We start from the raw sequence: 96,570 nt of genomic DNA, 5'->3' as shown, positions 1-96,570 counted from the left end.
GAGCATCTACAACAACAAGCGGCAGCACTCTGCCTTGAACTATCGGTCACCGAATGCCTTCGAGGCCGATCACGCGCTCACCCTTTCATCCGGTCAAATCTCGACCCCCTGACTGTCCAACGAAGAGGGGTCACTCCATCTGCTGATCGAAATTGCACAGTCGGCGCGGCGTGAGCGTGCCAAACTCGACGGGAGCGGTCAGGCCTCTTGGCGGCGGACGCCGCGTCGGGGGGTGGGGGTCGGTGCTGGTGGCTCGGTGGGACGCGGAGCGAGTTCGCGGTGGTGTCGGACGCGATAGCTGTTGCCGCGGATGTTGACGATGTGACAGTGATGCAAGAGCCGGTCGATCAGCGCGCCGGCCATGACATCGTCGCCGAAGATCTCGCCCCACGCTTCAAAGCCCTTGTTGCTCGTGAGCACGGTGGACGCGTGTTCGTAGCGCCGACTCATGAGCTGATAGAACAGCTGGGCGCCGGTCCGCGAGATCGGCAGATAGCCGATCTCGTCGATCACCATGAGACTGGGCGACACGAGCGTGCGGAGTCGGCGTGGCAGTTGGCCGGCCTGCTGTGCCTCCTCCAGCCACATGATCAGATCGGCGAGCGTCGCATAGTAGACGCGGCGTCCGCGTTCGGCCGCGGTGATGGCGAGACTAATCGCGAGGTGGGTTTTGCCGACGCCCGGGGGCCCGAGGAAGACGACGTTTTCGCGCCGCTCGATGAAGCCGAGCGTATGCAGATTCTCAAGCTGTTCACGCGGGACGGAGGGCTGGAAACTGAAATCGAAGTCGCTGAGGCGCTTCACCGCCGGCAGTCGCGCACAGCGCATCGCCGTCTGTAAGCGGCGCTGATTGCGCAGCGCGATGTGACTGCCGAGGACTTCGCCAATCGCCTCGCCCGCCGGCAACTGGCCGCTGTCGGCGCGGCGGAGAATCTCGTCAAGCGCTTCCAGCGCCCCAGGCATCTTGAGATCGGCTAACTGCTCGCGCAGCCGGTCGCGGAGCGTCGCCGTCATACGTGCCCGCCGGTCAGTGCGGCGTACGTCGCGAGCCCGCGCCGCTCCACCGTCACGCGAGGGGCGATGGCATCAATGCGCTGGGGCGGGCGCGCGCTCGGGAGCAGCACGGACTGATACGGGTGGGCCGCCAAGGGCTGCAGCGTGGCCCGCTCCGTCGTCGCCCAGCGATCCACGGGGCGCTCGCGCAGCGTGCCATGCACCCGGACATTGGCGACGTCGCGGACCCACCGCGCGCACTGATCATCGAGATCGCCATCGCCCAAGAACGTGCGGCCATACAGAAAGTTGTCGCGGAGATAGTGAATCGGTCGCTCGACTTTGCCCTTCGTCTGCGCACGATACGGCCGACAGGCGCGGATCTGAAACTGCCAGTGTGCGGCGAACCGAAGAAACTCGGCATTCCGCAGGAGGCGTCCGCCATCCGGTCGCTGATCCTCGACGATCACACTCTTCATCTGATCGAAGAGCACATGCTGCGGCACGCCACCAAACGCGGCGAACGCGCGCTCGAGTCCGAGCATCACCGACAGCGCCGTCTGGCGCCGCACAAACTCGACGGAGAGCAGGCGCGAGTAGCCGAGCACCATCACCAGCGCGTAGCGCACGCCCCAGGGCAACTTCACCGTCGCGAAATCGAACTGCGCTTGCTCGCCCGGCGCCGTCTCGAACCGGACCACCGCCTCCGGCTCAGGCGCTGGGCGCAGCCGCCGCACCAGCGCGGTCAACTGCGAATAGCCGCCGGTGTAGCCGGCCGCCCGACACTCGGCGAATAGCCGCACCGACGACAATGCGGGATACGTCTTCAATCGCGTCTCGATCAGGGGCGTCACGGCGGCCAGCTTCGCGACGCCGACCGTCCCGCGCGTCCGAGGCGTGGCGTCCTCGCCCATATCGCGGTCGAGCTGCCCGGTCGCGATCAGATGGTAGACCAACCGCCGGCTGATGCCGAGCTGATCGGCGATGGCGGTCTTTGACAAACCGCTCTCCAGAAAATGCTTGAGTAGCACGAGGGTATCCCTGGTGTACACCGATCTCCTCCCTGCGGGGAAGAGATCAAGATCATAGGCGCCGCGATCACCCGGACCGCGGCAGGAGACGCCTACGTGTGCAATTTCAATCGGCGCTTCTGTGCAATTTCATTTCAGCACTGACAGGTCGCACGGGGCCGAAGTCCGCTGTGTAGAGCGTACCGTGTTTCGCTGCGTTCCACGGAGGAAGCTTCGTCACTCGAGTAGGCTTGCCCGCGGCCTTCTTGGCCCAGTAGCCGCGGGGTGGAACGGGTATGAACAATTTCGTGCAGCGCTTCTTCAGCGCGACGTCGGAGATACCAATCGATGCCGCGACACGCTGCATCGGCTCCGCCCACACGCGCGCATAGAGTTCTTCGCGCGTCACTGTGCTCGGGATCTCGTTCTCGGTCATGAGACGTAGCCCAGAGAAAACGTCGAGGCGCCGCGATCTGATGCACCACACTTCTCACGCGGCAATAGCCGAAAGTATCTGACGAGCGGGCGTGTTGGTCAAGCGCGTTCAAGGCACTTCGCGCGAGAGGAGCTGACGCACGCTTGCGTAAGCGGATAGCGTGTCCGGTTTCGCAAGCGTTCTCGCGTCAGCGCTCAACCGACGTTAGATATTCGCATTGCGGTACGCGCGCTATTTCTCCCCTGCACCACACGACCATGCCGAATCGGTTGCTACTGCACGCGCGTGGATGTACACCTCGGCACGTCGCGCCATGAACCCCCCGCGCCTGCAGTGGCCATCAAAAGTGTTGCTCGCGTGCGCGGCGTTGCTCGTGCTCGGCGTGTGGTTCTATCTCGACTTCGTGCAAGGCGCGCGCCGGTATCACGTCGTCGAACGCGAGGCGGCCACGGGGGACGTAATCGTCCTCGACGCCATCGGCGGGCGGGTCGTCCGCGTACACACGCCCGCCACCGCCGTGGACCGCCTCGAGAAGTAGCCCCCGCTATTCGGGCTGTCCGCTGCTACTGCCGGCCACGCGCCCGACCATCCGTGCCCGCAGCGCGGCCGGCCGGTAAACCGTGGCGGCGCGGCCTTCCCATTGGTCCAGCAACTGCGCGAGTTCGGGGCCCGACAACGTGCCGAGGCGGTCGACTTCTCGCGCCACCTCACGAGACGATAGCTCGCGGCGGTTGCCGAGCCATTCGGCCGCACGGCGGAGCAACGGCGCCCGGATTGAGCCGGACTGCACAACGTCCTCCGCCATGGACGTACCGCGCCGCGACAACGGAAGCGCTCCACCGCCGTTCGCGAGCGTGTTGAAGTTGCGCAGGTCCTCAGCGTTCCGTGCCGTCGAAGAGTTGCGGAGAATGTTGTCCGCCGCCGTGCCGGTGCGTTGCTCGCGTCCCAACTGACGGCCGAACGCGGCCCCCTGTTCCGGTGAGAGGAGCGCTTGCAACAGTTCATCCTTCGGGCCGTCCGGGAACAGCACCTTCGTCACGTCGCGATCGGGGCGAATCTTGGCGAGGTGATCGCGCACCGCCTGCTTGCCCGCGTCCCGGTACCACTGTGCCGACTGCGGATTGCGGCCGCTCGCCAACTGCGCTAGCTCCGCCTTCACTGCGCGAGGCGGCGCGTTCGTCGCACTCTGAAGCAACCGCGCCGGGTCTCCTGAGAGCGCCGTGTGCACCGCGTCCGCGTTCGCCATGGGGATTTCGTAGGCGCGCAGCGCTTCCGCCATCGAGGGCGCCCGTTCCTCATCGCGTAGGACGCTCATCAGGCGGTCGCGATGCTGTCCAAGAATACGCGCCTGCCCGTTGTCTCCCTGCTTGATCGCCTGTTCGATCGCGTCATCGTATTCGATCTTCCACCAGTGCAGCACCTTAACCGGCATGGTGGGCTGTGCGGCGTCCGCTGCTTCGCGCGCCGCGAACGTGGCCGCCGTGACGCGCTGCTCGAGCTCTGGGGTGATCGCCTGCCCTGCCGTGCGCAGTTCCTCGAGCGCGAGGGCCGCGCCCTGTCGCACGTCGTCGCTCAGCGTATTCGGCAGGGGTGGCAACGGGCCGTCACCCTGCATGATCCGCGCATACGTCGCCTCGGCCGCTTGTGCGGGGGCACGCTGCAGCGTCTCCGCCGCCGGCAGGTCGGATCGCCACCGCAGATCATTGGCCGCCTTCGTGCGCGCGCGCTCGTACATCGACTTCCCAAGCGGCGTATTGAACAGGTCGAGCACCTCAGGCGCCACGGCATCGGGTGCGGCGTGCGCCGTTTCGAACAACGTTTCTGCGCGCTGTTGGGCCTCGGCCTTGAGCGCCGGAAGGGTCACGTTGGACGTGATTTCCGGCCCGTCAATGCGGTTCGCCAGGTTGGGTCCCTGTTGGCGAAGCCGTTCCGTCAGCGCGGTACGCGTGTCGCCGTTGTCCGACAGCGCATCGGCAGCGCGGAACGTGCGCTGCGCGTTCTCGGGCACCATCGTCGCGAGCATTTCCGGCGAATCATCGGCCATGTTCGTGGCGTTCATCGTCCGGAGCTCACTGAAGGCGCCGTCATCGAGTCGGCTGGACATGGCGTCCATCGCTTGCCGCGTGCGCAGCGGGAGGGCCGGTGCTGCGCTCGCCCCTGTCGCGCGGCTGATCATCTGGTCGGACGACCGCGCCAAGTCCGACAGTTTGCGCGCCAACGGCTGCAGCACCGGTGCGCGTGCTGCCAAGTCCTCCGCCGTCGCGGCAATGCGGCCGGGGGCACGAGCCGCACCAACGGCAACGGCAGGCAGCACCGCGCCCGCAACGCCCCCCACGGCCGCCCCCATGACGCCGCGCCCGACGCGATCGGACAGCCCGTCACCGCTCCCGACGCCGGCCGCTGCCCCATAGGCGGCGCCCGTTTTCGCACCGGTGCGAGCGAGTTGCGAGAGCGAGGCGGCGCCGATCGATTCGGGCGCGCTGGCACCGAACGACAACAGCGCCGGAACGGCCGCGCCCGTGATCTTGGACAGGGCCGCGCCGCCGGGGTGTTGCTCGGCGTAACGATTGGCGGTGCTGGTAAACGCGGCGCGCGCATCAGTCTGGCCTTGGCGGTACGGCTTGCCACGCGCCAACGCGGCCAACCCGCCCACGACGCCAGCGCCCTCGTCCGCGAATTCGAAGGCCGCACCTTGCAGCGCATTGGCGCCCATACCGAGCGGATCAACGAACCCCACGTCACCGGCCGCGCGCGGGGTCGTGCGGGCGCCGGTGGATTCGCTCGCAAAGGTGGGGAGGCGCGGGTTGCTCGGGCGTGTGTTCTGCTGCGTCTGTGCGGCCTGCTCCGTCGCCATCTCGGCTTTCGCCTGTTTGATGGCCGCTTGGATCGGATCGTCGTTCGGGCCCAACGTCGCGTCTGCGATCTCATCAAGCGTGCGGCGGCGGCGTGGGGTTGGAGGCGCCGGTTGCGTGCGCTCAAACGCGTCGATCTCCTCATCCGAATAGCCCGCTTGGCGCGCGCGCTCGCGATCGACGATCCCGGGGGCGGTGCGTGTGGCGGCCGGGGCATCCGCGGTGGTCTGCTTGCTGGCTTGATACTCACCCCAGAGCCGTCGGATCTCCGGATCGTCGGCGCTCCGACTCTCGATCGGTGCCGAGACGACGCCAGCGGCATACGCGGCCTTCTCCTGCTGGTACTTCCCATACAGTGCCTTCTCGCGTTCGTACTCGGCGCGGCGTGGGGCGAGCTGCGTCAGTGAGGCGCGGGGCCTAACGGGTGCGGTCATGGGGCGGATCCGGTCGGAGAACGGCGCGCGGCGATCGGCGCCGAAAAGACGATGGGCGCGGCGACCGACACTCCGGTCTCGCGCCCGACGAGGGCCCATCGCTCTTCTCGGTCGTCGACGACGCGGCGCCAGACCGTCCATACAAATCCGCGAACTGCTCAAGCCCCGACAAAATCACGGCGCATTCGGCGAAATACTCGTCGCGCGCCCGCAGCAACTCGCGAAACACTTCGGCCGCCACGTTGGGGCGAAGAGCAAAGAGGGCGGTGCGCTGCTTCTCGGACGCGCCCTGCATCCACGTCACGCACGCGCTGCGGAGGTCGGGCGCCATGTGCTGCGCGATCGCCAGCTCCATCGCCGTCTCGTCGCGCACTATGGCGAACCCGTCGACGGCGCGGGCAACGCGCTAGCCTCGACGTGCCAACGACCGCGATCGTCCTGGTGCCCCGGCAGTTCGCCCAGCAGAACGCAGCGCAGGACTTGGTTGTAGCTGCGGCGGAGCCGTGCTGCGGCTTGCGTGAGGGTCACCGTGGAGCATTCAACAGCGGACATGCACACCTCGGAGAGAAAGAGAGATGGATCAGATATCGGTCATTATGACCGATTTGTCAATGCCGCTCAAGCGCCCTCAATAGCGCCCCGAGACGGATGCGATCGGCCTCCGCGATCAGCGATTCGTGCTCCGTTGCCAGTGCCTCAAAGCGACGTGCCCACATTCGACGAGGGCGTTCCGTAGGGAAGGCCTCGAGCCTGAGCAGTTCCGTCGATGCGCCGGCAATACGGGCCAGTCGGGAGGCGCGAAACACACGTCGGCGCGCGGCATCACGGCGCTGTGATGCGTATTTCACTCCATGGCACTGGCGACACGCCCACCACGCGGCGGCCGGCAGCGCGTAGAGGGCCCGACACGGCCGCGCGCATCGCGGGCAGTACCACTGCCACCGTAAGCCGCCCAACGGCTGCTCACGGGCACTGAGGCCCGCCTCAAGTCGCGTCCGCGTGCCCCATGGCGTCGAAACGAGCGCGCTGAGGGTGGCACCGAGCCCGACGCCGTCCACAATGCGGGCATCGATAACGCCCTGAACCACGACGCCGATTTCACCAATCGCCAGCACCGGCGCCGTTGCGCGAGACGTGGATCGCGCCGCGCGAATCGCCCGGGTCAACGGCTCGCGCAACGTGCGCGCGGGCAACCGGACGGCTTCTTCGCGCGTCGTTGCCGCTTGGTGTGTGCCCCATCGTGAAGAACCGTACCCGCCCACATGTACCTCCGGATTTTGCGAGAGAAGGGCGTTATTCGCCCCGTGGGATCGCCTTGCCTATCGGATCCGTCAGCTACCCACCGCCTCACGCGGCAAGCGCGCCCGAATCGCTCTCATACTCTCCCCTAGTAGGGGGAGGAGATGAGAGTGAGTGAATTCCACTCTCATTTTGCCCAATGAGAGCGGAATGAGAGTGAGTGAGTAGGTCGGCGGCCTGCGACTCAGCGACCACCGCGGCACCACCCTCGGTGAGCGCGTATCCCTTCTTCGGCACGTTCAAGATCAGCTTGAGCTTCAACAACTCCTCGCGGAGCCGATAGAAGTGCCCGGCCGCGTACCCTGCGGACCGTTGCCAATCGGACGCCTTCACCGGCTCACCTTGGCCAACCTCGGCGAGCACTAGTAGGACCGCCCGCTGCGCGGGCTTCAAGCCCTCTTCTAACGAGGACAACCGCTCGATCACCCGGGCGCCGTGGCGCTCGCGCAGCGCGAGCTTGATCGGATCCGGCGCCGCGAAGTCGCGCGCCTTCTCAATGGTGAGAAGCCGCATGTCCCCGCCCGTCGTCTTGAGCGACAACGACACGTCCATGGCCGCGCGCAGGTCCGAGCTGCCGCGCTCCCGGCTCTGGTCGTGGCCGGTGTGGTGCACGAGGATCACGCTGCAGGCGAAGTCATCGCGCAGCGCCCGTGCGCCGTCGAGCAAAAGCTTCATGTCGGCCGTTTTCGATTCATCGAACCCCGGTGCGGCGTTGGCCGAGAGCGTATCAAGGATCACGAGGCCCGGCGCGAGCCGCTTCGACGCCAGTTCAGCACGCACCTCGTTGCACGTATCGGCCGACGCGACATCGAATGGGATCCGTCGAAAGCCGATCCATGGGTCGAGCCAACTCGGTTCGACCTCGTGCTCCGCACACCAGGCCGCGACGCGGCTGCGCATACCGGCAAAGCCTTCCCCCACGACGTAGAGCACGGGCGACTGCTGCACGGGGTGATCGTGCCACGGCTTCCCCGCGGCCACGTGGAGCGCGAGGTCGAGCATCACGAACGTCTTGCCGATGCCACTCGGCGCCCACAGCGTGACGAGGGAGCGCACCGGGAGCAGGTGCTCGACGTGGTACTCGAGCGTCTCAGATTCGGCCATCAGCTCCGAGGGGAGCAGAATGTTCATCGGCCGCCCCCAAAGCTGCGCCGGCGCGTCACTGAGTCGGACTGCCAGCCAAAGGGGCGCCGCCGGTGCGACGTCACGGCGAGAGCTGGCTCCGCGTTGTCGGCGTCGAGCAGGCGACGGACACACTGGCCGACGCGCTGCCGTTCCTTGCCGAAGATGTCTGTCACCAGCTTCGTGACTTCGGGCGCGCCCTTCGGTGGGTCGCAGTACTGCGCGTTCCACGCGTGGACGAGCTCAAGCGCCGCGGATTCGTCGATCTGATGGGCGGCGAGATGGCCCGCGAGCGTGCATAGCGCGGGATGGCGGTTGCCCTCGTTGATCCGGCGCCCTGTGAACACCTGTGCGACACGCTCTCGTGCTGCCGCGGGAGCGGATTGCGCCAAGAGCCGCGACGCGAAGGCAGGCGGCAGCGCGATCGCGTCCGCCGGTCCGGTGTGTGCGCAATAGACACCGTCAGGCGTCTCGCTCGGCGGAAGCACCGTGTAGCCGCGCGCGGCCCGCACGATCAGCGAGTCGACAGGGCAGCCGTTCAACGGCGCGCGCCCGCGAAAATAGAAGTGTCGCCCCTTCGGCGTCACCACTTCGAAGGTGGGTTCAGCCAACAGCCCCCAACGCTGCGCATCGTCCCAGTGTTCGGGCCGATCGACGTCAATCGCGACGAGGCCGAGACTCGCCGGCAAGAACCCGATGTTGTACGGGATGCCGCCGAGCCACGGGCCCGCGTCCGCGCGCGCGGCCAAGTGCCCCTGAGACCCGGCAAGCGGCACCTTCCCCTTCGGTATCAACGGGAAGATGGCGGCGCCTTGTTCTGCCCAGGACATCGCGGCCTGCGCGAGTGTCGCGGGCGGGTTCACCGGTGCCCGCCCGCGTGTGCGCGCGGCTCCGGCGTTGGCGAGTAGATCGACGCGCCCTCTTCAACGAGAACCCGCCCGGCCTCGTTGCGTCGCCACAGCTCGGCGTCACGATCGGCCAGCGCGATGGTCGCCAGCTCGGCTTGCAATCGCTGCAAACGCACGAAGAGCGATTGCACTTCGTGAACCTTCGTTGCTTTGGCGGCGAGCCGTAGTGTCGGATTCACGAGACGGCGCACACTCGCCGGCGTGGGCGCATTAGGCCTCAACGTATTGTGCGAACGCACGGGCGGATCGGGGAGTCGCGCGTGCCGCAGGTCGCCGAGCGCCATTTGGGCAAAGCTCGGACGCACGGGGGGCGTGTGCGTGTCGGCGAGAAGCGATAAGTGCGATTGGGACCCGAGCTGCGCCGTTTGGGAGTCTCTGCGACGCGTCATGCTGCGCGTCCCGTGAGGTACGCCCGACGCCGCGCGGCGTTCATCCAGTTCGCGCCGAGCCGATCGGACCAGCCGAATGCCGCGTCAAGCACGTTGATGAAGAGTCGAATGCCGTCCTTTCCGGTGCCGTGCTGCTTCCGCAAGGTCACGATTACCAACACGAGCAGACGCTGCACGTGCAGTTTCTCCAAAGCGATGCGATCGGAGCGCTTGTCGTCAGCACTGCGGATCATGGGGAACGGCTGTCTGTCGAGCCCCGTGCGTGGGGGGACGGTGGCAGCAACCAACGTGAGGTACGAAGGGCGGCGGTCGGCCGTAGCCGTCCGCTTACTGTGACGGTACATTTTTCTAGCCTCGATGGAGTTAGAGTCCGAGAGGAAGTGCACGCGCGCCCCGATTCAGAGTCGGGGCGCGTTGCGTTTGAGGTCACGCCGCAACGCGCTGATCGGCTTCGCTGGTGCTGTGGAAGCGCCGCTTCGACAGCCAGGCTTCGAGGTCGCTTCGGCGATAGCGGATCGCCGTGCCAATGCGATGGAACTCGGGCCCGCGCCCGCCGCCCAGCCATCGCCAGTTGTTGAGCGTACGGACAGACAGTCCGAGAAAGCGGGCGGCGTCCACCGCTGTGAGGAACGGGGCGGATCGTTCGTCGTGCTGCGTCAGTTGCTCCATGGATCGGACTCCGGGAAGAGGGAAAACAAAAAAGCCCCCCAGCTGCAAACGCCCCTGATTTCTCAGGAAGCACTTGTTGCTGGAGGGCTGTCGCGGCGGGCGTAATCGGCCGCCGCATTTTCAGGCCGTTGATAAGAGAATATCAATTGCGCTGCCGTGCTTCGCAAGTCCCTCCGGATAATCCGCTGGCTCCCAGCGGCGGTATGGACCCGCCTCGACGCTCGCCGATCCACGTGACGATACTGGGTGCGAGCCGCCAAGCAGCGCACGCTCGGCACTATCTGCGCACGATCGATACGCGGAGCGACCTCGCGCTGTTGCGCCGGGCTCTATTGAGCGATACCGTCTCTCCCCATGACCACATTGAATCGACTGTCCTTGATCGGCACCGCTGTCGCTGCAACCGTGATGATGAGCGCCTGCAACTCGCGTGAGGTCGCCGCCTTACGGACGGATGTTCTCGAGCTGCAATTGCAGCAGAAGATGGCGCAACTGGATTCGACGCGGAACGGACGATTTGTCATCGTCAACGGCACGCCGGAACTCGCGCGCAACATTATGCTCCTAGACACTCAGACGGGACGCACATGGATCGCGTGCACGGCGAAGGACGTTGGGTCGACCGATTCCAACTGGTGCTCGATGGGATTTGCGGGCCGAGCGGACGCTCCCTGAAAATACGTGGAGGGGGGCGCAAGCTGGGCTCCTACAGGAGTTTCCCTCGACGTCCGCTAATACTGCCCTCATCGTCGGGCACGCCAGCTCTCGCGCCCCACTCGCCAAGTGCTGCGCGCATCAACTCGCTTACAATATCGCAGAATGCGACCGCCACGTTAAGCGACCCCATCATGCACATCGCATAGCGCTCCACCTCTGGATTTGAGGCATTCTCCTTCGGTATGCCGATTGAACCCAAGGCGGGGAAGTCGATCAAGAATTGTGTAAGCTCGGCACGTGTAGGCGTGTGATCAGCATCATTCCGAAGGCTCACGCCAAGGTCGATCAGCGGGTAGAACGCCCCCCAGCAGTCGTCGTCGTCAAGCGCGAGAATGCACGGATCTGGATGCTCCCGGCTCAAACTCTCACGGGTCTCGCGCTCGTTGAAATGGAAGGCCGTCTGATTGCGGACCCGTCCGAAAAATCCGTTCTGTTGGCGAAGTCGCACCACAAGGGGATAGCGCACTAGGTCGGCAAGACGATCAGCGCCCGCGAACATGTCGATGTTCTTCTGCACGCGCACCGCAGTTGAAAGCGCCTCGCACGTTGCGCCGGCCAAAAGAATCCCGCCGGAGTATCGTGCGCGGACGGCACTCACCGAGTCCCCGCGAGAGTCGACCATGATCGCATCGACGATGAAACGAATCGTATTTGTCGCTCGTGCGAGGCAAAGCATCGCGATGAAGCTTGGCTGTCTTCGCAGCTTTCGAATTTGGGCTTCCCGCAACAAGATGGCGCGAATAGGCTCCGAAGGATCCTGGCTCATTCTCTGCGCCTCAGTAGTGACGGGTGATTGTCTGATGCCGCTTTGCGCAGACAGTGCGACGCGAGCCGGGTTCGCACTCGGACGTCGCGTTCTTCGTGAAGCGCTACGGACTAACCGCCATTCCTTATACTTTGGGAGTAGCCAACAACGCTGCAATCGTTCGTTGCGCCAGAATCGACGCGCGCCGCACAGCGATAATCTCGCCGGTGACTCTCGCATTTGAACGCGCGACCCGGCGCCCGGCCCTCTGAATAGGCTCGCTCAGTGGATCGGCATCTAGATTGATGACGCCCGCAAGCTCGCGCGACGCCGCTTCAGCTTCGAGGCTCGCTTCGACAGCGATTTGCAGGACTGCATCCAATAGGCTGAGCGAAAGTTGCCATATGGGATCCCGATTGATCTCCTTGCTAAACAGCACAAGTGCGCCTAAGAACTGACCGAACGACTGAAATGCAAGTTCGCCCTGCTTCCCGATCTCGGTGTCGAGCAGCTCCATACTATAGGCTGACCGGTCGATCTTTGCAGCAGTGGCGCGCACGATGCTCTTGAGGGCAAAGAAATCGCCGGGCTGCGTCCTCGCGAGCTCATTGATCGCGGTAGCGGCCTCCTGTAACGCTGACGAGTAATCGCCCAGTAGCTCGCTTCTCTCATTCAACAGCGACGCAAATCGATCAAACGCCTGTCGACAGTTATCGGCCTCGCGGTTTAGTGTCTCCTCAAAGCGCCTGCGACTCTCTTCTTCCGAGCTCACTTCATCGGAGGATCGTTGCGCTGAGCTACCGCTTTGATCGCGCCACGCCTTAACTAGCAGTGGAAGGTGTACCCAAAGCTGCGCCCCGAACTCTTTTGCGTCCCCGAATTCGCTATAGAGGCACCCGTCAGTCGAGACACGATCTCGAAACGCGCGCACTTCGGCGTAGTCCCGCGTTGAAGCGAGAGCCTCGCCCGGACGCCTAAAGTACCACATGATTTCGAGGGATAGCGGCTCGCGCTGTTTCCACGCGAGGGCGACTTCGTACTCTTCAACGGTCCCCGACGCCGCCCGCGAGGTCCGAGTCCCGAGTTTTGCGCCCATTAGCCCGAGATAGACCTCGTACCCCCCGGAGAGCTGGGCATTGATCACCGATTGAGCATCAGCACCGTGCGCGGGAAACACCGCGCTGCGAAAGTCAACGAGTTCGCAGCGCATGGCTTCGAGAGGATCGATAACCGCGTTCAACCGCGAGAAGATCTTCTTGGCAACGGCTCTTTCCGCTCCAAAACCGCTTGGGCTCGAAAAGAAGAACCGCAGAACGCGCGTGGTCCGCGACATTTACAAGAAAGTCTGACGTGGGGAGTGGACGGAAGCGAGCACAGCAAAGCCTACGCGCGGGCGATCAGCATTGGATTCGCGTCGCCGCTGACTACTTGCCCGCGCGTGGAAGCCACAATTGTGCGAGCACTGCTTCGCTCAATGGTTGTACGAGCGGCCCTTGCGCGTAAGCCTGCTTGCGCTGCCGGGCTTTCGCGATAACGTCCGCCACGCGCTCTGCAGTGAACGATATCCACGAGACGGTCGCTTTCGCAGCGGCCATCGCTGACTGGTTGGTACCGAACGCTGCCGTCGCAGCGAGTAGCATGACGGCGCCGAATAGGCGACAGAGGGAGGCCATACACTACCTAAGCTGAGATCCACCGATCGCACAAACAGAGACCTGTAGATTTTACGTTGCTTTGCACACATGCTCCAGTGCTCATTGATCTCATCCTTCTAAGCGACGATAGTCAACCTCTGCCAACTACACGGACGTTGTTGCATGACTGCGCCGGAATTCATCCCGAGAGTGATCACCTCATCCGATGGCAAGAAAGGTATACAGGTCATTCGGGCGATCCACGACCCCTCGAACGCGACATCACATTTTGTCTTGCGCCTTACGCCCGACTCAGCGCCTTGCGGCCTTGCCGTCTACACTTCTCGGGGATTCGACGCGGCCGCGATTGCGAATACGTTCAAGGTGCCTGGGATTTCTTCCCCGTTCCTGTCCCTCGCGACATGGTACTTGTGGTCGCAGTTCGACGAGGCCGTGAGAAAAGGAGAATCGTGGCGTCCAGGGAACGAGGATTCCATGCCGATGGATACGCACTTCCTGATCCAAATGCTTCGGCAAAGGACTGTCTCGATTGCGCGACCTGACGTACTCGTTTCGGATATCGTTAGGCTCACGACGCCATTTGGAATCTCGGCCGTGGTCGACTTGCTCCTAGCGTTTTTCGTAAATCGCCCGTTCGAGCAGCTTCGACGATCGGTAATGGATCTCCGCGATCACAGCTGGGAAGTCCGTGAAACTCCTGCGCATAGCCGGCTTGAACTGGAGGCGCTCGGTGGATTTCGGGCCACCCACGGGCTGCTCACCGCGTATGAGATACGCACGATGCTGACTGCACCGAGATACCGCGGCGTCCTGGCGTATTGGGATAAAGCGACGGCGCTTCGAGGAAAGACCCGCCCGGATTCTGGCGGGGCAATAGCAAACGCCGCGCATGCTGTAGAGGCTCTCGCACGCCTCCTCATAGGGAATGATGCAGATACGGCGGGCGGCGCGTTGTCAGCCCTTGTAAGGCAAGGCCGATTATCAGCGGAGGTTGCTGCCGTTGCCAAGTATATCCATGGCCGGACAAGCGGTGATGTCGGTGCGCGTCATGGCCTGCCGGAGGGCCCAACGGAGTCATTGGCTACTGCCGACTACTACCTTGACCTCATGGCGGCGACACTCCGCCAGCTGTTGTCGATAGACCAATAGACTACAAGCGACGGAGGGACTCTGAAAGCGAGAGGACCTCCTGACGGAGGTCCTCTCGATCACTACCACGACTTCGGATCTGCGAGCGAGAGTTGCTGGAAATTCAGTGTTCTCTCTGCCGTACTCGTTGCCCACTCCTGCACTGCAGACTCTTCCACAAAAGTGGCCCCGATATTCTCATACATACGCTGCGCCGACTTCATCAAGTCAAGGTTGCGCCCGTAGTGCTGCACTTCGTTTCGCGGTGTTAGAGCGATTACAGCAAGTGGAAGATTCGGCAGCAAGTCATGAACGTCATCCAAGTTCCACGCGACGGCTTCTACAGACTTCTTTAGGTCTGAGTAACGGGGAACCTCAAAAGAGAGCGCTTGAGCGGCGAAGTACGGGTGTCCGTTCGCTACAACTAGGTCAAAACTGTGAGAGCTGTACTTTCCCTCGATTGCGACTCGTTCGCGAATCAAATGGTCAGCGATCTCAGGAACCAAACGCCCAGTCAACGCCTTTCTTACCTCGCGACGAACGAAGCTCCTGGCTTCCTCTCTGTCGCGGACAAGCTCGGACCGAGGCTCAGCTCTCTTAGCAAGAAAACGTTGCGCTACCTCTTCTAACAGCCGTGCCGCTGGCTTTAACGAGCCCCGAGGCACCGAAAATTGAATGCTGTTGCTCCAACTGCCGGCCATCGCCAAGAACTCTTCCACCTCGATGTCGGCACTATCATTCCCACTGAGTGGAGAGAGCGACTTGGAACGCCGTTGAAAGTCCGCAGCGAACAATTTGAGAAACTGAATATCCTCACGCCCGAATCGGCGCAGCCGTGCCCAATCAGTCGAGAACCGCACGAAAGCACCAGACTCGTCAAACGCGACGACCCCGATGTTCACTTTTTCTTCCGCCAAAGGATCTGGCAGATACTGAATCACGCTATATCGTGCCATGGGGCCTCAGGAATTGCCGAGATCGAGGGAACACAATCTTGCGTGCCTTTCGAAGAGGTACTCGGCCATCGCCACTCGTTCTTCCAAGGATACACCCCAGTTTTCTAGCGGAGCGGCGACTGCACCTGCGATGACCTCGTCGACATCGAGGGCGCGAAATGCATCCAGCGCTTCGGTCAACTCAGGACGACCTAGGTCACAATTAGAAACTATCTTGTTGTCAAGTATGGCGATAGGCGCCTCTTCGAGGCACTGCACGTTCCAATCGGGGGCGTTGCAGAAAAAGTGTCCGTGGTCATGCGAGAACACTAGGTGAGGAGGCGTTTTTAAATACAGAAACTGGTGATCCTGTTCACAGCAGCACCAGCCGTACAAGAACGCCAAACGAGCGAAACGATTGGCATTTGCCGGATCAATGGCGTGCTCCCACAACATCCTGCGCGCCTCGATTACGCCATCTACCCAAACCGAGCCATGCCAGTCGCCTGGCATGAAGGGCTGTAGGCCAGAGGGAGGCTTGAGCAGAGATGCCTCGGCAGAGAGAAACTCTTCGCTAACGTGGACGTAGCCGATCTGGGGCACCGGGGCACCAAGTGCTAAACCGAGGCGCCCAACAATTTGCTCGTTGACTATCTGCCTTTCGCCCGCCGCACCCTTTACTACCCAAGTACGGTCATCTGAAGCGGTGACTCGAATGGGCTCCGACGCCGTGTCGTAGCGGTGTTGGAATGTCTCAGCGAGCAAAGGCGTCGGACGCGTCGCCGACGCTGCGATAATCGCGCTCTCCCAATTCATTGGCACTCTCCGACTGAGGGTCGTGTCCGTGTCAACGGCCACTCGGATCTTCCGGCTTTCTTCCGGGAGTCCAACACAGCACAAAGCCCCGGTCGTAGACCGAGGCTAAGCGCTTACTTCACAACAACTTCTACTATTGCCCCTCTAGGAATCGAACCTAGAACCTTCTGAGTCAGAGTCAGACGCTCTGCCAATTGAGCTAAGGGGCACCTGGCATCCAACGGGCCGAAACCCTTTGGAACCCCAAATATAGAAGACTCACGGCTGGACGGTAGTGCCCGCGGCACCCGTGTCGTCCGACCCCAGTATCGCGAGCATCAGCACGGCGACGTCCAGCTCGAACGCGTCTCTGGCTCCGGCTGGCTGCCACATCAGGCGCTCGGCGCAGATCTCGGGTCGGTCGACGTCGGGTGTCCACCGTTCGATGAGCTGCGAGTCCAAGTCGATCAGCCAACACTCGATCGCCGCGCGCTGATACCTCGGCCGCTTGCACAGGCGATCGGCCCGCGCCGTGCTCGGCGACAAGACCTCGACCGCGAGATAGGGCGGCGGCGGTGCCACGTTCCCTCGCACTACATCGAGGCCGACCGGAGCAATGGCCAGCACGTCCGGCTGCATCAACGTGTAGGGGTCGAGCACGACATCGTACGGCGAGAACATCATCTCGCCGATGCCTTGACGCTTCACATAGGCGCCGATCATGAGCCCGAGCTCGGCGACCGCGCGCTGGTGCGCGAACCTGGGCATGGGGCTCACCAGCAACTCCCCATCCACGGTCTCGTAGCGATGGTGAGGATCGTCCGGCAACGCCCAGACGTCCGCAACCGACCAGCGACGCTCGTGCGCGATTGGCATACCCATAGTTTGCTCGGCCCTCGGCGTTTTCCGCAACTCGGCGGCGACATGCTCATGCCGCAACGTGCAACAGGGGCGACGGAACTCCGTCACCCCCGTTACGCGTGCATGATCAATTCACGTCACCCTGTCGTCGCGCTCCGAAACCGTGAGACGACTGCGCGACGTAGCCCCGGGCCCCGTGCGCGGTAGCGCTATTCACGCGCGCTGGCGTCGTGCGCGCCCAGCGAAGCCCAACCCGGCGAGTCCAGCCGCGAGCAACACCACCGTGCTCGGCTCCGGCACCACCGTCGCGTTGCCGATCGTCAAGTTGTCCTGACCAAAGCTGCCGCTATACGTCGTCTCGCCGTTCGCGAGTCCGATGTCCATAGTGGCGACCAACCTGTCGGACGTCACCGCGAAGAAGCCACGATCGTTGTACGAGCTTGCCGGGAGTTGGATGTTCGTGGTCGTCCCGTCGCCGAAAGTGATGAACGCGGAGTACGGAAGCGATGCGTCGTTGAAGAAGTCGAAACCGACGCCGTATACGCCGAACCCACCGGTCGATACGGTAGTGCTCCGGAAATCCATGCGGTACGAACCGTTGCAGCCAGCGCAGTAGAAGCCGCTGGTGACCAGGTTCCAGTTGTTGAAGCCCGTCGACGTGTAGTCTGTCTCACCGAGAACGGCGCTCATCGCCGCATTCGACTGGGAGAACACATAGTTTGGGTTCGAATAGTCGTCGATGACCATCGTGCCGAGTTGCGCTTCGTACGACGCCCGATCGGTGTAGGTCGAGAACTGCGCCTGAGCGGGCGACGAGACGAGCGTGGCGGCAACAGCGATGGCGAGGAGAGCGCGCATTTGAACGGGACCGAAGAGAGGAGATGCCTGCGTTTCTGCTCTCTTGGTCAGGCAAGTGAGATGCCAGTGACGAACTCGACCATTCGCTGGATGTAACGCATTGCCATGTATAGCTTTATCTGATGTGTTGCCTAACGCGAATGGCAACCGAACTCTACCATTGTTGCGCAGGGGAGACAGAACAAAACGGACTGTGCCGTAAGCACGCCACAGTCCGCTTTTTTGTCCGGCCAATCAGCCCTTCTTCACTTCCTTCGCCCAGCTATCCCGCATCCCCACGATCCGGTTGAACACCAACTTCTCCGGCGTGCTGCTCTCCACTTCGCTCATGAAGTAGCCCGTGCGCTCGAACTGATACCGGGACCCGACGGGATCGTTGGCCACGCTGGGCTCGATCTTGGCATCGGTGATCACCACCAGCGACTGCGGATTGAGCGTCGAGATGAAGTCCTGGCCCTCGGGTACGGCGTCGGGATCGGGCTGCGAGAACAGTCGGTCGTACACGCGCACTTCGCACGACAACGCCTGCGCCGCGCTCACCCAATGGATTGTGCCCTGCACCTTCCGGCCATCAGGCGCCTGCCCACTGCGCGTGGCGGGATCGTACGTGCACCGCAACTCGACGACCTCACCGGCGTCGTTCTTCACCACCTCGTTGCAGGTAATGAGATAGCCGAAGCGCAACCGCACTTCCTTGCCCGGCGCCAGCCGATAGAACTTCTTCGGCGGATCTTCCATGAAGTCGTCGCGATCGACGTAGAGTTCGCGCGAGAACGGCATGCTGCGCGATCCCGTCTTCGGCACATCGTGCGGGAAGCTCGGCGCGTCGAGATCTTCGACTTGGTCCTCAGGATAGTTCGTGAGCACAACCTTGAGCGGATTGAGCACGCACAACACGCGCGGCACTTCCATGTTCAGGTCGTTGCGCACGGCATGCTCGAAGGCCGCGATCTCTACGCGCGCGTCCTTGCGCGCCACACCAATCGTTTCGCAGAACTCGCGAATGGCTTCCGGCCGCACACCACGACGCCGCAATCCGGCGATCGTCGGCATACGCGGATCATCCCATCCCGTCACGTGGCCTTCGTTTACCAAGCGCAGCAGCTTGCGCTTGCTGAGAATGGTGTAATCCAGCTCGAGCCGCGCGAACTCGATCTGCGTAGGCGGACTCTCGAAACCCGCCTCCTTCACCAGCCAGTCGTAGATCTCGCGGCTGTCCTTGAACTCGAGCGTACACAACGAGCGCGTGATGCCCTCGATGGCGTCGCTCAGTCCGTGCGCGAAGTCATACAGCGGGTAGATGCACCAGTCGTTGCCGCGACGGTAATGATGCGCATGCCGAATGCGCAGCAGCAGCGGATCACGCATGATCATATTCACGTGCGCGAGATCGATTTTGGCGCGCAACACGTGCGTGCCATCGGCGAACTCACCGGCGCGCATGCGGCGCAGCAGGTCGAGATTCTCCTCGACCGAGCGATCCCGATACGGACCCGGCGTGCCGGCCGACGTGACCGTGCCGCGACCCGCGCGGATCTCCTCTTCGTTCTGCGAGTCAACGTACGCCTTGCCCTTCAGCACCAGCGACTCGGCGATGTCGTACAGCTTCTCGAAGTAGTCCGACGCGTAGTACAGGTTGTCCCACTGGAAGCCCAGCCACTGCACATCGCGCTGAATCGCTTCCACGAACCGCACATCTTCCGTGGCCGGATTCGTGTCGTCGAAACGCAGATTGCAGGTGCCGCCGAATTCCTTGGCGACACCAAAGTTCAGACAGATCGACTTGGCGTGTCCCATATGCAGGAAGCCGTTCGGCTCGGGCGGGAAACGCGTGGCAGGGCCACGGCCGAAGTGGCCGTGGGCGACATCGTCAGCCACCATTTCGCGGATGAAATCGCGACGTGGGGCGGGCGTGGATTCAGAACCGGCTTCGGGAGTGGAGTCAGACACGGCGGATACCGAGAAGTGCAGCGTTCAATGGGCGACGCGAATCACGAAAAGTAATCGGCAGCGAGCGCTTGCCGAGCGGAGCATGTCACCTGACTGTTCTACAGGTGTACTGGAATCCCATGCGACTACTTCCGCGATCGACAGCTCAACGCCTTGCGACGGTCTTGGTAAGCGCCGCGGCCGCTGCGCTGATGTTGGGCGGCTGCCGGGCTGCCGCGCTGGCCTACGGATCCGACGTGGCTTCCGCCAAGGCGAATGCCGACGCCCTCGCCGCGGCAATCGAAGCGCGCTTCACGAACGTGGCGCGGAATCCCAAGTTCTCGGCCGCGCGCATGCGCATTGCGCGCTATGCGTTTGCTCCGTCGAAGCTGGGAAACGACACGGCCCTCTGGACGGGCCTGCGGACCACCCGCGCCGGGGCCGACCGCGATCTCGAGATTCAGGCCGGCCTGAACGGTGCCCAGTACGTGTTCACGGCACGACCTGGTGTGCCGATGCCGGTCAAGATTGGCGACTCGCGGCACCTGATCGAGCTCGAACAGCTCGGCGAAAGTGACTGGGCGTGGCGCACGCGCGTGGACCAGGCCGTCGGCCTCATGCCGCCCGGCCGGGCCGACGACATTTTTCGCGCGCTGTTCCTGTCGTCCGAGCGGCCGGCCGCCGCGGTGCGGGCCGACTACCGCGCGGCACTCCCACGTACGACGGCCGCCTTGGGCCGACTCCTCACGATCGACTCAATCGCCACCGTGCCACAGGCCGATGGCTCGACGTTGGTCACGCTGCAGATCACCGTCAGTGGAGACCGTCTCAAACGCGGATTCCCCGCCTTCGCGAAGTACATTTCCAAGTACGTGGAGCCGGCCCGCTATCGGTACCGTCTCACCGACCGCAGCGGGTCGGACTGGTTTGACGCCGAAGCGCGGGACCGGCTGCTCACGCTGCGCTTCCGGTCGCACGACGGCCAGCTGCAGCCCATCCTCGGCGCGGCGCGGCGCATGCCCGACACCTTGCAGATCCACGTGGACGCGCTGGCCAAGATCTCGTTCTTCACCGTGGGCGTCACGAAGATGCAGGGCGAGTTCGTGCACATGCGGGGCGCGCGCGAACGGGGCTGGGCCATGCGTTTCACGAAAGACCCCGAGTGGCACCTCCCGCTGATCGCCGAGCGCCTGCTCCGCTCGCCACTCCGTCGTCCCTTCGAGGGGAAAGGCGTGCTCTTCACCCTCGGCCTCCGCACGGGCCCCGAGGGTCAGACGCTGCTCACGCGCCAGTTCGACGTCACGGTGCGCGAGAGCGCCATCATGCGTTTCCTCGGCAATCTCGGATTCACCGCGATGAGCGACTACGCGGGGAAAGTCGAGGAGGAAGAAAGCCGGTTTCTTTCTGAGAGCATGGCGGCGTTTCGCGCGGATATCGCTGCGATGACAGCGAAGTAAGGGGTACGGAGTCGGGGGTACGGGGTACGCCATACCCCCGACTCCGTACCCCTTACTTCGCATTTATGAAAGCAAAGAACCCCTGGCAGCCTTTGCAGGCCCCAGGGGTTCGAAAACTGCCACGCACACCGTCATTGGAACTCTCCGTCCTACCGAACGGCGGCGGGCTTCACTGTCTATACACTGGACGATGCAGAAGGTTCCCGCGTCACACCAGCGCCGAAACCGTCACGGAACGGTCTCGATTTCCTACACCAAGTGGAGCTGAGGGGGCTCGAACCCCTGACCTCTGCAATGCGAATGCAGCGCTCTCCCAGCTGAGCTACAGCCCCAGGACCGTACGACGCACGGTGGTTACTCGGACAAAAATGGCCCCGCTCCTGTTGGCGCGGGGCCGATCGGTAACAAGCGGAAGGTAGTGGCCGAAGCACGGGTGTCAAGCGGCGACGCGTCGGTTTGGGTTCGTTCCGAAGGCACTTTCCGTCGTCGCCGCGCGTTCCGGACTTTCTATGACGACACCAGTGATCCGCTCTGCCTCTACCCCGCACGCTCTCGCTGCCGACTATGTCCGCGACCAGCTTGTGGCGCGCACGGTCGACGTGAACGGGAAGACGTACAACCCGGATGGCGAGTACGTGCTGTACTGGATGCAGTCATCGCACCGCCTCGACGAGAACTGGGGGCTACGCGCGGCCATCCGCACAGCCGATCGCGTAAATCGCCCGCTGGTGATTCATCAAGGGCTCGATCCGAGCTATCCGTACGCGGCCGACCGGCATCACACCTTCATTCTGCAGGGCGCGCGCGATACGGCGCGCGATGCCGACGCCCGTGGCTTGTATTACCAGTTCGTGCTGCGTCCATCTCGCAACGATGACCGGCGCGTGGTCGATCGACTTGCCGCACGCGCCTATGTGGTGATCACCGATCTCTTTCCCACAGCCGGCATTCGCGAGCGCGTGGAGCGCTTTGCCGACCGAGTGAACTGTCGCGTGCTCGCGATCGACAGTGTGTGCACGGTGCCCAGTGGCGCCTTCGAGAAGCCGGAGTATGCGGCGCGCACCATTCGTCCGAAAATCGCCAAGCTGTTGGATCATAGCATCGAGCCGGTGGCCGACGCCTTGCCTCGAGTGCCGGTGAGCGACGCACTTCGCACGTCGCTCCGCGGGACCGTGAGTGAGCGTGGATTGTCGCTGCTGCCCATCGCCGCCATGACCGATGACGACATCGCGGTCGCGGTGGGCGCGTGCGACATCGATCACACGGTTCCCGCCGTGGCCTTGCCGGGCGGAAGTGTGGCCGCGGTCGATCGACTGGCCACGTTCGTGTCGCGTGAACTCGCACCATACGCCGACCGCCGCAACGAAGCCGGGGTGAGCGACGGCACGTCTCGCCTGTCACCGTATCTGCACTTCGGACAGATCGCGTCGGCGCGCGTGGTGCGCGAAGCGCGAGCGAGTGGAACGAGCGCCGAAAGTCTCGACGCGTTGGTACAGCAGGTCACGACGTGGCGCGAACTGGCGTTCAACTGGTGCATTCGCACGCGAAACTTCGATCGACTCGAGGCCCTGCCCGCGTGGATTCAGAAGACGATGGCCGAGCATGTAGGTGACGCGCGGCCCATGCTGTACGACCTCGAGACGCTGGAGTCGGCGCAGACGCACGACACGTTGTGGAACGCCGCGCAGCAGGAGCTCGTGCAGCAGGGCATCATCCACAACTACCCGCGCATGCTCTGGGGCAAAACGGTGCTGCTCTGGACCGAGGATTACGAGCAGGCGCGCTCGTGGCTGTATCTGTTGAATGACAAATACGCGCTCGATGGCCGAGACCCGAACAGCGTGGGCGGCATCATGTGGTGCCTGGGACTCTGGGATCGGCCGTGGGGCAACAAGCCGATCTGGGGTGGCATCCGGCCCATGGTGACATCACGGGCCAAGCTCAAATTCGATGTGGCAGGCTACATCCGACGCGTCGGATCGCGCGGCGCTCCGCCCCAGCCTCCGGAAAACGGGGTGCTGCTTTAGGGCGTGGATGGGTGCTATTCTGGTGATATGACGACACGTCCTGCGCCAGATCCGAGCATCATCCCTGCCATCGCCGCGGTGCACACTGCCGCCGAGCGCTTGCGCCCCGTGCTTGCACCCAGCCGCGTGATTCGCTCCGACGCGCTGTCCGACGCGTTCGGAGTCGAGGTGCTCTTCAAGTTGGAACTCGAGAACCCCACCGGTTCCTTCAAGGTGCGTGGTGCCTACAACGTGTTGGCCGGGCTGTCGGACGACGAGCGGGCCAAGGGTGTGGTCGCGTCGAGTGCCGGCAACCACGGACTGGGCGTGGCCTACGCCGCAAAGGCGTTCGATACGCGCGCGACGCTCTACGTGCCGATCAACGCGCCGCAGGTGAAGAAAGACGGCATTCGCGCCCTCGGCACCATCGTGAACGACGAAGCAGCCGACTACGACGCGGCGATGATCGTCGCGAAGGCGCATGCGGCCCGCGAGGGCATCCGATTCATCAATCCTTGCCTCGGCCTTGATTTGCTGGCCGGCCAGGGCACGGTCGCCCTGGAACTGCTGGAGCAAGTGCCCGATATGCGCGCGGTCGTGATCTGCACCGGCGGCGGCGGTCTGTTGGGCGGCATGGGTGCCGTGCTGCGCGAACTCGCGCCATCGGTGCGCATCGTCGGGGCGCAGAGCGTGGAGACATCGGCCATGGCGCAGAGTCTCGCCGCCGGTCACGTGGTCGACACCGTGGTCACGCCCACGCTGGCCGATGGACTGGCCGGTCAGATCGACGCCGAGGCGCTGCACATCGGGCAGTATTGTGCCGACGAGATGGCGCTCGTGACCGAGGCGCAGCTGGGCGAGACGATCGCCTGGCTGCACCGAACGACGGGCATGGCGGTGGAAGGCGCCGGCGCGGTGACTGTGGCGGCGCTGCGTCACGGCAAGGTCGCGGTGACGGAGGGGCCGATCGTGCTACTGGTGAGCGGGCGGAACATCGATCCCTCGAAGCTGCAGGCGCAGCTGGATCTGTATTCGGCGTGAACGCCCGTGAACGCCCGTGAACGCGTTGAACGCGCTTGAACTCCCGTCAACTCTGCCCGTTGCCCACGAGAAAGCCTCCCGGAAATATCCGGGAGGCTTTCTCACAACTGTCACACTGGCGGCAAACGAGCGATCCGCCCGTGCGACGTCAACGCGCGAGGATCAGCGCGCCGACGACTCGTCGCTGCGAGGCAGTACCGGTGCACGATCAGCCATCGGCGCAGCCGGTCGCGACCGATCGCCATCGCGGGCGACCTGCATCGGGACTTCCCGCTCCGCGTTCCGACCACCCATCCGAGCTTCACGGGCCGCCGCACTGCGCGATTCTCCACCCTCACGGCCGATAGCGGCCATGTGAGCCCGATCGCGACTGACGGTGACACCGCCTTTACGCCCCGCATTCCGCGCTTCGTCGGACGACCATTCGTGCGCCGTCCCCTTTTCGTGGGCTGCCCGCCCACCTTTACTGGCGATCTCGCGCTGACGCGCGGGATCCATAGACGCGAATCCGCGTCGGCTTTTTCCGGTCATACGCCCCCCGGCTCCGGAAGTACTGAATTAGTGCGGCGGGCCGGGACGAGGCGAAGGGCATCCGTCACAGAACCAGCATACCGCGGCGATACTTCACGAACTCTTCTGCAAACCTCAGGCCGCCTTACGCGGTTCGGGCCAGCAAACCCATGTAACGCAAGCATGGGGCCGCGTTCATCCGTTTTGACGACCGTTACGGAACTGGCGACCGGCGATTTCCGCCTATATTGCCGCGATGCCGCTGCTTGTCCGCTTCCTCGGAACCGCCGCCTCCCGTCCCACCGTGGAACGGGGGGTCAGCTCCCTCGCCGTCATTCGGGAAGGAGAGACTTTGTTGTTCGATTGTGGGGAGGGAACGCAGCGCCAGATGATGCGCTACGGGATCTCGTTTGCATTCGACGACCTGTTCTTCACCCACGTGCACTCGGATCACATCCTGGGACTGACCGGACTGATCCGTACGATGGCCCTCCAAGGGAGAACCGAACCACTGAGATTGTGGGGACCGCGTGGCGCGGGCAAAACGTTGCGCCAATGCATCAGCTTAGGTGGCGAGCGCACCACGTTCCCGATTGAGATCTCGGAGCTCGAGCCCGGTGAGCCGGTCAAACGTCCGGACTACCACGTCGACACCTTCGCCGTATCCCACGGTCCGTCCCAGTCGCTGGGCTATGCGCTGGTCGAGGAGGAACGCCTCGGTCGCTTCAACCCGGATCTCGCGCGTGAAATGGGTATTCCCGAGGGCCCTCTCTGGGGACGCATTCACAAGGGCCAGTCCATCACGCTCGACGACGGGCGCGTGATCGAGCCGTCGGTGCTCGTGGGCGAGCGACGCCGCGGCCGCCGCATCGTGATCACCGGCGACACCCGTCCCTGCGAGAACACGATCGCCGCCGCGCAGGATGCGGACCTGCTGATTCATGAGGCGACCTTCGCCGACGATGAAGCGGCGCGCGCACTGGAGACGGGACACAGTACGGCGCGCGAGGCCGCCGAGGTCGCGCGCAAGGCCGGTGCACGACGCTTGGTGCTCACACACATCTCGGCCCGCTACTCACGCGACGCGCACGAACTCGAGCGAGAGGCGCGCTCGGTTTTTCCGCGCTCGAGCATCGCGCGCGACGGCACGGAGATCGAGCTGTCGCTGACCGAGGAGTTGGCGGCGGTGACCGAGGCCGAAGGTGCCGAAGCCTCGTGAACTGATCACGCAGAGATGAGGAGAACGCAGAGGCCGCAGAGAACAATCGACATGATTCCTTCTCCGCGTGCTCTGCGCTCTCTGCGACTCCGCGTGATCTGTTCAGGAAGCGTCGGTGTTACCTCACCAACTGCTTGAGCCGCCGCAGGCTCGGTACGCGCCACGCGACGGTCGCCACGACGACCAACGTCGCCACACCGCCTACCACGACGGCCGTGACGGCGCCCCACCAGCGGGCGGTGAGTCCCGATTCGAACGAACCGATTTCGTTCGATGAGCCGATGAAGATCTGATTCACCGACGACACGCGTCCAAGCAGCGCTTCCGGCGTGCGGATCTGCAACATGAGACTGCGAATCACCACGCTGATCATGTCGAACGCGCCGCCCAGCGCCAGCGCGGCGAGGGACAGCCAGAGATTGCGACTGAGTCCGAACAGGATCGTGCACACCCCGAATCCCGTGACGGAGATCAGCAGGTTGCGACCCGTGTGTGCGAAGGGAGGCCAGCGTGTGAGCGCGATACTCGTGATCACGGCGCCGACCGCCGGTGCCGCGCGCAGCAGGCCGAGCCCGGACGGTCCCGTGTGAAGAATCTCGGCGGCGAACACCGGCAGCAGTGCGATCGCACCGCCGAACAACACCGAGAAAAGGTCGAGCGTGAGCGCCGAGAGCAGCAGCGGTTCACCGAGCACGAAGCGGAGGCCGCCGGTGATGGAGGTCAACATCGGCTCGTCGGTCACTTCACGCACCGGCGACCGATGGCGCACCGAGAACAGCGCGCCGACGGCGAACGTCATCAGCACGGCATCGACGGCGTAGCCCAAGGTCGTACCGCCGATCGCGTACAGGCCGCCACCGAGCGCGGGCCCCAGAACGGCCGCCAGCTGCCAACTGCCGGTGCGCCACGTGATCGCATTGCTGTACAACGTGCGCGGCACCAGCTCAGCGCTGAGCGCCTGACGGGCAGGCTGCAGGAAGGCGCGGGCCAGGCCACTGAGCACGATCACGGCGTAGATCGCGCGCACCCGCATGGGCGCCGTGAGCGCGACATCACCGATCGGCGCCGGGTGCGCCAGCCACCAGAGCCCAAGGGAACAGAGCACCAGCACCGCCAACGCCATCAGGGCGATGCGGCGGCGATCGTGACTATCGGCCACATGTCCGGCGAACAACGACATGCTGATCGCCGGCAATGCTTCGGCCAGCCCCACGATCCCGAGGGCGAGCGGATCATGGGTGAGATCGTAAATCTGCCAGCCGACGACCGTGCCCTGAATCTGGATGCCGAGCGTCAGCGTGAACAACGCCAACAGATACCGGCGGAAATTCGGAAGGCGAAGGGCAGCGTACGTGTCGCTGGGCGCGTCGAGCGGTATGCGGCTCACGCTAACGTACCGCGCGCGCCTCGTCCTGCCGTTCCTCGAGCCTTCGGCGCCGACGGGCCTGCGCGGCCTCGTAGCGGCGGACCTGTTCGTCGGTATCCGGCTGCACCAGGGCGATCGGCACCGGCCGGCCATTGCGGTCGATCGCCACGAACGTGAGGTAGCACGTGTTCGTATGCCGGCGCGCGCCGGTGATGAGATCTTCGGCCTCCACGCGCACACCGATTTCCATCGACGTGGTGCCGACAAAATTCACCGACGCCTGACAGGTGACGAGATCCCCCACGTGAATCGGCTCGCGAAAGTCCACTCGATCGATCGACGCGGTGACGCAGGCCGTGCGCGCATGTCGGAACGCCGACACCGCCGCCGCCTTGTCGACCATCGCCATGATGGCGCCACCGAATGCATGGCCGAGGATGTTCGCATCGTGCGGCATGATCAGCTCGCTCGTGACGTGCTGCGAGGCGGACACCGGACGGGAGAGGCGGACAGGGGACAAATCGGTCATTTGGTGCGTGAGAAGGAAGTGGCGCGCAGCGGCGTCAGCGTGCGATACGGCCAGCTCGCGCGCTGAACGAGTCCGTCGAGTGACGTCGAGATATCGAAGGCGCGTGACAGGGCGGCGCGCGCGGCGCTGTCGATCGGCGGCGTGTCGAGCGGAATAAGCTGGTACGCGGGTGCAGCAACGGTGGCGATCGGCCATTCGTGCGCCGTACTCGCGGCACCGCCGATCAGCACGAGGGCCAGTGCGTCGCCGTCGGCCGACGGGCGCGCGGCGACTGCGTACTTGGCGCGATCCCACCTGACCCGCGCCGAGTCCTTGGCCCACTCCGGCAGCGTGGCGCGCACCGACTTCCACCACACCGGTGCCTTCACCGTGATCGGCGGAAGATAAAGCGCGAGCGCTTCCCCGTCGGTGCCATGTCCCGGCACCATGAACGCGACGGCGGGATCACGACCACTGTCGGTGATTCCGAAGCTGGTCGAATCGAATCGAAAGCTGTCGAGGGATTCGGTGGCCACCGACGCGCGTTCATCACCAGCGGCACCGGCGGTGCGGATCGAGTCGATCAGCTGCGTCAGCGATACCTGCGCGGCGGCCGTGACGCGTCGCGCCTCGTCGGCGCCCACGAGCACCTCCAGCGAGGCCGTCGCGCCACTCCGCACGTCGACGACCATCCGGCGGCCCTCGTGCCGATGAGGTGGCCCACCGTCGATGTCGACGTTGAGCAAATGCTCGACGGTGATGTACGGCCCGTGCACGTCGATGATTTCGATCTCGTCATTCACCACCGTCCGCGGATCATCGGGCATTTCCTCATCGGCCGGATCGATCTCGGCGTCGCGTGGATGAGCGCGACGCCACACGGAGAGTTCATGCATCACGGTGGAGTCGCCGAACAGCCGCGTGCTGTCACGATGCTGCAGCTCGCGTGACCAGAGGCGCGCACTCGCAAACGAAGCGTCGGGATACTCGGCGCCGTCGTCGCCAAGAAAGATCTCGAACAGCCGGCCATCGACTTCAGTGAGCAGAATCGGTGCACTGCGCACGCGCATCCCGTCGCCGCCGCTGCGCACCCAGTACGTGGAGTCACCGGCAGCAAACAGGAACTCCGCCGGCGGTAACGCCTCACCGCTCGACGCACGATCACCGCAAGCAGCCGCCAGCACTGCCACCGCGACCGTCGTCCACGCGACGAGGGCGCGGGCGCCACGGCACGGGGGACGCAACATGGGCGGCATCATTCAGGCCGTTCCCTGCACGAGCGCGCGCACGCCGTCGAGCAGACGCGTGATCTCCTCGGCGGTGGTGTAGCATGAGCATCCCACGCGCACGAGTCCTTCGTGCGCGAGGCCAAGCCGGCGCGCCACCGTGGCCGCATAGAAGTCGCCGTGCGACACATAGACGCCGCGCGGTGCCAGGAAGCGCGCGACCTGCTCCGCCTCGTGCCCCTGCACGTGGAACGACACGGTGGGCGTCCGCGCTGTACCCGGCGGCGGGCCGAACACGGTCACGCCGCCGATCGCGTGCAACCCAACCCACAGTTCGCGCAACAGCGCATCCCCGCGCTCGTGCAACGCGTGCATGACCGTGCGAAGTCGCTCACGCCGGGAGGCCGTGCCGTCGACGGCGAGGCCGGCCAGGAAGTCCACGGCGGCGGCGGCGCCCACGACGCCCTCGTGATTCTGCGTGCCGGTCTCGAGCACTTCCGGTACATAGTCCGGCGCCGGTTCGAGGCGCGGCACGTCGAGGGCGGCGGTGGCCTCATGCCGTCCATAGCAGATGCCGATATGTGGCCCGTAGAACTTGTACGCACTGCACAGCACGAAATCGGCACCGATGGCTTTCACGTCAACCAACGCGTGCGGTGCGTAGTGCACGGCATCGATCACCGTGATCGCACCGGCCGTCTTGGCCATCGCCACCATCGCGGGCACGTCACTCACCGTGCCGAGAATATTCGACGCCGCGCCGATAGCCACGACCTTCGTGCGCGGCGACAACAGCGCCTCGAGTGCCCCGACTTCATGTCGATACGTCTCGAGGTCGAGCGGTAGCCACTTGAGCACCGCGCCGCGTTCCTTGGCCAGCGCCTGCCACGGCGCCACGTTCGCATGGTGATCCAGTTCGGTGACGATGATCTCGTCGCCGGGCTCGAGCGAGCGGCCAATCGCGCGGGCGATATGAAACAGGATCGTGGTCATATTCGCGCCGAACGAGATTTCCCCTGGCGTAGCGCCGAGGAAATCGGCCAGCGTCACACGCGCCGCCGCCAGCATCGCATCCGTCTCGACGCTGCTAGGATACGCCCAGTGGGTATTGGCGTTGTGATGCAGCAGATAGTCGGTCATCGCCTCGGCGACGACTCGCGGTACCTGCGTACCGCCCGGTCCGTCGAAGAACGCCACCGGGTGCGCGCCTTCGCGACGCGCGAGCGCCGGGAAGTGCGCGCGGATTGACTCAACGGAAGCTACGGCCGTCGTGCTCATGACTGGCGACCACCGATCTGCGCGCCACCGAGGCGCTCGACGACCTTCGCCGCCTCGACATGATCGGCTTCTTCGCCGAGTTCATTGTGGGCCATGCGAAAGAGTTCGGCAGTGAGTTGCAGGAGCGGAGACGGCACCTGGTGTTCACGGGCGAGGTCGGCCGCGATGCCGACGTCCTTATCGAGCAACGCCAGCCGGAACGTGCGCGGAAATGCGCGCGTGAGCACGCGCTCGGGGAAGAGGTTCATGCTGCTGTTGGAGCGGCCGCTCGACGTGTTGATGACATCGAGGGCGATCTCGGCCTTTACGCCGGCCTTTTCGAGCGCCACCAGCCCTTCGGCGGTGCCCCAGATGTGCATCGCGAGCAGAGCGTTGTTCACCGCTTTGAGCGCATCGCCGGCGCCGACCGCGCCGCAGTGCACGATGCGCTTGCCGAAGCAGGCCAACACGGGCTGTACGCGTTCCAGCGTGGCCGCGTCGCCGCCCACCATGACCGTAAGCGCGCCTTGCTCGGCGCCGGACACGCCGCCGGACACCGGCGCGTCGAGGAAGCCGATGCCGCGTTCGGCGAGTCGCGTGGCCATGCGGCGTGAGGTGGCCGCGTCTCCCGAGGTGCAGTCCACGAGCACGGCCCCCGAGCGCATGGTGGACAGCAACCCATCAGGACCATCGAGCAACGCTTCGACGTTGCGCGACACCGGCAGACAGGTGATCACGACATCGCATTCGCGCGCCGCGTCGGCCAGTGTGAGTGCGTGGCGCACCCCGAGCTCGCTCGCCATGACTTCGGCTTTCGCGGCGGTTCGATTCCACACGGCCAGATCGAATTCAGGACGCGCGAGGTGACGGGCCATCGGAGCGCCGATGGCGCCGAGTCCGAGGAAAGCGACGCGAGGCATGCGAGACGGGTAAAAGGGCACAGCGCCGTCGATCAGCCGGTTGAGGTAGCGGCGCTGATCGTGGAGATTGAAAGATGCCACGTCAACGGATCCACGTGCAGCTCGACGGCCTCGTGGCCGTGCACGCCGTGCGCGCGGTCTGGACGGCACTGGGGGCCGTTCCCGGGGTGCTGAGCGCCGAAGTCACCATGCAGGGGGCCGTGCTCGAGGTCGAGGGCGACCTCGATCGACCGGCGCTGGACGCCGCCCTCGACGCCGCTGGGGTGTCGGTCCGGGGTATCCGGGTCGAGGCGAGGGTGCTGCCCGTTTTGTAGGGCTGCGGCTCCGGCGTTCTTGCGCCTTTGCTCGCTGGGTACCTACGACTAACTTGACCGCCTGACCGCCGCCCTTCGCCGATGCCACCTCACGCCAACAAAGACCGGCCGCTCGCGGCGCTGATCGTGCCGGATCTTCTCGAGTTGCTCGAGGAGCACCCGGAGAGCATCGGACCGCAGACGGAGGAGATGCACCCGGCCGACCTCGCGGACATCGCGGAGGCGCTGCCGGAGGACATGGTGCGCGCGTTCCTCTCGGCGTTGCCGAAGGAGCGGGCGGGCGAGGTACTCGAGTATCTCGACGAGAGCCTCCGCACCATGGTGCTCGAGGAGCTGACGGCCGTCGAAGCCGCCTCGATGATGTCGGAGATGACACCCGACGAGCGGGCCGACGCCCTCGAGGAGCTCGACGAGGAGACGGCTGATGAGATCCTCGCCGAGTTCGAGCCCGAGGAGAAAGCCGAGACCGAGCGGCTGCTGGAGTACGACCCGTACACCGCCGGCGGTCTGATGACCACCGAATTCGTGTCGGTCGACGAGAACCTCACGGCCGAAGAAGCGTTGGTCGCGGTCCGTGCGATGTCGCGGGCGGGCCGTCGCGAAGCCATGTACACCGTGTACACCATCGATGGCAACGGACGACTGCGCGGCGTATTGTCGCTGCGGGAGCTGTTGGCGTCCCCAGACGGAACGCCCTTGAGCGAACTCGCCTGGAGCGAGGTCGTGAGTGTCGCCCCCGACCTGCCGCAGGAAGAGGTCTCGCAAATCACCTCGAACTACGACCTGGTCGCGCTGCCGGTCGTCGATTCGGAGAAGCGGCTGCTCGGCGTGGTCACGGTCGACGACGTGATCGACGTCATTCAGGAAGAAGGCACGGAAGACGCACAGAAGTTCGGTGGTATGGAGGCGCTCGAAGAGCCCTACATGCAGATCGGCCTCTGGCAGAACGTACGCAAACGCGGTGGCTGGCTGGCCGTGCTAGCCGTGAGCGAGATGCTCACGGCGTCGGTGATGGCGCGCTACGAAGGCGAGATCGGTCGGGTGCTGCTGCTGTCGCAGTTCATTCCCCTTGTCATGAGCTCGGGCGGCAACTCGGGTTCGCAAGCCACGTCGCTGATCATTCGCGCGATGGCGCTGGGCGAGGTGCATCTCGGCGATTGGTGGCGTGTGGTGCTTCGTGAACTGCCCGCCGGCATTATCCTCGGCCTGCTGCTCGGCGCGATCGCGTTCGGACGGATTCTCGTGTGGAATGCGCTCGGGCTGTACGACTACGGGCCGCACTCGTTCATGATCGCCGTCACGGTTGGATTGGCGCTGGTCGGCATCGTGCTCGTGGGGTCACTGACCGGCTCGATGCTGCCGTTCCTGCTCAAACGCTTCAACTTCGACCCGGCCAGCGCCTCGGCTCCCCTCGTGGCCACGCTCGTCGACGTCTCGGCGATCAGCATCTACTTCGGTATCGCCTACCAGCTGCTCAGCGGCACGCTGCTGTGAGTCCGGAGCGGGAAGCCCCGTCGTCCGCGCAATTGCTGCGGGCGACGCTGCTGATCGTGTTGAGCGCCTGTTGCTTCGGCAGCATTTCCCCGCTCACGGTGATCGCGACCGGCCACGGCATGGCACTCGAGTCGGTGCAGGCCTGGCGGTACGCCACCAGCGCGGTGCTGCTGGTGGCGTTCGGCTGGTGGCGCGGGCTGCCCCCTCGCGCCGGCGTCGCGCCGTGGTTCACACCGCGCATTCTGCTGGTCGCGGGAGGCGGTCAGGCCACGGTCGCCACGCTGGCGCTGCTCGCACTGCAGTGGCTTCCGGCGGCCACGGTGTCGTTTCTGTTCTACACCTTCCCGGCCTGGGTGGCGGTGATCACGGCGATGCGTGGTATCGAGCGTCTCGATCGCACCCGGGTGACGGCCCTCGTGCTCGCCCTTGGCGGCATCGCGTTCATGGTAGGTGCGCCGAGCGCGGACTCACTCAACCCGTTGGGCGTTGCGGCAGTGCTTACCGCGGCGCTGGTCTATGCCATCTATATCCCCGTCCTTGGCACGTTGCAGCGCCAGCGCGAGGCCATCGACGTGTCCCGGGCCATTGCCGTGGGCGGCGCGATGCTGTTCGCGACCTGGGCCGTCGTCACCGGCACGCTCTTTCGTATTCCCGATGGCGCCGCCTTCGGGTTGAGTGCGCTGCAGGGGGTGCTGACGGCAATATCCTTCCTGACGTTTCTGGCGGGGCTGCGGGTGCTGGGCCCCGTCCGCACGGCGATCACGTCCACCGTGGAGCCGTTCTGGACGACCATGCTGGGCCTGGTGCTGCTGCGGCAGCCGGTGGGCACCGGTACCTTGATCGGTGGCGTCGCGATCATGGGCGCGGTCCTGCTTTTGCAACGGCCGCCCGTGGCGCACCGCCCCGCTCAATCGTCGGCAGCGGACACGTAGCACCCGACCTTTCTTCCTGAATGGCGATCAGCGCATGGCAAAAATTCTGGTGACCGGAGCCGCGGGTTTCATCGGCTATCATACCAGCGAACGGCTGCTGGCTCGTGGCGATGAAGTGGTGGGCCTCGACAACGTCAACGACTACTACGATCCCACGCTCAAGGAGGCGCGAATCGCGCGACTCTCAGCCAAGCCGGGATTCCGTCTGTTCCGCATGGACCTGGCCGACCGTGACGGCGTGACGCGCCTGTTTCAGGAGGAGCGCTTCGATCGCGTGATCAACCTCGCGGCGCAGGCCGGCGTGCGATACTCGATCACCAATCCGCACGCGTATATCGAGAGCAACCTCGTCGGGTTCATCAACATCCTCGAAGGGTGTCGGCACAGCGGCGTGCAGCATCTCACGTATGCGTCGTCGTCGAGCGTGTACGGCGCCAACACCGCAATGCCGTTCTCGGTGCATCAGAACATCGATCACCCGGTGTCGCTGTATGCCGCCACGAAGAAGGCGAACGAGTTGATGGCACACACGTACAGCCATCTGTACGGACTGCCCACCACTGGGCTTCGCTTCTTCACGGTGTACGGTCCGTGGGGTCGTCCCGATATGGCCATGTTCCTGTTCACCAAGGCCATTCTCGAGGGTAAGCCGATCGACGTGTTCAACCACGGCAAGATGCAGCGTGACTTCACGTACATCGACGACATCGTGGAAGGCGTGATCCGCACCAGCGATCACACCGCCGAGCCGAATCCGGAGTGGAACTCCGATGCCCCCGATCCGGCCACGAGTAAGGCGCCGTACCGGATCTACAACATCGGCAACAACAACCCGGTGGAATTGATGTATCTCATCGAGACCATCGAGAAGTCGCTGGGCCGCACGGCGGAGAAGCGGATGCTGCCGCTGCAGCCGGGCGATGTGCCGGCCACGTATGCGAACGTGGACGCGCTGGTGCGCGATGTCGGTTTCGCGCCGAAGACGCCGATCGAAACGGGCGTGGCGAACTTCGTCGCTTGGTATCGCGAGTACTTTCAGATCGGAGACTGACGCATCATGAAGATTGCCATGATCGGCACGGGCTATGTCGGCCTCGTGTCCGGTGCCTGTTTTGCCGAGTTCGGCCCTGACGTGACGTGTGTGGACGTCGATGCGGCCAAGATCGAACGGTTGCTCAAGGGTGAAATCCCGATCTACGAACCGGGACTCGACGCGCTGGTGGCCAAGGGCATCACGAGCGGACGCTTGTCGTTCACCACCGACCTGGCCAAGGCCGTGTCGGAAGCGGACGCCGTGTTCATCGCGGTCGGCACGCCCTCGCGCCGCGGTGATGGACACGCCGATCTGCGCTACGTGGAAGCGGCCGCGATCGAGATTGCGAAGTCGCTGCAGGGGTACACGGTGGTCGTCACGAAGAGCACCGTGCCGGTCGGCACCGGTCGCCGGGTGGCGGAGATCATTCGCGGCGCCAATCCGTCGGCCGAATTCGACGTGGCGTCGAATCCCGAGTTCTTGCGCGAGGGCTCTGCGATCGGCGATTTCATGCGCCCCGATCGCGTGGTGATCGGCGCGGAGACGGATCGTGCACGGGCCGTGATGCAGGCGCTGTATCGTCCGCTGTATCTCATGGAGACGCCGGTCGTGATGACGACGCTCGAGACCGCGGAGCTCACGAAGTACGCCGCCAACGCATTTCTCGCCACGAAGATCACGTTCATCAACGAGATCGCGGACCTCTGTGAGAAGGTCGGTGCCAACGTACAAGATGTCGCGCGCGGCATGGGCCTCGACGGTCGCATCGGCAAGAAGTTTTTGCACGCCGGGCCTGGGTACGGCGGCTCCTGCTTCCCGAAGGACACCATCGCGCTCGTGCGCACGGCGCAGGAATACGGATCGCCCGCGCGGCTGGTAGAAACCGTTGTGCAGGTGAACGACACGCGAAAGGGCGCGATGGCGTCACGGGTGATCGCGGCGTGTGGTGGCTCGGTGCGTGGCAAGACCGTAGGCGTGCTGGGCGTGGCGTTCAAGCCGAACACCGACGACATGCGCGACGCCCCGAGCCTGGCCATCGTGCCGGCGCTGCAGGATGCCGGCGCAACGGTGCGCGCCTACGATCCGGCCGCCATGCATGAAGCGAAGGCATTGCTGCCCGGCGTGCAGTGGTGTGCCGACGCCTACGATGCTGCGGTCGGCGCCGATGTGCTGGTGATCATTACCGAGTGGAACGAGTTCCGCGCGCTCGATCTCGATCGTGTGGGCGCGTCGATGACGCAGAAGGTGTTGGTCGACCTCCGCAACGTCTATCGCGGCGAGGATGTTCGAAAGTTGGGCTTTAGATACACGAGCATCGGCCGACCGTAAGCGTCCATCCTGCTCGAGTCAGCACAGCGCCCGGCCCTCATGGCCGGGCGCTTTTTGTTGGCACAGCCTGTGCTTTTCTGAACGACAGCGGGAGCGACGATCATGCCGCGGCACGTGCACACCATCGCCGAAGGAAGTTCGCAAGTCGTTACGTGACATGCCGTTAGTACAATCGTCTTCTCACGAACCCTCGATAACGTGGCCGATGCCGGGCACGAGACGCGGAAGGAACTGCCCGTCACACGGCAGGTTCTTCCGTCACACAGGTACTCGCAGGACCGAGTCACTGAACTGACATGTGCGGCATTGCCGGATTCTGGACGGGCGCGTGCGACGACGGGGCAGCGCGAGCTGCGCTGACGCGTATGACCGATGCATTGGTGCATCGGGGGCCCGACGCATCCGGTCTGTGGGTCGATGCGCCCCGCGGCCTCGCACTTGGTCATCGTCGCCTCTCGATCGTCGACCTCAGCCCCCTTGGCCAGCAGCCGATGATGTCGACCTCGGGGCGCTACTGGCTCGTGTTCAACGGCGAGATCTATAACTACCGGGTGCTTCGCGAGACGCTGCACGCGCAAGGCGCGACATTCCGCGGCCACTCGGATACGGAAGTCCTACTGGCGCTCATCGAGCGTGACGGGTTCGCGGCCGCGCTCGGCCAGTGCGTCGGCATGTTCGCCATCGCGCTCTGGGATCGCGGGGCCGGACAACTCTCCCTCGCCCGTGACCGCTTCGGCGAGAAGCCGCTCTACATCGGACGGTGTCACGGTGGATTGGCGTTCGCGTCCGAACTGTCGGCGCTGCGCACATTGCCCGGCGTGTCCAGTGACATCGAGCCGGCAGCGCTCGCCGCGTATCTGCGTCACGGCTACGTGCCGGCGCCGATGTCCATGTTGCGCGACGTGGTCAAGCTCGAGCCGGGCACGATCGCGACGTTTGCCGCGCCGGTGTATGGCAGCGCGCAGACCACGCGCTATTGGAGCGTGCGCGACGCCGCCCTGGCCGGCCTGGCGACCCCCTTCGCTGGCAGCGACACGGATCGCGTGGAGCAGCTCGACACGTTGCTGCGGAGCGCGGTCGCTGACCAGATGGTCGCCGATGTCCCGCTCGGCGCCTTTCTCTCCGGCGGCATCGATTCGTCCTTGATCGTGGCGCTGATGCAGGCGCAGAGTGCGCGACCGGTGCGCACGTTTACGATCGGATTTCGCGAGTCGGCGTTCGACGAAGCGCCGCATGCTGAAGCCGTCGCGCGCCACCTCGGGACCGAACACACGACGATGTTCGTCACGGCACAAGACGCACTCGATGTGATCCCAAGGCTCCCGTCCATCTACAATGAGCCCTTTGCCGACTCATCGCAGATTCCCACCGTGCTCGTGTCCAAGCTCGCGCGCGAGCACGTCACCGTGGCGTTGAGCGGTGATGGTGGCGACGAGCTCTTTGGCGGCTACTCACGCTACCCGCTGGCGATGCAGGCGTGGCCGCGCCTCTCACGCGTACCATACTCGATGCGTCGGGCCACACGCGCGCTGGTGACGTCCGTAGGCGCCGGTACGTGGAATCGCGCCCTCGGCCCGATGGGGCTCGTGGCGCGCGGCGTGACCGGCGATCGCATGCACAAACTGGCCACGCTGATCGACATGCGGAACTTCCCGGACTTCTATCTGCACCTCGTGTCGGCGTGGCGTCGTCCGCAGGATCTGCTGCCCGGCGTCACCGAGCAGCACACGGCGATCCGCGCCCCGTTCAGCCCCGGGCGAGGCGGCCTGCTGGCCGACATGATGTACCGCGATCAGGTCAGCTACCTGCCTGATGATATTCTCGTGAAAGTCGATCGCGCCGCGATGGCCGCCAGCCTCGAAACACGGGCGCCGTTGCTCGACCACCGGGTGGCCGAGTTTGCATGGCAGCTTCCCGTGAACTGCTGGCAGCGCGCTGGCCAGGGCAAGTGGATCGTCCGACAGGTGCTGGACCGCTACGTGCCGCGCGCCCTCATTGACCGGCCTAAGCAAGGATTCGGCGTGCCGATCGCTGAATGGCTGCGCGGTCCCCTGCGGGACTGGGCGGATGATCTGTTGTCACCGGAGGCGTTGCGCCGCGACGGCATCTTCCGCGCCGAGCCGGTGCTGCAAACGTGGAAGGAACACCGTGATGGCAGCCGGAACTGGGCACCGTCGCTCTGGCATCTGTTGATGTTCCAGGCATGGAGACACGGCTGATGCGCGGCCTGCTTCGCGCTGCATTGGCCGTGGGCGGACTGACCGCTGCGGTGAAGCTCGTGGCGCTGCTCAAGGACAGTCTCGTCGCCGCCCAGTTCGGCAATGGCGCGGCCCTCGACGCGTTCCTGCTCGCGCTCGTGGTTCCGACCTTTTTGATAGGCGTTGCGGCGGGCACGCTGCCAGCGGCGCTCACACCTGCCTACATCGCGCAGCGCGAGCATCGCAGCTCCGCGTCGGCGAAACTGCTTGCCGGTGCCGTGCTGCGACAGAGCTATCGCTGGCTGGTCGTACTCTCAGGTGTCGCCGCGCTCGCCTCCGTGCTGCTCGGGTGGCTTCCTGGCGCGCGACTCGACGCCGATACGCGCGATATGCTTCCACTGCTCGCCTTCGTGCTCGCGCCGTTCACGCTGCTGCAGGGCGTCTGCGCAGCATGGAGCGGACTGCTGGCCGCTGAGGGAGCGTATCGCGCCAGTGCGTTCGCGCCGATTGCACAGCCGCTTGGCATCGCGCTCGGCATCGCGTTCGTGCCTGACCCGACGGTGTGGACGATGGTGGCTGGCCTGCTCGCCGGTACATTGGCGCAGGCCGCCTGGCTTGCATGGTCGCTGCGGGTGCATGGCCTGTCAATTCGCGGCGTCGCCATGTCCCGTGTTCCCCACCATGAGCGCGCCGCCTTGAGCACCGCGTTGGCGCGCGTGCGGGTGCAGTACCTACCGGCCGTGGCCGGCGCGATCCTGATGAGTGCGACCACGCTGGTCGACCAGACGATGGCTGCTTGGCTGCCGGTCGGCAGCGTGTCCGCGCTCGGCTACGGCACCAAACTCAGCTCGGTACTCATGACCGTCGGCGCGATGGCGCTCAGCACGACGCTGCTGCCTCATCTCTCGGCGTTGGTGGCGCGTGCCGAGTGGACGGCGCTGCGAGAGCTCGAACGCCGGCTCCGCTGGCTGCTGCTCGGCACGACGATTCCCGTGACCATCGCGCTGATGTTCTTCTCAGTGCCGATCGTCCAGCTCCTGTTCGAGCGCGGTGCCTTCTCCGCCGTGGAGACGGTGACGGTCTCGCGCGTCCAGGCGGCGTACCTGTTGCAAGTCCCGGGACATCTGCTCGGCATTCTGTACGTGCGACTGATCTCCGCGCTGCAAGCGAACCGTCTGTTGACGATCGGCTCGGCGATCAATCTCGTCGTGAACATCGGCTTGAACGTCGTGTTCATGCGCCGGTACGGTGTCGCCGGCATTGCACTCTCCACCGCTGCCGTGTACGCGGTCTCGTGCGCCTATCTCGCCGTCGTCGCACACCGGCGGTTGCGGGCGGCGGAAGCGGAGTCGATCCGCGTGGTGCAGCCCGATTCCGGGTCGCCACTCACCCGTGTCGCGGAGGCATCGTGCGCATCGGCTGCGTGATCGCCTCGCTGGGATCCGGCGGCGCCGAACGCGTCATGTTGTCGCTGTGCACCGCGTGGGCGGCGCGCGGCGACACCGTCACGTTGTTCACGTTCGATGATGGGAGTCAGGATTTTCACGCGGTGCCAGTCGGCGTCACGCGCGTCGCGCTCGACATTGCCGGCGTGAGCTCGTCGTCACTCGGGGCAATCCGGGCCAACGTGGCTCGGCTTCGTACGTTGCGGCGCGCCCTGCGCAGTGTCGCACTCGATGTCATCGTGAGCTTCACCGACCGCACCAACGTGAGCACGCTGCTGGCCGCCCGCGGACTCGGCATTCCGGTCGTGATATCGGAGCGCATCGATCCGCGACGGCATGACATCGGTACTGCGTGGTCGATGCTGCGACGACGTACCTACCGCGGTGCGACTGCACTGGTGGTCCAAACGGAGCGCGTGCGTTCGTGGGCCGAGACGCACGTCTCGGCATCCCGCGTGCATGTGATTGGGAATCCGCTCCGCGAAGTCGCCGCGCCGCCGGTCGCCGCCGGTGACCGCGCCGCGACGATCGCTGCCGTTGGTCGACTGGTGCCGCAGAAGGGCTTCGACACGTTGCTCCGCGCCTTCGCGCTCGTGCACCGCACCCACCCGGCGTGGCGTCTGGTGATCAGCGGCGAAGGGCCGCTGCGCGCGTCGTTGGAAGCGCAGGTGCGGGAGCTTGGGCTCGACGCCGTCGTAACCCTCCCTGGCCGGACATCCACGGTTGACGCGGTACTCGCCGGGTCGGCGGTATTCGTACTCTCCTCGCGCTACGAGGGCTTCCCGAATGTGCTACTCGAGGCGATGGCGTGCGGCTGCGCGTGTGTCGCCACCGACTGCGACTCGGGGCCGTCGGACTTGCTGGAGCACGATGCCTTGGGGTTGCTCGTACCGGTAGACGATGCCGCCGCCCTCGCCGACGCTATCACACGTGTGCTGGACAATCCGGTGTTCCGGAGTCAGTTGGGCGAATCAGCGCGGGCGTCGACGCAGCGCTTCGCACCCGCACGCATGCTGCAAGCGTGGGACGATGTGTTCGTCGCCTCGCGCCGGCGCGCCGCATGACAGCCGCCATGATTCCCACGGCCGTCATCGTCGGTACGTCGACGCTGGCGCGCGTCGCCCGAAGCGTCGGTGCGTTGGTGGCCGTTGCCTTTCTGTTCTCAGGCTTCAGCACGTGGGCCTTCAACACGGGCGCGATTCCGTTGCCACCACTGGCATTCATGCTGGTGGTGCTCGCATGTGCCGGCGTAGCGGTGCTGCTCGAACCCGCGCGGCTCGGCGGTGCGCGCCTGAAAGCCTGGAGCGCGGCGAGCGCGTGCTTCGCCATGCTCGCGTTCCTCTGGTCGTCGGGCAGCGAGGTGGCACTGCAGGAGGCGCAGACGCGCACATTGTCGGCCATGCTGCTGGTGGGATTCTCCCTGTTGATGGCCGATGCATCGACACGGACCCTCACGCGCCGTGCCGTTGCCGTCTGCACACTGATCACGGTGGCGATCAACGTCTGGGAGATCACGCACCCGATGACGTTCAGCATGGCGCTGGGTCGATCGGCCAGCTTCTACGTGAACCCGAACATCGCCGGCGCCGCACTCGTGAGCGGCATGCTGCTGGCCCTCCCGGTTGTGCCGGCGCGCCTACGCGAGGCATTTGTGCTGATCGTCGGTGCCGGCGTGTTCCTCACGCTGTCGCGCGGGGCCCTGCTCTGCTTCGGCATCGTCGTTGCCGTGCTGCTTGCGTCGCGCCTGCTGCGCGTGAAGCGACTGTCCCTGCTGACCGGCGGCGGCACGCTGCTCGTGGCGTCGGTCATGGGCGCCATGATGGCCAGCGGTGAGCTGAGTTACCTGAGCGGTGGCGCCGAACGCTTCGTGAAACAGCGCCTCGGAATCGGGTCGCGTGAAGAACTCAGTGCCGATGTGAGCGCGTCGTCACGATCGCAGCTGGCCATGCATGCGCTCGACCTATTCGGCGAGCGCCCGCTCACCGGATTCGGCACGGGCGCCACGGTGGAGTGGAACGAACCCGAGTCCACTCACAACATCTACGTACGACACGTCGCCGAGTATGGCGTACTCGGCGCGCTGCTGATGCCTGGTCTGTTGTTCCTGGCGTGGCCGCGTCACCGGCCACGCGCGCTTCGCGTGTACCATGGCGCGGCGCAGGCGTTCGTGACGTTCGTCGCCCTCTGGGGGCTGTTCTCGCACAACGTGGCCGACGACGCGTTCATCTTGATCGGCTTGGCGCTCATCACCGCACTCCCGGATCGACTCGATCCCGAGTCCGTACCATGAGCGCCACGATGAGCGACCGCACGCTTATTCGGAATGACACCGCCGCACCATCCGCCTTGCGGGTGGTCATGCTGCTGGGCGGGTTGGGTATCGGTGGCGCCGAAACGCAGGCGATCGCGCTGGCGTCCGAGTTGCAGCGCGACGGCCACACCGTCGACCTGGTGACGTTGGCTGATGGGGCCCTGCGCCCGGTAGTTGAGTCGCTCGGACTCACGCTGCATGTGCTGCCGCGCGTCGCCGGTCTCGCGTTCACGGCCATGCCGGCGCTGACGCGATGGCTCACGATCTCGAAACCGCAGGTCGTGTACGCCTTTCTCGAAGTGCAATGGCTGCTGGCGTTGGCAGCGGTTTCGTGTATCCCAGCCGCCCGCCGCCCACGAGTCGTGCTCGGGCTTCGCACCAGCGACTACGATGCGCAGTCGCCGCAGCTCAAGGCACGTCTTGTTCGCACGCTCGCCAAACGCTCCACGCCGCGGGCGGATCTCCTGATCGCCAATAGCCGCGCGGGACTCGACAGCTATCGTGCGGTCGTTTCCAATGCGCCCCATGGCGTGGTGGTACCCAACGGCATCGATGTCACGCGGTTCATGCCATCGCCGGTATCGCGCGCGTACTGGCGCGGCATCTGGTCCATTCCGACGGATGCGACCATCGTCGGGCACGTGGGTCGCCTGGATCCCGTGAAGGATCACGAACTGCTGCTGCGTGCGTTTGCCGTCGCGTGCGCGAGTGACGTGGCGTGTCACCTCGTGTGCGTGGGCCATGGTGATCCCGATCGCGTCGCCTCGCTCGAGCAGCTCGCGGAGGCACTGGGCATCGCGAGCCGTGTGCACCTCGTGGGCGGTCAAGCGGATACCAGCACGATATATCCCGCGTTCGATCTGCTCGCGCTGACGTCGCGCCGTGAAGGATTTCCCAACGTCGTCGCGGAGGCGATGTCCTGCGGCGTTCCGGCCATTGTCACCGACTGTGGCGCCTCGGCGGACATCGTCGCCGGACTCGGCGAGGTCGCGCCGGTCGGCTCGGTTGACGCCTTCGCCATCGGACTGACTCGACTGCGTGCGCGCTGCGCGGCCGCACTCGCACAAGACAGTCGTTCCCACATCGTCTCCAATTTCAGTCTCGGGGCAGCGGCATCGCGCACTGCTGCCGCCCTGCAGTCCCTGTTTCAGGTGGACACCGTATGACACCAACACCGATTTCCTCCGCTGCGGTCACGGGCGCCATCGTGCCCTCGTCGCCGCACAGCACATTGACGGCGCTCGACGTGTTGCGACTGGCACTGCGCAAGCGACGGCTGCTGTTGTTCGTGCCGATGCTGCTGGCCGCGACCGTGGTTGGCGTCGGACTGCTGGCGGACCGACAATGGGTCTCGCAGGCCGCTTTCGTCGCACAATCGCCTGGCGGTGGCATCTCGCGCTTGGCGGGACTGGCGGCGCAATTCGGCGTGAACGTGCCGAACGCGCAGGCGGGGCAATCTCCCGACTTCTACGCCGATGTGTTGCGTGGCGACGGGATGATGCGACAGCTGCTGGCCAGCCGATACACCACGGCGAGCGGCAAGCCAGTCGAATTGTCCATGCATTTGGTGCCGGGCGTTGCCGATACGGCACGCCGCGCCGAACTCGCGCTACGCCAGTTGCGCACGATGGTGAGCGCCAGCGTGGGGATCAAGACCGGACTGGTGCGTCTTTCGGTGCGTCTCGATGACCCCGAACTGGCCCGCCAGGTGGCAGCGCGCGCCCTCGAAGAGTTGAATCGCTTGAATGTGATGGCGCAACAGGCGCAGGCATCGCAGGAACGCGTCTTCACCGACGCCCGCCTCTCCATGGCACGCGGCGAACTGCGTGTGGCCGAAGACCGGCTCGAAGACTTCCTGCGCAGCAATCGCGTGTTCAGTGGTGCGCCGCAACTGGTCCTGCAGGAGGACCGGCTCCGTCGCGAGGTGAATCTGCGACAGCAGGTGGTGTCCGGCCTCGCGCAAGGGCTCGAGCAAGCACGCCTCGAAGAGAGCCGCAATCTGCCCGTGATTACGGTAGTCGAAGCACCGGTCCGGCCGGCGCTGCCGGATAGCCGACGACTCGTCTTGAAGGCGCTGTTCGCGGCGATCGTTTCGTTCACGGTGCTGCTGGCGCTGGTGCTGGCTGGCGAGTGGCGTCGACGCCTCGCCGTGCTGAACCCCGCGTTGTCGGCGGAAATGGAATCCCTCGCCGCCGAGGCTGCGGGCGACCTTCGGTATCCGTGGCGTCTGAAGACAAAGTCGCGTTCTGACGACCACTCGCGCGCCGCCTGAGCTGCACCATGCCCACGTCCACCGCGTCTCCTCGTCTGCTGCACATCATCACCGGTCTCGGAACCGGTGGTGCTGAGGCGAGCCTCGTCCGTGTCATTCGCGGCGCGGAGGATCCGTCGCGCCACGCGGTGGTCTCACTGACCACGCGTGGCACGCGTGCCAACGAGCTGGAGGCGATGGGCGTGAACGTCCGTGCACTCGGACTCGCACGCGGACACGCCTCATGGAAGGCGTTACGCGACCTGCGGGCAATCGCGCGGGACGTACGGGCCGACGTGATTCAGGGATGGATGTACCACGCCAGCTTCGCAGCCTCGTTACTCTCGATGACGAGTCGCGAACATTGGCCGGTGCTGTGGAACGTCCGGCACGCGCTCGACGCGTGGGAATCGGAGCCGAGAAAGCTGCGTTGGCTCATACAGCTCATGGCGCGCTTCTCGAGTCACCCGCAGGCGGTGATCTACAACTCGTCACGCGCGGCGCGCCAGCACGAGGCGCTTGGTTACGCCGCCACGCGTACGGTTGTGATACCCAATGGGGTCGATACCGAGCGCTTCACGCCGAATGCGGCAAGCCGGTCTGCCACCCGACAAGTGCTCGGCGTTCCGGCCAACGCCGTCGTGATCGGCATGGCCGCGCGGGTGGATCCGCTCAAGGACCACGACACCTTTCTTCGCGTGGCCGCACAGATCGCCGCGCGAACTTCGAACATCCACTTCCTGTTGGTTGGTACGGGTACCGAAGCGGGCACCGCAGCGCAGCCATGTCCGCTCGACGCAGCAATGGCAGCGCGGGTCTCCGAGGTACCAGCGCTTGGCCGTCGCGTGGTGCGCTGCGGCGAGCGCCGCGACATGCCCGCGATCTACAACGCGTGCGACCTCGTAATGCTCACGTCGCGTAGCGAAGGAAGCCCCAATGCCGTGGCCGAGGCGATGAGCTGCGGCGTGCCCTGTGTCGTTACCGACGTCGGCGACGCGGCGCAGCTTGTCGGCCGAAGTGGCGAGGTCGCCCCGGTTGGTGATGTGACCGCCCTGACGGACGCGGCGCTTCGACTGGTCAACCATGAGGCCCGACGCGCCGAGTGCGGGCACCTGGCGACGGCACGCATACGAGCGCAGTACGCGGCGCCGATCGAGTGCGCTGCCTATGCACGCCTGTGGGTCTCGGCGAGCGCTGGTACCGCATCGGTGCCCTTGCATCGCGCCGCACCAGTCGAGCGGGCACCACGAGTGCTGGTGGTCACGACCATCAGCACGACACTGAGTGCGTTTCTGTTGCCCTATGCCGATCACTTCCGTGCGCGCGGCTGGCAGGTGGATGCGCTGGCAGCCGGTGCCACGACGCACGCCGGACTTGGCATGCACTACGACCGGCTGTTCGATGCCTCGTGGCAGCGTCGTGTAGGCGGGGTGCGGCACGCGTGGCGTACGTGGCGCGCGCTCTGGGGCGCGCCGCGACAGGTGCGCGCCATCGTGGCCGATGGCGCCTACGATCTCGTGCATGTGCATACGCCGATCGCGGCTTGGATCACGCGCTTCGCGCTGCGAGATCGTGCACCAACGACGAAGGTGATCTACACGGCGCATGGCTTTCACGCGTATCCGGGCGCCAGTCGCTTGCGCAACGCGCTGTTCCGCGCGGTCGAGCGCACGGCGGCGGCGTGGACGGACTACCTCGTCGTGATCAATGCCGATGACCTCGCAATCGCGACGAAGGATCAGCTGGCGCCGCCTGGCCGGATCGTGCATCACCCCGGCATCGGCGTCGACGCGCGTCACTATCATGCCGCGTCGGCCGTCGATCGGCGCACCACGCGACACGGGCTGGGCTTCGGCGAATCGCAGCCACTGATCGCCGTGGTGGCTGAGTTCAACCGCAACAAACGCCAGGCGGATGTGATCGAGGCGCTCGCGCTGCTCGCGAGTCGGGTCACGGCCATGCCGACCGTACTCTTTCTTGGCGACGGCCCGCGTCGTGCCACCGTCGAGGCGCTCGCGGTGGCGCGGGGCGTGGCGGATCACGTGCGCTTTCTCGGACATCGTCGCGACGTGGCTGCCGTCGTGGCCAGCACGGATGCCCTGCTGCTGCCGTCGAAGCGTGAGGGATTGCCGCGTTGCCTGCTCGAGGCAATGGCGATGCACGTACCCGTGATCACCTCTGACGCCCGCGGATCGCGTGATCTCGTGGCCCAGGGACGCGGTTTGAGCTATCGCACCGGCCACGTGAATGCGCTCGCGGACGCACTGGCCACTCTGCTGCGACAGCCGGTGGAGGCGCGCGCGCGCGCCGACCGTGCCGCCGCGTGGATCGAGCGGGAGGCCGCGCTGCGGCACATCACGGCACTTCACGACCAGTTGTACGACGCCGCGCTGCGTGGTACCGGCCTGGATGTGGATCGATCGGTCGCTGCGGAGCCGAGCGCAGACGTTCACGGACGGGCGGCGTGATGATCAAGCGCACGCTCGACATCGTCATCGCCGCTTCGGTACTGCTCATCACCTCGCCGCTGCTGCTGCTCCTGGCGCTCGCTGTGCGCCTGAACCTTGGCACGCCGGTGCTGTTCCGGCAACAGCGCCCGGGGCTGCACGGCCGTCCGTTCACGATGGTCAAGTTCCGCACGATGCGCGATGCGGTCGGCCGCGACGGCCGCGCGCTGCCCGATGCCGACCGACTCACGCCGTTCGGTAAGCTGCTGCGTTCCACCAGTCTGGATGAACTGCCGGAGCTCTGGAACGTGCTGCGTGGTGACATGTCTTTGGTCGGACCACGTCCGCTGCTGATGGAGTATCTCGACCGCTACACCCCGGAGCAGGCCCGACGTCACGAGGTACGGCCCGGTGTGACGGGATGGGCGCAGGTGCACGGGCGCAACGCCGTGTCGTGGGACGAGCGGTTCCGCCTCGATGTGTGGTATGTCGAGCATCAGTCGCTCATGCTCGACCTGCGGATTCTCGTGCGCACGTTTACCACGGTACTGCGACGTACGGGCGTCAGCGCACAGGGCGAAGCCACTATGTCAGTCTTCGAAGGAAGCGCACGATGAACGAGATCGTGATCTATGGCGCCGGTGGCCTCGGGCGCGAAGTCGCGCAGATGCTGGAAGACCTCAACGCGCTCGAGCCGCGATGGTCGGTCCTCGGCTTTCTCTCCGACGACCCAGCCCTTCGGGGCACGAGATCCGGCGACTTGCCGGTCATCGGCAGCAGCGAGTGGGTGCGGGCCCGCACACAACCGATTTCCGTGGTCGTGGCCGTGGGCAGTCCCGCCCTCAAGCATCGCCTGGTGCAGCGCGTGCGGTGCCCACTCACGACGTTCCCGACCATTGTGCATCCGTCGGTCACGATGGGAGGGCGCGTCTCACTCGGCGAGGGCACCGTTGTCGGGGCCGGCGCCGTGTTCACGGTGGACATTCGGGTGGGTGCGTTCGTGACCGTGGGCATCGGCTGCACGATTTCGCACGACGACGTGCTGTGCGACTACGCGACGCTCGCGCCCGGCGTGAACGTGAGCGGCGCGGTGACCGTGGGCGAAGGCACGGACGTGGGCACCGGCAGCCAGGTGATCCAGGGGATATCGATTGGTGAATGGAGTATTGTCGGCGCGGGCGCAGTGGTGTGTCGTGACCTGCCGGCGAATGTGACCGCGGTCGGCGTGCCGGCCAAGACGATCAAAGAACGCCCATCGGGCTGGCATCGTGACCATCATGCATGAACGCATTTATCTCTCGCCGCCGCATCTGGGCGAGCGCGAAGAGCAATTAGTTCTTGAAGCGTTTCGGACGAACTGGATCGCCCCACTCGGCCCGCACGTGGATGCGTTCGAGCGGGAGCTTTGCGCATACACGGGCGCCCCACACGCCGTGGCCCTCAGCTCCGGCACCGCCGCGCTGCACCTGGCGCTCGAAGCGCTCGGCATCGGCGCGGGTGACGAGGTCTGGGTGAGCTCGTTGACCTTTGCCGCATCCGTGTTTCCGCTGCGCTATGTCAGCGCGGTCCCGGTGTTCGTCGATGCGGACGCCGACTCGTGGAACATGGACCCCTCGCTCTTCGTGGAAGCGCTGCAGGACGCGGCGCGACGCAATGCGCTGCCACGTGCGGTGGTGCTGGTGCATTTGTACGGTCAGTGTGCGGACGTACGGCCGATTGCCGACGCCTGCACCGCCCATGGCGTGCTGTTGATCGAGGATGCCGCCGAAGCGCTCGGTGCCACATACGAGGGTCGCGCGGCCGGCACGTTCGGCGACGTCGGCTTTTATTCGTTCAATGGCAACAAGATCATCACGACGTCTGGCGGCGGCATGCTGATCACGCCGCATGCGCATGTCGCGCAGCGTGTGCGCACGCTGGCCACGCAGGCGCGCGAGCCGGTGCCGCACTACGAACACCGGCACGTAGGCTACAACTACCGGCTCAGCAACGTGCTGGCCGGTATCGGCCGCGGACAGCTCGAAGTGCTCGACGCGCGCGTTGCTGCGCGGCGGACGGTGTTTGACCGCTACCGTTCGGGCCTCGGCGTCTTACCGGGCCTCGCGCTCATGCCCGAAGCCACGTACGGTCGCGGCGGCATGCTCTCCACGCGCTGGCTCACCACGCTCACGATCAATGCCGCGCGTTTCGGCGCCGATTTCGAAACGGTGCGGCTGGCACTCGAGGCGCAGCAGATCGAAGCACGACCGGTGTGGAAGCCGATGCATCAGCAGCCGGTATTCGCCGGCTGTCGCGTGATCGGCGGCCGCGTATCCGATGCACTCTTCGCGACGGGCCTCTGCCTGCCGAGTGGCTCGTCGCTCACGGTCGCACAACAGGATCGCGTGATCGAGGTTGTGCGGTTATGCGTTGCCGCTGGACGCACCGATACGGGTCACGCCGCGGCGTAGTGCCGCGGCCCCGCTGAATCACCGTCGCGAGCAGTTACCAGTACAGGCCGAAGCTCTTCGTGCCGTTGCCGCTCATGACGAGCGCCGGGCCCGGCAGGCGTACCGAGTGCAGGAAGTTCTTCACGTGCACCCAGGCCGGGTTGTTGCCCGGCAACCGTGCGGCGTCGAGATCGAGGCCGATCACATACTTGCTCGGCGTGGTGCTACCAAAGGCGCGACGTCCGACCGACAGACGAACCGGCGACGGCCACGCCTTCGCCGCGGTAGACGGCAGCAGATCGTGCACGTTGGCCGACAGCCAGACGGTCTGGTTCGAATAATCCACCAGCGCGCCACGCGGGCCACGCTTGTTCAGGAAGGCGCGCGGCGCCACCGAGAACGACGGGGTGATCTTCTCGAGCACGGGGAGGTACGCCTGCGCCACCGCGTAGCCGGCGCCCATCGCATCCACGCCCAGATCGACTGCGCTGAAGCCGTTGTAGTAGCCGTCGGCCACTTCCTTCACGGTGCCGATCGCCAGCGCGACGCCGGCGCTCTTCCACGCGGCCTGCACGCGGCTGGCCCGATCGGCGCAGGTGGCATGGACGGCGGTCCGGGCCAGATGATACGAACCGAGGGCATGGAGATGCGAGCTCGGATCGGCCACGATCGCCATCGGCGCGCTCTCGTCGGCCATGCGCCAGGCACCGCCGCGCGCCATCGACTGGTATTCGAGGCCCGTGGCGAGGGCGCCGAGCGCGACCTGCGTCCCGATGCGGCTGGCCGTGGTGGCACTTTCACAGGAGCCGGATTGCGCCGCGACCGGCCGCGCGCCGAGCAGCATGGCCGCTCCAACGACCGCCAATACCGCGCTGCCCTTCGTCCAGCCCTGCGTACGCCGCATCGCGTGCATCGTGTCTCCAGTTCTTGAGGGCCGGACATCATGTCCGGCGCAGACGAAGAGGAAGCAACGGCCGTGCCCGCTTCTATCCTAGAGCAGTTTTGTGATGTTTGCGCTCTGACCATGTAGGACCAACGACGTAGCAGGTAAGCGCGGCGTGACGGCACACAGGGCCAGCGGTGTGCTATTCGTGCCGGTGGCGTGACGGTATCACGCTGCCATATTCGCCCATCCGGATGGCCCCAATCGTCACGCGGACGGCATGCTGTCGCACTCCCCCTACACCACTCGTGGCGGCAAGCGTACAGTCGAGCTCGTTTAGTCGGCTGGCGTCCGCGCAACCTTTTCGTTTTGCGCGTTGCCCACGCCACCCATGTCGCGGTCCGGATCGTTCTCCGACAAGGCGCCCGCAGTGCCGCGCCCCGGCCCCCACGTGAACGCCACAAAGCCCAGGAGAAACACGAGAGCAAATCCGAACCACTGCATGGCGTACGACTGGTGCGGTCCTTCGGATGGCGACGGCGGGGGCACGCGCGCGGCTTTCACAATGTCGTACATGGCCGTGTCGCCCAGCGCCAACAACAGGAAGGGCGCCAGCGGATGACCGGTGAGCGCGGCGATCGTGTCGCGGTCGAGCAGACGCACGGCGCGGGTGGCCGTCTGCATCTGCACCTTGCCCGGCTTGTGCGCAGGGTAGGAGATCACGAGCGCATCGAGGTCGAGCGTGTCGACCTCCCGCGCCTTATCTCGATCGAACGTGCGTCCATCAGGCGAGTACACAAAACCGCGCAGCACGAGCACCGCGGTATCGCCCCACGCCCCGTCCAGCGGCCGCACCGGGGTGAGCAGATGCACGCCCGGCGAGCCAGCCTGCGAACGCGTAGCATGCACCACTTCGCCGGCGTAATCGGCGACGCCGCGAATGTGCACACGGCGCCAATGCGACTCGGTGGTGTCGATACGCTGCAGCGTGGACACACTGACCACCGGCATCGTACCGCGCGCCAATACGATCGCGTTCTGCGCGCGCCGCTGTGTGAGCCGATCGAGCTGCCAGATACCCAGTCGAATGCACACGGCAGCGGCGATCACCGTGAGCACGCCGAACACCAACGTCGTTGTGCTGCGACGCCTCATGACTCGTTCGTCGGCGGCGTGGGCGGCGGCGTCACCTTCGTCGGACGAGTCTTACGCGGCGTTGGCCGGCTGGCGGTGCGCACGGCCGTAGTCGATGCGCGCGACCCCAACGTGGGCTTCGCGGCCGTTTTCGACGCCGGCTTTCGAGCCGGCTTCGTCTCAAGCTGAAGGGCCTTCGCCTCCGTCAAGGCCTTCTCCGGCTTCGACGCCTTCGCCGACTTCTCGCGCTTCGGCTCCTTGGCCGGCTTCGGGGCCTTCTCGCGCTTCGGCTCCTTCGCCAGCTTCGGGGCCTTCTCGCGCTTCGGCTCCTTCGTCGGCTTGGGAGCCTTCTCGCGCTTCGGCTCCTTCGCCGGCTTCGGCTCCTTCGCCGGCTTCGGCTCCTTCTCACGCTTCGGCTCCTTGGCCGGCTTCGGAGTCTTCGGCGCCTTCAGAGGCTTCTCCTGCTTCGAGCGCGACGTGCCCGGTTCCGGCAACAGCGCAACCACATCGACCACGACGCGCGCGTCCGGCTGCTCGGCCGGCAGCAGCACCAGCATGCTCAGCGGCGGCAACGACACCGTGAGCGACTGCGGGAAGCCGTGATACGGCATGAGCTCCGCCTCCGCCGTCTCGGCCACGGCGTATCCGCTGCCGCCGAACGCGGTCGCGTCGGAGTTGAGCACTACATGGTACGTGCCCATGGCCGGTGCACCGAGACGATACGCCTCGCGCGGTACCGGCGTGAGATTGAGCACGACGATCGCGTGCGAGGCCCCATCGTATCGTGCATACGACAGCACCGACTGCTCCTTGTCGGAGACGTCGATCCAGCCGAAGCCCGACGGTTCGTGGTCACGACGCCAGAAGCACGAATGCTGACGGTACAGCGCGCCAAGCGATTCCATGAACGCCATCAGTCCCTGGCGTCGAGCATCACCCATCAGATGCCATTCGAGACTGATGTCGTGATTCCACTCGTGATGCGAGCCGAGCTCGGTGCCCATGAAGAACAGCGACTTGCCGGGACGCGTGATCGAGTAGCCGATCAGTGCTCGCAGATTCGCGAAACGCTGCCAGATGTCGCCTGGCATCTTCTCGGCCAGCGACTTCTTGAGATGCACGACTTCGTCGTGCGACAACGGATTCATGAACCGCTCGCTGTACTCGTACATCATCGCGAACGTGAGCTTATCGTGCGCGCCCTTGCGGAAGAAGGGATCGACCTTGAAGTAGTCGAGCGTGTCGTGCATCCAGCCCATGTTCCACTTCAGCGTGAAGCCAAGTCCCCCCTCGCTAATCGGGTGCGTGACCTTCGGCCACGACGTGCTCTCCTCGGCCACCGTGATCACGCCCGGATGCAGCGAGTGCACGGCGTGATTCAGCTGCTTGAGGAACGACACCGCTTCGAGATTCTCGCGTCCGCCGAATCGGTTGCGGAGCCACTGGCCCGCTTCGCGGCCGTAGTCGAGGTACAACATCGACGCCACCGCGTCGACGCGTAGTCCGTCGATGTGGAACTCCTCGATCCAGTACAGCGCGTTCGCGAGGAGGAAGTTGCGTACTTCGTAGCGCGCGTAGTTGAAGATGTGCGTGCCCCACTCGGGGTGATCGCCGAGTCGCGGATCCTCGTGTTCGTAGCAGGCCGTGCCATCGAAGCGGCGTAGGGCCCAATCGTCCTTCGGGAAATGCGCCGGCACCCAATCCAGCAGCACGCCGATACCCGCCTCGTGCATCGTATCCACGAACGCACGGAAATCATCGGGCGAGCCATGTCGCGACGTAGGGGCGAAATAGCCGCCCACCTGGTAGCCCCACGAGCCGCCGAACGGATGCTCGAGAACCGGCAGCAGCTCGACATGCGTGAACCCCATGCGCTTCACATGCTCAGCCAGCCGCGGCGCCAACTCGCGATAGGTGAGCAGACGATTGTGCTCACCGCGCATCCAGGAGCCGAGATGGACTTCGTACACGAGCATCGGCTCACGCAGCGGATCGGCGTCGGCGCGCTGGGCCAGCCAGGCACCGTCCTTCCAGTCGTACGTGTCACGCGCCTGCACGATCGAGGCGTGCCCGGGACCGGGCTCCATCTTGAACGCGTACGGGTCCGTTTTTACGCGCAGCGCACCGCTCGGCGATCGAATCTCGAACTTGTACATCGCTCCCGCGCCGACACCGGGCACGAACAGCTCGAAGACGCCGCTGGCACCGAGCAGGCGCATCTGATGCGCGCGTCCGTCCCAGCCGTTGAACGCGCCGATCACCGACACACGGGTCGCGTTCGGCGCCCACACGGCGAACGACGTGCCGACCACACCGTCGATCTCGCAGAGGTGCGCCCCCAGCTTCTCCCACAATCGCAGATGGCGTCCCTCGTTGAAGAGATGCAGATCCATCTCGCCGAGGGTGGGGAGAAAGCGGTACGGGTCGTCGCGCAACACCACACGCCCATCACCGAACGTGATCTCGAGGCGATACGGCATGGGCGCGGTGCGATCGCTCAGGAAGACCGCGAACAACCCATGCTCGTCGCGCTCCATCGGCCAGCGCTGCTCGCCGAGCACCGCGGCGATGGATGCCGCATTGGGTTGGAAGGCGCGAATCGCGACCCCGTCCACACCGTCACGGGTGATCGGATGCGCCCCCAGCAGGTCGTGCGGGAGCGCAGATTCGCCTCGAACGAGTCGGAGCGCGGCGGCGGCTGAGGCAGTCGGCACAGTCATGCGTGAAGTATATCCCCCGAGGAGGGTCGCGTCAGAACAGCGACGGCTGATCCCCGATCGAGCGCGGGTCCACCGTGGGAAGACCGAGCCGTTCTTGGAGCATCCGTAGGGAGGCAGGACCGTGACCCGCGAAGTGGTTGTTCACGAAGCCGTACACCTCGCGCACCTGCGATTGCAGCACGGGGATCATGCGGCTCCACGCGTCGAGCTCGGCACTGCGGTCCACCTGCAGGCGTGAGTAGTCGACGATGCTCCGGTCAGGTCCCATCCAACGCAGGTAGGCGAAATCTGCCGTCGGCTGTTCGCAGAGTTTGAGCAGCCAGTCGCGGGGAATCCATCGGCCATCGCTCAAGGCGAGCGCGACGCCGTGGCGCTTGAGCAACGCCAACGTGCTCTTGCGGATCCAGGCCGACTGCCTGAACTCCACGGCGAATCGGAGGTCGGCGGGCAGGGCCGGCAGAAAAGCGGCAAAGGCATCGACTTCCGCTGGTGAGAAGTCGGGACCGCACTGGATCAGAATAGGACCGAGGCGCGGTCCCAAATCGCGCAGGCGATCGGTGAACGCGTGCAACACGTCGACCGCGTCGACGAATCGCCGCTCGTGCGTGATTTCCTGCGGCAGCTTGCAGGTGAAGGTGAACTCCGGCGGCGTGCGCGACGCCCACCCCCGCACGGTGCTGGCCGGCGGGATGGCGTAGAACGTGGAGTCGATCTCCACCGCGTCGAAGGCACGTGTGAACGTGCGCAGAAAGTCGACGGCACGGGTGCCTGCTGGATAAAAGGGCCCGACCCACGCCGGATAATTCCATCCTTGCGTGCCCAGCCGCAATCGCGCGCTCATCGGCGCCACCCACCGCGACTCACAGGCATTGCCCACGTGCACTTGGGCCCACGCCATGGCCTCCGGTCCCGCAACCGACACCGCGAAGGGCCTTTGACGTATCGGACATGGTAACACCCGCTGTTCGAAACGATCACTCCAGGAGGAGTCGCCATGTTTCAGCTCGCGCTCGTTGCCATGACTGCCCTGCAGGCCTCCACGATCACGCTCCCCAACGTTCCATCGCCCGCTGCCGCCACGCGTACGGTCGCCGTGGCCGAACCGATTGTCACCAGCCCCGAACATATTGCCCGCGCCCGGCTTGCGCTCGCCAACGGCGAATTCGATGTGGCCCGCCGTGAGTTCGTGACGGCCGCGGCGATCGACCGCGACGAAGGCAAGCTCCCGACCGAGGCGACGTTCGGACTCGCCCACGTGCTGTATGCGCAGTCGTACAACCGAGAGGCCGCCATGGTGCTGGAACGCCTGGCCGCCGACGCGTCGACGGTGGGCGACGTCGACACCGAAGCCAAGGCGCTGCTGGACGCCATGTGGCTTAACGTCGACGCCAAGCAGCGACTGCAGGCGCGCGCCGATGCCTCGCGGTTGCGAGTGCTGCTCCGCGACAAACGCCTCTCGAACGAAACGCGCAAGCTCGTTGCCTCACGCGTGAATTGAGCCACCCGCGCATCACCGATACGTCTCGAAGAACCCGCGTCCGCGGCCGCTGAGTACGCGACCGCGGACGCGGCCTTCGAGCCGCGCCTCTCCCGCCATCTGCACGAACCAGGGCCGGCGCAGTGCGCGCGCCGCGTCGCTGTCGCCCCGCTCCACCAATCCGATCCGAGTATCTGTCGCGACCGCATCGTCCACCGACAACAGGAGCCGCAGCGTGTCAGTACCGCGCACGTCGAACAACTCCGCTGTGGCCGGCACCTTGAGGTTGCCCTTCGCCGTCCGCACCTCGCGCGCATCGTCGTAACGAATCACGCGTGGACGGAAGAGCGCGAGGAATCCTTGCGCATCGGTGACGTACACAAAGAGCGGCGCATTGCCACCCGAGGAGTCTTCGGGTGTGACGCGGCCATACAAGAGCGTGTACTCGCCGGCGCGGGCCGATCCCCACTCCCACGTCACACCGCGCCATCCGCCCCAGTTGTGGTCGTGATACGCCTGCGCGGCGTCGAACTGCTCGCACACGCGGGCCACACACAGGGAGCCCGAGGCATCGGCACGCAACGCGGGCACGGCGTACCCCGAGGTGAAGTCACCACTCACCAGTGTGGCGCCGGGAAAGTCGACACGTGGCGCCGGCGACAACACCAGATCGAGCGTGAGCGGCGTACCGGTACCTTCTTCACGCACGTCGGCCCGCACCGCGTACCGTCCGTCGGGCAGCACACGCACACTGTCGTTGCCGATCGTGAGATTCGCCTCGCGCGTGGAGAAGCGCACGCGCTCCTTCGCGATCGTGCGACTGAACCGGCGTGGCGCTCGACCACGCTCGTGCAGCGTCACGAGCACCTGCCCTCCCCACTCGTCGCCGGTGACATCGCCGCCCACGATGAACGAGATGAATGCCCACCGGTTCGCGTCGGGGGAGATCACGTTGAAGTAGTGCCACTCGCCCCACGAGTTGCGGTTCGCCATGCCTGGTGTCGGCAGGTGGAAATGATCGATATCGTGCCGCAGCTCAGCCGGCGTCGGCGTCATCCAGCGACGATCGCCATCATCATCGTCCCACGCACCGGCCGCCACGGTGGGCAGCGCACCAAGCATGCGCGTGGCCGACGGGATCTCCCCGCTGGCCCGCACCGGATGCTCAACGCCATCGCTGGTGGTGACGTACAACAACTTGCCCTCGAGTTGTGGCGCCGCCACGCTGACTACGTCACCAAGGCGCGGCGCATTGAGCACCTGTCGATGCACGAAGCGCGCGTTGGGCACCGAGAAAAACAGGCCGCCCAGACCACCGGTGGTGAGCACCTCGATGTCGATGCCCTCGGGTAGCACCGTGATCGTTCCCCCGCCGACCAGTCGCTCCTGGGAGGCCTGTCGCACCATTGCTTCGCCGACCGCCAACAGCACGATCATCACCCCCACCCCCACGCCGAAGCCACCGCACAGCAGCAACGCACGCAGCGGCCGCGACGACACCGATCGCCACGCCAGCAGCTGCGCCATGGCCAAGCGGATCGCCCCGGCGCTCGCGCTCACGCACCACTCCGTGCGTGCACGGCCGTATCCGACGCGACCCGACCATCGTGCAAGCGGATCACGCGCTGTGCGGCTTGCGCCACGACCGCATCGTGCGTCACGAACACCAACGTGCGCCCGTCGCGGTGCAGCTGCCCGAACAGCTCCAGCAATCGCACGCCGGTCTCGGCGTCGAGTTCGCCCGTCGGCTCATCCGCCAGTAACAGCGCCGGCTCGTTCGAGAGCGCGCGTGCGATCGCCACGCGCTGCTGCTCGCCGCCCGACAGTTGCGTGGGCCGATGATCGAGCCGGTCGCCCAGACCGACGTACCCCAAGAGTTCACGCGCCCGCGCTTTTCGCGCACGCTTGTCCATGCCCGCTTCGGCCAGCGGAAGCTCGACGTTTTCCGAAGCCGACAGCGTCGGCATCAAATAGAACCGCTGAAATACGAAGCCGATGTGACGCAACCGGAACTCGGTGGCCTCACGATCGGACAGCGCCGCGGTGTCGCGCCCGTTCACGAGCACGCGACCCGTGGTGGGGATGTCTACCGCGCCAAGCAGATGCAACAGCGTACTCTTGCCGCACCCCGACGCCCCCGTGATCGCCGCGAACTCGCCGCGGGCGATCGTGAGATCGATGCCGCGAACCGCCTGCACAATGGCGCTGCCCATGGGATAGCTGCGCACGACGTGCTCGCAGGCGATCACTGGCTCATTCGGCGAACCAGCGGCGGTGCCGGCACGATATTCAGACGCGTTAGCCAATGGCTTCCTCACGCAACGCGCGAGCGATGGGGATGGAGGCGGCGCGCCATGCCGGCAGCAGTCCAGCCAGTGTGCCTGACGTGAGCAGCAAGACCAGCGCGCGCCACCCGGCGTCGGGGCTCCATACGAAAAAGTCGAACGCCGAAGGCAATCCCGGGAAATCCCGCAGAATGCCATTCAGCCATTGCGCCGTGACCAAGCCCAACGCGAGGCCGCCAACGATGCCGGCACTGGTGAGCAGCAGCCCTTCCAGAAACACCTGCTGCAGCACGCCAACGCGTTGCGTGCCGATCGCGCGCAACACCGCGATCTCGCCACGTCGTTCGTTCACCGACAACGTGACCAGCGTGGCGACCAACAAGAAGCCGATACCGAGGCTGATGGCACCGAGCACGAACGCCAACTGCCGGAAGTAGGACAGTCGCTCTTCCACCTGGCGAATGGCGGTTTCCGTGGAAATGGCCGTCACGCGCGGCTGCGTCGTGGCAATCCAGGCGCGTACGGCTTCCACCGACGCCGAGTCATTGCCGCGCGACTCCGCCATGGCGAGCGACATGCGATCACGAAAGCTTGGCCCGAGCAGTTCGCGCAGCAGCGCCAGGTCGAGCGCCATGACCGGTGTCTCTCCGGGTACGTAGATGAAGCGTCCCATGCCGCCAATCACCACGCGACTGGAACGCGCCGCCGTGCGCAGCTGCGCATCCAGCCCCGACGAGATGGTGAGGGTATCACCTACCACGTGTCCCGCGCGGGTGAGGAACGTCTGACTCACGACGATGCGAGGCAGTGCCGAAGGCAGTGCCGAGGGCGACGTGGAATCAGCGCGCGTGATATCGGTGCCGGCTTCGACGGTATAGTCGCCTTGCACCTCGCGCTCGAGCCCCAGTGTAAATGCCGACGGAATCCCGCTGCCGTCGATCGTCAGCGTCGCGCCGAGCGTGGGGCTGACGGCCTTGATATCAGGATTCGCCCGCAACGCGCGCACGATGGCGCCGGCACCGTCGATGGTAGCCTCGCTATCGAAGGGCAGCGTCCCCTTGGGTGACACGCGCAGCTGGTACCCTCGCGTGAGCAGCAGCGATCGGAACGACTCGCTCATGCCCGTGGCCAACATCACCATGTCGAGCAGCAGCGCGGCCGCGACGGCGATGCCGAGCATCGCCAGCGTGGTGCGGGCCGGGTGTCGACGCAGGGTGGCCCAGGCCATCATGAAGCGCATCGCTCAGCGCCCCATGAGCGACAGCGGCGACGACTTCACGAGTCGCCAGCCGGCCGCCGCGCCCGAACCGATGCCCAGAATGAGCGAGAGGCCGGTGGCGAACGCAAAGATCTGCGGCGTGAGGAGCGCGAACACCAACGGTGTGCGATAGAGCTCCTGGAAATGCGTATTCACGAGGAGCGACGCGATCCAGCCGACGCCGGCGCCGAGCACGCTACCGATCAACGACACGATCGCGGCTTCGATCACGATCGCGCGCACCACGGTGGCGCGGGAAATGCCCATCAGGCGCAGGGCCGCGATATCGCGGCGGCGCTCCTCCACGCTCAGCAGCAACAGACAGAGCAGGAACACGGCGCTGGCCACGACGGTGATGATACCGATGGCCGTATGAAAGCGTTCGACCACACGGAAGGTGCGCGAACTCTGCACGGCTACATCACGCGACTTGTGCGAGCGGAACCCGAACGCCACATGGTTGATGCGCGCCAAGGCTGAATCGATGGACTGTCCATCGCGCGTACCGACCGCAAAACGATCGACGCGGTCGTCGAGCTCCATGAGCTGCTGGAGCTGATCGAGGTGCAGTCGCACACGATACTCGCGTCGCGCGACTTCGGCAGGATCGGCTTTTCGTTCGTAGATCGCCGCGATCATGGCGCTGTCTCCCGGTTCTCCGGGCCGCGCCGAGATCCGCACACGCGCCCCGACGGCGAGCCCGAGATCCTCGGCCATACGCGCGTCGATGGCGATGCCGCGTGGCGCCGAGGGTTGCGCAGCGAGCGGCGCGGTGCTGACCACACCCAGCGCGATCGCGACCGCGAGCGAAGGGAACGCCTTCACGGGCGAACGCTCAACGAGCCGACGACTTTCGCGCTTTCGGCTTGGGGGAAGCGGCGGCGACGGGTGTGATGGACGGAAGCGAGCGAGTGGAGCCGGTAGCATCAGCGGAGCGTGGACCAGGAGAGGGCATCGCTTCCACCAATACCTGAGCGGCCAGATTGGGTCCCACCACCGGCTCGTTTTTCCCGATCCGCAACGTGAGCGGCCCATCGAAGGGGGCGCGCGACACCATGGTCACCTCGGCGCCCGGCTGTAACGCGATCTCGGCCAGATAGCGCAACAACGACGGATTCTTGTCGCTCACGCGTAGCATGCGGGCCGTTTCACCCACCGGCAACTCGGCGAGCGTGCGATGCGGCTGCTCGACGACGATGCCGTCCACGGTGGGAATCGGCGCTCCGTGCGGATCGGCCGTCGGGTGCCCGAGCGCAGCCGCCATGCGTTCGATCAGATCGTCCGAGGCGGCGTGCTCGAGGCGCTCGGCTTCGTCGTGCACACGGTCCCACGGATAGCCCAGCACGCCGGTGAGATACGACTCGAGAATGCGATGACGGCGAATCGTGCGCAGCGCGGCCTGGCGTCCCCGCGCCGTCAGCTGCACACCGCGATACGGCACATGATCGAGGTAGCCTTGCGTCGCCAAGCGTCGCACCATCCCGGTCACCGATGCCGGCGCCACATCCAGCGCGTTCGCCACATCACTGGTGGCGGCGGCCCCGAACCGACTTTCGAGCTCGTAGATGGCCTTGAGATAATCCTCGACCGGCTCAGTCAGCGCCGGAGGCGTCGGGGAGTCGGGCAAAGCTGGGTCGGGTGAAAGAGCATCACGCGCGTTCATGTCCAAAGATCAGCGGGAAGCGACGCGAACGGGACCCCCAACAGGACCGCGAACCATCAGCACAGGCACCATGGTCCGGTGGCGAACGCTGTTGGCCGTCGTACCATAGATCACGTCCTGAATGCCTTTATGGCCGTGGGTCGCCATCGCGATGAGGTCGCACTGCTCGCGCTCGGCTGCCGAGACGATCTCGCCTGCCGGATCTCCGCCGGCCAGGATCGACTCGGTCTCGAACCCATCGACACGCAGCGAGGCGCAGCAGGATTCGATGTACTCGCGGTCGAGCCGCATTTCTTCCGATTCGCGCAGCTTGAGCGACAGCTGGTTTCGCGCCGCCCAGCCATCGGCCACGTGAATCAGCACGAGGGACGACGAGCAGAGCTTCGCCAGCTGGCGCACGTGCGCAAGAATGACCTGGTCGTACGCGGAGTGCTCGAGCGGCACGAGGATGCGACGGTACATCAGGTGAGCCACCCGCGAATGGTTTGGAAGAGCAGCCAGAGATTGAGCGAGGCGATGATACCCGCCACGACGTACGCCGCGACGCGCAGTGCGATCGAGTTCACGAACTCCCCCATCTTTTCACGGTCGGAGGTGAACCGCACCAGCGGGAACACCGCAAAGGACAGCTGAAGCGACAGGATGACTTGGCTCAGGATCAGCAGCCTGGCGGTTCCGCTCTCCCCGTAAAGTACCGCCACGATCGCTGCCGGCACGATGGCAATCGCCCGGGTGATCAGCCGGCGCAGCCAAGGACGAATGCGGAGGTTCAGGAAGCCCTCCATCACGATCTGGCCGGCCAGCGTGCCCGTCAGAGTCGAATTCTGTCCCGAGGCCAGAAGGGCGAGGGCGAACACGGCGCTCGCGCCAGCCACACCCAACAGTGGCGTGAGCAGCTTATGGGCGTCCTGAATCTCGGCGACTTCCGTGTTCCCACTCGTATGAAACGTTGCCGCTGCCACGATCAGGATCGCCGCGTTGATGAACAGCGCAAAGCTGAGCGCGATCGTGGAGTCGAGAAACGCGAAGCGCACCGCCTCGCGCTTCCCGGCCGCCGTCTCCTCATATTTTCGCGTCTGCACGATCGACGAATGCAGATAGAGATTGTGCGGCATCACGGTGGCACCGAGGATGCCGATCGCGATGTACAGCATCTCCGGATTCGTGAAGATCTGCGTGGTCGGAATGAATCCACGCGCCACGGCGCCCATGTCCGGCTTCGAGATGAACAGCTCGAACAGGAAGCACCCGCCCACCACTGCGATCAGCGCGATCACGAGCGCCTCGAGCAGGCGGAAGCCCTTGTTCTGCAGATAGAGCACGATCAGTACGTCGACCGCCGTGATCGCGATACCGACCGGCAGCGTGATGCCGAACAGCAGATTGAGCGCGATGGCGGTGCCAATCACTTCTGCCAGATCACAGGCAGCGATCGCAATTTCGCACAGCACCCACAGCGCGAACGCGACGGGCGGTGAGTAGTGATCGCGACACGCCTGAGCGAGATCGCGTCCGGTGACGATGCCAAGCTTCGAGGCGAGCCCTTGCAGGAGTACCGCCATCAGATTCGAGAGCAGGATCACTGAGAGCAGCGTGTAGCCGAAGCGGGATCCGCCGGCGAGATCGGTCGCCCAATTGCCGGGATCCATGTAGCCAACAGCGACCAAATATCCCGGGCCGGCGAACGCCAGCATTTTTCGGAACCAGGTCGCACCGTTCACGTCGACAGAGCGGTGCACCTCGGCCAGCGATGGCGCTAGTCGCGCCCGACGCCAGCCGGGCTCATGCGCAGGTGGCGTGGCAGCGCCAGAGGCGGTCTCAGGAGTGACGATTGGATCAGTATTCGCAGCAGCCATACCCTGAATTTAGGGCCAACTAATTTTATAGACAAGTCAGGCCGAGCGACCGACCTCAATTTGACGTAGCCCTTCGTTCGCCCGAGTACGTCATACGACGTATCCTTTTCCCGACGGCGTAAACACACCATGTACCGGTCACGACCCTCCGCCCCCTGACCGAGTCGCATCATGACCGCCTGGAATCGCCTCGCTATTCGCGCCTTGTCCCTCCGCGTTGCACTTCGCGTCACCGTCGGCGTGAGCCTTAGCCTCGCGGGCACCCCCGCCAGTGTCTGGGCGCAGGCCGGCTCCGACTCGACCGTGGGTCGACGGCGCATCCAGCCGCTCCCGGCGCTCGGATCGGCCCCCGAGACTGGTCTCCAGTTTGGCGTCACCGTGCTCGCCGTGTTCGACCGGCCGGCGCTCGACCACGCCCGCCCCGCCTCGCTGATCGCCACGGCGCTTCGCAGCACTAAGGCGCAGACGCGCATCTCGGCGGAAGGCGAGCACTGGACGCGCCAGAATGCCCGTCGCCTGAACGCCTTGGTGGCCTGGCAGAAATTCCCCCTGCCGTTTTACGGGATCGGCGATGCCACGCCGGAGCGTAACAAGGAGATCTTCACGCCAAAAGGCATCGAGGCGCTTGCCGGCATCCAGCAGCGCGTTCGTGGCAGCTGGTATGCGACGGGCGGCATTCGCCTGCTGGACCAATCGATTACTGCCGACACGATCGGGGTTCTCCGCCAAGGCACACTCACCGGCAGCGACGGTGGTCGACTGGTCGAGCTGTCGGTTGGCGCCTTGCTCGATTCACGCGACAACCTCTTCACACCGCGTCAGGGGACTTTTGCGCAGGTCACCTACACGCATAACGACGACGACCTCGGTTCGCCCTTTCAGTACGATCGAGTGCGCCTCGATGCACGCCACTATCGCGCCCTCACCGGCGCGCACGTGGTGGCCGCGCAGCTGCTGTTGCTGGGCGTCAGCGGCGACGCGCCGTTCGATCAGTTGGCCCTCGTGGGCGGTGGCGACATCATGCGCGGCTATGCACGGGGACGGTACCGCGACCAACGACTGGCCGCCGCTCAGGTCGAGTATCGCACGCCGTTCGCGCATCGCGTGGGTCTTGTGGCCTTTGCCGGCGCAGGTATGGTGGCCAGCGAGTGGGATGCGCTGACCGATGCCCGCCTGCTCCCCACGTACGGCGGCGGTGTTCGGCTCCAGATCGACCCGCAGCAACGCACCGCCGTCCGCGTGGACTTTGGCGTCGGACGCGACAGCTCGAGCGGTCTGTACATCGGATTCAACCAGGCCTTCTGATGCACACCGTCTCGCCATTCCAACTGCCGTTGACCGGACGAGGCACGGAGCTCGACATCCTCGAACGGGCGCGCGCCGAGGCCGGCCGCGGCCGCGCGCAACTGGTGTTGTTGAGCGGTGACGGCGGGGTCGGCAAGACGCGGCTGGTGCAGGAAGCAGCGGCATCAGCGACGGCAGACGGATGGCAGGTCGTGACCGGCCGCGCCTATCCGCTCGAGACGGCGATCCCCTATGCGTTGTTCGGCGACGCCCTCGAGCCGCTGTTCTCCACGCTCGATCCAGCCACGCTCACACGTCTGACACGCGGCGACCGCCGACTCCTCTCGGCGCTCACGCCCCGATTAGTCGCCGAGGCGGACCTCACCCAGATTCGCCTCACCGACAGCGTCACGCTGGCTGAGCAGCGGCTTCGGCTGCATGCGGGCATTCTGCAACTGCTCGGACGTCTCAGCGAACGGCAGCCGTTGATGCTCTGCCTGGAGAATCTCCAGTGGGCCGACAGTTCCTCGATCGAACTGCTGCACTTCGTGAGCCGGCAACTCGGCAAGGAACGCGTGCTGCTGGTGGCGAGCTGGAATGAATCGGACCGTCCGCTCAGCGACGAGCTCCGCCTTGCGCTCCGTTCGCTTCGCGCCGTACGCGTCGTGACCGACCTTCGGCTCACCCCGCTCACCCGCGACGACGTCGCGATGTTGCTGTCCACCGCGTTTCACGTGGAGCGCGAGGACGTCGCACCGTTCGCCACGCTGTTACAGGACACCACGCGCGGGAATCCCTTCTTCGTCGATCAGACGCTGCGCGAACTGGTGTCCCGCGGTGCACTGCGCGAGCAGGGCGGCGTCTGGGTGGGCTGGCACGTAGACCAACTCATGCTGCCGCCCTCCGTGCGCGAGCTGCTGCTCGCCCGCCTTGACCGGCTCAGCGACAACGCGCGGTTGGTGGGCGATGTGATCGCGGTGATCGGTACCACCGCTGCACACGACGTCGTGCGCGCCACCAGCGGGCTCTCCGAAGACGCCCTTCGCCTGGCGCTTGGTGAGCTGCGCGACGAAGGCATCGTGATCGAGCAGGCCGACGGTGCGGCCGTGACGTACGACCTGGCGCATCCGATGATGCGGCAAACGTTGGTCGCGCACGTGGGGCTCGCCCGCGAGCGGGAACTGCACGTGACCATCGCCACTGCCATCGAGTCGGTGGCGGGACGCCGCGCCGACCGTGAGGCCGAAGCAATCGCTGCGCATTGGCGCAAGGCAGACCCGCGAGTGGAGCCCGCCCGCTCCGTGCGTTGGCTGCTCAAAGCCGGACGTCAGGCGCTCGATCGTCTCGCCCGTCGGGAGGCCGCCGTCATGCTGCGGGCCGCGCTCGATCGCATCGACGAGCATCTGCCCGACGAGTACGTCGCCGATGTCCCGATGCTCCTCGACGACCTCGCACGTTTGTATCGACGCCTGGGTGAGTACCACGAAGTGATCGCGATGTGCGCCCGCGCCTCGGCGATGGCCGAGCGCCGTGGCGACCTGCTGGGCGTCGCTATCGCAGAGCGGCGACGTGGACTCGCACAGCAGGGACTCGGCCGTCGCGAAGAGGCCATCCGCCATTTCGACATCGCGCTTGAACACGCCAGCGCGAGCGTGGGGGACAGCGCACAAACGGAAGTGTTGCTGGCGCGCATCCGTCTCGCCAAGGGCGACTGCTTACAGGCGCTCGGTCTCCCCGAAGACGCCAAGCGGGAGATCACGCTGGCGGTGGACATCGCGGAACGGCTCGGCCAGGTGCCGTTGCTGGCTCGCGCGCATCGCATGTTGCTGATGGTGCATCTGTGGTCCGGGCCGGCGCATCGGGCGTGGGCGCACGCACGGAGCGCGGTGGCGCTGGCCGAGCAGAGCGGCGAGCGCAATCTGGCGTGGTCGGCGCATTGGTCAGCGGCGGTGCTGGCCGCACTCACGGCCCACACCAGTGCGCTCGAGACGCATCTCCGGGAGGCCACGCGACTGGCGTCCGAGCTGAACTCGCCGTTACTCGAACTGCGCACGATGGAGATCGTGATCGAGTATCGCGCCGGCACCGGCGAGTGGGATCGCGCGATCATGGACGGCGAGCGCGCCATCGCGATGGCGCGCGCGCTCGATCAGACCACGCTGCTCGCGCGTCTCCTCTACTGGGTGAGCGGCGTGTACTTGCAGCGTGGCGACTTCGCGACGGCCAAGCGGCTCATCGACGACGCATGGGAGGTGTCCGGTGCGGCCGATCTCGACCTCGATCGTCCCTTCGAGGTGCATGGCGTCCTGCCCGCGTGCGTCGCCCGCACATCGTACCTTAGCGCGGTCGGTGAGCAGGCGCAGGCGCTGGCCCTCGGACGGACAGCCATCGCGATTGCGGATCGTACCGGTTATATCGCGTGGGCCGTGTATCGACTGCTGCCAACATTGGCCGAAGCCGCGCTGGCGGTCGGGGACGACAGTACGTTGCGTGCGGTGCGTCGCCGGCTCGAACACGACGCGACACATCTCGCGCACCCTATCGGTGCCGCGTGGGTGCTGGTGATCGATGGCGCGTATGCCCTGCGTGAAGAGCGAACGGCCGACGCCATTCAGCTGTTGCAGCGCGCGGTGGCGACCCTGGAGGCGGTGCCGTACCCCTACGACGCGGCGCGTACACGCCTGCGGCTCGCTGGTGCGCTGCGGCTCTCAGGCGCACTGTCCGAGGCCAAACACGAAGCCTACGAAGCGTTGCAGATGCTCGAACGCCTTGGTGCGCGGCCGGCGGCAGAGGAGGCGCGCACGGTGTTGCGGTCACTGGGCGGAAAGGTGGCTAGTGACCAGCACAGCTCGCGACTGGCCACACTCACCCCACGCGAATTCGACATCGTACGGCTCGTAGCACAGCGCCTCAGCAACAAAGAAATCGGTGCCCGGCTCGGCATCACCGCACGAACGGCCGGCACGCATCTCGCCAACATCTTCGACAAGCTCGACGTGCGCGATCGCACGGCGTTGGGCGATCTTGCTCGCGAGCAGGGCCTTCACCGGGCCACCTAGCCGGTGACTCGGTGTCGCCGCGTCGCCGCCGACTACCAGCCGGCGGCGGTTCCGTCGCGTCGCGGGTCGGCTACGCCGATCCGCTTCCCGTCTTTGCGCACGAACACGGCGTGCACGCCACCGAAGCTGATGTCGCGCACACGGCTGGACGGCGCATACCCTCGCGTAACGAGCGCCTGATAGACGCTGGTGGCGAAGCCCGGCTCCACTTCGACGTCCTTCACGTTCTCGCTGGCGTGAATGCGCGGTGCCGACAGCGCGACGGCTGGATCTTCCCCAAAGGCGAGCATGCGAATCGTGACCTGCATGATCGCCGGCTGGATGTACTGCGAGCCGGCGGCACCGACCACCAGCCGCACCTTCTCACCGTCGAGGATCAGCGTGGGTGACATCGTGGAGTTCGCGTAGCGATTGGTGCCGCGCGTCTTCGCGTCGAAATTGTTGCCCGCCGAGTTCAGGAAGAAGCCGTCGGTGTACACGCCCGAGCCAAACAGCACGCCAACGGTAGTCGTGGCCGAGACCGCGCTGCCGTCGCCGTCGACTACGGCCAGGTGCGACGTAAAACTCTGCCCTTCTTCGACCGTCGCGGTGTCGCGCGGCACGCTGTTGCTGGAGCCCGTGCGCCCTGCCACCGACGCCGGATAGGGATTGAACTTTCCGCAGTTGCCCGGCGACGCGAGCGTATCGAAGGCCCACGGATTGCCCGCCACGGCCGTGTCGGGTAGCGCACCTCCAACGAGTCCCGCGCGCTGCCGCGCGAAGCCGGGATGCACGACGCCGTGGGCGGGTACGCGCTGCACCGCCGGATCACCGCGATAGTCACCCGCGTCGGCGTTCCCAATGCGCATGATGTCGGCGAGCTTCGCGACGGCCGCGCCGTTCTCGGTGAAGGAGCCGGCATCGGCGACGCCCGAGGCGTCGGCCATCTGCAGCATCTCGAGCACCGATGCGCCACCCATTGGAGGCGGCGCGCCTAGCAATGTGTATCCACGCCACATCGAGCACAGCGGACGCATCGACGTCACGAAATACGTATTCATGTCGCGCACGGTGATCAGGCCTCCCTGCGCCTTGACCTTCGCCGACAGACGCTCGGCGATACCGCCGTTGTAGAACACCGTGGCACCTTCGCTCGCAATGCGCTGCAACGTACCCGCGAGTTCCGGCTGGATGAGACGATCACCGGGACGCAACGCCTCGCCGCCGGGCATGAATCGAGCGGCCGCCAGGGAATCGGCCATCAGCTTGTCGCGCGAGGACACGATGGTACGCGCCAGCAGCGGCGACACGATGAAGCCGTCGCGCGCCAACGCGATGGCCGGCGCCATCACCTGCCCGCGCGTGAGCTTGCCCCACTTGGTATGCGCGTCGAGCACGCCGGCCACCATGCCGGGAGTGGCTGCGGCGCGTCCGGGGCGACGGCCGCGCGAGGTATCGGCGCGTGCCCACGCCGCGTCTTCTCCCGCCCGCGGATAGAACGACAGATGCTCGACCGTCTTGGTCTTCGCGTTGAAGAAGGTCATGGCGCCACCACCGCCAAGTCCCGTTTGCGATACGTCGGTCACGGAGAGCGCGAAGGCCGTCGCCGCGAACGCGTCGACGGCATTACCGCCCTGCGCGAGCATCGCCGCTCCCGCAGCAGCAGCATCGGGATGCGAAGCGGCCACCATGCCGCGGTCGCTCTCGACGCGCTTGCCCGACATCGGCGCGACCGCCGTGGCCGAGGGGCGCATGCAGCCGAATGCCATGCTCGCCGAGAAAAGCAGGGCCATCGTGGCCGCAGGACGAGCGGAGCGGAGGAACGCAAAACACGTCGGCAACGTCATGCCCTCGGGTGTGGTTCGGGGAGGTACGGTCGTGGTGCTGATGGTGGTGCTGATGGTGGTGCCGACGGTGGTGCTGATGGTGGTGCTATGGACCGACGAGCGCGAGGAGTTGGCGCACGATGCGCTCGGTTAGCCCCCACACGATGTGCTGCTCCACGCGAAACGCCGGAAACGTGGCACGATTGCCGTTGATCTCCACGACGTATTCGGCCTTCGAGCGTTCATGCTGCAGCCGCGACAGCGGAACCCAGAAGGTGGCTGCGACTTCCTCGCTGGGCGTGAAGGTCACGTCGGGCTCGACGATCGCCACAAAGGGACGGACGATGATGGGCGGCAGCGATCGATTGCGCGGCGCCAGATCATCGAGGCGTCCCAGCATGCGTCCCTGGGTGAGATCGAGCGCGAGCTCTTCCTGCGTTTCGCGTACGGCGGTCATCTCGAGAGAAGCGTCACCGGGTTCGAGGCGGCCGCCGGGGAACGCCATGTGCCCGCTCCACGGATCGCGCTCGAGCTCCGCGCGCTTGATGAACAACAGCTGCGGCTCCTCATCGACCACGCGCAATACAGCCGACACCGCAGCGAGCCGTGACTCGGCCAGCGGTGACGCATCGACCGGGACACGGCTCGCCAGACGCCTCGCGAGCCGTGATACGTCGGCGTGCTGCAGTGCGCGCTGCAAGAGTTGGTCGCGCGCTGAGTCGCTCAGTCGGCCACCGCGCCACCGGAGGCGACCCAATCGCGGAATCCACCAGCCAGCGACGCGACATTCGTGTAGCCCATCTCCTGCAACGTGCGGGCAGAGAGTGCCGAGCGATTGCCGCTGGCGCACATGAGGACCACCTGCGCGTCGCGAGGCACGCGTGATTCGATCTGGCTCTCGAGCACACCGCGGCCGATGTACTGCGCCGGCGCCGCATGTCCGAGGTTCCACTCGTTTTGCTCACGGATGTCGATGAGCACCACCGGTTCCCCGGCCGCCAGACGATCCTGCACTTCACTCGTCGTGACTTCCGAGATGCTCGCCTTTGCTTCGGCGATGAGTTGCTGCGCGGTCTTCATATGCGTACTCGTGTAGTAAGTCAGTGAAAGCGCGAAACAGCAGAGGTGTGAACGGACAGCGTACGCGCGTCGGCATCCAACGTCGCGATCGCGCCGAACGGCACCGTCCACTGGTCTGCAATATGTCCAACCGGAATGCCTTGCAGCGTCGGCACCTGTAACGCGTTGGCCAGCTCGGTCACGATCGCGTCGATGGTGCGCGTGCCGTCTTCGGTGGTGTCAGGACAATCGGTGCAGTGCCCGAACGCCACGCCAACACAGCCTTCGAACGCGCCAGCCAGCCGCAGCTGCGTGAGCATGCGATCAAGACGATAGGTGGCCTCACCGATATCTTCCAGCACCACGATCGCGGCGCGACCATCGACCGCCCACGGCGTCCCGCACAGCGACGACACCAGCGCCAGATTGCCGCCGACCAGTCGTCCGGTCGCGCGACCACCGTGCACCACGCGCGCATCGGGCGCCTCGCCGCAGCTATCGGTGCCGTCGCGCAGCGCGCGCACCAGAGAATCGCGCGAAAACGCCGACAGCGACGCGCGCGCGGTGGGACCGTGATAGCTCACGAGCCCGGCGCGTTGCCACGCGGCATGGAGCGCCGTGATGTCGGAATAGCCGATCAACCCCTTCGGGTGACGCTGAAGCAGGTCCACGGAAATCCGCGGCAGCAGGCGCGCGGCGCCGTAGCCGCCCCGAAGGCACCAGATCCCGTCAATGCGGTCGTCCTGCAGCGCGTCGAGGAGATCATCCCCGCGTTGCGCGTCGTCACCCGCGAAGTAGCCGGTTCGCCGAAGCGCGTGCTGACCGACCTGCACCTCCCACCCCAGCGACTCGGCCGTCGCGACGGCGCGCTCGAGCTCATGAGGGCCCTGCAGCGGTCCGGAGGGCGAGATCATCGCGATCCGGGCACCGGCGGTCAGCAGCGGCGGCACTCGCAGCGAGCGCGCCGTGTGCGCGTCGCGAGGATCACCCTCGGAAAGATCGAAAGTACCAGCAGCCGCGACCATGTCTGAACGTATCGGTCCTGACTCGGGGGAGCAACGGAATTGCCCCGACTCGTCACGATGGGCGGCTGGCGGTGCCGCTTACCGAGCCGGGCTGCGAGTTTGAGAGGATTATGCTGAGCTTTTTCCCGGGTCTGTCGCCGATCTCACTGTTGGGCGCCGCGTCGGCGGCCATCGCTGCCACACCGTGGGTGGCCGCTCCCTTCGTGCTGGCGGCCCGCCTCCGCACGACCCCGAGCCTCGACGACATCGACGTGCCGGCGCTCACCACCGCACCGACGCCGCGGGTCAGTATCGTGCTCCCCGCGCGCAACGAGGCGGTCCATATCGCGGCCTGCATCCGCAGCATCCGCGCGTCGACCTGGCCCGACCTCGAGCTCATCGTGGTCGATGATCACTCCACCGATGGCACGGGCGTGCTCGCGCGTGAGGCGGCGGCCGACGACCGCAGAGTGAAGATCGTGAACGCCCCCGATTTGCCGGCCGGCTGGTTCGGGAAGCAGTGGGCCTGTCAGTCAGGTGCGGCTCACGCCACGGGATCGCTGTTGCTCTTCACCGATGCCGATACGCGTCACGCGCCCGAGCTCGTAGGACGTATGGTTCGTATGCGCGAGCGCCGCGGAGCCGAGTTGCTGTCGGTGGCGGGACATCAGGAGATGGGCACCGTGTGGGAGCGGGCCGTGCAGCCGTCGGTGTTCACGCTCATACTCACGCGGTACGGTGGGGCGGAGGCCATGGAGCGAGCGACCAATCGGCGCGATGTCGTTGCCAACGGACAGTGCTTCATGCTGTCGCGACACGTCTACGATGCGATCGGCGGCCATGAGCCGGTACGCGGATTCGTGGCGGAAGACGTGATGATGGCGCAGACCATTCAGGCGCGTGGCGATCGCGTGTCGCTGGCGCTTGGCATCGATCAGTTGAGCACCCGCATGTACGATGGTCTGGGCAGCCTCATGAAAGGCTGGGGCAAGAACATGTACGCTGGCGGCCGACACGCCATGTGGTGGGGCGCGGTGGGACAGCGGCTCTACCCGCTCTTCCTGCTGTCGTTTCCGCTGGGGGTGCTGATGCCGTTCGTGGTGCTCATGTGGTGTGTGCTCGCGGTGGCCACGGGCGCCACCGTGAGTGCCGCCCTGCTGCTGTGGAGCGGCGCGAGCAGCGCAGCGGTGCTCATGTCATTCGCCGCCGCGAACCGGATCAACGGCGACCCGATGCGCCGCGCGTTGCTCGCACCGCTGGGCGGGGCGATCGTGCTGGGGATCTGCGTCAGTGCGATCGCGCGCGGCAACAACGTGCGCTGGAAAGACCGCGGCTACGTGTCGCAGTAGCGCGTTACTGCGTGAGCCGGTCGGCGCGCTCGATGTAGTCCCCACGCAACCGTTGTGTGATCGCGCCGGGAGCGCCGGTGCGCACGGTGTCGTGATCGATCGTGGTGACCGGCAGGATGAAGCTGGTGGCGCTGCTCATGAAGCACTCATCGGCCGCCTTCGCCTGCGCCACTGTGAAGGCCCGCTCGCGTACCGGCACGCCGGCCGCGTCGGCGAGTTCAAGCACGACATCGCGCGTGATGCCGGCCAGGATGTCGCTCGAGAGCGGTCGCGTCTGCACGACGCCATCGTTCACGATCCACAGGTTGCTGGAGCCGCCTTCGGTCACGAGGCCGTCCTCGTGCATCATCGCTTCGAAGGCCCCACCGGCACGCGCGGCCTGCTTGGCGAGCACCTGCGCCAGCATGCTGGTACTCTTGATGTCACAGCGGTTCCAACGCATGTCCGGCACCGTGAGTAGCCGCACCCCCGACGCATTCGGATCGGCGCGCAGCGCCTTCGGTCGCGCGTACGAGAACATGGTTGGCGTCACGTGTGCCGGGAACGGGAAATCACGCTCGGCCACGCCACGCGTGACTTGTAGGTACACCAGCCCTTCGTCAACGCCGTTGTCGCTGGCGAGCTGCTGCATCACGCCCAACCACGCAGCGGCCGGCTGTGTGTTGGGGATGCCGATCGCCGACAAGGAGCGTGTGAGTCGCACGAGATGCCGGTCGGCGTCGAGCAGTGTGCCATTCAACACGGCCGCGACTTCGTACACGCCGTCGCCGAACAGCAGGCCGCGATCGAAAATGGAGACCTGCGCATCCTGTTCCGCGACGAAGGATCCGTTGAGCCAGCAGACGGGCATGGGGAAACGTGCGATGAGGGAGGAAGAGCACCGCGAGAAACCGTAGGTTGTACAGCAGACTCGGAGTACGGCAGAGGCTCCGGTTAAGATACTCCATACGGCACTGCGCTGCGAAGGCACCGCCTGCGCACTTCGGGTGACACACGTTCGCGTGACCGCTCCCACTATGGCCGCGTGCTCACACTACGCGCCGCCGCCCAACTGCTTGCGCAGGCCGACTCCCGCGAGTCGCTGCGCCCGATCGCCCAGGCTCTGGGCTTCACCGCGACACCCACCGCGCTTGACGCCGATGGGCGCGAGCGATTGCACATCGACACGCTCACGAACAGCGCGGCTGTGGTGCGCGGCGTGGGCACGTTACGATTGTTGTGCGCCGAACTGGCGCATCCCACGGACCTCGCCGGCGCTACCGATCCGCGCGAACTTACGAAGCGGCTCGCGGCCACGATGCTGCATCAGTCGCCCGCGCGACACTGGTGCCTCATTACGCTCGACGCGCGCCAGCGCACTCTGTGCATCGCCACGGTGTGCGCGCACAGCGGCGGTCCGCGCGTAGCCGCGCTCCGGATCGATCGCACGCGCGTGGTCGACTCCGATGCGGACACCCTGCGCACGCTCGCCGCCGTGTCGGAACAGGATGCCTTGCTGCGCCACGCACGATTCACCGATATCCTGCGCCGCGAAGCGCTCTCGAATCGTTTTTACGGCATTCTGGAGCGTGCGGTCTCCTCGCTAGCCACCGACGCGTCCGGTCCGGCGGCGCCGACCGCGCTTCCCACCGAACGACGCGAGCTCGCCCTGCTCTGCACCAGCCGCTGTCTCTTCCTGGCGTTCCTGGAAGCCAAAGGCTGGCTCGATCACCGTCTCGATTTTCTGCTGCATCATACCACGGCCCAGCTCGAGGCCGGCGGTCAGCTGCATCAGCGACTGCTGCGCCCGCTGTTCTTCGGCACGCTGAACACGCCGCGCCGCGATCGTGCCCCCGCCGCCCGTCGCTTCGGCGCTGTGCCGTTCTTGAATGGCGGTCTGTTCGCCCCGACGCCGCTCGAGAAGCGTCATCGCACGCTGCGCTTCAGCGACGACGCCATCGCCCATCTCGTGGGATCGGTGCTCGACCGGCATCGCTTCACGGCGCACGAAGATTCCGCCAGTTGGTCGGAAGCAGCGGTCGACCCCGAGATGCTCGGGCGCGCGTTCGAATCACTCATGGCCACCGACGAACGTCGACGGTCCGGCTCGTTCTACACTCCACCCGCCCTCGTCGATCAGGTCGTCCGCGACGCCCTGTACTCGGCACTTCCAGATCTCCCCGCCGATGCGCTCGACGACACCAACACCCCCCTGCGGCTCTCTCCGGCGACCACCGATGCCCTGCATCACCTGCGCATTCTCGACCCGGCCTGCGGATCGGGTGCATTCCTGGTGCACACGCTCGAACGCCTCAGCACTCTTCACCGACGCACACGACTCGCCACGGGCGCGCCCTCGGCGACCGACGCGCATCGCATCCGACGACAGATCCTCACGCACTGCATCTTCGGCGTCGATCGCAATCCAGTCGCCGTCTGGCTGTGCGAACTGCGTCTCTGGTTGTCCGTGGTCATCGAATGCGCGGAATCCGACATCACCCGCGTGCCGCCGCTACCCAACCTGGATCATCACATCCGCGTGGGTGACTCCCTTGCTGGCGGCAACTTCCGCTTTGCTCCGCCCAGCGCCCACGCGCTGACGGCACTGCGTGAGCGCTACACACGTGCCAGCGGCCCACGCAAGCAGTCCATCGCGCTCGCCCTGCAGCGGGAGGAGCGGCAGCGCGCGATGGCCGCGCTCTCCACACAACGCGACGGGCTCCGGGCTGAACGCGCCGCGCTCCTCAGGACACTCCGAGCGCGCGACCTCTTCGGACACCGTCGCACGCCCACGCGCAACGACCACGCCAGACTCGACGCCCTCCGTGCACAGTGCCGCGAGCTCTCGTCGGCCCGCGCCAAGCTCGCCGACGGCGGCGCGCTCCCCTTTCGATTTGTCACCTACTTCGCCGACGTGGCGGCCGTCGGCGGCTTCGATGTGATCATTGGGAATCCGCCCTGGGTGCGACCGCACGCGCTCGCCCCACGCGATCGCGAACAGCTGCGCCGCGAGTTCCGCAGCATGCGCGCCGCGACCTGGCACGTCGGTGCCGCCCGCGCCGGTGCTGGCGTCGGCTTCGCCTCGCAACCCGATCTCTCCGTCGCCTTCATCGAACGCAGCCTCGAACTGCTCGCGCCCGGCGCGACGCTCGCACTGCTCGTGCCCGCTAAACTCTGGCGCACCCTGTCGGGCGGCGGCATTCGCCGCGCGATCACGCAGGTCGCGACCGTCCGCACGATTCGCGATTGGAGCGACGCCCCGGCGCTGTTCGACGCCGCGACGTATCCGTCGCTCCTGGTCGCCTGCAAACATCCGCGTCCCGACATCGCCCGCACCGACCTCACAGGCGTCGCGACCTGCGACATCGACGTTTCCGTGAGCACCGCACACGGCGAGCGCCACTTTCCGATTCCAACATCGCGCCTCGCCCTCGACGGCGATGCCGCCGCGCCGTGGATCCTGCTTCCGCCACCCGCACACGCCGCTTTCGAACGGCTCCGCACGGCCGGCCCGGCCTTGGGCGACTCGCCCATCGGACGTCCACTGCTGGGTGTGAAGTGCGGCTGCAACGCCGCCTTTCTCGTACACGCGCAGGAGCACGACGATGATTCGGCCACAGTCGTCGCCTCCGACAATCCCGCCCCGGGCAAGACGTCGGTGTCACGGTCAGCCGTCATCGAACGCCGACTGCTGCGCCCCGCGCTGCGTGGTGAAGGCATCACGACGCGGTTAGCGGCTGGCAGCGTGGCGCCTGCCGCTGACGAACTCCGCATCCTGTGGACACACGGCACCGATGGCCTTCCGCTGCGCACCCTGCCACCCGCGACTACGCGATGGCTCGCGCACTGGCGGCCCCGACTCGAAAGTCGACGCGATGCCCGCGCCCGCATGCCGTGGTGGACGCTCTTTCGGACCGAAGCCGCGCGCGCCGATACGCCGCGCGTGGTGTGGGCCGATATCGGCAAACGACTGCGCACGCGGGTGCTCGATGCTGGCGATCCCACGGTACCGCTCAACAGCTGCTACGTGGTCCGCACGACCTCGATCGACGATGCCTACGCGCTCGATGCCTTGCTCAACTCCACCATTGCGGCCGCGTGGCTCGATGTCCTCGCTGAACCGGCCCGCGGCGGCTTTCGGCGCTTCCTTGGCTGGACGGTGGCCACACTACCGGTCCCGCACGACTGGCTCCGCGCCCGCACCCTGCTCGCTCCCATCGGCCAGCGTCTCGCCCGTCTTGAGATGGTGACCACACCGGAACACGACGAGGCGGTCGCTGATGCCTACGACGTGCCGTTGCGTCAACTCACCCCATTACTCGAGTGGTACACGCCATGACGTGGTCCCTCCACAGTGCGCGCCACGTGCAGGCCCGACTCGCCGGCGCGCTCATTCCCCCCCTGCCGTTGGCGGAGTTGGGTGACATCACCCTGCTGCCGCACCAGCGTGATGCCGTGGCCCGCATTCAGCGTGCCATCCGCCTGCACCACGGCGCGCTGTTGGCCGACGACGTGGGACTTGGCAAGACGTATACCGCGCTCGCCGTGGCCCGTTCGTACACACAGGTACACGTGATCGCGCCAGCGGCGCTGCAGGCCATGTGGCGCACGGCTATCACGCACGCGCAACTGCCGCACATCCGCTTGCATTCCGTGCACGGATTTTCCCGGCCGCACCACGCATCCCGCGCCGCCCTCGCCGACGAGGCGTATCCGGGCGTCGTGCGGGAGCGCGCGCCGCAGCGCACGCTCGTCATCATCGACGAAGCGCACTACCTGCGCACCCGCCGGACCGCGCGCTATGCCGCCATCGCCCGCTTCGTGTCCGGTTGCGACACCTTGTTGCTGTCCGCGACGCCATTGCACAACCGGGCGGCTGAGCTGCGAAATCTGCTGGCGCTCTTTCTGGGATCGCGCGCTGATCTCCTGTCGGATACGATGCTCGCCCAGGTGGTGATCCGCCGATCAAACACGAACACGAGCGCGGGAGCGCGGACGGGGCCGCCGGCAGCGGCCGAGACACCGACCGCCAGCCGGCCGCCGGTGCTGCAGCACGCGCCGCTGCCGATGCCACACGATCGCGCCACACTCACCCACATTCTCGCGCTCCCGGCTCCACTCCCGGCGCATGATGGCGCCGTGGCCGGCGCGCTCATTCGACTGGGATTGCTGCGTGCCTGGTGTTCCAGCGACGCCGCCCTCGCGCACGCGTTGCGCCAGCGGCGCTTGCGCGGCGACGCGTTACTCCAGGCACTGCGCTCCGGTCGGCATCCCACGCAAACGGAGTTGCGCAGTTGGTTGGTGGGCGATCACGAAGTACAGCTCGCCTTCCCCGAACTGATGGCGCAGCATGAAGTGGAGAGCGCACCGTTGATCGAGCGGGTCGAGGCGCATCTCGAGGCGCTCGCGACGCTCGCTGAACACCACGAGCAGACCGCGCGCGCAGACGGGGCCCGCGCCGATGCGCTACGTGCGTTGCTTCAGGCGCACCCCGACACGCCGATTATCGCCTTCTCACAATTCGCCCACACCATCGGCGCGCTGCATCGCGCCCTGTCGGACATCGCCGGCGTCGGTCTGCTCTCGAGCAAACACGCGCGCATTGCCAGTGGCCGGATCAGCCGCCGTGAGGTCCTCGCGCGCTTTGCGCCGCTCGCGCAGGAACGTCCGCCACCGCCGGCACATCAAGCCATCCGCCTGCTGCTCGCCACCGACCTGCTGGCCGAGGGCGTGAATTTGCAGGATGCCGGTGTGGTCGTACATCTCGATCTGCCGTGGACCGACGCGCTGCGCGAGCAGCGCGTGGGACGCTGCGCGCGCATCGGCTCACCGCACCGCGCCGTGCACGTCTATAGCTTCGCGCCGCATCCGGAGGGTGACCGCGCACTCCGCCTGCAGCGCCGGATCGCCGCCAAGGCGGCGTTGTCCAGACGCTTTGCCGGGGGCGACGCGATTCACTCGTCTCGACAACGCCCGCGAAGCGTCGGACGAGAAAGCGCGGCCGAGGCGGCATCGCGGTTGCACGCGCGATTGCAGCGGTGGGCCGACGCCGTCGCGGTCGCTGCGCCGTCGCGCGCAACGGTCGTTGCCGCCCTGCGGTCTGCCCAAGAATCCGCGTGGATCGCGCTGGTCGATCATCAGGGACAGTCACGCCTGCTCTGCTCGCACGCGTTCCACGCCACGGGTCGTCGGCGCGTGGTGAGCGCACGCGTGCGTTCCCTGCTACGCGCCGTGGCGATCGCCGATGACAGCAGTGCCGCCACGCTGTTACGCGTCGGACTGGAGCCAGCGGTTCGTCGAGCGTTGCGCGATATCCACCGCTGGTGCGGGCGCGCGACGGCACGCGCCGAGGTCGGCCCTGGCGATCACGCACTGGCGCCGCTCGCCCAGCGCGCCGCCCGACACCTCGCCCAACTGGTGCAGCGCTGCGGGCCGATCGAGCGCGCGGCGTTGCGGGGGGCGATCGCCGATGCCGAACGGGTCGTGGGATCGGCGCGCGGATCGGGCGCCGAGGACGCGATGGCGCGCTGGTGTGCGCAGGGCGAGTCCGCGTCGCGATGGGGGCCGAGGGTATGGTTGACGGCGTGGCAGCAGGAGCCGGTGCTGGCCGCCTTCGCCCGCGACCGCCCTCGTGTGCCGGAGGTCGCGCCAAGGGCAACGATTCGCGTCCGTGCGCTGCTGCTGATCGGTCCTTACGCTTGATTACTCTTCAGTATGTCACGACACGCGCTCCTGTTCGACCTCGACGGCACCCTGATCGACTCCATCGGGTTGCTCCTCGAGTCCATGCGTTTCGCGTTCGAAGGACGCGAGCGCACGCCCACCACCGAAGAATGGGTGGCCGGCATCGGGACGCCGCTGCGCACGCAACTGGCCGAATGGTGTGAGGGGGAGGAGGAGGTGGAATCGCTGGTAGTGCGCTATCGCGACTATCAGGGTATTCATCTGCCGCGGCTCACCACCGCTTATCCCGGCGTGCTCGACACGATCGCGTGGGCGCGGGCCCAGGGGCACGGCACCGCCCTCGTGACCAGTAAGGGACGTGGCATGACCGCCCGCTCCCTCGCGCACGTGGGGCTGGCCGGCGCCTTCGATGCCATCGTGACCTTCGAGGAGACCGAGCGCCACAAGCCGCTTCCCGACCCCGTGTTGCTCGCCCTCGACCGGCTGGCGCTGCCAGCGTCGGGCGCGCTGTTCGTGGGCGATTCGCCGCACGACATGCACGCCGGCCGGGCCGCCGGGGTGCGCACCGCCGCCGCTCAGTGGGGGCCCTTCAGTCGGGCCGAACTCGCCGTCGCGGCGCCGGACTACTGGATGAACAGTATGACAGAATTGCCAGCCATCGTCGCCTCGCTCACGATCTGACGTAACATCTGACGTACAATCTGAGCGGTCGCTTCAAACCCTCCGGGCTGATGGGTCATCCAATGGGGTGACCTGCTATCGGAGCCTCATTGCTCGCCCTGCGTGTGACTACCCCTGTGTTCGCCTCGCTACATCCCGCCGTCCCGGCCTCATCGCCGGGCGCGGTCGCTGCTGTGACGGGAACCAGTGGCGCCGGCGCGGTGGATTCGGGGCTGGCTACCGGCCTGGATACCGACGTCGCGGCCGCTGCCTCGGGCGACCGGCGCGCGTTCGAACGGCTCTACCGGGCGCATGTCGACCGGGTGTACGCGATCTGCACGCGCATGCTGGCCGATCCGCAGCTGGCCGAGGAAGTCACGCAGGACGTGTTCGTGCGGGTGTGGCAAAAGCTGCCGGGCTTCCGCGGCGAGTCGGCATTCAGCACGTGGCTGCATCGGGTCGCGGTGAACGTCGTGTTGTCGCGTCGCAAGCGGGCCAGCATTCACGGCGCCCGCACCGCCGACGATGACGCCCTCGACGAGGCGCCCTCCCGCGCGGTATTCGTCGGCGAACGATTGGATCTCGATGCCGCGATCGCCGGACTGCCAGCGGGTGCGCGACGGGTATTCGTGTTGCATGACGTGGAAGGCTTTACGCACGAAGAGATCGGCGAGCAGCTCGGCATCACGCCGGGCGGCAGCAAGGCCCAGTTGCACCGTGCGCGCATGTTGTTGCGCGCCGCCCTGAATCGGTAACCCAGCATATGGACTATACAGATAGCGTTCCCCCGACCGGCGCCTCCGCCGACTGCGCGCGCTTCGAAGCGCAGTGTGGCGGGTACCTGGAGCGTGATCTCGACCAGGCCGAGCAGGCGTGGATGACGGCGCATCATTCGGAGTGTGTCGATTGCGCCGCACTGGTCCGCGAGCTCGAGGCGATCGTGGCGGAGTCGCAGGCGCTCCCCGGGATCTCGCCCTCACGTGACCTCTGGAGCGGCATTGAAGCGCGTCTCGACACGGCCGTCATCCCGATCTCGGCAGCGGCCACGCGGTCGCGGGTGGCACGCACCGTGTCCGTTCGCACCTTCGCCATCGCCGCCACGATGTTGGTGGCGGTGACATCGGGCATCACCTGGCGTCTCGCCGAGCGCAGTGTGGCGCCTGTTGCGCCGCCGACCGGCGTACCGAGCCAAGTGGCCACGACGACCGATAGCGTGAACGATCTGGGGCTGCCCGGCGCGGCCGTCGAGATCGTCGCGGCATCGCCGTCCACGACGACGTCCACCACGTCGAGCGCACCGGCGCGTGTGTCGGGTTCCACCACGCGGCTTGTGTCACGCAATGCGGCGCGCGACACCCGCGACGGCACCGACGCCGATGTGGTGTATGAGCGGGAGATCTCGGCGCTGCGTCGTATCGTCGATGATCGCTTCGTCGAACTCGACACCGCGACCGTGCGCGAACTACGCCGTAATCTGGACATCATCGACCGGGCTATTGGCGACAGCCGGAAGGCGCTGACGCGGGATCCGCGCAGCGCACTGTTGTCGACCCAGCTCGATCGCGCCCTTGAAACCAAGCTCGCGCTGCTCCGGCGCGTGGCGTTGCTGTAATGCGGTCCCCTCTCGTGCTCACTCTCCCGATGCGCTCCCGCTCGCTCGTTCCGCTCGGCGTGTTGATGCTGCTGTCGCTAGCCGGCGGCATGTCACCGCTGCTCGCCCAACGCGACTCCAGCTTCGCGGTGGCACGCAACGCCGTGGTCGACATCACCGTGCGCACCGGACGCTTGGTCGTACGCGGTGGGTCGGCGAGCACCGGCGCGATCCGCGGGCGCAGCGGCGACTATCAGCTGCGCACCACCGGCGTCGGCGTCACGCTGGAAGCATCGGAGGACATGCGCTCGAGCCGCTCCGATCGCTCCGATCGCTCCGACCGCTCCAGCCGCACGGCCAGTCGCCGCAACGACGCCACGCTCGAACTCGACCTCCCGCGCAACGTGCGGTTGGTCATCTCCACGGCGTCGGCGGATGTCGACGTGTCCGGCATCGACGGTGACGTGGAGATTCGCACGACCAGTGGCGATGTCAGTCTCGACGACATCGGCGGACGTCTCACGTTGGAAACACTCTCCGGCGACATCCGGCTGGGTGGCCGCTCAGGGCCGGCGCGCGTGACGACCATGAGTGGCGACATTACACTGCGCGGTGTGCGCGACGAGGCGAACGTGCACACCACCAGTGGCGATGTCCTGCTCGGTATGGATCGCGCGGCGCGCGTCGAAGTCGAAAGCATCAGTGGTGACATCACCTTCGATGGCAACACGACCGACGACGCGCGGTTGCAGATCACCACGCATTCCGGCGACGTGACCCTGCGTCTCCCCGAGAATGTGCGCGGGAGCATGGACGTCTCCACCTTCAACGGCGACATGACCGCCTCCGGTTCGCTCACACTGATGCCCAACAGCCTCACGTCGTCACGCAGTGAGCGCGCGGTGCGCCGCTACGAGATCGGCGGCGGCGGGTCCACCCGTTTCACCATCTCCACGTTCAACGGCGACGTCCGCGTCGTGCGAGGCAACCGCTCATGATCGCACACCTGATCGCAGACGTGCGTGCATCTTTCTTGTGTGAGGAGCTTTCCATGCTGTCGTTCCGTACTTCAGTCCGTTCCGCGTGTCGTACTACTGGCGCCGCGCTGCTCCTTACCGCCGCGCTGGCGGCACCCGCCATGGCGCAGGATCGCGACCGGGACCGCGACTCGCAGCGCGACGACGCGTTCACCTGGTCGGGCACCATCCCGTCGGGGCGGCGCGTGATGATCAAGAACATCAACGGCGGCATCCAGGTGGAGCGCAGCACGAATGGCCGCGTGGAAGTGAGCGCCGAGAAGCGCTGGCGTCGCGGCAATCCCGAGGATGTGCGTATCGAACAGAAGAAGATCGGCGACGACGTACTGGTATGCGCGCTGTTCAGTGAAGGCTCGCGCTGCGACGAGAGCGGCATTCACACCGATCGCCGTACCAAGTGGAACGACCGCAACGACGTCTCGGTGCGCTTCACCGTGCGTGTGCCAGACGGTGTGCGGGTAGACCTCTCAACGGTGAACGGCGGGGTCGAAGTGACCGGCGTGAACAACGAAGTGGATGCGCATACCGTGAACGGCAGCATCACCGCCCGCAGCGCTGGCGGCCCGGTGCGCGCCAAGACGGTCAACGGCAGCATCAACGTGTCGATGGGCTCACTCGGCCGAGCAGACGATCTCGACTACGAAACGGTGAACGGGGCGATCACGATCGAATTGCCGTCCAACTTCGGCGCGCAGCTCGAGTTGTCTACGGTGAACGGTCGCGTGTCGACGGATTTCCCGATCACGATTTCCGGCACGCTCTCACCGCGGCGCTTACGTGGCACGGTGGGCAACGGGTCCACGCGGCTGCGCGCCAGCACGGTGAACGGCAGCGTGACGCTGCGGAAGATCAACTAGGGGGCGCATCGAAGGCCGTCGACTGTTCCGTGACGGCCTCATTGGTTCGGCACTACATGTGCTTAGTCGGAGCCAATGCCCTCCATACCGAAATTGTGCCTACGTACGCAATCGTTCAACACCGATCACCTATTTCGCCCCGCAATGCATGGTTGTCGTTGTTTTATAGACGACGCCGGATATTCCAGTCCACTTGCCGTCGGCGCTGATCACCCGCTCCTCCGCGGCCCACGTAGTCACCGGTGCATCCGCCCCTTGGACATGCATTCCGGGAAGTCCGATTGACGCTGGTGTGAGCGTGCGTAAGCTGCCGGCATGACCCGCTATCGCCTGCGCGATCAGTCCATCGCTTTGGTGGACGGTAACCAGCACATGGTCTCCAACCTGTGCGCTCGTCAAATAGCTGAAGGTTACGGGCACAGGAATGCTATCGATTGGCGTCCAGGTACGACCGTCATCACGGGATACATCGTGCATGATCGCATTGGCCACGTCATTTCGAACGGCCGCCCAGATGAGGTGCAGCGTACCATCCTTCATGCGATGCAAGCCGCCAAGTTCCATCGCGGTCCGCGTCAGTTGCCGAATGGGTGTCGGCGAGCTCCATGAGCTTCCGGCATCAGCAGAGCGGACGACCGCGAGCGTTCCGGCCGAGCGGCCGGAGTCGACGGTGGCGGTCCCACTGTACACGAGTACCAGCGCACTATCGCTCATACTGGCCAGTCGTACGCCGTGAATGCCGTAAGACCGTGGCGATTCTGCCGCGAGAACCTGGGTCCACCGTCCGTTGTCACGCCGCGCGACAATGGCCTGCGGACGCTGCGATTCTCCGCGTGTCGGAGTGTTGTTCACGGCAACATACAGTCGCGATCCTACCGCAAGCGTCGACGGACGTCCAGGCATCCACCAGATGTCTGGCAAACTCATGACCACTTCCGGTGGCGTCCACAAGCGTCCGTCGAACGCACTATAGACGAGGGATTGAGAGACGGACCGCGGACGAGGCGTGATCGTATCCGAACGCACGCCCCACACGACATGTGCGATGCCACCAGAAGACTGCACTAACCGTGGCAACTGCATTGTCGTCGCTCCCGGCGGCCGCGGGACGAGGTCTCGGACTCCGTCTGGTCGGTTCACCACTCCGATGTACGCTCTTACTCGAGGATCAAGATCGGGCCATACGCGAATTTCATCGCCGAGCCATAATTCGCCGCCCCTGACTGGCGCCACGATGGGCAGATCGATGGAGTACCGTGAGCCTGCACTGTCGACGAGCGGGGTTTCCGTTCGACCGTGCTGAATCGAGCACGTTAAACGGTCGACAGGTTGTTGTGACGGGATCGCTTTAGCGGGGATGCACGATGAGACAAGAAGAAACAGAAGGGACGAGGCGCTTGGCGCGTACTTTAGATGCATTTTGAGCAGAACGAGAGGAAGGAATTTCATTTCTCAGCCGACAGAGTGTTCTCAGAGCGAAGTACGGCGAATGCGTCCTTCCGCAGACGCGGTCATCGTCTCGGCGCCTGCATGTCGGCTGTGCAGAGATTCGCTACGCGCGAGTCGGCATCGGTACCGCGACGACATCCAGCCCGTCGATGCCGCTGAAATCGTCGGGATTGCAGGTGTAGATCGGCAATGCATTCGCGAGCGCCGTTGCCGCAATCATCGCGTCGTACGAGCGGGCTTGTGTTTTGCGCCCTGATTGCCTCAGCGAGGCAGCCACGCGACCGAATGCTCGCGCGGCGCTGGCATCGAACGGCAGCGCATCGAAGTCCGATTCCGCCTGCTGCAGGTGCGCCTGTCGGGCGGCGCGTTCGTCGTCTGATTTTGCGACGAGCGGCCCAACCGTCAATTCGGCCAACGTAATCGCCGTGATCAGTGGTTCATTCGGAAGCACCGTGGGATCGTCGAGCCGGGAAAGCAGGATCACGGTGCTGGTGTCGAGAACGCCGCGCTCATGGCGGACCCGATCGATCACAGGGATCCGTCCATCACGTCGTCGAGATCATGGCGCAGCTGCTGTATGTCGACCGACGGAAGTCGGCGCCACCGTGTCAGCAGCGCCGCCGCGCTGAGTCCTCGACCGGTGAGGGGCCGCAGTTCGGCGATCGGACGCCCGTCCATGGTGACCGTGAGTGTCTCTCCGTCCGCCACACGCTGCAGCACCCGACCACCATTGTTTCGCAGTTCTCGAACGGTGACGTTGTCCATACGCCGTAGTGTATCACCGGTGAGACAAGGCGACAAGCGCATCGACCCGGTAGGACCCCTACGCCGCCGCCAGCTCCTCGATCGCGCGGGCGAGATCGAAATCCTTCGGGGTGATCCCGCCCGCGTCGTGCGTGCTGAGCGAGAAGTGCACCTTGGTGTAGCGGATGTCGATATCGGGGTGATGCTGCATCGCTTCGGCGATGTCAGCCACCTGCGCAATGAAGGCCACGCCCGCAGGAAAGGTCGCGAAGTGATAGCTCTTCACGAGCGTGTCGCCCTTGCGCGACCAGCCGGGCAGCGCGCCGAGGCCACGCTGAATTTCGATGTCGGACAGAGCAGGCATGTCTCTCTAGAGTAGGGTGCGCCGGGACGACGGACAATGCCTGAGCATGGAATGTTGCGGTCGTAGATCACACATTTCGTCACGCATTCGGTCACACATTTCGCCCGGTCTTGCACTTTCGGTTTTTATTCGGTAGGGTCCAGTATGCGCCCCGCCGACCCTCCCGATTCGCCGGCGCTTTCGCCCGACCCCTTCCGGCCCGACCCGCTCCGCCTGCTGTCGGCGCAAGCCGACCTGCAGTATCACGCGGCCCCGTCGCGCGGGATCTTCAATCCGCCGGCGGCCACGGGCATGGGCTTCTGGTCGATCAACCCCTACGTGGGGTGCGCCTTCGGCTGCGCCTACTGCTACGCCCGCGACACGCACCGGTGGACACTCGAACGGGCCGGCGACGTGGGACGGGAGGTCGCCAACGCCATGCCGCCGTGGCTGGCCTTCGAACGACGGGTACTGGTGAAGGAGCACGCCGGCGCGCGCATCCGCGAGGCATTGCGGTCGTCGCGCTCGCCCCGTCCGGGCGACTCGGTGGTGATCGGTTCGGCCACCGATCCGTATCAACCGGCCGAGCGGCGCTTTCGCGTCACGCGGGAGATTCTGGAGGCGCTGCAGATCGCACGCGACTTCTCGATCGTGATCATCACCAAGAGTCCGCTGGTGACCCGCGATGTGGATGTGCTGCAGCGGCTGGCCGAGCGGCACACGGTGCAAGTGCACGTGTCGCTCATTACCGTCGATCGCGAACTGGCACGGCGTCTCGAGCCCCGGGCGCCCACCCCTGACGCGCGGCTGCGGGGCGTGCGACGGCTGGCCGACGCCGGGTTGGCGGTGAGTGTGAACTGCATGCCGGTGCTGCCAGGCATTACCGATGCGCCGCTCATGCTGGAGGCGCTGGTGCAGCAGGTGGCGGCAGCCGGCGCCCAAAGCCTGGGGGCCTGTGCCCTGCGGCTTCGGTCCGCCTCGCGAAAACGGTATCTGCCCGTGATCCGCGAAAACTTTCCCGAGCTCTCCGCCAAGTATGAGGCGACCTACCGGAACAGCGTGTACGCCGCCGAGAGCTACCGGGTCGGGCTGCAGCAGGTCATTGAACGGCTGTGCCGGAAGTACGGCCTGACCACGCGGGAGTATCGACGGGACGACGAGGGCAGCGCCGATGAGGAAGTCGCGTTGCCGGCAGAGCTGGCCCCCGAGCCCCAGCTGGTGCTGCTGTAGCATTTTCGGGCGTCTTTCCGCCCCCCAATCCTGAGCCTTTTCTCATCGTGTTTTTCTGAATCCGCTCTTTCCGTCGCCTTCTGTCTTCGGTATTTATTCGGTATGAATGCCTTGCCTACGCCCGCCCTCGACACCACGCTCGCCGAACCGGAAATCACCCCGGCCGGGCCCGACCTCACCCTCCTGCGCGATCAGTTGCAGGCGGTGGTCGCGACTGGCCGACAGGCCAGCGGTCCGTGGAGCACCGGGTTGGCGCGGTTGGACCGGGCGCTGGGGGGCGGCATTCCGCGGGGGCGTGTCACCGAAATCAGCGGCCCATTAGCGGTCGGCAAAACCGCCCTGCTTCGAAAGCTGGTCGCGCAGGTGCTGCACACCGGTGCCTGGGTGGCGTGGATCGACGCCACCCGCACGCTCGCGCCAGCGCCCTGGACCGCGATGGGCGCACGCTTTGTGGTGATCCGTCCGCCCGACCGCACACGCTGTGCATGGACGGCCGACCTGCTGTTACGCAGCGGCGTGTTCGCGCTAGTGGTCATCGATGGCGCCCCACCGTTGTCGCGCGTGCATGGCGTGCGCTTGGCGCAGCTGGCGCGCGAACGCGACGCGGCGTGCGTGGTGCTCGAGCATCACGACGGCGGGCGTGAAATACGCCCCAGTCGACTGGCCGGCACCGTGCGTCTGCGGATCGCCGCGATGCCGGTGTGTACGCCGAGCCTACCGCCGTCCATGCGCGTGACCTCGATGCGCGCCCTGTCGAGCCGACGACGACCCACACCATTACCGGAACCGGTTGCCGCACCGCCGGTCAGCGTCGCCGATGCCTCGCGACGGTTTGTGGTGACGGTGGAGAAAGGGGGAAACAGTCAGGGTCGCAGTCCGTCCATCGAGGTGAGCAGTGCAGTCGTCGTGGCGCGTCGCGTGTGTACGGATTCCGAGATTCCCGATCGGCGCGGGGTGGCGCGAAGCACGCGTCGTCCCTGGACCGCCCGCGGCAACAGCAGCGACGCCGAGCAGCCCGGCCAGCACACCGAACACCCCGTCACCTGGGGCGGGCTCGGCGTGTCCGCCAGCGACCTGTACGGAGTTGACCTTCCCGGACACCCAGCTCGCCTTGCCGCTGGGTTTACCGACGGGGCCATCACCATCAGCAACGACCGCCCGTTCCCGCCGCGGGAGCGCGGTGACCACGAGCGTCAAACCGACCAGCATACCCGCGACTGGACGCGCTACCGCGGCCGCCGCCGCGCCGCCGACCCCAGCTACGGCCGCCGCCCCAAACGCGACCTCTCCCGCCACTAGCCCAAAGCCCACCGCCCATAGCCCACAGCCCACTGCCCATAGCCCACAGCCCACCGCCCATAGCCCACAGCCCACCGCCCAAAGCCCACAGCCCACAGCCCACAGCCCACAGCCCACAGCCCAAAGCCCACAGCCCACAGCCCAAAGCCCACAGCCCACAGCCCACAGCCCACAGCCCACAGCCCACAACCCACCGCCCCACTGGGACAACGCCCCCCGCGCCCTCCTCATCGACACCAAACTCCGCGCCGTCTCCCTCGCCGCCGGCCGCGCCGGCGTTCGCGCTGGCATGCTCCTCCCTGAAGCGCGCGCCTGCTGCGCCGATCTCGACGTGCGCCCATGGGACGATCATGCCATCCGTGACGCCGTGCTCGCCGCCAGCACGGCACTGCTGGCCGCCAGTCCGCAGGTCACGCCGGTAGCCGGTGCCCCCGGCATGTGGTGGGTCGGTGCGAACGGCTTCGATGCCGTCGGTGGCGAAGCCCACCTCGCGCGCACGCTGCTCACCATCGCGCAGCAGTGGCACCCCGATGCCCGCGTGGCCATCGCCGATTCCTGCGTGGCCGCGCGCGCCGCCACCTGGGCGCCGCGCGCCCGCGATCGCGCTATGCGCAGTCGTGCCGTGCGCGAACGCGACCCGCAAGGTGTACGTGAACGCGATCCGCTCACGCTCCCCGACGGCATCACGATCATCCCGGCCGGTCAGTGCGCCGAGTATCTCGCGCCGGCGCCGTTGGGGCTGGTGCCGATGGAGGATGATCTGCGCGATGCGCTGCAGTCGTTAGGTCTGCGCACCGTGGGCGCACTGGCCTCACTCGATGCCGGCGACATCGAAAAGCGATGGGGCCCCGCCGGTCTCGGCGCGTGGCGACTAGCCCACGGCGATGATCCCCGTCGACCTGGACTCGTGCGCGTGGAAGCCGCGCGTAGTGCGAGCGTGGAGTTGCCCGCTGCCGTGGAAAGCACCGAGCCCGTGCTGTTCGTGTTGCGCGCGCAGTTGCAACGCCTGCTGCGCGAGTGTGTGGAAGACGGACGCGCGGCGGCATCGGTGGCGATCACGCTCGTGCTCGACGCTGGCCGTCAGTATCCCATCGACGACATCGGCAGCGAGATGCGCGGACATATCCACGTGCCGGAGACGTCGGACGACACGACAATAAAAGAAGCAGGGAGGGGGGAATCAGGACGGAGGAAGGAGTCCCCCCCTGCCCCCTCCTCCCTGACACCCTCGGCCCTGCTTCCTAAGGAGTTGGCCGTTTCATCTCTCCTCGGCATCCCCCAGCGATCCATCACGCGCGAAGTACGCCCCGCGCGTCCGCTCGCGCGGCTCGAGCCGCTGTTCGATCAATGCCGGAGTCTACTGGAACGATGGAGCATCCCCGCGCCGATCATCGGCGTCACCGTCAGCATTCCCGCCACCGCGCCGCTCGCCGCTGATCAAGGCGACTTGTTGATCCCGTCGTGGCGCGACGCGGCGATGAATGCCGAAGCGGTCTTCGCGCGACTGCGCGCCGTGCTCGATCCCGACAACACCGGCACCGTCGTCGTGCACCCTGAAGCCGGCGACAGTCATCGCCCCGAAGACACCGGCCGCTGGATCAGCGCCGACGCCATGACCCTCGGCGCGGCGCCGATACCCGCGCCCATTCCCGCGCCGACATCACCAGCGGCGTCGCCGACCCCGAACACCGACGCCGTGCTCCGGCTACTCGATGCACCGGAAACGGTGGACGTGGAAGCACCGCACGGCATTCCCGACGCCGTGTGGTGGCGCGGACGACGCCTGTCGATCGCGAGCGCCGATGGCCCCGAACGCTTGAGCGGCGATTGGTGGCGCGCCGATACGTACGCCCGCGATTACTGGCGGTGCGTGGTCGATGATGAAGGCGAATTCCTGCTGTACCATGACGGCGGCGTGCACTGGTACGTGCAGGGGTGGTACGACTAAACGCTGGCGACCAACTCCGGTCCGTCGTACCTTCGCGTTTCGCCCTTCGCACCGGAACGCCCATGATTTCCTCTCGTATGCTCATGATGGCTGCACTCCTCGCGAGCGCGACCACCATGATGACCAATCGCGCCGTGGCGCAGGATGCACGCGCCGCGCCGAATCCCGCCGCCGTGACGCGCGTGCGGGAGCAGTACGTGAAACGCGAAGTCGTCATCCCCATGCGCGATGGCACCAAGCTGCATACGGCGATCTACACGCCGCGCGACACGAGCAAACGTGTCCCCATTCTGCTCATGCGCACGCCGTACAGCGTCGCGCCGTACGGCGAGAACGCGTACCCCGCGCAGCTGGGGCCTTTCCCCGGTCTCGATGCCGAAGGCTGGATCTTCGTGAATCAGGACGTGCGCGGCCGTTACATGAGCGAGGGCTACCACGCGTTCATGACGCCGAATAAAGGCCCGAATCGAAAGCCCGGCGATGTCGACGAATCCACCGACACGTACGACACGATCGAGTGGATTCTCAAGAACGTGGCGCACCACAATGGACGCGTGGGCACGTGGGGCAACTCCGCCCCCGGTTTCTTTGTGGCCGCGGGCATGATCGACGCGCACCCCGCGCACAAACTCGCCTATCCGTCAGCACCGATGATCGACTGGTGGCTCGGCGACGATCGGCACATGAACGGCCTCTTCAAGTTGTCGCAGACGTACAACTTCATGCGCAACTTCGATCAGCCGCGCGCGGGACTGGTGACGAGTTACCCGGCCGGCCCGAATGCCGGCACCACCGATGGCTACGCGTGGCATCTCAACGTCGGCGCGTTCTCCAACTACGGCTCCGGCCCGTTGCAGAATCGCATCGCCTTCTGGGACTCCATCACCGTACATCCGAACTACGACGCCTTCTGGCAGGCGCGCGCGATCTGGAAGCACGCCAAGAACATCACGCCGGCCGTGCTGCTCGTCGGTGGCTGGTACGACGTCGAAGATCCCTACGGCATGCTGCGTCTCAATCGCAGCCTGCAGGACAACAGTAAGAGCACGAAGCAGATGTTCGTGGTGGGACCATGGTCGCACGGTGGCTGGAATCGCGCCGACTTCCCGACCTTCGGCGCCTTCACCAACGGCAGCCCCACCGGCAAGTTCTTTCGCGACTCGGTTGGCGCGCCAGCGTTCCGATGCCTGCTCAAGGATAACTGTAAAGGCCAGTCGTTCGGGGGAGCGCTCGTGTTCGAAGCCGGCACCAATCAATGGCGGCGCTTCGACGCGTGGCCGCCCAAAGCCGCGACCTCGCGCACGTTGTATCTACGTGAGAATGGACGCGTCGCCTTCGAGGCCCCGGGAAATGCGCAAGCACGCGGCGCGACGCCTGTCACGTTCGCCGACCGCTACATGAGCGATCCTGCCAAGCCGGTGCCGTACACGATGGGCGTGACCTTCGGCTTCAACGCGCAGTACCCCACCGAAGATCAGCGCTTCGCCTCGCGTCGCCCCGACGTGCTCACGTATCGCTCTGACGTACTCACCAGTGATGTGACCGTCGCGGGACCCGTCTCGGCGCTCCTGAACGTGGCGAGCACCGGCACCGACGCCGACTTCATCGTAAAGCTCATCGATCAGTATCCCAACGACGCGGCCCCCGAATACGAAGGCGGACCGCGTCTCGACGCCTACGAGCGACTCGTCCGCCCCGGCGTGGCTCGCGCCCGCTGGCGCAAAGGCTTCGACCAGAACGTGCCGCTCAGGGTGAACGTGGCCGACAGCGTGCGCGTCCCGCTCGACGACGTGTTCCACACGTTCAAGAAAGGACATCGCATCGTGGTACACGTGCAGAGCACGTGGTATCCCGCCGTCGATCGCAATCCGCAGCGCTTCGTGCCCAACATCTACCAGGCGAAAGACGCGGACTTTCAGTCAGCCATGATGACCGTTTTCCGTTCAGCCGCCCGTCCGTCACACCTCACGCTCAACATCCTGCCGCAATGATCGTCACCCCCCGATGGAGGAATTCCTGATGACCGGAGTATTCGCGCGCGGAGGCCTGCTTGCCGCAGCCCTCGCGCTCTTCGCCGCCCCGCTCGCGGCGCAGACGCGCACAATCAGCGGCAAGGTGCTCGAAGAAGGATCGCGAGCACCCATTGCCGCAGCACAATTGCAGGTCACCGGCACCGCCATCGGTGCACTGTCACGTGACGACGGCTCGTTCACGCTCGTGAACGTCCCAGCGCGCGAGGTGATCCTCATGGTGCGGCGCCTTGGCTACCCGATGACACGCATTACCGTGGGCGCATCGCAGAGCGGCCTCGAGATCGTGCTCAAGAAGGACGTGCTCAATCTCGATCAGGTCGTCGTGACCGGTCAGGCCACTGGCATCTCGCGCCGCAACCTCGCCAACGACGTAGCCACCGTGAGTGGTGCCGACGTGAACAAGGTGTCGTCGCAGTCCATCGAGAATGCGTTCCAGGGCAAGATCGCCGGTGCGCAGATTTCGCAATCCACCGGTGCGCCCGGCGGCGGCAATCGTATCCGTATTCGCGGTATCTCGTCCATTCTCGGATCTGCGCAGCCGCTGTACGTCATCGACGGTGTCATCGTGTCAGATGTGTCCATCGGCTCCGGCACGAACAAGGTCACGCGCGCGGCGGGTACCGGCATCTCCGTGGGCAACCAGGAGAATCCGGTCAATCGTATCGCCGACCTGAATCCGAACGACATCGAGAACGTCGACATCCTGAAGGGATCGGCGGCCGCTGCCATTTACGGATCGAAGGCGTCGGGCGGTGTCATCATCATCACCACCAAGCGTGGTCGCGCCGGCAAGCCGAAGTTCTCGCTGCGTCTGGGCGGCGGAACGTCGGAGCTCGCGTACCGTAACGGCTCGCGCACGTTCACGTCACTGGCCGATGCCGTGACCGTGTTCGGCGCCGGCATCACGCCGTTCTACGACGCCAACCGGGTGCTCAATTACGAGTCGCTGGCCTACGGCAACCGTCCGATGAACTCGGACGTGTCGCTGAACGTGAGCGGCGGCAGCGATGACACCAAGTACTTCCTATCGATCAGCCGTCGCAACGAAGACGGTATCGTGGAGAACACCTTTGCCCGCAAGACGAGCGCGCGCATCAATCTCGATCAGCGCATCTCCAAGCGGCTCAATCTGCAGGTCGGCAACGAGATCCTGAACAACGCGAACGATCGCGGCCTGTTCGGGAACGACAACGCCGGCAACTCGATCGCCTATTCGCTCACCAAGATTCCGAGCTTCCTCGATCTTCGGCGCAACGCCGACGGCACCTGGCCGGTGAATCAGTTCTACCCGTCCAACCCGTTGCAGACGATCGATCAGTTCAAGAATGGCGAGAACGTGTGGCGCAACATCACGACGTCGCGACTCACCGCCGACGTGCTCACCGGCGAAAAAAACACGCTGCAGTTCATCGCTTACGGTGGCGTCGACCTGCTGAATCAGTCCAACCTGATCTTCTCGCCGCCCACGCTGCAGTATGAGCCCGTGGATGGACTTCCCGGTACGTCGGGCAACTCGAAGACCACGAACATTCAGCGCAACCTGAACCTGAATATCGTGCACGGCTGGACACCGCAGTCATCGCTCAAGATCACGTCGCAGCTCGGTACCCAGTTCGAACAACGCGATCTGAACCAGACGCGCGCCTCCGCGCAAAACCTGCTGGGCGGTCTCGAAGTCGTGACGTCGGGCACGGTACGCGACGTTGACGAGTCGCGCCTGCGCGTGGAAGACTTCGGTGTGTTCGCACAGACGGAAATGCTGTGGCGTGAAAAGCTGCTGTTCACGGCCGGTGCCCGCGCCGACCGCAGCAGCAACAACGGCGACGTGAAGAAGTTCTTCCTGTTTCCGAAGGCGGCCACGTCGTACCGCTTCACCGACCTCGCTCCGGGCTTGGTGGACGAAGCCAAGATCCGTCTGGCCTACGGCGAAACCGGCAACCAGCCGCTGTACGGCCAGAAGTTCACGAACCTCGACTTGTCGAGCGTTGGTGGACTTGGAGCCTTCCGCGTGGGCAGTGTGCGCGCATCGTCCGACCTGCGCCCCGAGCGTCAGCGTGAAATCGAGGCCGGTGTCGATCTGAACGTATTCCGCAACCGCGGCACCTTCGCCGTGACGGGATTCCGTCGCAACATCTCCGATCTGCTCATCACGCGTACGTTGGCCCCCACTACGGGCTTCAGCAGCGAAACGTCGAACGGCGCCGAGATGCAGGTGACGGGTGCGGAAGTCTCGATCAACGCGTTTCCGGTGCAGACGCCCACATGGGGCTGGAATGCGCGCCTGAACTGGGGCACGAGCCGCTCCAAGGTCACGAGCCTCCCAGTGCCGGCGTTCCTGCTTGGAACGCTGCAGACGGGTGCCGTGCGCATCGAGCAGGGCAAGTCGGCCACGCAGCTCTTCGGCAACGATACGCTGCCGCAAGCCGGCGGTCGGGTGGTGGTGCCGGTACTGATGGGCGACGGCAATCCGCTGTGGAGCGCGGGCCTCAGCAACGAAGTGCGCTTCAAGAGTGTGTCGCTGTACGCGTTGCTCGACCAGCAGAAGGGTGGCATGCTCGCCAACGGCACGTGGCGTCACTACGACCTCGGGCAGAACTCACGCGATTACGACGACATCGATCCCGCGTCGGGTCGCAAGCTTGGCGAAGTGCGTCGGACATCGTATCTGCAGGTCACGCGCATCTTCTATCAAGACGCATCGTACATCAAACTGCGCGAAGTCACCCTCACGTGGGACATCCCGCAAAAGTGGGTGGCCAAGACCTGGTCGGGCGCCAGCGGTGCCAAGCTCTCGCTGAGCGGACGCAATCTCGCCTGGTGGACGAATTTCCGTGGTGGTGATCCGGAGGCGCAGAACTTCGGCGCCGGCGGTGTACCCGATGCGATTCAGCGGAACCGTGAACTCGCGGCGTACCCGGCCAGCCGCAGCTACTGGCTCAACTTCAGCCTGGACTTCTGACCATGACCACATCCCGTCATCGCCAGGCGCGCACCATGTTGTTCGTGGCCGCCTGCGCCAGCGCGGTCGCCTGCAGTGCCGCCGACATCGCGAATTACAACAGCCCCAACACCTCGCAGCTCGAAGGCTCGCCCAACGCCGCAACGGTGAACACGACCGTGGCCGGCGTGATTGCCGGCTCGCGCGCCGGCGCCGGCACGTGGGCGAGTACGCTGGGCATCTTCGGCCGAGAGATCATGAACCTCGACGGCGCGGAGCCTCGCAACGTGCTCGCGCTCTTGATCGGACCGCTGGAGCCGGGTGGATTCGGCACGGACGCCGGCTGGTCGAACTCATACCGCAATCTGCGCACCGCCTACACGATTCTCGACGTCGTCGACGCCGTACCCGACTACACTGCCGCGCAGAAGAGCGGCGTGAAGGGGTTCGTCAAAACATTCATGGCGCTCGAGTACATGAATCAGCTGCGCGTGCGTGACACCTTCGGTCTCGTGTTCGACGTGCCCAAGGATCCCACCGCGCAGGGGGCGTTCATCACGCGCGACGAAGCGTACACGAAAACCGCGGCCCTCTTTGACGAGGCGCGCACCGATCTCGCCGCGGCGGGCACCGCATTTCCGTTCACGCTCACCACGGGCTTCACCGGCTTCAACACGCCGGCGAACTTCCTGCGCGTCAACCGTGGCCTCAAGGCACGCCTGGAAGTGTACCGGGGGCGATGGGCCGATGCCCTCACGGCGTTGAATGAGTCGTTCATCAGCACCGCCGCGGGTACCACAGCGGGCTTCGCCACCGGCGTGTATCACGTATACAGCACGGCATCAGGCGACGCGACCAACCCGCTGTTCGATCCGGCGCCACGCGCCATCGTCGTCGTTCCGGAGTTTCTCACCGAGGCACGCCTGCGCACGGATGGCTCACGCGATCTGCGCGCTACCGGCAAGGCGGTGGTCGGTACGGTCAATCTCGCCACACAGGGCATCAGCTCGAACGTGCGGCCGATCGTGTATCCCACCAACGTCACCTCGATCCCGATCATCCGGAACGAAGAGCTGATCCTCCTTCGGGCCGAAGCCAACATCGGACTCGGCAACCGCGCCGCTGCGATCGCCGACCTGAATTTCGTGCGCACCAACGCCGGTGGACTGCCGGCACTGGCGTCCGACTTCTCCGGTGACCTTGTCACGGAGCTACTGTACGATCGCCGCTACTCGCTCTTTTTCGAGTACGGTCACCGTTGGGTGGATTCGCGACGATACAACCGGCTTGGCGATCTTCGGAAGCAACTGCCCACGCACCGCGTCTTCCCGCTCGTGCCGATCCCGGTGGACGAATGCAACCAGCGGCTGGCTGCCACGCCGAAGGGGTGCGTGAACGTGCTGGGGGGATAAGCTCCGGCGTGGGCTGATCCATTGAACACCCTAGTGAGCAGGGGGGGAGGGTATCAGGACGGAGGGAGCAGGAACCGCGCGGTTCACCCGGTTCAAGGGGTC

The 96,570-nt window shown here is 65.8% G+C and carries 84 protein-coding genes and 2 tRNA genes; 40 read left to right on the top strand and 46 right to left on the bottom strand.

Translation table 11 applies throughout. From position 1 onward, the window contains the following. Positions 1-198: 198 nt before the first annotated feature. From istB to RMP10_RS05165, 3 genes are all read right to left on the bottom strand, one after another. Positions 199-1,014 (bottom strand): IS21-like element helper ATPase IstB, encoded by an 816-nt coding sequence (istB, locus tag RMP10_RS05175; RefSeq protein WP_310569335.1) that lies wholly within the window; start codon positions 1,012-1,014, stop codon positions 199-201. Continuing rightward, complete coding sequence (gene istA / locus RMP10_RS05170; RefSeq protein WP_310569334.1) at positions 1,011-1,994, bottom strand: IS21 family transposase; 984 nt, start codon at positions 1,992-1,994, stop codon at positions 1,011-1,013. Before istA ends, istB begins: the two co-directional genes overlap by 4 nt. 136 nt (positions 1,995-2,130) lie before the next feature. Further along, positions 2,131-2,439: a hypothetical protein gene (locus RMP10_RS05165; protein ID WP_310569333.1), complete on the bottom strand. Its 309-nt coding sequence runs from the start codon at positions 2,437-2,439 to the stop codon at positions 2,131-2,133. A gap of 313 nt (positions 2,440-2,752) precedes the next feature. Between RMP10_RS05165 and RMP10_RS05160 the strand changes: the two genes are divergently transcribed. After that, on the top strand, positions 2,753-2,977 hold the full coding sequence (locus RMP10_RS05160) for a hypothetical protein (protein ID WP_310569332.1): 225 nt from the start codon (positions 2,753-2,755) through the stop codon (positions 2,975-2,977). Positions 2,978-2,983: 6 nt separating this feature from the next. Here RMP10_RS05160 and RMP10_RS05155 read toward each other — a convergent pair whose 3' ends face one another. The 8 genes from RMP10_RS05155 to RMP10_RS05120 all read right to left on the bottom strand — a co-directional run bounded on the left by RMP10_RS05155 (position 2,984) and on the right by RMP10_RS05120 (position 10,112). Continuing rightward, the gene (locus RMP10_RS05155) at positions 2,984-5,725 is read right to left on the bottom strand and encodes a hypothetical protein (protein WP_310569331.1); all 2,742 of its coding nucleotides are present in this window, start codon (positions 5,723-5,725) and stop codon (positions 2,984-2,986) included. Further along, positions 5,709-6,098, bottom strand: coding sequence for a hypothetical protein (locus tag RMP10_RS05150; protein ID WP_310569330.1), 390 nt, complete (start codon positions 6,096-6,098; stop codon positions 5,709-5,711). Before RMP10_RS05150 ends, RMP10_RS05155 begins: the two co-directional genes overlap by 17 nt. A gap of 235 nt (positions 6,099-6,333) precedes the next feature. Beyond that, on the bottom strand, positions 6,334-6,987 hold the full coding sequence (locus tag RMP10_RS05145) for a hypothetical protein (protein WP_310569329.1): 654 nt from the start codon (positions 6,985-6,987) through the stop codon (positions 6,334-6,336). 85 nt (positions 6,988-7,072) lie between these two features. Continuing rightward, positions 7,073-8,128, bottom strand: a complete 1,056-nt coding sequence (locus tag RMP10_RS05140; RefSeq protein WP_310569328.1) for an AAA family ATPase — start codon at positions 8,126-8,128, stop codon at positions 7,073-7,075. Between the two features lie 23 nt (positions 8,129-8,151). Beyond that, a complete protein-coding gene (locus RMP10_RS05135; protein ID WP_310569327.1) occupies positions 8,152-9,009 on the bottom strand; it encodes a bifunctional DNA primase/polymerase in 858 nt (285 codons plus the stop codon). Further along, the gene (locus tag RMP10_RS05130; protein ID WP_310569326.1) at positions 9,006-9,338 is read right to left on the bottom strand and encodes a hypothetical protein; all 333 of its coding nucleotides are present in this window, start codon (positions 9,336-9,338) and stop codon (positions 9,006-9,008) included. Before RMP10_RS05130 ends, RMP10_RS05135 begins: the two co-directional genes overlap by 4 nt. Positions 9,339-9,439: 101 nt before the next feature. Then, on the bottom strand, positions 9,440-9,676 hold the full coding sequence (locus RMP10_RS05125) for a hypothetical protein (protein ID WP_310569325.1): 237 nt from the start codon (positions 9,674-9,676) through the stop codon (positions 9,440-9,442). A 193-nt stretch (positions 9,677-9,869) separates the two neighbouring features. Continuing rightward, positions 9,870-10,112: a helix-turn-helix domain-containing protein gene (locus RMP10_RS05120; protein ID WP_310569324.1), complete on the bottom strand. Its 243-nt coding sequence runs from the start codon at positions 10,110-10,112 to the stop codon at positions 9,870-9,872. A gap of 378 nt (positions 10,113-10,490) precedes the next feature. Here RMP10_RS05120 and RMP10_RS05115 point away from each other — a divergent pair, with 378 nt between their 5' ends. Further along, entirely contained in the window at positions 10,491-10,787 is a 297-nt protein-coding gene (locus tag RMP10_RS05115) for a hypothetical protein (protein ID WP_310569323.1), read from the top strand. 31 nt (positions 10,788-10,818) lie between these two features. On the opposite strand, the gene RMP10_RS05110 is transcribed toward RMP10_RS05115, so the two are convergent. Together RMP10_RS05110 and RMP10_RS05105 are read right to left on the bottom strand one after the other, a co-directional pair. Beyond that, positions 10,819-11,595 (bottom strand): hypothetical protein, encoded by a 777-nt coding sequence (locus RMP10_RS05110; RefSeq protein ID WP_310569322.1) that lies wholly within the window; start codon positions 11,593-11,595, stop codon positions 10,819-10,821. 124 nt (positions 11,596-11,719) lie between these two features. Next, positions 11,720-12,907 (bottom strand): hypothetical protein, encoded by a 1,188-nt coding sequence (locus RMP10_RS05105; protein ID WP_310569321.1) that lies wholly within the window; start codon positions 12,905-12,907, stop codon positions 11,720-11,722. A gap of 484 nt (positions 12,908-13,391) precedes the next feature. On the opposite strand from RMP10_RS05105, the gene RMP10_RS05100 reads away from it, so the two are divergent. Next, a complete protein-coding gene (locus tag RMP10_RS05100; protein WP_310569320.1) occupies positions 13,392-14,378 on the top strand; it encodes a hypothetical protein in 987 nt (328 codons plus the stop codon). 62 nt (positions 14,379-14,440) lie between these two features. On the opposite strand, the gene RMP10_RS05095 is transcribed toward RMP10_RS05100, so the two are convergent. The 6 genes from RMP10_RS05095 to RMP10_RS05070 all read right to left on the bottom strand — a co-directional run bounded on the left by RMP10_RS05095 (position 14,441) and on the right by RMP10_RS05070 (position 19,756). Next, entirely contained in the window at positions 14,441-15,313 is an 873-nt protein-coding gene (locus RMP10_RS05095) for a DUF3037 domain-containing protein (protein WP_310569319.1), read from the bottom strand. A 6-nt stretch (positions 15,314-15,319) separates the two neighbouring features. Further along, positions 15,320-16,108, bottom strand: coding sequence for a HipA family kinase (locus tag RMP10_RS05090; protein ID WP_310569318.1), 789 nt, complete (start codon positions 16,106-16,108; stop codon positions 15,320-15,322). Positions 16,109-16,244: 136 nt separating this feature from the next. Further along, positions 16,245-16,317, bottom strand: a tRNA-Gln gene (locus RMP10_RS05085). 49 nt (positions 16,318-16,366) lie between these two features. Beyond that, a complete protein-coding gene (locus RMP10_RS05080; protein ID WP_310569317.1) occupies positions 16,367-16,963 on the bottom strand; it encodes a Uma2 family endonuclease in 597 nt (198 codons plus the stop codon). Between the two features lie 198 nt (positions 16,964-17,161). Then, positions 17,162-17,806, bottom strand: coding sequence for a PEP-CTERM sorting domain-containing protein (locus RMP10_RS05075; protein ID WP_310569316.1), 645 nt, complete (start codon positions 17,804-17,806; stop codon positions 17,162-17,164). A gap of 234 nt (positions 17,807-18,040) precedes the next feature. After that, positions 18,041-19,756, bottom strand: a complete 1,716-nt coding sequence (locus RMP10_RS05070; RefSeq protein ID WP_310569315.1) for a glutamine--tRNA ligase/YqeY domain fusion protein — start codon at positions 19,754-19,756, stop codon at positions 18,041-18,043. Between the two features lie 236 nt (positions 19,757-19,992). Between RMP10_RS05070 and RMP10_RS05065 the strand changes: the two genes are divergently transcribed. Continuing rightward, on the top strand, positions 19,993-21,192 hold the full coding sequence (locus RMP10_RS05065; protein WP_310569314.1) for a hypothetical protein: 1,200 nt from the start codon (positions 19,993-19,995) through the stop codon (positions 21,190-21,192). Positions 21,193-21,451: 259 nt separating this feature from the next. Here the strand turns inward: RMP10_RS05065 and RMP10_RS05060 are convergent. Beyond that, positions 21,452-21,524 (bottom strand) — tRNA-Ala (locus RMP10_RS05060). 177 nt (positions 21,525-21,701) lie between these two features. Between RMP10_RS05060 and RMP10_RS05055 the strand changes: the two genes are divergently transcribed. Both RMP10_RS05055 and RMP10_RS05050 read left to right on the top strand, forming a co-directional pair. Further along, positions 21,702-23,219 carry a deoxyribodipyrimidine photo-lyase gene (locus RMP10_RS05055; RefSeq protein ID WP_310569313.1) on the top strand — a complete coding sequence of 506 codons (1,518 nt, stop codon included), beginning with the start codon at positions 21,702-21,704 and terminating at the stop codon, positions 23,217-23,219. A gap of 27 nt (positions 23,220-23,246) precedes the next feature. Continuing rightward, complete coding sequence (locus RMP10_RS05050) at positions 23,247-24,239, top strand: pyridoxal-phosphate dependent enzyme (RefSeq protein ID WP_310569312.1); 993 nt, start codon at positions 23,247-23,249, stop codon at positions 24,237-24,239. A 162-nt stretch (positions 24,240-24,401) separates the two neighbouring features. Here RMP10_RS05050 and RMP10_RS05045 read toward each other — a convergent pair whose 3' ends face one another. Continuing rightward, positions 24,402-24,770, bottom strand: coding sequence for a KGG domain-containing protein (locus RMP10_RS05045; protein ID WP_309671312.1), 369 nt, complete (start codon positions 24,768-24,770; stop codon positions 24,402-24,404). Positions 24,771-25,005: 235 nt separating this feature from the next. On the opposite strand from RMP10_RS05045, the gene rnz reads away from it, so the two are divergent. Continuing rightward, the gene (rnz, locus tag RMP10_RS05040; protein ID WP_309671313.1) at positions 25,006-25,968 is read left to right on the top strand and encodes a ribonuclease Z; all 963 of its coding nucleotides are present in this window, start codon (positions 25,006-25,008) and stop codon (positions 25,966-25,968) included. A gap of 118 nt (positions 25,969-26,086) precedes the next feature. On the opposite strand, the gene RMP10_RS05035 is transcribed toward rnz, so the two are convergent. The 5 genes from RMP10_RS05035 to RMP10_RS05015 are packed head-to-tail and all read right to left on the bottom strand — an operon-like array spanning position 26,087 to position 31,245. Further along, entirely contained in the window at positions 26,087-27,355 is a 1,269-nt protein-coding gene (locus tag RMP10_RS05035; RefSeq protein ID WP_310569311.1) for an MFS transporter, read from the bottom strand. 1 nt (position 27,356) lies between these two features. Continuing rightward, positions 27,357-27,863, bottom strand: coding sequence for an acyl-CoA thioesterase (locus RMP10_RS05030; RefSeq protein WP_309671315.1), 507 nt, complete (start codon positions 27,861-27,863; stop codon positions 27,357-27,359). Beyond that, positions 27,860-29,089, bottom strand: a complete 1,230-nt coding sequence (locus RMP10_RS05025) for a hypothetical protein (RefSeq protein ID WP_310569310.1) — start codon at positions 29,087-29,089, stop codon at positions 27,860-27,862. Before RMP10_RS05025 ends, RMP10_RS05030 begins: the two co-directional genes overlap by 4 nt. 12 nt (positions 29,090-29,101) lie before the next feature. Continuing rightward, positions 29,102-30,346, bottom strand: coding sequence for a cysteine desulfurase-like protein (locus tag RMP10_RS05020; RefSeq protein WP_310569309.1), 1,245 nt, complete (start codon positions 30,344-30,346; stop codon positions 29,102-29,104). Then, complete coding sequence (locus RMP10_RS05015) at positions 30,343-31,245, bottom strand: NAD(P)-dependent oxidoreductase (protein WP_309671318.1); 903 nt, start codon at positions 31,243-31,245, stop codon at positions 30,343-30,345. Before RMP10_RS05015 ends, RMP10_RS05020 begins: the two co-directional genes overlap by 4 nt. Before the next feature lie 74 nt (positions 31,246-31,319). Here RMP10_RS05015 and RMP10_RS05010 point away from each other — a divergent pair, with 74 nt between their 5' ends. The 15 genes from RMP10_RS05010 to RMP10_RS04940 all read left to right on the top strand — a co-directional run bounded on the left by RMP10_RS05010 (position 31,320) and on the right by RMP10_RS04940 (position 49,449). Beyond that, positions 31,320-31,559, top strand: coding sequence for a hypothetical protein (locus RMP10_RS05010; protein WP_309671319.1), 240 nt, complete (start codon positions 31,320-31,322; stop codon positions 31,557-31,559). Positions 31,560-31,640: 81 nt separating this feature from the next. Continuing rightward, on the top strand, positions 31,641-33,053 hold the full coding sequence (gene mgtE, locus RMP10_RS05005; RefSeq protein WP_310569307.1) for a magnesium transporter: 1,413 nt from the start codon (positions 31,641-31,643) through the stop codon (positions 33,051-33,053). Beyond that, positions 33,050-33,985, top strand: coding sequence for a DMT family transporter (locus RMP10_RS05000; RefSeq protein WP_310569306.1), 936 nt, complete (start codon positions 33,050-33,052; stop codon positions 33,983-33,985). Before mgtE ends, RMP10_RS05000 begins: the two co-directional genes overlap by 4 nt. Positions 33,986-34,019: 34 nt before the next feature. Beyond that, complete coding sequence (locus RMP10_RS04995; protein WP_310569305.1) at positions 34,020-35,036, top strand: NAD-dependent epimerase; 1,017 nt, start codon at positions 34,020-34,022, stop codon at positions 35,034-35,036. A 6-nt stretch (positions 35,037-35,042) separates the two neighbouring features. Then, a complete protein-coding gene (locus RMP10_RS04990) occupies positions 35,043-36,347 on the top strand; it encodes a UDP-glucose/GDP-mannose dehydrogenase family protein (protein WP_309671323.1) in 1,305 nt (434 codons plus the stop codon). 296 nt (positions 36,348-36,643) lie between these two features. Next, positions 36,644-38,566, top strand: coding sequence for an asparagine synthase (glutamine-hydrolyzing) (asnB, locus tag RMP10_RS04985; RefSeq protein ID WP_310569304.1), 1,923 nt, complete (start codon positions 36,644-36,646; stop codon positions 38,564-38,566). After that, entirely contained in the window at positions 38,566-39,972 is a 1,407-nt protein-coding gene (locus RMP10_RS04980; RefSeq protein WP_310569303.1) for a lipid II flippase MurJ, read from the top strand. The genes asnB and RMP10_RS04980 overlap by 1 nt, the downstream gene beginning before the upstream one ends. Next, positions 39,954-41,054 carry a glycosyltransferase family 4 protein gene (locus RMP10_RS04975; protein ID WP_310569302.1) on the top strand — a complete coding sequence of 367 codons (1,101 nt, stop codon included), beginning with the start codon at positions 39,954-39,956 and terminating at the stop codon, positions 41,052-41,054. The genes RMP10_RS04980 and RMP10_RS04975 overlap by 19 nt, the downstream gene beginning before the upstream one ends. Next, positions 41,051-42,280 carry an O-antigen ligase family protein gene (locus RMP10_RS04970; RefSeq protein WP_310569301.1) on the top strand — a complete coding sequence of 410 codons (1,230 nt, stop codon included), beginning with the start codon at positions 41,051-41,053 and terminating at the stop codon, positions 42,278-42,280. Before RMP10_RS04975 ends, RMP10_RS04970 begins: the two co-directional genes overlap by 4 nt. Further along, positions 42,277-43,467 carry a glycosyltransferase gene (locus RMP10_RS04965; RefSeq protein WP_310569300.1) on the top strand — a complete coding sequence of 397 codons (1,191 nt, stop codon included), beginning with the start codon at positions 42,277-42,279 and terminating at the stop codon, positions 43,465-43,467. Before RMP10_RS04970 ends, RMP10_RS04965 begins: the two co-directional genes overlap by 4 nt. Then, positions 43,464-44,573: a hypothetical protein gene (locus RMP10_RS04960; protein ID WP_310569299.1), complete on the top strand. Its 1,110-nt coding sequence runs from the start codon at positions 43,464-43,466 to the stop codon at positions 44,571-44,573. The genes RMP10_RS04965 and RMP10_RS04960 overlap by 4 nt, the downstream gene beginning before the upstream one ends. Before the next feature lie 8 nt (positions 44,574-44,581). Next, complete coding sequence (locus RMP10_RS04955) at positions 44,582-47,020, top strand: glycosyltransferase (RefSeq protein ID WP_310569298.1); 2,439 nt, start codon at positions 44,582-44,584, stop codon at positions 47,018-47,020. After that, complete coding sequence (locus tag RMP10_RS04950) at positions 47,020-47,616, top strand: sugar transferase (protein ID WP_310569297.1); 597 nt, start codon at positions 47,020-47,022, stop codon at positions 47,614-47,616. The genes RMP10_RS04955 and RMP10_RS04950 overlap by 1 nt, the downstream gene beginning before the upstream one ends. Next, entirely contained in the window at positions 47,613-48,284 is a 672-nt protein-coding gene (locus RMP10_RS04945; RefSeq protein ID WP_310569296.1) for an acetyltransferase, read from the top strand. The genes RMP10_RS04950 and RMP10_RS04945 overlap by 4 nt, the downstream gene beginning before the upstream one ends. Further along, positions 48,277-49,449, top strand: coding sequence for an aminotransferase class I/II-fold pyridoxal phosphate-dependent enzyme (locus RMP10_RS04940; protein WP_310569295.1), 1,173 nt, complete (start codon positions 48,277-48,279; stop codon positions 49,447-49,449). Before RMP10_RS04945 ends, RMP10_RS04940 begins: the two co-directional genes overlap by 8 nt. Positions 49,450-49,483: 34 nt before the next feature. Here the strand turns inward: RMP10_RS04940 and RMP10_RS04935 are convergent, their stop codons facing one another. The 4 genes from RMP10_RS04935 to RMP10_RS04920 all read right to left on the bottom strand — a co-directional run bounded on the left by RMP10_RS04935 (position 49,484) and on the right by RMP10_RS04920 (position 55,063). After that, positions 49,484-50,332: a hypothetical protein gene (locus RMP10_RS04935; protein ID WP_310569294.1), complete on the bottom strand. Its 849-nt coding sequence runs from the start codon at positions 50,330-50,332 to the stop codon at positions 49,484-49,486. Positions 50,333-50,647: 315 nt separating this feature from the next. Further along, positions 50,648-51,466 carry an SURF1 family protein gene (locus RMP10_RS04930; RefSeq protein WP_310569293.1) on the bottom strand — a complete coding sequence of 273 codons (819 nt, stop codon included), beginning with the start codon at positions 51,464-51,466 and terminating at the stop codon, positions 50,648-50,650. Continuing rightward, positions 51,463-54,165, bottom strand: a complete 2,703-nt coding sequence (glgB, locus tag RMP10_RS04925) for a 1,4-alpha-glucan branching protein GlgB (protein WP_310569292.1) — start codon at positions 54,163-54,165, stop codon at positions 51,463-51,465. Before glgB ends, RMP10_RS04930 begins: the two co-directional genes overlap by 4 nt. A gap of 31 nt (positions 54,166-54,196) precedes the next feature. Then, the gene (locus tag RMP10_RS04920; protein WP_310569291.1) at positions 54,197-55,063 is read right to left on the bottom strand and encodes a DUF72 domain-containing protein; all 867 of its coding nucleotides are present in this window, start codon (positions 55,061-55,063) and stop codon (positions 54,197-54,199) included. Positions 55,064-55,159: 96 nt separating this feature from the next. Between RMP10_RS04920 and RMP10_RS04915 the strand changes: the two genes are divergently transcribed. After that, the gene (locus RMP10_RS04915) at positions 55,160-55,663 is read left to right on the top strand and encodes a hypothetical protein (protein ID WP_310569290.1); all 504 of its coding nucleotides are present in this window, start codon (positions 55,160-55,162) and stop codon (positions 55,661-55,663) included. A gap of 12 nt (positions 55,664-55,675) precedes the next feature. Here the strand turns inward: RMP10_RS04915 and RMP10_RS04910 are convergent, their stop codons facing one another. From RMP10_RS04910 to RMP10_RS04880, 7 genes are read right to left on the bottom strand one after another with little or no spacing between them, the layout of a single operon-like run. After that, positions 55,676-57,202, bottom strand: a complete 1,527-nt coding sequence (locus RMP10_RS04910; protein WP_310569289.1) for a hypothetical protein — start codon at positions 57,200-57,202, stop codon at positions 55,676-55,678. After that, entirely contained in the window at positions 57,199-57,948 is a 750-nt protein-coding gene (locus RMP10_RS04905) for an ABC transporter ATP-binding protein (RefSeq protein ID WP_310569288.1), read from the bottom strand. Before RMP10_RS04905 ends, RMP10_RS04910 begins: the two co-directional genes overlap by 4 nt. Continuing rightward, positions 57,941-59,158 carry an FtsX-like permease family protein gene (locus tag RMP10_RS04900; RefSeq protein ID WP_310569287.1) on the bottom strand — a complete coding sequence of 406 codons (1,218 nt, stop codon included), beginning with the start codon at positions 59,156-59,158 and terminating at the stop codon, positions 57,941-57,943. Before RMP10_RS04900 ends, RMP10_RS04905 begins: the two co-directional genes overlap by 8 nt. Before the next feature lie 12 nt (positions 59,159-59,170). Further along, on the bottom strand, positions 59,171-60,010 hold the full coding sequence (locus RMP10_RS04895) for an ABC transporter permease (protein WP_310569286.1): 840 nt from the start codon (positions 60,008-60,010) through the stop codon (positions 59,171-59,173). Between the two features lie 10 nt (positions 60,011-60,020). Further along, a complete protein-coding gene (locus tag RMP10_RS04890) occupies positions 60,021-60,812 on the bottom strand; it encodes a metal-dependent transcriptional regulator (RefSeq protein WP_310569285.1) in 792 nt (263 codons plus the stop codon). Between the two features lie 45 nt (positions 60,813-60,857). Next, entirely contained in the window at positions 60,858-61,310 is a 453-nt protein-coding gene (locus RMP10_RS04885) for a universal stress protein (RefSeq protein ID WP_309671346.1), read from the bottom strand. After that, positions 61,310-62,704, bottom strand: coding sequence for an Nramp family divalent metal transporter (locus RMP10_RS04880; RefSeq protein ID WP_309671347.1), 1,395 nt, complete (start codon positions 62,702-62,704; stop codon positions 61,310-61,312). Before RMP10_RS04880 ends, RMP10_RS04885 begins: the two co-directional genes overlap by 1 nt. Positions 62,705-62,875: 171 nt before the next feature. Here RMP10_RS04880 and RMP10_RS04875 point away from each other — a divergent pair, with 171 nt between their 5' ends. Together RMP10_RS04875 and RMP10_RS04870 are read left to right on the top strand one after the other, a co-directional pair. After that, positions 62,876-64,009 carry a BamA/TamA family outer membrane protein gene (locus RMP10_RS04875; RefSeq protein ID WP_310569284.1) on the top strand — a complete coding sequence of 378 codons (1,134 nt, stop codon included), beginning with the start codon at positions 62,876-62,878 and terminating at the stop codon, positions 64,007-64,009. After that, a complete protein-coding gene (locus RMP10_RS04870; RefSeq protein ID WP_310569283.1) occupies positions 64,009-67,047 on the top strand; it encodes an AAA family ATPase in 3,039 nt (1,012 codons plus the stop codon). The genes RMP10_RS04875 and RMP10_RS04870 overlap by 1 nt, the downstream gene beginning before the upstream one ends. A 32-nt stretch (positions 67,048-67,079) precedes the next feature. Here RMP10_RS04870 and RMP10_RS04865 read toward each other — a convergent pair whose 3' ends face one another. Further along, on the bottom strand, positions 67,080-68,717 hold the full coding sequence (locus RMP10_RS04865; RefSeq protein ID WP_310569282.1) for a gamma-glutamyltransferase: 1,638 nt from the start codon (positions 68,715-68,717) through the stop codon (positions 67,080-67,082). Between RMP10_RS04865 and RMP10_RS04860 the strand changes: the two genes are divergently transcribed. Next, positions 68,716-69,006 carry a hypothetical protein gene (locus RMP10_RS04860; protein ID WP_310569281.1) on the top strand — a complete coding sequence of 97 codons (291 nt, stop codon included), beginning with the start codon at positions 68,716-68,718 and terminating at the stop codon, positions 69,004-69,006. The genes RMP10_RS04865 and RMP10_RS04860 overlap by 2 nt on opposite strands. Here RMP10_RS04860 and RMP10_RS04855 read toward each other — a convergent pair. Genes RMP10_RS04855 through RMP10_RS04845 form a run of 3 tightly spaced genes read right to left on the bottom strand, consistent with a single transcriptional unit; the run spans position 68,959 to position 70,936 of the window. After that, a complete protein-coding gene (locus tag RMP10_RS04855; RefSeq protein ID WP_310569280.1) occupies positions 68,959-69,609 on the bottom strand; it encodes a CoA pyrophosphatase in 651 nt (216 codons plus the stop codon). The two genes, RMP10_RS04860 and RMP10_RS04855, sit on opposite strands and share 48 nt — an antisense overlap. Beyond that, on the bottom strand, positions 69,576-69,932 hold the full coding sequence (locus tag RMP10_RS04850; protein WP_310569279.1) for a rhodanese-like domain-containing protein: 357 nt from the start codon (positions 69,930-69,932) through the stop codon (positions 69,576-69,578). Before RMP10_RS04850 ends, RMP10_RS04855 begins: the two co-directional genes overlap by 34 nt. A 20-nt stretch (positions 69,933-69,952) precedes the next feature. Next, a complete protein-coding gene (locus RMP10_RS04845) occupies positions 69,953-70,936 on the bottom strand; it encodes an LD-carboxypeptidase (RefSeq protein WP_310569278.1) in 984 nt (327 codons plus the stop codon). Positions 70,937-71,046: 110 nt separating this feature from the next. On the opposite strand from RMP10_RS04845, the gene RMP10_RS04840 reads away from it, so the two are divergent. Further along, positions 71,047-72,264 (top strand): glycosyltransferase family 2 protein, encoded by a 1,218-nt coding sequence (locus tag RMP10_RS04840; RefSeq protein ID WP_310569277.1) that lies wholly within the window; start codon positions 71,047-71,049, stop codon positions 72,262-72,264. Between the two features lie 4 nt (positions 72,265-72,268). Here the strand turns inward: RMP10_RS04840 and RMP10_RS04835 are convergent, their stop codons facing one another. Then, the gene (locus RMP10_RS04835; RefSeq protein WP_310569276.1) at positions 72,269-73,114 is read right to left on the bottom strand and encodes a D-amino acid aminotransferase; all 846 of its coding nucleotides are present in this window, start codon (positions 73,112-73,114) and stop codon (positions 72,269-72,271) included. 174 nt (positions 73,115-73,288) lie between these two features. On the opposite strand from RMP10_RS04835, the gene RMP10_RS04830 reads away from it, so the two are divergent. The 7 genes from RMP10_RS04830 (at position 73,289) to RMP10_RS04800 (ending at position 83,072) form a co-directional block, all read left to right on the top strand. Then, complete coding sequence (locus tag RMP10_RS04830; protein ID WP_310569275.1) at positions 73,289-76,582, top strand: N-6 DNA methylase; 3,294 nt, start codon at positions 73,289-73,291, stop codon at positions 76,580-76,582. Beyond that, on the top strand, positions 76,579-78,945 hold the full coding sequence (locus RMP10_RS04825; RefSeq protein WP_310569274.1) for a DEAD/DEAH box helicase: 2,367 nt from the start codon (positions 76,579-76,581) through the stop codon (positions 78,943-78,945). Before RMP10_RS04830 ends, RMP10_RS04825 begins: the two co-directional genes overlap by 4 nt. 12 nt (positions 78,946-78,957) lie before the next feature. After that, the gene (locus RMP10_RS04820; protein WP_310569273.1) at positions 78,958-79,608 is read left to right on the top strand and encodes an HAD-IA family hydrolase; all 651 of its coding nucleotides are present in this window, start codon (positions 78,958-78,960) and stop codon (positions 79,606-79,608) included. Positions 79,609-79,712: 104 nt separating this feature from the next. Continuing rightward, a complete protein-coding gene (locus RMP10_RS04815; protein ID WP_310569272.1) occupies positions 79,713-80,342 on the top strand; it encodes an RNA polymerase sigma factor in 630 nt (209 codons plus the stop codon). Positions 80,343-80,350: 8 nt separating this feature from the next. Next, positions 80,351-81,199, top strand: a complete 849-nt coding sequence (locus RMP10_RS04810) for an anti-sigma factor (protein WP_310569271.1) — start codon at positions 80,351-80,353, stop codon at positions 81,197-81,199. Continuing rightward, on the top strand, positions 81,199-82,176 hold the full coding sequence (locus tag RMP10_RS04805; protein ID WP_310569270.1) for a DUF4097 family beta strand repeat-containing protein: 978 nt from the start codon (positions 81,199-81,201) through the stop codon (positions 82,174-82,176). Before RMP10_RS04810 ends, RMP10_RS04805 begins: the two co-directional genes overlap by 1 nt. A gap of 53 nt (positions 82,177-82,229) precedes the next feature. Next, entirely contained in the window at positions 82,230-83,072 is an 843-nt protein-coding gene (locus tag RMP10_RS04800) for a DUF4097 family beta strand repeat-containing protein (RefSeq protein WP_310569269.1), read from the top strand. Between the two features lie 129 nt (positions 83,073-83,201). Here the strand turns inward: RMP10_RS04800 and RMP10_RS04795 are convergent, their stop codons facing one another. The 4 genes from RMP10_RS04795 to RMP10_RS04780 all read right to left on the bottom strand — a co-directional run bounded on the left by RMP10_RS04795 (position 83,202) and on the right by RMP10_RS04780 (position 85,629). Further along, entirely contained in the window at positions 83,202-83,999 is a 798-nt protein-coding gene (locus RMP10_RS04795) for a sialidase family protein (protein WP_310569268.1), read from the bottom strand. Positions 84,000-84,624: 625 nt separating this feature from the next. After that, positions 84,625-85,053, bottom strand: coding sequence for a type II toxin-antitoxin system VapC family toxin (locus tag RMP10_RS04790; protein ID WP_310569267.1), 429 nt, complete (start codon positions 85,051-85,053; stop codon positions 84,625-84,627). Next, on the bottom strand, positions 85,050-85,286 hold the full coding sequence (locus RMP10_RS04785; protein ID WP_310569266.1) for a type II toxin-antitoxin system prevent-host-death family antitoxin: 237 nt from the start codon (positions 85,284-85,286) through the stop codon (positions 85,050-85,052). The genes RMP10_RS04790 and RMP10_RS04785 overlap by 4 nt, the downstream gene beginning before the upstream one ends. Positions 85,287-85,344: 58 nt before the next feature. After that, positions 85,345-85,629 carry a 4a-hydroxytetrahydrobiopterin dehydratase gene (locus RMP10_RS04780; protein WP_309672908.1) on the bottom strand — a complete coding sequence of 95 codons (285 nt, stop codon included), beginning with the start codon at positions 85,627-85,629 and terminating at the stop codon, positions 85,345-85,347. Positions 85,630-85,773: 144 nt separating this feature from the next. Between RMP10_RS04780 and RMP10_RS04775 the strand changes: the two genes are divergently transcribed. From RMP10_RS04775 to RMP10_RS04750, 6 genes are all read left to right on the top strand, one after another. Further along, positions 85,774-86,838, top strand: a complete 1,065-nt coding sequence (locus RMP10_RS04775; RefSeq protein WP_310569265.1) for a radical SAM protein — start codon at positions 85,774-85,776, stop codon at positions 86,836-86,838. A 102-nt stretch (positions 86,839-86,940) separates the two neighbouring features. After that, the gene (locus RMP10_RS04770) at positions 86,941-88,137 is read left to right on the top strand and encodes a hypothetical protein (protein ID WP_310569264.1); all 1,197 of its coding nucleotides are present in this window, start codon (positions 86,941-86,943) and stop codon (positions 88,135-88,137) included. 289 nt (positions 88,138-88,426) lie between these two features. Continuing rightward, entirely contained in the window at positions 88,427-90,085 is a 1,659-nt protein-coding gene (locus tag RMP10_RS04765) for a hypothetical protein (protein WP_310569263.1), read from the top strand. Between the two features lie 83 nt (positions 90,086-90,168). After that, positions 90,169-92,076 carry a CocE/NonD family hydrolase gene (locus RMP10_RS04760; protein ID WP_310569262.1) on the top strand — a complete coding sequence of 636 codons (1,908 nt, stop codon included), beginning with the start codon at positions 90,169-90,171 and terminating at the stop codon, positions 92,074-92,076. Between the two features lie 28 nt (positions 92,077-92,104). Next, complete coding sequence (locus tag RMP10_RS04755; RefSeq protein WP_310569261.1) at positions 92,105-95,077, top strand: SusC/RagA family TonB-linked outer membrane protein; 2,973 nt, start codon at positions 92,105-92,107, stop codon at positions 95,075-95,077. A gap of 2 nt (positions 95,078-95,079) precedes the next feature. Then, positions 95,080-96,468 (top strand): RagB/SusD family nutrient uptake outer membrane protein, encoded by a 1,389-nt coding sequence (locus tag RMP10_RS04750; RefSeq protein ID WP_310569260.1) that lies wholly within the window; start codon positions 95,080-95,082, stop codon positions 96,466-96,468. Positions 96,469-96,570 lie beyond the last annotated feature (102 nt).

The organism is Gemmatimonas sp. (assembly GCF_031426495.1).
Lineage (GTDB): Bacteria > Gemmatimonadota > Gemmatimonadetes > Gemmatimonadales > Gemmatimonadaceae > Gemmatimonas.
The sequence above is the reverse complement of the archived record's forward strand: the minus strand, read 5'-3'. Positions and strand labels throughout refer to the sequence as shown.

What these genes read in the sequence shown, in the direction of transcription:
- istB (WP_310569335.1), bottom strand. Translation starts at nt 1,014, where the DNA reads ATGACGGCGACGCTCCGCGACCGGCTGCGCGAGCAGTTAGCCGATCTC.
- RMP10_RS05165 (WP_310569333.1), bottom strand. Translation starts at nt 2,439, where the DNA reads ATGACCGAGAACGAGATCCCGAGCACAGTGACGCGCGAAGAACTCTAT.
- RMP10_RS05160 (WP_310569332.1), top strand. Translation starts at nt 2,753, where the DNA reads ATGAACCCCCCGCGCCTGCAGTGGCCATCAAAAGTGTTGCTCGCGTGC.
- RMP10_RS05155 (WP_310569331.1), bottom strand. Translation starts at nt 5,725, where the DNA reads ATGACCGCACCCGTTAGGCCCCGCGCCTCACTGACGCAGCTCGCCCCA.
- RMP10_RS05140 (WP_310569328.1), bottom strand. Translation starts at nt 8,128, where the DNA reads ATGGCCGAATCTGAGACGCTCGAGTACCACGTCGAGCACCTGCTCCCG.
- RMP10_RS05130 (WP_310569326.1), bottom strand. Translation starts at nt 9,338, where the DNA reads ATGGCGCTCGGCGACCTGCGGCACGCGCGACTCCCCGATCCGCCCGTG.
- RMP10_RS05125 (WP_310569325.1), bottom strand. Translation starts at nt 9,676, where the DNA reads ATGATCCGCAGTGCTGACGACAAGCGCTCCGATCGCATCGCTTTGGAG.
- RMP10_RS05120 (WP_310569324.1), bottom strand. Translation starts at nt 10,112, where the DNA reads ATGGAGCAACTGACGCAGCACGACGAACGATCCGCCCCGTTCCTCACA.
- RMP10_RS05110 (WP_310569322.1), bottom strand. Translation starts at nt 11,595, where the DNA reads ATGAGCCAGGATCCTTCGGAGCCTATTCGCGCCATCTTGTTGCGGGAA.
- RMP10_RS05105 (WP_310569321.1), bottom strand. Translation starts at nt 12,907, where the DNA reads ATGTCGCGGACCACGCGCGTTCTGCGGTTCTTCTTTTCGAGCCCAAGC.
- RMP10_RS05100 (WP_310569320.1), top strand. Translation starts at nt 13,392, where the DNA reads ATGACTGCGCCGGAATTCATCCCGAGAGTGATCACCTCATCCGATGGC.
- RMP10_RS05095 (WP_310569319.1), bottom strand. Translation starts at nt 15,313, where the DNA reads ATGGCACGATATAGCGTGATTCAGTATCTGCCAGATCCTTTGGCGGAA.
- RMP10_RS05090 (WP_310569318.1), bottom strand. Translation starts at nt 16,108, where the DNA reads ATGAATTGGGAGAGCGCGATTATCGCAGCGTCGGCGACGCGTCCGACG.
- RMP10_RS05080 (WP_310569317.1), bottom strand. Translation starts at nt 16,963, where the DNA reads ATGCCAATCGCGCACGAGCGTCGCTGGTCGGTTGCGGACGTCTGGGCG.
- RMP10_RS05075 (WP_310569316.1), bottom strand. Translation starts at nt 17,806, where the DNA reads ATGCGCGCTCTCCTCGCCATCGCTGTTGCCGCCACGCTCGTCTCGTCG.
- RMP10_RS05055 (WP_310569313.1), top strand. Translation starts at nt 21,702, where the DNA reads ATGACGACACCAGTGATCCGCTCTGCCTCTACCCCGCACGCTCTCGCT.
- RMP10_RS05050 (WP_310569312.1), top strand. Translation starts at nt 23,247, where the DNA reads ATGACGACACGTCCTGCGCCAGATCCGAGCATCATCCCTGCCATCGCC.
- RMP10_RS05045 (WP_309671312.1), bottom strand. Translation starts at nt 24,770, where the DNA reads ATGACCGGAAAAAGCCGACGCGGATTCGCGTCTATGGATCCCGCGCGT.
- rnz (WP_309671313.1), top strand. Translation starts at nt 25,006, where the DNA reads ATGCCGCTGCTTGTCCGCTTCCTCGGAACCGCCGCCTCCCGTCCCACC.
- RMP10_RS05030 (WP_309671315.1), bottom strand. Translation starts at nt 27,863, where the DNA reads ATGACCGATTTGTCCCCTGTCCGCCTCTCCCGTCCGGTGTCCGCCTCG.
- RMP10_RS05025 (WP_310569310.1), bottom strand. Translation starts at nt 29,089, where the DNA reads ATGTTGCGTCCCCCGTGCCGTGGCGCCCGCGCCCTCGTCGCGTGGACG.
- RMP10_RS05020 (WP_310569309.1), bottom strand. Translation starts at nt 30,346, where the DNA reads ATGAGCACGACGGCCGTAGCTTCCGTTGAGTCAATCCGCGCGCACTTC.
- RMP10_RS05015 (WP_309671318.1), bottom strand. Translation starts at nt 31,245, where the DNA reads ATGCCTCGCGTCGCTTTCCTCGGACTCGGCGCCATCGGCGCTCCGATG.
- RMP10_RS05010 (WP_309671319.1), top strand. Translation starts at nt 31,320, where the DNA reads ATGCCACGTCAACGGATCCACGTGCAGCTCGACGGCCTCGTGGCCGTG.
- mgtE (WP_310569307.1), top strand. Translation starts at nt 31,641, where the DNA reads ATGCCACCTCACGCCAACAAAGACCGGCCGCTCGCGGCGCTGATCGTG.
- RMP10_RS04995 (WP_310569305.1), top strand. Translation starts at nt 34,020, where the DNA reads ATGGCAAAAATTCTGGTGACCGGAGCCGCGGGTTTCATCGGCTATCAT.
- RMP10_RS04990 (WP_309671323.1), top strand. Translation starts at nt 35,043, where the DNA reads ATGAAGATTGCCATGATCGGCACGGGCTATGTCGGCCTCGTGTCCGGT.
- asnB (WP_310569304.1), top strand. Translation starts at nt 36,644, where the DNA reads ATGTGCGGCATTGCCGGATTCTGGACGGGCGCGTGCGACGACGGGGCA.
- RMP10_RS04980 (WP_310569303.1), top strand. Translation starts at nt 38,566, where the DNA reads ATGCGCGGCCTGCTTCGCGCTGCATTGGCCGTGGGCGGACTGACCGCT.
- RMP10_RS04970 (WP_310569301.1), top strand. Translation starts at nt 41,051, where the DNA reads ATGACAGCCGCCATGATTCCCACGGCCGTCATCGTCGGTACGTCGACG.
- RMP10_RS04965 (WP_310569300.1), top strand. Translation starts at nt 42,277, where the DNA reads ATGAGCGCCACGATGAGCGACCGCACGCTTATTCGGAATGACACCGCC.
- RMP10_RS04960 (WP_310569299.1), top strand. Translation starts at nt 43,464, where the DNA reads ATGACACCAACACCGATTTCCTCCGCTGCGGTCACGGGCGCCATCGTG.
- RMP10_RS04955 (WP_310569298.1), top strand. Translation starts at nt 44,582, where the DNA reads ATGCCCACGTCCACCGCGTCTCCTCGTCTGCTGCACATCATCACCGGT.
- RMP10_RS04950 (WP_310569297.1), top strand. Translation starts at nt 47,020, where the DNA reads ATGATCAAGCGCACGCTCGACATCGTCATCGCCGCTTCGGTACTGCTC.
- RMP10_RS04945 (WP_310569296.1), top strand. Translation starts at nt 47,613, where the DNA reads ATGAACGAGATCGTGATCTATGGCGCCGGTGGCCTCGGGCGCGAAGTC.
- RMP10_RS04940 (WP_310569295.1), top strand. Translation starts at nt 48,277, where the DNA reads ATGCATGAACGCATTTATCTCTCGCCGCCGCATCTGGGCGAGCGCGAA.
- RMP10_RS04935 (WP_310569294.1), bottom strand. Translation starts at nt 50,332, where the DNA reads ATGCGGCGTACGCAGGGCTGGACGAAGGGCAGCGCGGTATTGGCGGTC.
- RMP10_RS04930 (WP_310569293.1), bottom strand. Translation starts at nt 51,466, where the DNA reads ATGAGGCGTCGCAGCACAACGACGTTGGTGTTCGGCGTGCTCACGGTG.
- glgB (WP_310569292.1), bottom strand. Translation starts at nt 54,165, where the DNA reads ATGACTGTGCCGACTGCCTCAGCCGCCGCCGCGCTCCGACTCGTTCGA.
- RMP10_RS04920 (WP_310569291.1), bottom strand. Translation starts at nt 55,063, where the DNA reads ATGGCGTGGGCCCAAGTGCACGTGGGCAATGCCTGTGAGTCGCGGTGG.
- RMP10_RS04915 (WP_310569290.1), top strand. Translation starts at nt 55,160, where the DNA reads ATGTTTCAGCTCGCGCTCGTTGCCATGACTGCCCTGCAGGCCTCCACG.
- RMP10_RS04900 (WP_310569287.1), bottom strand. Translation starts at nt 59,158, where the DNA reads ATGATGGCCTGGGCCACCCTGCGTCGACACCCGGCCCGCACCACGCTG.
- RMP10_RS04885 (WP_309671346.1), bottom strand. Translation starts at nt 61,310, where the DNA reads ATGTACCGTCGCATCCTCGTGCCGCTCGAGCACTCCGCGTACGACCAG.
- RMP10_RS04880 (WP_309671347.1), bottom strand. Translation starts at nt 62,704, where the DNA reads ATGGCTGCTGCGAATACTGATCCAATCGTCACTCCTGAGACCGCCTCT.
- RMP10_RS04875 (WP_310569284.1), top strand. Translation starts at nt 62,876, where the DNA reads ATGACCGCCTGGAATCGCCTCGCTATTCGCGCCTTGTCCCTCCGCGTT.
- RMP10_RS04870 (WP_310569283.1), top strand. Translation starts at nt 64,009, where the DNA reads ATGCACACCGTCTCGCCATTCCAACTGCCGTTGACCGGACGAGGCACG.
- RMP10_RS04860 (WP_310569281.1), top strand. Translation starts at nt 68,716, where the DNA reads ATGCCGCGGTCGCTCTCGACGCGCTTGCCCGACATCGGCGCGACCGCC.
- RMP10_RS04865 (WP_310569282.1), bottom strand. Translation starts at nt 68,717, where the DNA reads ATGGTGGCCGCTTCGCATCCCGATGCTGCTGCTGCGGGAGCGGCGATG.
- RMP10_RS04850 (WP_310569279.1), bottom strand. Translation starts at nt 69,932, where the DNA reads ATGAAGACCGCGCAGCAACTCATCGCCGAAGCAAAGGCGAGCATCTCG.
- RMP10_RS04845 (WP_310569278.1), bottom strand. Translation starts at nt 70,936, where the DNA reads ATGGTCGCGGCTGCTGGTACTTTCGATCTTTCCGAGGGTGATCCTCGC.
- RMP10_RS04840 (WP_310569277.1), top strand. Translation starts at nt 71,047, where the DNA reads ATGCTGAGCTTTTTCCCGGGTCTGTCGCCGATCTCACTGTTGGGCGCC.
- RMP10_RS04835 (WP_310569276.1), bottom strand. Translation starts at nt 73,114, where the DNA reads ATGCCCGTCTGCTGGCTCAACGGATCCTTCGTCGCGGAACAGGATGCG.
- RMP10_RS04825 (WP_310569274.1), top strand. Translation starts at nt 76,579, where the DNA reads ATGACGTGGTCCCTCCACAGTGCGCGCCACGTGCAGGCCCGACTCGCC.
- RMP10_RS04820 (WP_310569273.1), top strand. Translation starts at nt 78,958, where the DNA reads ATGTCACGACACGCGCTCCTGTTCGACCTCGACGGCACCCTGATCGAC.
- RMP10_RS04810 (WP_310569271.1), top strand. Translation starts at nt 80,351, where the DNA reads ATGGACTATACAGATAGCGTTCCCCCGACCGGCGCCTCCGCCGACTGC.
- RMP10_RS04805 (WP_310569270.1), top strand. Translation starts at nt 81,199, where the DNA reads ATGCGGTCCCCTCTCGTGCTCACTCTCCCGATGCGCTCCCGCTCGCTC.
- RMP10_RS04800 (WP_310569269.1), top strand. Translation starts at nt 82,230, where the DNA reads ATGCTGTCGTTCCGTACTTCAGTCCGTTCCGCGTGTCGTACTACTGGC.
- RMP10_RS04795 (WP_310569268.1), bottom strand. Translation starts at nt 83,999, where the DNA reads ATGAGTTTGCCAGACATCTGGTGGATGCCTGGACGTCCGTCGACGCTT.
- RMP10_RS04785 (WP_310569266.1), bottom strand. Translation starts at nt 85,286, where the DNA reads ATGGACAACGTCACCGTTCGAGAACTGCGAAACAATGGTGGTCGGGTG.
- RMP10_RS04780 (WP_309672908.1), bottom strand. Translation starts at nt 85,629, where the DNA reads ATGCCTGCTCTGTCCGACATCGAAATTCAGCGTGGCCTCGGCGCGCTG.
- RMP10_RS04775 (WP_310569265.1), top strand. Translation starts at nt 85,774, where the DNA reads ATGCGCCCCGCCGACCCTCCCGATTCGCCGGCGCTTTCGCCCGACCCC.
- RMP10_RS04770 (WP_310569264.1), top strand. Translation starts at nt 86,941, where the DNA reads ATGAATGCCTTGCCTACGCCCGCCCTCGACACCACGCTCGCCGAACCG.
- RMP10_RS04765 (WP_310569263.1), top strand. Translation starts at nt 88,427, where the DNA reads ATGCTCCTCCCTGAAGCGCGCGCCTGCTGCGCCGATCTCGACGTGCGC.
- RMP10_RS04760 (WP_310569262.1), top strand. Translation starts at nt 90,169, where the DNA reads ATGATGGCTGCACTCCTCGCGAGCGCGACCACCATGATGACCAATCGC.
- RMP10_RS04755 (WP_310569261.1), top strand. Translation starts at nt 92,105, where the DNA reads ATGACCGGAGTATTCGCGCGCGGAGGCCTGCTTGCCGCAGCCCTCGCG.
- RMP10_RS04750 (WP_310569260.1), top strand. Translation starts at nt 95,080, where the DNA reads ATGACCACATCCCGTCATCGCCAGGCGCGCACCATGTTGTTCGTGGCC.